This is a genomic window from Streptomyces albospinus, from assembly GCF_014648695.1.
Lineage (GTDB): Bacteria > Actinomycetota > Actinomycetes > Streptomycetales > Streptomycetaceae > Streptomyces > Streptomyces albospinus.
Genome location: NZ_BMRP01000011.1, coordinates 125,979 through 238,707, shown reverse-complemented (window position 1 = coordinate 238,707; position 112,729 = coordinate 125,979). Strand labels below are relative to the sequence as shown.

General features: G+C 72.6%; 104 protein-coding genes and 1 riboswitch (1 of these 105 running past the window's edge). Of the genes, 52 read left to right on the top strand and 52 right to left on the bottom strand.

The features are described from left to right. The 3 genes in view from IEZ17_RS17890 to IEZ17_RS17880 are tightly spaced (at most 44 nt apart) and all read left to right on the top strand, a layout consistent with a single transcriptional unit that may run on beyond the window. Positions 1-1,118: the 3' end of a hypothetical protein gene (locus tag IEZ17_RS17890; protein WP_189301244.1), read on the top strand. Its footprint begins 1,312 nt before the window's first position; 1,118 of the gene's 2,430 nt are visible here — the last part of the coding sequence; the start codon falls outside the window, past its left edge; it ends in the stop codon at positions 1,116-1,118. Next, complete coding sequence (locus IEZ17_RS17885) at positions 1,108-2,367, top strand: hypothetical protein (RefSeq protein ID WP_189301242.1); 1,260 nt, start codon at positions 1,108-1,110, stop codon at positions 2,365-2,367. The genes IEZ17_RS17890 and IEZ17_RS17885 overlap by 11 nt, the downstream gene beginning before the upstream one ends. Positions 2,368-2,411: 44 nt before the next feature. Next, positions 2,412-2,597 (top strand): hypothetical protein, encoded by a 186-nt coding sequence (locus tag IEZ17_RS17880; RefSeq protein WP_189301240.1) that lies wholly within the window; start codon positions 2,412-2,414, stop codon positions 2,595-2,597. A gap of 113 nt (positions 2,598-2,710) precedes the next feature. Here the strand turns inward: IEZ17_RS17880 and IEZ17_RS17875 are convergent, their stop codons facing one another. Continuing rightward, the gene (locus IEZ17_RS17875; RefSeq protein ID WP_189301238.1) at positions 2,711-3,586 is read right to left on the bottom strand and encodes an alpha/beta fold hydrolase; all 876 of its coding nucleotides are present in this window, start codon (positions 3,584-3,586) and stop codon (positions 2,711-2,713) included. A gap of 553 nt (positions 3,587-4,139) precedes the next feature. Beyond that, the gene (locus IEZ17_RS17870) at positions 4,140-4,832 is read right to left on the bottom strand and encodes an iron-dependent transcriptional repressor DtxR (protein ID WP_189301236.1); all 693 of its coding nucleotides are present in this window, start codon (positions 4,830-4,832) and stop codon (positions 4,140-4,142) included. A gap of 254 nt (positions 4,833-5,086) precedes the next feature. On the opposite strand from IEZ17_RS17870, the gene IEZ17_RS17865 reads away from it, so the two are divergent. After that, positions 5,087-5,854, top strand: a complete 768-nt coding sequence (locus tag IEZ17_RS17865; protein ID WP_189301234.1) for an SIS domain-containing protein — start codon at positions 5,087-5,089, stop codon at positions 5,852-5,854. A 144-nt stretch (positions 5,855-5,998) separates the two neighbouring features. On the opposite strand, the gene IEZ17_RS17860 is transcribed toward IEZ17_RS17865, so the two are convergent. Both IEZ17_RS17860 and pdxH read right to left on the bottom strand, forming a co-directional pair. Continuing rightward, a complete protein-coding gene (locus IEZ17_RS17860) occupies positions 5,999-7,546 on the bottom strand; it encodes a PAS domain-containing protein (protein WP_373299856.1) in 1,548 nt (515 codons plus the stop codon). 470 nt (positions 7,547-8,016) lie between these two features. After that, positions 8,017-8,652, bottom strand: a complete 636-nt coding sequence (pdxH, locus tag IEZ17_RS17855; protein ID WP_189301295.1) for a pyridoxamine 5'-phosphate oxidase — start codon at positions 8,650-8,652, stop codon at positions 8,017-8,019. A 472-nt stretch (positions 8,653-9,124) separates the two neighbouring features. Here pdxH and IEZ17_RS17850 point away from each other — a divergent pair, with 472 nt between their 5' ends. Then, positions 9,125-10,219, top strand: a complete 1,095-nt coding sequence (locus tag IEZ17_RS17850; protein ID WP_189301230.1) for a citrate synthase 2 — start codon at positions 9,125-9,127, stop codon at positions 10,217-10,219. A gap of 481 nt (positions 10,220-10,700) precedes the next feature. On the opposite strand, the gene IEZ17_RS17845 is transcribed toward IEZ17_RS17850, so the two are convergent. The 8 genes from IEZ17_RS17845 to IEZ17_RS17810 are packed head-to-tail and all read right to left on the bottom strand — an operon-like array spanning position 10,701 to position 21,065. Continuing rightward, positions 10,701-11,330: a TetR/AcrR family transcriptional regulator gene (locus tag IEZ17_RS17845; RefSeq protein WP_189301228.1), complete on the bottom strand. Its 630-nt coding sequence runs from the start codon at positions 11,328-11,330 to the stop codon at positions 10,701-10,703. Continuing rightward, positions 11,318-12,139, bottom strand: a complete 822-nt coding sequence (locus IEZ17_RS17840) for an enoyl-CoA hydratase family protein (RefSeq protein WP_189301226.1) — start codon at positions 12,137-12,139, stop codon at positions 11,318-11,320. The genes IEZ17_RS17845 and IEZ17_RS17840 overlap by 13 nt, the downstream gene beginning before the upstream one ends. Beyond that, on the bottom strand, positions 12,136-13,731 hold the full coding sequence (locus tag IEZ17_RS17835; RefSeq protein WP_189301224.1) for a 4-coumarate--CoA ligase family protein: 1,596 nt from the start codon (positions 13,729-13,731) through the stop codon (positions 12,136-12,138). The genes IEZ17_RS17840 and IEZ17_RS17835 overlap by 4 nt, the downstream gene beginning before the upstream one ends. Before the next feature lie 46 nt (positions 13,732-13,777). Next, positions 13,778-14,965 carry an acyl-CoA dehydrogenase family protein gene (locus tag IEZ17_RS17830; protein ID WP_373299855.1) on the bottom strand — a complete coding sequence of 396 codons (1,188 nt, stop codon included), beginning with the start codon at positions 14,963-14,965 and terminating at the stop codon, positions 13,778-13,780. Between the two features lie 50 nt (positions 14,966-15,015). After that, on the bottom strand, positions 15,016-16,920 hold the full coding sequence (locus IEZ17_RS17825; protein ID WP_189301223.1) for an ATP-binding protein: 1,905 nt from the start codon (positions 16,918-16,920) through the stop codon (positions 15,016-15,018). Between the two features lie 43 nt (positions 16,921-16,963). Then, on the bottom strand, positions 16,964-18,562 hold the full coding sequence (locus IEZ17_RS17820; RefSeq protein WP_189301221.1) for an acyl-CoA carboxylase subunit beta: 1,599 nt from the start codon (positions 18,560-18,562) through the stop codon (positions 16,964-16,966). Next, positions 18,559-20,250, bottom strand: coding sequence for an acyclic terpene utilization AtuA family protein (locus IEZ17_RS17815; protein WP_189301291.1), 1,692 nt, complete (start codon positions 20,248-20,250; stop codon positions 18,559-18,561). Before IEZ17_RS17815 ends, IEZ17_RS17820 begins: the two co-directional genes overlap by 4 nt. An 11-nt stretch (positions 20,251-20,261) precedes the next feature. After that, the gene (locus IEZ17_RS17810; RefSeq protein ID WP_189301219.1) at positions 20,262-21,065 is read right to left on the bottom strand and encodes a TIGR03084 family metal-binding protein; all 804 of its coding nucleotides are present in this window, start codon (positions 21,063-21,065) and stop codon (positions 20,262-20,264) included. A gap of 234 nt (positions 21,066-21,299) precedes the next feature. Here IEZ17_RS17810 and IEZ17_RS17805 point away from each other — a divergent pair, with 234 nt between their 5' ends. Beyond that, positions 21,300-21,545 (top strand): chaplin, encoded by a 246-nt coding sequence (locus tag IEZ17_RS17805; protein WP_189301217.1) that lies wholly within the window; start codon positions 21,300-21,302, stop codon positions 21,543-21,545. A 72-nt stretch (positions 21,546-21,617) separates the two neighbouring features. On the opposite strand, the gene IEZ17_RS17800 is transcribed toward IEZ17_RS17805, so the two are convergent. Together IEZ17_RS17800 and IEZ17_RS17795 are read right to left on the bottom strand one after the other, a co-directional pair. Further along, complete coding sequence (locus IEZ17_RS17800) at positions 21,618-21,803, bottom strand: DUF397 domain-containing protein (protein WP_189301216.1); 186 nt, start codon at positions 21,801-21,803, stop codon at positions 21,618-21,620. Further along, a complete protein-coding gene (locus IEZ17_RS17795; RefSeq protein WP_189301214.1) occupies positions 21,800-22,621 on the bottom strand; it encodes a helix-turn-helix domain-containing protein in 822 nt (273 codons plus the stop codon). Before IEZ17_RS17795 ends, IEZ17_RS17800 begins: the two co-directional genes overlap by 4 nt. Before the next feature lie 683 nt (positions 22,622-23,304). Between IEZ17_RS17795 and IEZ17_RS17790 the strand changes: the two genes are divergently transcribed. Next, a complete protein-coding gene (locus tag IEZ17_RS17790) occupies positions 23,305-24,015 on the top strand; it encodes a hypothetical protein (RefSeq protein WP_189301212.1) in 711 nt (236 codons plus the stop codon). Positions 24,016-24,283: 268 nt separating this feature from the next. Here the strand turns inward: IEZ17_RS17790 and IEZ17_RS17785 are convergent, their stop codons facing one another. After that, positions 24,284-25,243: an EamA family transporter gene (locus tag IEZ17_RS17785; RefSeq protein ID WP_373299858.1), complete on the bottom strand. Its 960-nt coding sequence runs from the start codon at positions 25,241-25,243 to the stop codon at positions 24,284-24,286. Positions 25,244-25,419: 176 nt separating this feature from the next. Between IEZ17_RS17785 and IEZ17_RS17780 the strand changes: the two genes are divergently transcribed. Beyond that, entirely contained in the window at positions 25,420-26,298 is an 879-nt protein-coding gene (locus IEZ17_RS17780; RefSeq protein WP_189301210.1) for a LysR family transcriptional regulator, read from the top strand. Here IEZ17_RS17780 and IEZ17_RS17775 read toward each other — a convergent pair. After that, complete coding sequence (locus IEZ17_RS17775; protein ID WP_189301208.1) at positions 26,295-29,381, bottom strand: FAD-binding and (Fe-S)-binding domain-containing protein; 3,087 nt, start codon at positions 29,379-29,381, stop codon at positions 26,295-26,297. The genes IEZ17_RS17780 and IEZ17_RS17775 overlap by 4 nt on opposite strands. 93 nt (positions 29,382-29,474) lie before the next feature. Then, a complete protein-coding gene (locus IEZ17_RS17770) occupies positions 29,475-30,923 on the bottom strand; it encodes an FAD-binding oxidoreductase (protein ID WP_189301206.1) in 1,449 nt (482 codons plus the stop codon). A gap of 100 nt (positions 30,924-31,023) precedes the next feature. On the opposite strand from IEZ17_RS17770, the gene IEZ17_RS17765 reads away from it, so the two are divergent. From IEZ17_RS17765 to IEZ17_RS17745, 5 genes are all read left to right on the top strand, one after another. After that, positions 31,024-32,016 (top strand): helix-turn-helix transcriptional regulator, encoded by a 993-nt coding sequence (locus tag IEZ17_RS17765; protein WP_189301205.1) that lies wholly within the window; start codon positions 31,024-31,026, stop codon positions 32,014-32,016. A 102-nt stretch (positions 32,017-32,118) separates the two neighbouring features. Further along, on the top strand, positions 32,119-33,237 hold the full coding sequence (gene serC / locus IEZ17_RS17760; protein WP_189301203.1) for a phosphoserine transaminase: 1,119 nt from the start codon (positions 32,119-32,121) through the stop codon (positions 33,235-33,237). A 197-nt stretch (positions 33,238-33,434) separates the two neighbouring features. Beyond that, on the top strand, positions 33,435-33,869 hold the full coding sequence (locus IEZ17_RS17755) for a PPOX class F420-dependent oxidoreductase (RefSeq protein ID WP_189301201.1): 435 nt from the start codon (positions 33,435-33,437) through the stop codon (positions 33,867-33,869). A gap of 31 nt (positions 33,870-33,900) precedes the next feature. Continuing rightward, positions 33,901-34,572 (top strand): GDSL-type esterase/lipase family protein, encoded by a 672-nt coding sequence (locus IEZ17_RS17750; RefSeq protein ID WP_189301287.1) that lies wholly within the window; start codon positions 33,901-33,903, stop codon positions 34,570-34,572. A gap of 80 nt (positions 34,573-34,652) precedes the next feature. Continuing rightward, a complete protein-coding gene (locus IEZ17_RS17745; RefSeq protein WP_189301199.1) occupies positions 34,653-35,651 on the top strand; it encodes an aldo/keto reductase in 999 nt (332 codons plus the stop codon). 229 nt (positions 35,652-35,880) lie between these two features. On the opposite strand, the gene thpR is transcribed toward IEZ17_RS17745, so the two are convergent. The 3 genes from thpR to IEZ17_RS17730 all read right to left on the bottom strand — a co-directional run bounded on the left by thpR (position 35,881) and on the right by IEZ17_RS17730 (position 38,429). Further along, positions 35,881-36,444 (bottom strand): RNA 2',3'-cyclic phosphodiesterase, encoded by a 564-nt coding sequence (thpR, locus tag IEZ17_RS17740; protein ID WP_189301197.1) that lies wholly within the window; start codon positions 36,442-36,444, stop codon positions 35,881-35,883. 70 nt (positions 36,445-36,514) lie between these two features. Continuing rightward, positions 36,515-37,963, bottom strand: a complete 1,449-nt coding sequence (locus IEZ17_RS17735) for an MFS transporter (protein WP_189301196.1) — start codon at positions 37,961-37,963, stop codon at positions 36,515-36,517. A gap of 28 nt (positions 37,964-37,991) precedes the next feature. Beyond that, a complete protein-coding gene (locus IEZ17_RS17730; RefSeq protein ID WP_189301194.1) occupies positions 37,992-38,429 on the bottom strand; it encodes a MarR family winged helix-turn-helix transcriptional regulator in 438 nt (145 codons plus the stop codon). 141 nt (positions 38,430-38,570) lie between these two features. Here IEZ17_RS17730 and IEZ17_RS17725 point away from each other — a divergent pair, with 141 nt between their 5' ends. Continuing rightward, the gene (locus IEZ17_RS17725) at positions 38,571-38,771 is read left to right on the top strand and encodes a ribbon-helix-helix protein, CopG family (protein WP_159508534.1); all 201 of its coding nucleotides are present in this window, start codon (positions 38,571-38,573) and stop codon (positions 38,769-38,771) included. Between the two features lie 39 nt (positions 38,772-38,810). Here IEZ17_RS17725 and IEZ17_RS17720 read toward each other — a convergent pair whose 3' ends face one another. Next, complete coding sequence (locus IEZ17_RS17720; RefSeq protein WP_189301192.1) at positions 38,811-40,283, bottom strand: NCS2 family permease; 1,473 nt, start codon at positions 40,281-40,283, stop codon at positions 38,811-38,813. A gap of 262 nt (positions 40,284-40,545) precedes the next feature. On the opposite strand from IEZ17_RS17720, the gene IEZ17_RS17715 reads away from it, so the two are divergent. Both IEZ17_RS17715 and IEZ17_RS17710 read left to right on the top strand, forming a co-directional pair. After that, a complete protein-coding gene (locus tag IEZ17_RS17715; protein WP_189301190.1) occupies positions 40,546-40,809 on the top strand; it encodes a DUF2530 domain-containing protein in 264 nt (87 codons plus the stop codon). Between the two features lie 80 nt (positions 40,810-40,889). Beyond that, positions 40,890-43,307 carry an HAD-IC family P-type ATPase gene (locus tag IEZ17_RS17710; protein ID WP_189301188.1) on the top strand — a complete coding sequence of 806 codons (2,418 nt, stop codon included), beginning with the start codon at positions 40,890-40,892 and terminating at the stop codon, positions 43,305-43,307. A 180-nt stretch (positions 43,308-43,487) separates the two neighbouring features. Here IEZ17_RS17710 and IEZ17_RS17705 read toward each other — a convergent pair whose 3' ends face one another. The 5 genes from IEZ17_RS17705 to IEZ17_RS17685 all read right to left on the bottom strand — a co-directional run bounded on the left by IEZ17_RS17705 (position 43,488) and on the right by IEZ17_RS17685 (position 50,030). Continuing rightward, entirely contained in the window at positions 43,488-43,721 is a 234-nt protein-coding gene (locus tag IEZ17_RS17705; RefSeq protein WP_189301187.1) for a hypothetical protein, read from the bottom strand. Between the two features lie 370 nt (positions 43,722-44,091). Continuing rightward, positions 44,092-44,349, bottom strand: coding sequence for a hypothetical protein (locus IEZ17_RS17700; protein WP_189301185.1), 258 nt, complete (start codon positions 44,347-44,349; stop codon positions 44,092-44,094). Further along, complete coding sequence (locus tag IEZ17_RS17695; protein ID WP_189301183.1) at positions 44,346-45,053, bottom strand: class I SAM-dependent methyltransferase; 708 nt, start codon at positions 45,051-45,053, stop codon at positions 44,346-44,348. The genes IEZ17_RS17700 and IEZ17_RS17695 overlap by 4 nt, the downstream gene beginning before the upstream one ends. 216 nt (positions 45,054-45,269) lie before the next feature. Next, positions 45,270-48,581, bottom strand: a complete 3,312-nt coding sequence (locus tag IEZ17_RS17690) for a sacsin N-terminal ATP-binding-like domain-containing protein (RefSeq protein ID WP_229852351.1) — start codon at positions 48,579-48,581, stop codon at positions 45,270-45,272. A 543-nt stretch (positions 48,582-49,124) separates the two neighbouring features. Next, entirely contained in the window at positions 49,125-50,030 is a 906-nt protein-coding gene (locus IEZ17_RS17685) for a DUF3027 domain-containing protein (RefSeq protein ID WP_189301182.1), read from the bottom strand. Positions 50,031-50,410: 380 nt separating this feature from the next. On the opposite strand from IEZ17_RS17685, the gene IEZ17_RS17680 reads away from it, so the two are divergent. The 4 genes from IEZ17_RS17680 (at position 50,411) to IEZ17_RS17665 (ending at position 54,012) form a co-directional block, all read left to right on the top strand. Further along, on the top strand, positions 50,411-51,790 hold the full coding sequence (locus IEZ17_RS17680; protein WP_229852350.1) for an MFS transporter: 1,380 nt from the start codon (positions 50,411-50,413) through the stop codon (positions 51,788-51,790). A 92-nt stretch (positions 51,791-51,882) separates the two neighbouring features. Then, positions 51,883-52,386, top strand: coding sequence for a hypothetical protein (locus IEZ17_RS17675; RefSeq protein ID WP_189301178.1), 504 nt, complete (start codon positions 51,883-51,885; stop codon positions 52,384-52,386). Between the two features lie 43 nt (positions 52,387-52,429). After that, positions 52,430-53,164: a futalosine hydrolase gene (locus IEZ17_RS17670; RefSeq protein ID WP_189301176.1), complete on the top strand. Its 735-nt coding sequence runs from the start codon at positions 52,430-52,432 to the stop codon at positions 53,162-53,164. Next, positions 53,161-54,012, top strand: a complete 852-nt coding sequence (locus tag IEZ17_RS17665; protein WP_189301174.1) for a 1,4-dihydroxy-6-naphtoate synthase — start codon at positions 53,161-53,163, stop codon at positions 54,010-54,012. Before IEZ17_RS17670 ends, IEZ17_RS17665 begins: the two co-directional genes overlap by 4 nt. A 23-nt stretch (positions 54,013-54,035) precedes the next feature. Here the strand turns inward: IEZ17_RS17665 and IEZ17_RS44175 are convergent, their stop codons facing one another. Further along, positions 54,036-54,419, bottom strand: coding sequence for a cold-shock protein (locus tag IEZ17_RS44175; protein WP_018089689.1), 384 nt, complete (start codon positions 54,417-54,419; stop codon positions 54,036-54,038). A gap of 206 nt (positions 54,420-54,625) precedes the next feature. Between IEZ17_RS44175 and IEZ17_RS17655 the strand changes: the two genes are divergently transcribed. Continuing rightward, on the top strand, positions 54,626-54,892 hold the full coding sequence (locus IEZ17_RS17655; RefSeq protein ID WP_189301173.1) for a hypothetical protein: 267 nt from the start codon (positions 54,626-54,628) through the stop codon (positions 54,890-54,892). On the opposite strand, the gene IEZ17_RS17650 is transcribed toward IEZ17_RS17655, so the two are convergent. Next, complete coding sequence (locus IEZ17_RS17650) at positions 54,841-55,494, bottom strand: HAD family hydrolase (RefSeq protein WP_189301171.1); 654 nt, start codon at positions 55,492-55,494, stop codon at positions 54,841-54,843. The two genes, IEZ17_RS17655 and IEZ17_RS17650, sit on opposite strands and share 52 nt — an antisense overlap. Before the next feature lie 150 nt (positions 55,495-55,644). Here IEZ17_RS17650 and IEZ17_RS17645 point away from each other — a divergent pair, with 150 nt between their 5' ends. The 4 genes from IEZ17_RS17645 to IEZ17_RS17630 all read left to right on the top strand — a co-directional run bounded on the left by IEZ17_RS17645 (position 55,645) and on the right by IEZ17_RS17630 (position 59,868). Continuing rightward, positions 55,645-56,694 carry a FecCD family ABC transporter permease gene (locus IEZ17_RS17645; protein ID WP_189301169.1) on the top strand — a complete coding sequence of 350 codons (1,050 nt, stop codon included), beginning with the start codon at positions 55,645-55,647 and terminating at the stop codon, positions 56,692-56,694. Beyond that, positions 56,691-57,788, top strand: a complete 1,098-nt coding sequence (locus IEZ17_RS17640) for a FecCD family ABC transporter permease (RefSeq protein WP_189301167.1) — start codon at positions 56,691-56,693, stop codon at positions 57,786-57,788. Before IEZ17_RS17645 ends, IEZ17_RS17640 begins: the two co-directional genes overlap by 4 nt. Positions 57,789-57,922: 134 nt before the next feature. Further along, positions 57,923-58,699 (top strand): ABC transporter ATP-binding protein, encoded by a 777-nt coding sequence (locus IEZ17_RS17635; RefSeq protein ID WP_189301283.1) that lies wholly within the window; start codon positions 57,923-57,925, stop codon positions 58,697-58,699. 110 nt (positions 58,700-58,809) lie between these two features. Beyond that, positions 58,810-59,868 (top strand): ABC transporter substrate-binding protein, encoded by a 1,059-nt coding sequence (locus IEZ17_RS17630; protein ID WP_189301165.1) that lies wholly within the window; start codon positions 58,810-58,812, stop codon positions 59,866-59,868. A 66-nt stretch (positions 59,869-59,934) separates the two neighbouring features. On the opposite strand, the gene IEZ17_RS17625 is transcribed toward IEZ17_RS17630, so the two are convergent. Beyond that, a complete protein-coding gene (locus tag IEZ17_RS17625; RefSeq protein WP_189301164.1) occupies positions 59,935-61,101 on the bottom strand; it encodes a hypothetical protein in 1,167 nt (388 codons plus the stop codon). Between the two features lie 254 nt (positions 61,102-61,355). On the opposite strand from IEZ17_RS17625, the gene IEZ17_RS17620 reads away from it, so the two are divergent. Together IEZ17_RS17620 and IEZ17_RS17615 are read left to right on the top strand one after the other, a co-directional pair. Further along, positions 61,356-63,908 (top strand): helicase C-terminal domain-containing protein, encoded by a 2,553-nt coding sequence (locus IEZ17_RS17620; RefSeq protein ID WP_189301162.1) that lies wholly within the window; start codon positions 61,356-61,358, stop codon positions 63,906-63,908. Between the two features lie 406 nt (positions 63,909-64,314). Further along, positions 64,315-65,979 (top strand): DNA repair helicase XPB, encoded by a 1,665-nt coding sequence (locus tag IEZ17_RS17615; RefSeq protein ID WP_189301160.1) that lies wholly within the window; start codon positions 64,315-64,317, stop codon positions 65,977-65,979. Between the two features lie 131 nt (positions 65,980-66,110). On the opposite strand, the gene IEZ17_RS17610 is transcribed toward IEZ17_RS17615, so the two are convergent. Both IEZ17_RS17610 and IEZ17_RS17605 read right to left on the bottom strand, forming a co-directional pair. Next, positions 66,111-67,430, bottom strand: coding sequence for a glycosyltransferase 87 family protein (locus IEZ17_RS17610; RefSeq protein ID WP_229852349.1), 1,320 nt, complete (start codon positions 67,428-67,430; stop codon positions 66,111-66,113). A 427-nt stretch (positions 67,431-67,857) separates the two neighbouring features. Then, on the bottom strand, positions 67,858-68,112 hold the full coding sequence (locus tag IEZ17_RS17605; protein ID WP_189301158.1) for a hypothetical protein: 255 nt from the start codon (positions 68,110-68,112) through the stop codon (positions 67,858-67,860). 307 nt (positions 68,113-68,419) lie between these two features. Between IEZ17_RS17605 and IEZ17_RS17600 the strand changes: the two genes are divergently transcribed. Next, positions 68,420-70,567: a HelD family protein gene (locus tag IEZ17_RS17600; protein ID WP_229852348.1), complete on the top strand. Its 2,148-nt coding sequence runs from the start codon at positions 68,420-68,422 to the stop codon at positions 70,565-70,567. A 224-nt stretch (positions 70,568-70,791) separates the two neighbouring features. Here the strand turns inward: IEZ17_RS17600 and IEZ17_RS17595 are convergent, their stop codons facing one another. Then, positions 70,792-71,514 (bottom strand): copper homeostasis protein CutC, encoded by a 723-nt coding sequence (locus IEZ17_RS17595; protein WP_189301156.1) that lies wholly within the window; start codon positions 71,512-71,514, stop codon positions 70,792-70,794. Between the two features lie 363 nt (positions 71,515-71,877). Between IEZ17_RS17595 and IEZ17_RS17590 the strand changes: the two genes are divergently transcribed. From IEZ17_RS17590 to IEZ17_RS17570, 5 genes are all read left to right on the top strand, one after another. Continuing rightward, on the top strand, positions 71,878-72,378 hold the full coding sequence (locus IEZ17_RS17590) for a hypothetical protein (protein WP_189301155.1): 501 nt from the start codon (positions 71,878-71,880) through the stop codon (positions 72,376-72,378). After that, the gene (locus IEZ17_RS43875; protein ID WP_189301153.1) at positions 72,375-73,112 is read left to right on the top strand and encodes a hypothetical protein; all 738 of its coding nucleotides are present in this window, start codon (positions 72,375-72,377) and stop codon (positions 73,110-73,112) included. The genes IEZ17_RS17590 and IEZ17_RS43875 overlap by 4 nt, the downstream gene beginning before the upstream one ends. A 50-nt stretch (positions 73,113-73,162) precedes the next feature. Next, complete coding sequence (locus IEZ17_RS17580) at positions 73,163-74,026, top strand: transporter substrate-binding domain-containing protein (protein WP_189301151.1); 864 nt, start codon at positions 73,163-73,165, stop codon at positions 74,024-74,026. Positions 74,027-74,037: 11 nt separating this feature from the next. Next, positions 74,038-74,688: an HD domain-containing protein gene (locus IEZ17_RS17575; protein WP_189301149.1), complete on the top strand. Its 651-nt coding sequence runs from the start codon at positions 74,038-74,040 to the stop codon at positions 74,686-74,688. Between the two features lie 180 nt (positions 74,689-74,868). Beyond that, on the top strand, positions 74,869-76,122 hold the full coding sequence (locus tag IEZ17_RS17570) for a Cmx/CmrA family chloramphenicol efflux MFS transporter (RefSeq protein WP_189301148.1): 1,254 nt from the start codon (positions 74,869-74,871) through the stop codon (positions 76,120-76,122). Between the two features lie 183 nt (positions 76,123-76,305). On the opposite strand, the gene IEZ17_RS17565 is transcribed toward IEZ17_RS17570, so the two are convergent. Both IEZ17_RS17565 and IEZ17_RS17560 read right to left on the bottom strand, forming a co-directional pair. Next, the gene (locus tag IEZ17_RS17565) at positions 76,306-76,593 is read right to left on the bottom strand and encodes a DUF4031 domain-containing protein (RefSeq protein ID WP_189301146.1); all 288 of its coding nucleotides are present in this window, start codon (positions 76,591-76,593) and stop codon (positions 76,306-76,308) included. A gap of 1 nt (position 76,594) precedes the next feature. Continuing rightward, the gene (locus IEZ17_RS17560) at positions 76,595-76,957 is read right to left on the bottom strand and encodes a DUF8819 family protein (RefSeq protein ID WP_189301144.1); all 363 of its coding nucleotides are present in this window, start codon (positions 76,955-76,957) and stop codon (positions 76,595-76,597) included. A gap of 130 nt (positions 76,958-77,087) precedes the next feature. Between IEZ17_RS17560 and IEZ17_RS17555 the strand changes: the two genes are divergently transcribed. The 3 genes from IEZ17_RS17555 (at position 77,088) to IEZ17_RS17545 (ending at position 80,776) form a co-directional block, all read left to right on the top strand. Further along, on the top strand, positions 77,088-78,092 hold the full coding sequence (locus IEZ17_RS17555; RefSeq protein WP_229852346.1) for a MurR/RpiR family transcriptional regulator: 1,005 nt from the start codon (positions 77,088-77,090) through the stop codon (positions 78,090-78,092). A 61-nt stretch (positions 78,093-78,153) separates the two neighbouring features. Further along, positions 78,154-79,107: an N-acetylmuramic acid 6-phosphate etherase gene (murQ, locus tag IEZ17_RS17550; protein ID WP_189301142.1), complete on the top strand. Its 954-nt coding sequence runs from the start codon at positions 78,154-78,156 to the stop codon at positions 79,105-79,107. 52 nt (positions 79,108-79,159) lie between these two features. Continuing rightward, positions 79,160-80,776 carry a PTS transporter subunit EIIC gene (locus tag IEZ17_RS17545; protein ID WP_189301140.1) on the top strand — a complete coding sequence of 539 codons (1,617 nt, stop codon included), beginning with the start codon at positions 79,160-79,162 and terminating at the stop codon, positions 80,774-80,776. Positions 80,777-80,830: 54 nt separating this feature from the next. On the opposite strand, the gene IEZ17_RS17540 is transcribed toward IEZ17_RS17545, so the two are convergent. Both IEZ17_RS17540 and IEZ17_RS17535 read right to left on the bottom strand, forming a co-directional pair. Then, positions 80,831-81,016 carry a hypothetical protein gene (locus IEZ17_RS17540; protein WP_189301278.1) on the bottom strand — a complete coding sequence of 62 codons (186 nt, stop codon included), beginning with the start codon at positions 81,014-81,016 and terminating at the stop codon, positions 80,831-80,833. Positions 81,017-81,039: 23 nt separating this feature from the next. Next, positions 81,040-81,309: a hypothetical protein gene (locus tag IEZ17_RS17535; RefSeq protein ID WP_189301138.1), complete on the bottom strand. Its 270-nt coding sequence runs from the start codon at positions 81,307-81,309 to the stop codon at positions 81,040-81,042. 112 nt (positions 81,310-81,421) lie between these two features. Between IEZ17_RS17535 and IEZ17_RS17530 the strand changes: the two genes are divergently transcribed. Together IEZ17_RS17530 and IEZ17_RS17525 are read left to right on the top strand one after the other, a co-directional pair. Next, entirely contained in the window at positions 81,422-82,261 is an 840-nt protein-coding gene (locus tag IEZ17_RS17530; RefSeq protein ID WP_189301276.1) for a helix-turn-helix domain-containing protein, read from the top strand. Then, positions 82,245-82,526: a DUF397 domain-containing protein gene (locus IEZ17_RS17525; RefSeq protein WP_189301136.1), complete on the top strand. Its 282-nt coding sequence runs from the start codon at positions 82,245-82,247 to the stop codon at positions 82,524-82,526. The genes IEZ17_RS17530 and IEZ17_RS17525 overlap by 17 nt, the downstream gene beginning before the upstream one ends. Positions 82,527-82,647: 121 nt before the next feature. Here IEZ17_RS17525 and IEZ17_RS43870 read toward each other — a convergent pair whose 3' ends face one another. Beyond that, positions 82,648-82,782 (bottom strand): hypothetical protein, encoded by a 135-nt coding sequence (locus IEZ17_RS43870; protein WP_268249828.1) that lies wholly within the window; start codon positions 82,780-82,782, stop codon positions 82,648-82,650. Between the two features lie 20 nt (positions 82,783-82,802). Further along, positions 82,803-83,255, bottom strand: a complete 453-nt coding sequence (locus IEZ17_RS42450; protein ID WP_229852343.1) for a hypothetical protein — start codon at positions 83,253-83,255, stop codon at positions 82,803-82,805. A 302-nt stretch (positions 83,256-83,557) separates the two neighbouring features. Here IEZ17_RS42450 and IEZ17_RS17515 point away from each other — a divergent pair, with 302 nt between their 5' ends. After that, the gene (locus IEZ17_RS17515) at positions 83,558-84,574 is read left to right on the top strand and encodes a hypothetical protein (RefSeq protein WP_189301135.1); all 1,017 of its coding nucleotides are present in this window, start codon (positions 83,558-83,560) and stop codon (positions 84,572-84,574) included. Positions 84,575-84,649: 75 nt separating this feature from the next. On the opposite strand, the gene IEZ17_RS17510 is transcribed toward IEZ17_RS17515, so the two are convergent. Continuing rightward, positions 84,650-85,381, bottom strand: coding sequence for a DUF998 domain-containing protein (locus tag IEZ17_RS17510; RefSeq protein WP_229852342.1), 732 nt, complete (start codon positions 85,379-85,381; stop codon positions 84,650-84,652). Positions 85,382-85,903: 522 nt separating this feature from the next. Between IEZ17_RS17510 and IEZ17_RS17505 the strand changes: the two genes are divergently transcribed. Both IEZ17_RS17505 and IEZ17_RS17500 read left to right on the top strand, forming a co-directional pair. Further along, positions 85,904-86,308, top strand: coding sequence for an Ig-like domain-containing protein (locus IEZ17_RS17505; RefSeq protein WP_189301133.1), 405 nt, complete (start codon positions 85,904-85,906; stop codon positions 86,306-86,308). Positions 86,309-86,390: 82 nt separating this feature from the next. Beyond that, positions 86,391-86,645 carry a hypothetical protein gene (locus tag IEZ17_RS17500; protein WP_189301131.1) on the top strand — a complete coding sequence of 85 codons (255 nt, stop codon included), beginning with the start codon at positions 86,391-86,393 and terminating at the stop codon, positions 86,643-86,645. Positions 86,646-86,659: 14 nt separating this feature from the next. On the opposite strand, the gene groL is transcribed toward IEZ17_RS17500, so the two are convergent. The 4 genes from groL to thrC all read right to left on the bottom strand — a co-directional run bounded on the left by groL (position 86,660) and on the right by thrC (position 90,964). Further along, a complete protein-coding gene (groL, locus tag IEZ17_RS17495; protein ID WP_159508576.1) occupies positions 86,660-88,282 on the bottom strand; it encodes a chaperonin GroEL in 1,623 nt (540 codons plus the stop codon). Between the two features lie 401 nt (positions 88,283-88,683). After that, positions 88,684-88,887, bottom strand: coding sequence for a cold-shock protein (locus IEZ17_RS17490; protein ID WP_010035953.1), 204 nt, complete (start codon positions 88,885-88,887; stop codon positions 88,684-88,686). A gap of 447 nt (positions 88,888-89,334) precedes the next feature. After that, a complete protein-coding gene (locus IEZ17_RS17485) occupies positions 89,335-89,613 on the bottom strand; it encodes a MoaD/ThiS family protein (RefSeq protein WP_189301129.1) in 279 nt (92 codons plus the stop codon). 73 nt (positions 89,614-89,686) lie between these two features. Continuing rightward, the gene (gene thrC / locus IEZ17_RS17480; RefSeq protein ID WP_189301127.1) at positions 89,687-90,964 is read right to left on the bottom strand and encodes a threonine synthase; all 1,278 of its coding nucleotides are present in this window, start codon (positions 90,962-90,964) and stop codon (positions 89,687-89,689) included. Positions 90,965-90,981: 17 nt separating this feature from the next. Continuing rightward, positions 90,982-91,134: riboswitch (SAM riboswitch) on the bottom strand. 172 nt (positions 91,135-91,306) lie between these two features. Between thrC and IEZ17_RS17475 the strand changes: the two genes are divergently transcribed. From IEZ17_RS17475 to IEZ17_RS17460, 4 genes are all read left to right on the top strand, one after another. After that, positions 91,307-92,296 (top strand): glucosyl-3-phosphoglycerate synthase, encoded by a 990-nt coding sequence (locus IEZ17_RS17475; RefSeq protein WP_189301125.1) that lies wholly within the window; start codon positions 91,307-91,309, stop codon positions 92,294-92,296. Positions 92,297-92,345: 49 nt separating this feature from the next. Beyond that, positions 92,346-93,839, top strand: a complete 1,494-nt coding sequence (locus tag IEZ17_RS17470; RefSeq protein WP_189301123.1) for an alpha,alpha-trehalose-phosphate synthase (UDP-forming) — start codon at positions 92,346-92,348, stop codon at positions 93,837-93,839. 119 nt (positions 93,840-93,958) lie between these two features. Beyond that, entirely contained in the window at positions 93,959-95,035 is a 1,077-nt protein-coding gene (locus IEZ17_RS17465; protein ID WP_373299853.1) for a cytochrome c oxidase assembly protein, read from the top strand. A gap of 88 nt (positions 95,036-95,123) precedes the next feature. After that, complete coding sequence (locus IEZ17_RS17460; RefSeq protein ID WP_189301122.1) at positions 95,124-95,798, top strand: RAD23 family protein; 675 nt, start codon at positions 95,124-95,126, stop codon at positions 95,796-95,798. Between the two features lie 93 nt (positions 95,799-95,891). Here IEZ17_RS17460 and otsB read toward each other — a convergent pair whose 3' ends face one another. The 3 genes from otsB to IEZ17_RS17445 form a co-directional block, all read right to left on the bottom strand. Continuing rightward, positions 95,892-96,803 carry a trehalose-phosphatase gene (gene otsB, locus IEZ17_RS17455; protein WP_189301120.1) on the bottom strand — a complete coding sequence of 304 codons (912 nt, stop codon included), beginning with the start codon at positions 96,801-96,803 and terminating at the stop codon, positions 95,892-95,894. A gap of 108 nt (positions 96,804-96,911) precedes the next feature. Then, a complete protein-coding gene (locus IEZ17_RS17450) occupies positions 96,912-97,196 on the bottom strand; it encodes a DUF3263 domain-containing protein (protein ID WP_373299851.1) in 285 nt (94 codons plus the stop codon). A 151-nt stretch (positions 97,197-97,347) separates the two neighbouring features. Next, positions 97,348-98,616 (bottom strand): ABC transporter substrate-binding protein, encoded by a 1,269-nt coding sequence (locus IEZ17_RS17445; protein WP_189301118.1) that lies wholly within the window; start codon positions 98,614-98,616, stop codon positions 97,348-97,350. A gap of 298 nt (positions 98,617-98,914) precedes the next feature. Here IEZ17_RS17445 and IEZ17_RS17440 point away from each other — a divergent pair, with 298 nt between their 5' ends. From IEZ17_RS17440 to IEZ17_RS17430, 3 genes are all read left to right on the top strand, one after another. Further along, a complete protein-coding gene (locus tag IEZ17_RS17440) occupies positions 98,915-99,847 on the top strand; it encodes an ROK family protein (RefSeq protein WP_189301116.1) in 933 nt (310 codons plus the stop codon). Continuing rightward, the gene (gene nagA / locus IEZ17_RS17435; RefSeq protein WP_189301114.1) at positions 99,847-101,076 is read left to right on the top strand and encodes an N-acetylglucosamine-6-phosphate deacetylase; all 1,230 of its coding nucleotides are present in this window, start codon (positions 99,847-99,849) and stop codon (positions 101,074-101,076) included. Before IEZ17_RS17440 ends, nagA begins: the two co-directional genes overlap by 1 nt. Positions 101,077-101,258: 182 nt before the next feature. Then, entirely contained in the window at positions 101,259-102,188 is a 930-nt protein-coding gene (locus IEZ17_RS17430) for a 1-phosphofructokinase family hexose kinase (RefSeq protein ID WP_189301112.1), read from the top strand. A 5-nt stretch (positions 102,189-102,193) separates the two neighbouring features. On the opposite strand, the gene IEZ17_RS17425 is transcribed toward IEZ17_RS17430, so the two are convergent. Continuing rightward, on the bottom strand, positions 102,194-103,105 hold the full coding sequence (locus IEZ17_RS17425; RefSeq protein ID WP_189301111.1) for a carbohydrate-binding protein: 912 nt from the start codon (positions 103,103-103,105) through the stop codon (positions 102,194-102,196). 257 nt (positions 103,106-103,362) lie between these two features. After that, positions 103,363-105,045 (bottom strand): diguanylate cyclase CdgB, encoded by a 1,683-nt coding sequence (gene cdgB, locus IEZ17_RS17420; protein WP_189301110.1) that lies wholly within the window; start codon positions 105,043-105,045, stop codon positions 103,363-103,365. A gap of 396 nt (positions 105,046-105,441) precedes the next feature. On the opposite strand from cdgB, the gene IEZ17_RS17415 reads away from it, so the two are divergent. Next, entirely contained in the window at positions 105,442-106,056 is a 615-nt protein-coding gene (locus IEZ17_RS17415; protein WP_229852340.1) for a flavin reductase family protein, read from the top strand. Between the two features lie 21 nt (positions 106,057-106,077). Here IEZ17_RS17415 and arfB read toward each other — a convergent pair whose 3' ends face one another. Beyond that, positions 106,078-106,506, bottom strand: coding sequence for an alternative ribosome rescue aminoacyl-tRNA hydrolase ArfB (arfB, locus tag IEZ17_RS17410; protein ID WP_043265618.1), 429 nt, complete (start codon positions 106,504-106,506; stop codon positions 106,078-106,080). 250 nt (positions 106,507-106,756) lie between these two features. On the opposite strand from arfB, the gene IEZ17_RS17405 reads away from it, so the two are divergent. Next, entirely contained in the window at positions 106,757-107,332 is a 576-nt protein-coding gene (locus tag IEZ17_RS17405; protein ID WP_189301104.1) for a TerD family protein, read from the top strand. Positions 107,333-107,667: 335 nt separating this feature from the next. On the opposite strand, the gene IEZ17_RS17400 is transcribed toward IEZ17_RS17405, so the two are convergent. Next, positions 107,668-107,955: a helix-turn-helix domain-containing protein gene (locus IEZ17_RS17400; RefSeq protein ID WP_189301102.1), complete on the bottom strand. Its 288-nt coding sequence runs from the start codon at positions 107,953-107,955 to the stop codon at positions 107,668-107,670. A gap of 117 nt (positions 107,956-108,072) precedes the next feature. Between IEZ17_RS17400 and map the strand changes: the two genes are divergently transcribed. After that, entirely contained in the window at positions 108,073-108,840 is a 768-nt protein-coding gene (gene map, locus IEZ17_RS17395; protein WP_189301100.1) for a type I methionyl aminopeptidase, read from the top strand. 164 nt (positions 108,841-109,004) lie between these two features. Here the strand turns inward: map and IEZ17_RS17390 are convergent, their stop codons facing one another. Further along, a complete protein-coding gene (locus IEZ17_RS17390; RefSeq protein WP_189301089.1) occupies positions 109,005-110,351 on the bottom strand; it encodes an SGNH/GDSL hydrolase family protein in 1,347 nt (448 codons plus the stop codon). 343 nt (positions 110,352-110,694) lie between these two features. On the opposite strand from IEZ17_RS17390, the gene IEZ17_RS17385 reads away from it, so the two are divergent. Then, positions 110,695-111,192 (top strand): hypothetical protein, encoded by a 498-nt coding sequence (locus tag IEZ17_RS17385; protein WP_189301087.1) that lies wholly within the window; start codon positions 110,695-110,697, stop codon positions 111,190-111,192. A 179-nt stretch (positions 111,193-111,371) separates the two neighbouring features. Here the strand turns inward: IEZ17_RS17385 and IEZ17_RS17380 are convergent, their stop codons facing one another. Continuing rightward, positions 111,372-112,016: a pentapeptide repeat-containing protein gene (locus IEZ17_RS17380; protein ID WP_189301267.1), complete on the bottom strand. Its 645-nt coding sequence runs from the start codon at positions 112,014-112,016 to the stop codon at positions 111,372-111,374. Positions 112,017-112,729: the final 713 nt, after the last annotated feature.

Here is a 112,729-nt window from a genome sequence, read left to right as displayed (position 1 = left end):
GGCGCGACCCGCTGTACGTCGACCCCGAGAGCCCGTCCCCCCTGGACGCCACCCAGCGCAGCCAACTGCACGGCCAGCTGAGCGCGCTGCACGTCACGGCTCTGGTCACCGCCCTGCCCACGTCCATGGACGACGAGTCCGGCGGCAATGCGGATCTGCTGGCCAAGTCGCTGCACGACCGGCTGCACCGCGAATCCCTCTTCGTGCTCGCCAATCCGACGTCCGGCTCCCTCGACGTCATCAACTACGGCACCCATGTGGACGCCGGCTACCTCTTCAACCGCCCGCACGACCTCCAGTACAGCGACGGCGGCTCGGCGCTCGGCCCGCGGCTGAGCAAGCTGCTCACGTACCTCGACAAGGCCCCGGCGTCCAAGACCGCGGGCTCTCCGAACGCGCCGTCACCGGCAAGCGATCCGGTGGCGGCGCAGAAGCTGCCCGGCTTGTTCACCGGCGACTTCGGCCCGGGGCTGTTCTCCGGATCCTTGGCCGCCCTGCTGCTCTTCGGAGTGGTGGTCGCGGTATGGGCGATCGTCCGGTGGCTGGCCGGGCTCCGCCGGCCGGCGGGTGCCGGTGCAGCGCCCGAGGCGCCGGTGGAGCCCAGGCCGGCATGGCTGCGGCGTACGGCCCGGCTGGAGGTCGCCGCCCTCACCACCGCCCTGGAACCGACCGCGATGGCGGAGGAGTCCCGGCGCCGGGCGTGGGAGTGTCTGGACGCCGCCGCGCTGCTGATCGACGGCGACAGCGACGGCCTGATCGACGCCGATGCCACGCCGGTCGGCCTCGCCTGTGCGATCACGCTGGCCCGCGTCGGCCGGACCGCCGTCCAGGACCCGGCCGCCGCGGAGTACGTCTGCTACCGCAATCCGCTGCACGGCGCGGCCACCGAGCGGGAGCAGAAGCGCCCGGCCGGCGGCGGCAAGCCGGTGTCGATGCCGGTGTGCGCGGCGTGCCGGGAGACGCCCGGTGCGGTGCTGCGGCTGCCCGGTTCCGACGGCCACGGGCGCCGGGGCCACGCCGCGTACCCCACCCTTCCGGGCCCGTTGGCCACGCTCGCCGACGGCGCCCGAATAGATCAACTCACCCGCGATGTACGGGAGTACTTCGGTGTCCAGTGACCCACGTTGCCGCCGTTCGCTGCGGTCCGCCCTCGCCGTCGGTGCGGCGTCCGTCGCGCTGCTGTTCTGCGCCGCGGCGCCGGGCACGGCCGCCGAGAGCCCCGGGCAGAAGATCGCCGACGCGCTGCGCACCTCCCCCGTCTATGTCGACCCGTCCCTCTCGTCGGCGGTCGGCCCGGACGATCAGCGCAAGCTGGTGACCCAGATCCAGCAGACCCGTCTGCCGATCAAGGTCGTGCTGGTGCCGCTGGTCGAGGGCGACAGCTGGGGTGGCAAGTCGGAGCAGCTCTCCCAGGTGGTGCACGACAGGATGGGCGGCGGGCCGGCCATCCTCATCACGCCCGGGAACTACGCCGCCGACATCGCCGCCACCGAATGGCCCTCCAACGCCCACCAGGCGGAGCGTGCCGCCGCCTCACTCTTCTTCGACGACACCATGAAGGGCGCGGGGCTGACCAAGCGCATCTCCCGCGCGATAGACATCATCAAGGCCGGAGACGGCGACAAGGTCTACGACCGGCTCACCGCCCATCTCGGCGCGTCGCCGGGCAGTACGGCGAAGAAGCCCGCCGCACACGGAAGTTCGCCCGTGGTGCGGATCGTGTCTCTGGTCGCCGGTCCGCTGTTGGTGCTGGCCGCGGCCTGGCTGCTGCTGCGGCGCCGCTCGCGGCTGCGTGACCTCGCCACGCCGTTCGCGATGCCGCGGTCCGTCTTCGCCGCCGCCCATAAGGCGGACGAGGACGGGCTCCGTGACCGGGCCACCGAAGAGGTGGTGCGGCTCGGCGAGGAGGCGCGCGCCGCCGAGGGTGATCCGGCGGCCGTCGAGCGGGCCCTGGACGCCTACTCCGCGGCCGGAACGGTCCTGGACCGCGCCCGCGGAGTCCCGGACCTGGCAGGCGTGTTCGCGCTGATCGCCGAGGGCCGCGCGGCGCTCTCCACGGCTCCCGCCACCCTCCCGCTGTGCTTCTTCCACCCGCTGCACGGCCCCGCCGTCCGCCGCATACCCTGGCGCCCTCTGGGCCGCCGTGAACAGCTCCGGGTCGCCGCCTGCGACACCTGCCTCCGCGCCGTACGCGCCCGCCGCGCTCCTGAGGTGCTGACGGACCGTCTGGACGGGCATCCCGTTCCGTACTTCGAGGTCCCCGCGGAGAAAAGCCTGTGGGCCGCGACCGGCTATGGCTCGCTGCTGGCCGGTGACTCGCTGGCCGCGCATGTCCAACGGGGCGATTTCACCCGGACATTGGACTGAGCCCGGCACAACTTCCGGTACGACTCGGTTGGCGTGCGGGGACGGTGGGCGGCCCGAAATGCCTGCCCGGCTGCGATGACCCGGTCGACATCGACAACCGGAAGGTCGGCCGGAGCCGCGTCATCTGCCAGACCTACATGATCCCCAAGGGCGCCAGGGCCCTGGAGGTCCACTGGGGCGACGAGGGCGCCACCAACCCGCCCATCGGGAGGTTAGGCAACGACGGCTGACGGTACGGCAGTTGGGCCACGCGCCCGCGCGGCACGGTACCCGGGGGCCGTGCCGCGCGGGCCGCGCCGTTCCGGGGAGCCGCACCCGGGGCCACCGGCCCCGGACCCGTTCCTCAGGGCCGGGCCGCCGCCGTACGGAGAAACGGTTCGATCACGCGATACCAGGCGTCCGGCTGCTCCCAGGGCAGCAGATGACCCGCATCGGGGATTTCGGCGTACTCCCCGCGCGGCAGGACCCGGACCATCTCCTGGGCCTCGGCGCGGCCCAGCTCGGCGTCCAGTCCGCGCGCCACGAGGGCGGGGCACTGCACCTGCGCGAGCTCCTCCCAGTGGGCGTCGTGCACCCAGGTCTCGCGGGCGCTGAGCATCTGGCGGCGGGAGAAGACCGGACGCCAGCCGTCGGCGCGCTCGGCCATCACCTCGGCGAAGAACTCCCCGCGGGCCGGCCGGGGCCGCTCCAGCGTCGGATCGTCCTCGCCGAACCACCGCCGGACGTCCGCGAGGGTCGCGAACGGCACCGGCCACGAGCGGAACCACTCCCTCCACTCCCGCTGCGAGGCCGCACCCAGCGCCGAGGCGCGCATATCGCAGATCACCAGCGCACTGACCAAATCGGGGCGCCGGGCCGCTAACTGCCACGCCGTCAGCGCGCCCATGGCATGGCCGACCAGGGAGACCGGGGCGAGCCCCAGCTGCTCCACGGCGGCGATGGCGTCGTCGACATACGCCTCGCGGTCGAAGGGCCCTTCGCCGGGCTTCTCGCTGCGGCCGTGGCCGCGCTGGTCCAGGGCGACCGGGCGGTGCCCCGCGCTCAGCCGGCGGGCGGTATCCGCCCAGTGGGACGCCCGCCCCATCAGACCGTGGAGCAGCAGCACCCCCGGGGCCTGCTTGCTCCCCGCCGACCCGCTGCCGCTCTTGGGCGGGTCGGTGAACTCCCAGGCGGCGAGCCGCACGCCGCCGGACCCCGTCACATCGATACGCCGCACCATGTGTCCTGGCACCCCCAATCATCCCCTGGCCAGCCCCGTACACCCCACATTATCGAACCCATATTCGAACGGACCGCTGCCGCGCCCAACACCCCACTTTCGAGTGACCTTGCTCAGGGATTGGCCGCGCCCACCACGGGGAGACATCTGCCGGGAGGCGGGCCCTACCGGGAAGGGGGCCCGTGGGGAAAGACCCTGAGAGCTCGGGGCTCCGGGTCTTGGCGGGGGGACATGGGGAGGCAGGGCCCCGGCTGCTCGCAGCGCCGGGGCCCTGACCGTCCCCGATCGGACTCAGTGGACGCATCCGAGCCCCCTAGGCCGTCAGCGCATCACGCGTGAGTGACGACGCATGGCCATGCGTCGTCGCCAGGGTGGCACGAGACCGGCCGTACCGCACGGATTCGCACAACTTCATTCACCGCGCCGGACGTTGACGAGCCCGCCGAACTGCGCATCGGCGCAGCTCAGCGGGCTCGCGGGGATCTTCGGAGGCGCGTGCGAAAAAGCGGAAAAGTGCCGGTCCGCCCACCGCGCCGGCTGCTGGGTCGGTCGGTCAGCGCTTGGCGACGAAGACGTGGCTGGCGATCTCGGCGTCCAGCTCGGCGGCCTCGCCGCTGCTGCCGACCAGCACACCGGCCGGGGACTCCGTCACGCTGACCACCGCGCCCGGCTGCACCCCGGCCCGCCGCAGCGTGTACATCAGCTGGGCGTCGGCCTGGATGGGCTCGCCGATCCGGCGCACCACGACCGTCTTGCCGTCGGCCCCGGCGTCCAGATCCATCAGGCTCACCATGCCCGCGTCCAGGAACGGATCGACCTCGGCCTTCTCGCCCAGCTCCTCCAGCCCCGGGATGGGGTTGCCGTACGGAGACTCCGTCGGGTGCCGCAGCAGCTCCACGACGCGGCGCTCGACCGCCTCGCTCATCACGTGCTCCCAGCGGCACGCCTCGGCGTGCACCTGCTCCCACTCCAGCCCGATGACGTCGACGAGCAGGCACTCGGCGAGGCGGTGCTTGCGCATCACCCGCGTCGCCAGCCGCCGGCCCTCCTCCGTCAGCTCCAGATGCCGGTCGCCCGCAACCGTCAGCAGGCCGTCTCGCTCCATGCGCGCCACCGTCTGGCTGACCGTCGGGCCGCTCTGTTCGAGCCGCTCCGCGATGCGGGCGCGCATGGGGACCACACCCTCCTCTTCCAGTTCGAGGATGGTGCGGAGATACATCTCCGTGGTGTCGATCAGTCCGGACATGCGTGCCCCTCGATATGTCGTGCGGTGGCCCTGGATCCAATTCTGACGCATCCCACCGACATCGGTGCCTCCCTGTCCGCGCAGCGGACCGTGCGGACCGGGGAACCGGTGCGTCGGCCGGTGCATCGACCGGCGTATTGACAGCGCACTGGTCCAGACCGCAACGTGATCCGCGCCACTGATCCGAGATGCGGCGAACACCCTGCGAAGACCGACGAAGACGCGACGACGACCGACGAGAGGGGCCGGCGGGAATGGCTGAGAGCGACCGGAGCGAGGGGCTGGCCGGCAGGTACTTCGACGCCGCCATCGATCTGCTGCGGCAGGTCCGCGACGCGGAGGGGGACCGGATCACCGCGGCCGGGCAGCTGATCGCCGCCACCGTGGAGGCGGGCGGCCGGGTCTTCTCGTTCGGGGCGGGCCACTCCTCGCTGCCCGCCCAGGACACCGTCTACCGGGCGGGCGGCCTGGCGGTCATGAACCTGCTGGCCGTGCCGGGCGTCGTCGGCGTGGACGTACGGCCCGCGACGCTCGGCAGCGCGCTGGAGCGGGTGGACGGGCTGGCCGCGGCCGTCCTGGACACCAGCCCGCTGGAGGCCGGCGACGTACTGGTGATCATCTCGCTCTCCGGGCGCAATGCGCTCCCGGTGGAGATGGCCATCAACGCGCGGGCGCTCGGCATCAAGGTCGTCGGCGTGACGTCGGTGGCGTATGCGGAGGAGACCAAGTCCCGGCACTCCTCGGGGACCTACCTCAAGGACCACTGCGACATCGTCCTGGACAGCCGGATCCCGGTCGGCGACGCGGAGCTGACACTGCCCGGCATCGAGGCGCCGTTCGCGCCCGCCTCCACGGTCGTCACCAGCGCGATCATGCAGGCGGTGGTGGCGACGGCCGCCGGCACCCTCGCCGAGCGGGGCACCGAGCCGCCGCTGCTGCGCTCCGGGAACGTCGACGGCGGGCACGAGTGGAACGGCCGGGTGATGCGGGAGTACGCGGACCGGATCTTCTACCGGCACTGAGCGGATCCGGATCGAGGGGGGATCCGGATCGAGGGGATCCGGATCGAGCGGGCCGGGATCGAGGGAACGCGGATCGAGGGAACGCGGATCGAGCTGTCCCGGACTCTCGCCGGGTCTTCCCGGTGCCGGGCTCCGCCGGCGCCCTCAGACGCCCGCCGCGCCCGCCAGGTCCAGTGCGGCGGCGACACGTGACGCGACCTCCTCGGCGTAGTCCGCGTCGGCGCGGTCGAAGGGGCGGCGCGACGGCACCCGCAGGAACGTCGCGACGCCGAGGGTGCGGCCCCGGCTGCGGAGCACCACGCACAGGCCGTGCACGGTGCCGTCCGGCCAGTGGCGGGCGGCGGCCCAGCCCTCGGCGGAGGCCTGGCCGGCGCTGGTCCGCACCGAGCCGCGCCGCGCATACGCCTGGAGGGCGGGGTGGCCCGGTACGTACGCCACCGGGATGCCGGTCGGCGGGACCGCCTCCGAGGGGCCGGGCGAACCGGCCGGGGAGGCCAGCGCCCGCACCAGCCGCGGCGAGCCGCCCGTACCGCCCATGCGGGACTCCCCCACGCCGGCGTCCTCCTCCAGGGGCGCCCGGTCCGCGTCCCACTCGGCGTCCGCGTCCACCGCGCCGTACGGGGCCGGCGCCGGTGTCCTGGCGAGGTCGACCAGGGCGTGGTCGGCGAAGCCCGCCAGGGCGAAATCGAGGTGGACGGCGGCGGCCTCGGCCGGGTCCGGGCACTCCGCGGCGGCCCGCCCCGCGCGGTGGAGTTGATGGGCGCGAAAGCGCAGCAGGGAGTTGTCCTGTTCGGCCCGCTTGGCGTCCGTGACGTCCTGGAAGAGCCAGGCGACGCCCAGCGGAACCGGTTCCTCCGCCAGCGGCGAGGCCAGCCGGACGAAGCCGCTGCGCCAGCACCGGCGCGGGAGTTCGGCCTCCCCGTCGCGCAGCGTCACCCACAACTCGCCGACGGCCGGCGGCGCACCCTCGGCGAGAACGTGCTGGAGCGCGCTCTCCAGTTCCTCGACGCCCTGCACTAGCAGATCGCCCAGCGGGCGGCCCAGCAGCGCCGTACGCCCCACTCCCAGGGTGCGGGCGGCGTACGCGTTGACGACGGCGGGCCGCAGGTCGGCGTCGATCAGCACCACGCCCCAGGACGCGTCCTCGAAGAGCGCCTCGCTGAGCGCGATGGCCCGCTCCAGGTCTATCTGGGCGTGCACCTCGCTGAACGCGCAGTAGGCCCCCGCCACCTCGCCGTCGGGGCAGCGGACCGCGGACGACTGGGTGCGGACCAGGACGCGGTGGCCGTCCTTGGTCAGCAGGGCGAACTCATGGACCTGGCGGCCCGGGGAGCGCATCGCGGCGGTCAGCGCCGCCTCGATCCCGTCGGCGTCCTCCTTGCGGACCGCCCAGCCCGCCAGCCCCGTACGGCCGACCGCCTCGTCGGTGGTCCAGCCGAGGATGCGCTCGGCCTCGTGGTTCCAGTGCGTGACCGTGCCGTCCGCCGTGAAGGCCACCAGGGCGGCGTCCATGCCGTCCAGGAGGGCGGCGAGCAGACCGGAGTCGTCGTTGTCCGGAGGCCGGTCGGGGGCTCCGTCCGCACCGGTCGGCGGACACGCGGCTGCCGCCCCCTGGGAGCCGTCCGGCCCGGTCGCGGCGTGCTGCTGTGACGAGGAGGCCGACGAGGCAGAAGAAGCTGACGAGGCAGTCACTGGCCTGGCACCCCTTACGAACGCGGTCGCACGTGCTCCACCTGGGAGCATTCAACTGGAACGTGACGTGGCCCACACCCGATTCGCGGAAATCGCCGCCGGTGGCACGCGCCACCGGAAAATTCGGTTGTGCGACGGCCGGCGGCTTCCTAACGTGTGGGGCACACGAGAAGGGAGGTGGTTCGGCAGATGATTTCGCACCGGACGCGTGAGGTGGCTGCGGGCTAGCGGCCCGTCGCTTCACCGAAGTGCAGCGCCGGACCAGCGCATACTGCAGATGCGCAGCCGGCCAATTCCCAGCAGTCACCCGACCCGCGGGCTGCCGGTTCGTCCGACCGGCCCTTCGCGCCACCGAGCGCGGAGGAAGCAGCCCGCGGGTCGTCTGCGTTCCCGGCCCGAGGGGCCGCGGGTACGCCCGGCCGCAGCCGCGGGGGCCGGCCGGACCGGACCGCCCCGCCCCCGCCGCGGCCTCAGGGCGCCAGGCGCTCCACCCGCCACTGCCCGGCCCCGGGCGCTCCCTCGCGGACGTACCGCAGCCGGTCGTGGAGGCGGTTGAGCCGGCCCTGCCAGAACTCGATCGTCTCGGCGGTGATCCGGTAGCCGCCCCAGTGCGGCGGCGCCGGGACCTGCTCGCCCTCCGGATAGCGGGCCGCCAACTCGTCGTAGGCATGCTCCAGTTCGGCGCGCGAGGCGACCGTCGTGGACTGGTCGCTGGCCCAGGCGCCCAGTTGGGAGCCGTGCGGGCGGGTGCGGAAGTAGGCGGCGGTCTCGTCGCGGCCGATGCGCTCCGCGGTGCCGGTCACGATGACCTGGCGGGCGAGGGGGTGCCAGGGGAACAGCAGCGAAATATAGGGGTTTTCGGCCAGTTCACGACCTTTTCGGCTGGTGTAGTTGGTGAAGAACACAAAGCCGCGCTCGTCGAATGCCTTGAGGAGCACGGTCCTTGAGCTGGGCCGGCCGGCGGCGTCCGCCGTCGAGACGACCATCGCGTTCGGCTCGTGAAGACCGGCTGCCGCCGCGTCCTTGAACCAGCGCGCGAACTGGTCGTAAGGGCTCGCGGCGAGATCGGGCTCGGCAAGTCCCTCATGGCGGTAATGCGCACGCATCGAAGAGGGATCGGGGGTCTCGGCGGAGGGCATGTCGGCGGGATGCACGGCCTCATCTTGCAGCATCGACGCCACGCCGGGCAGCCGGGTGGGCTGGAAGTCTGCCCCTCGTCGCCGGTGCGTAACCCTCCCGTCGGCGAATTGACCAGTGTGCCGGACGTCACGCTTCCTCGCAGGTGATGAACCCGCCAAAATCATGGCCCGGCCCACTGTGGCCTCCGGACATCGGGAGTTATCGTGTCCGTCCTCAGGCCGCTGCGGCGCACCACTCGCGGCGTCCGCGCCCGCGGACCGACCCCCCGCGGGCAGAACCGTCGCGTGGCCCCTGCCCCGGCGGGGCATCACCGGGGTGACCGGTACGGACCGCGAGCTGCCCATCGCAACCGCGTAACCGCACCGGCGCCGAACTTGACTCGACCGCACGGCAGCCGGTTCCGACCCGTCTGCCGTCCCCATCTTGAGGAGCCGCCTGATGTCCGACTTCGTTCCCGGGCTTGAGGGAGTCGTCGCGTTCGAGACGGAGATCGCCGAACCGGATAAGGAAGGCGGCGCGCTCCGCTACCGGGGGGTGGACATCGAGGATCTCGTCGGGCACGTGTCCTTCGGGAACGTCTGGGGGCTGCTGGTCGACGGCGCGTTCAACCCGGGGCTGCCGCCCGCCGAGCCCTTCCCGATCCCGGTGCACTCCGGTGACATCCGTGTCGACGTGCAGTCCGCGCTCGCCATGCTCGCGCCCGTATGGGGCCTGAAACCGCTGCTCGACATCGACGAGCAGACCGCCCGCGACAACCTCGCCCGCGCCGCCGTCATGGCGCTGTCCTACGTCGCCCAGTCGGCGCGCGGGCAGGGCCTGCCGATGGTGCCGCAGAAGGAGATCGACAAGGCCGAGACGGTCGTGGAGCGCTTCATGAAGCGCTGGCGCGGCGAGCCCGACCCCAAGCACGTCAAGGCCGTCGACGCCTACTGGACGTCGGCCGCCGAGCACGGCATGAACGCCTCCACCTTCACCGCCCGGGTCATCGCCTCCACCGGCGCGGACGTGGCCGCCTCGCTCTCCGGCGCGGTCGGTGCCATGTCCGGCCCGCTGCACGGCGGCGCGCCGTCCCGGGTCCTCGGCATGATCGAGGAGATCGAGCGCACCGGCGACGCGGCGGCCTACGTCCGGCAGGCGCTGGACAAGGGCGAGCGGCTGATGGGCTTCGGCCACCGCGTCTACCGCGCCGAGGACCCGCGGGCCCGCGTACTGCGGCGCACCGCCAAGGAACTGGCCGCACCGCGCTTCGAGGTCGCCGAGGCGCTGGAGAAGGCCGCGCTGGAGGAGCTGCACAACCGCCGCCCGGACCGGGTGCTGGCCACCAACGTCGAATTCTGGGCGGCGATCGTCCTGGACTTCGCCGAGGTCCCGGCGCACATGTTCACCTCCATGTTCACCTGCGCCCGCACGGCCGGCTGGAGCGCGCACATCCTGGAGCAGAAGCGGACGGGCCGGCTGGTCCGGCCGTCGGCCCGCTACGTCGGTCCCGGGCCGCGCAGCCCGCAGTCGATCGAGGGCTACCGGTTCGCGTAGCGCCTGCTTCCCACGTTGTCGGCTTTCCCGCCGTGGGGGTTGTTCGCCGTTGCGCCTGCGGCGGGCGGGTCCGCTGCGCGGGGCTTTCGGGTGCGGTGACGGTCCTGCGGGGCTGGGTGTCCGGACTGCTTCGCTTTACGTCCGGACACCCAGCCCCTCCGGCCCGCCCCCTCCCGTTGTGGGTGGGAAAAAGCCGGTGGGGTGAACGTAGGTGGGACCGTGCAGGTTCAGGGGTCGACGGAGACCGTCACCGGACCACTCGCCCCAGCCCCCACCCACCGATCTTCCCTCCCACCCACGGGAGGGGACGGGCCGGAGGGGGCGGTGTGCAGGACGTAAAGCGAAGCAGTCCTGCACACCGCCCCCGCAGGACCGTCACCGCACCCCGAAAGCCCCGCGCAGCGGACAACACCCCGCGCCGAAGGCGCAAAAGACAGCAACCCCCACGGCGGGGGGAGCCAACAACGTGGGAGGGGCAAACTCACATCCGTCGGGACAACACGTCGTCGATGATCTTCGCCCACTGGGCGACCACGCGGTCCCGTCGGGCCGAGTCATCCGTGAGGAGGTTGGCCAGGCCCAGCCCGCGTGCCATGTCGAGCAGGCCCTGGACGGTCTCCCGTACGCCGGGGGCGGATTCGTCGGCGTCCAGCAGGGCCACTGCCGTGCGGTGTGCCTCCCGGCCCACCCGGGCCTCCAGGGCGGTGACCCGGGCGCGCAGTTGATCCTCGTCGGAGGCGGCCACCCACAGGTGCAGCGCGGCCCGGAACAGCGGGCCCGTATAGAGGCCCACCAGTTCCTCGACGATGATCCAGGTGCGGGCGATGGAGCCGGCGGGCGGCAGGTTGTGGGCCACCGCCTTCAGCGCGCCCTGCCGCTTCTCGGCGACGTGCTCGACGGCCGCGGTGAACAGGTCCTCCCGGGTGCGGAAGTGGTGCTGGGCGGCGCCCCGCGAGACGCCCGCCCGCTCGGCCACGACGGAGACCGTGCTGCCGCTCCAGCCCCGCTCCGCCAGGCAGGAGATGGCCGCCTCCAGCAGTTTGAGGCGGGTGGCGCGGCTGCGTTCCTGCTGGGGCTCCTTGGGGCCGCGCGCCGGGGTCAGCGCGCCCATTCGGGGGCCCGTCGCTCAAGGAAGGCGGTCATGCCCTCGCGTGCCTCGGCGGAGCCGAAGAGCCTGGCGGACTGCTCGGCGAGCGCGTCGGTGTCCCGGTCGAAGGCGGCCAGCACCCCGGCCGTCACCAGCTTCTTCGACTCGGCCAGTCCCTGGGGGGAGCCCTTGCGCAGGCTGTCCAGCAGGGGCGCCAGTGCGGCGTCGATGCCGGCGTCGTCCGCGTCTTCGGCGCGGTCGGCGGTGGCGAGCGTCAGCAGGCCGATCCTGGCGGCCTCCGCCGGGCCGAACTTCTCGCCCGTCAGGTAGTAGCGGCCGGCGGCGCGGGGGTCCAGGCGCGGCAGCAGCGGCAGCGAGACGACCGCCGGGGCGAGACCGAGCCGCGCCTCGGTGAAGGCGAAGGTCGCGTCCGGTCCCGCCACCGCGATGTCGCAGGCGCCGAGCAGGCCGAGCCCGCCCGCCCGTACGTGGCCGGTCACCCGGGCGACGACCGGTTTGGGCAGCTCGACGATGGCCCGGAGCAGCCGGGCGAGCCCCAGCGGGCCGTCCGTGGCGGCGCCCGAGGTGGCCTCGGTCAGGTCCGCTCCGGCGCAGAACGTGGTGCCGGTGTGGGCGAGCAGCACGGCGCGCACGCCGTCGTCCGCCGCGGCGTCCGCGAGGCCCTGGTGCAGTTCGGCCACCAGGCGGGCGGAGAGCGCGTTGCGGTTGTGCGGGGAGTCGAGGGTGAGGGTGGCGATGCCACGCTCGTGGGAGCGCACCACCAGGGGTGTCGCGGAGGCCGCGCCGGCGGGCGCGGGCGGTGCGTCGGTCATCGGGCCGTCGAACTCCTTTCCCTGGCGCGTAGTTCGCGGCGCAGGATCTTTCCGGTGGTGGCGCGCGGCACGCTGTCCAGGAATTCCACGCGGCGCACCTTCTTGTACGGGGCTACCCGACCGGCAACGTAGGCGATGACCTCGTCCGCGGTGAGTTCGGCCCCCTGCCGGCGCACCACGAATGCCTTGGGGACCTCGTTGCCGTCCTCGTCGGTGACGCCGATGACGGCCGCGTCCGCGATGCCTTCGTGGGCGAGCAGCAAAGCTTCGAGGTCGGCGGGGGCGACCTGGTACCCCTTGTATTTGATCAACTCCTTGACGCGGTCGACGACATACAGCCAGCCGTCCGCGTCCGCCCGTCCGATGTCGCCGGTGTGCAGCCAGCCCTCGGGGTCGATCACCGCGTCGGTCTCCGCGGGCCGCCCCAGGTAGCCCTTCATCATCTGCGGTCCCTGGATGAGGATTTCGCCGCTCTCGCCCGGCCCCAGGTCCGCGCCGGTCTCCAGGGACACGATGCGCATCCGGGTGTTGGGGAGCAGTGTGCCGACGGCCCCCGGGGGCGGTGCGGTGGCGGAGGCGGGCACCATGTGGGTGGCCGGGGAGAGTTCGGTCATCCCGTACGCCTGGAGGACCGCGGGCAGGCCGAGCCGGCGGGCGCAGGCGGCGGCGAGTCCGTCGTCCAGCGGGGCGGCGGCGCAGACGAGGTGCCGGAGAGAGGACAGGTCGTAGTCGTCGACCATCGGGTGTTTGGCCAGTGCGAGCACGATCGGGGGCGCCGCGTACACCTCGGTGATGCGGTGGTCGGCTATCGCGGCGAGGAACTGCCGCAGGTCGAAGCGGGGCAGCACGACGACGGTGGCGCCGTTGCGCAGCGGAGCGTTCATCAGGGCGGTCAGCCCGTAGATGTGGAAAAAAGGCAGGACGGCCAGGATCCGGTCGCCGGGTCCGTTGGACATCAGCGGGGCGAGCTGGGCCAGGTTGGTGGCGATGCTGCGGTGGGTGAGCATCACGCCCTTGGGGGTGCCGGTGGTGCCGGAGGAGTACGGGAGTGCGGCGAGGTCCGTGGTGGCGTCGAGGTCGAGGGCCGCCGGGGGCTCGGGGGCGTCGGCGGCGAGCAGGTCGCCGATCGAGCGATGGCCCTCGGCCCGGTCGCAGACGAGGATGTCGGCGATGCCCCCGGCCTTCCGGGCGGCGCCGCGCGCGGTCTCCAGCAGCGCGGCCACGGTGACGATCCGGCGGGCCCCGGAATCCCGGAGCTGGGTGGCGAACTCCTCCTCCGTGGCCAGCGGGTGGATGGTGGTGACCGCCGCCCCGCACCGCGAGGCGGCATAGAAGACGGCAGGGAAGGCCACGGAGTTGGGGCTGTGCAGGGCCAGCACGTCGCCTCTGCGGAGCCCGGACGCGGCGAGGCCGGCCGCGATCCGGCGGCTGTGCCGGTCGAGTTGGGCGTAGCTGACGGTGCTGCCGTCGACGCCGTCGATCAGTGCGGGCCGCTCACCGTACTCCGCCGCCCGCCCGAGGACGGCCTCGTGGATGGGCAGCTCCACGGGAGCGACATCGGCGTATGCGCTGCGGTACACGTGGGAATCCATGCCGGGGCCTTTCCTTCGGTGGGTCCGGGGCGCACGTGGTCCGGTCTCAGTACGACTTGGGCAGCCCCAGCGACTGGTGCGACACGAAGTTGAGGATCATCTCCCGGCTGACCGGGGCGATCCGCGCCACCCTGGCGGCCGTGATCAGCGACGCGAGCCCGTATTCGTGGGTCAGGCCGTTGCCGCCCAGGGTGTGCACGGCCTGGTCGACGGCGCGGACCGCGGCCTCGGCCGCCGCGTACTTGGCCATGTTGGCGGCCTCGCCGGCGGCCAGGTCGTCGCCCGCGTCGTACAGGAGCGCCGCCTTCCGCATCATCAGCCCGGCCAGCTCCAGCTCGATGTGGGACTGGGCGAGCGGGTGCGCGAGGGCCTGGTGGGCACCGATGGGCTCCTTCCAGACCTGGCGGGTGCGGGCGTAGTCGACGGCCCGGCCGAGGGCGTAGCGGCCCATGCCGAGGGCGAACGCGGCGGTCATGATCCGCTCGGGGTTGAGGCCGGCGAACAGCTGGAGCAGGCCGGCGTCCTCGTCGCCGACCAGGGCGTCGGCGGGCAGCCGCACCCCGTCCAGGGTCAGCTCGAACTGCTTCTCCGGGGCGGCCAGTTCCATCGGTATCGGGCTCCGGCCGAAGCCGGGGGTGTCGCTCTCCACGATGAACAGGCAGGGCTTGAGCTTCCCGGTCCGGGCGTCCTCGGTGCGGCCGACGATCAGCGTCGCGTCGGCGATGTCGACGCCGGAGATGAAGATCTTCCGCCCGTCGAGGACCCAGTCTCCACCGTCCCTGCGGGCGGTGGTGGTGATCCGGTGCGAGTTGGACCCGGCGTCCGGTTCGGTGATGCCGAAGGCCATCTTCCGGCTGCCGTCGGCCAGCCCCGGCAGCCAGCTGCGCTTCTGCTCCTCGGTGCCGAACCGGGCGATGACCGTGCCGCAGATCGCCGGCGACACCACCAGCATCAGCAGCGGGCAACCGGCCGCCCCCAACTCCTCCAGCACGAGGGAGAGTTCGACGATACCGCCGCCCCCGCCGCCGTACTCCTCGGGGAGGTTGACGCCGAGGTAGCCCAACTTGGCGGCCTCGGCCCACAGTTCGTCGGTGTGGCTGCCGTCGGCGACGACCCGGGCGAAGTACTCCCGGCCGTAGCGTGTGCCGAGCGCCGCCACGGCGGCGCGCAGCGCACGGTGTTCCTCGGACTCGATCACAGGGTTGCTCACGGCCTTGCTCGGGACCTTGCTCATGCCGGCTCCTTGTGGCGGTGGGTGAGGGACGTGAGGGTGCGGGGACCGCGTCAGTCGGTGACGACGGCGAGCAGCGCGCCGACCTCGACCTGCTGCCCCGTACGGGCAGGAAGGGACGTGAGGGTGCCGGCCGCCGGTGCGGTGATCTTGTGCTCCATCTTCATGGCCTCCAGCCACAGCAGCGGCTGGCCGGCCGCGACCCGGTCCCCCTCGGCGAGCCCGTCCGCGATCCGCACGACGGTGCCGGGCATCGGGGCGAGCAGCGAGCCGGGCTCCGTACGGGCGGCGGGGTCGGGGAAGCGGGGCAGCGCGGTGAAGGTGCGGGCGCCGGCCGGTGCGTCGACATGGACCCGGTCGCCGTAGCGGGCGACGGTGAACCGCCGCCGCAGGCCGTCGACTTCGAGCACCACCGCGTCCGCCGCGAGGGAGCACAGCCGGACGCCGGGGAAGTCCTCGGCGGCCAAGCCGTCCCGCCCGAGCCGGTAGCGGACCGGATACGCCCGTTGCCCATCCCCGGCCGGCGCGTAGGTCTTGACCTGCGGGCCGGACGGGACGTTGCGGAAGCCCCCGAAGCGGGAGCGGCCGTGCGCGTCGGCGAGGGCGGCGGCCAGCGCGTACACCGCGTCGCCGGCCGGCTCGGGCGCGGTGAGGGCGGCGAGATGGCGGTCGTAGAAGCCGGTGTCCAGCCCGGTGGCGCCGGCGAACTCCGGGTGCCGCAGCGACCGCACGAGCAGATCGCGGTTGGTGGCCGGTCCATGGATGTGCGCCCTCTCCAGGGCGCCCGCCAGCTTCCGTACGGCCTCCTGGCGGGTCGGCGCCCAGGCGATCACCTTGGCGAGCATCGGGTCGTAGTGGACGGTGACGGTGTCCCCGTCGGTGACGCCGGAGTCCAGCCGTACGCCGTCCGGCAGCGCGAGCCGGTGCACGGTGCCGGTCTGCGGCTGCCAGCCGGCCGCCGGGTCCTCCGCGTAGAGCCGCGCCTCCACGGCGTGCCCGCGCGGGGCGGGCAGTTCGGCGGGCAGCGGCCGGCCCTCCGCGATGCTCAGCTGGAGGGCCACCAGGTCGATCCGGTAGATCTCCTCGGTGACCGGGTGCTCCACCTGGAGCCGGGTGTTCATCTCCAGGAAGTACGCGCGCCCGTCGGCCGAGACCAGGAACTCGACGGTGCCCGCGCCCCGATAGCCGATGGCGCGCGCGGCCTGTGCGGCGGCCCGGTGCAGGGTGTCGCGCAGCGCGTCGGGAAGTCCGGGCGCCGGGGCCTCCTCGATGACCTTCTGGTGGCGCCGCTGGAGCGAGCAGTCACGGGTACCGAGCGTCCAGACCGCGCCGTGCGTATCGGCGAGCACCTGCACCTCGACGTGCCGGCCGCCCTCCACATACGGCTCGACGAAGACCTCCCCGTCCCCGAAGGCCGCCGCCGCTTCGGCCCGCGCCGACGCCAACTCACCTCCCAGAGCGCCGAGTTCCCGGACGACCCGCATCCCGCGCCCGCCGCCCCCGGCCGCCGCCTTCACCAGCAGCGGCAGTTCGGCGGCAGTGGCGGCGGACGGGTCGACGGGGGCGAGCAGCGGCACCCCGGCCGCCGCCATCAGCTCCTTGGCGCGGGTCTTGGAGGCCATCGCCGCGATGGCGGCGGGCGGCGGCCCGATCCAGCACAGCCCCGCCTCCGCCACCGCGGCGGCGAACTCCTCGCTCTCGGACAGAAACCCGTACCCCGGGTGGACCGCGTCCGCCCCGGCCGCCACCGCCGCCTTCACGATCAGATCGCCGCGCAGATAGGTGTCGGCCGGCGCATCGCCCGGAAGCCGTACCGCGGTGTCCGCCTCCCGTACGTGCGGGGCGTCCGCGTCCGCGTCGGAGTGCACCGCGACGGTCGCGACGCCCAGCTCGCGGCAGGTACGGAAGACCCGGCGGGCGATCTCCCCCCGGTTGGCCACCAGCACGGAACCGATCACCGCGCGTCCCTCCTCCGCAGAATCGACCACTGTCATCGCCACCTCACATCCGGAAGACGCCGAAGCCGCCCCGCGCACCCTCGACCGGCGCGGTATGGAGCGCGGACAGACACAGGCCGAGGACGGTACGGGTGTCGCGCGGGTCGATGACGCCGTCGTCGTACAGCCGCCCGGACAGGAACATCGGCAGCGACTCGGACTCGATCTGCTGCTCCACCATGGCGCGCAGCCCCGCATCCGCCTCGTCGTCGTACGGCTGCCCCTTCGCCGCCGCCGAGGCGCGCGCCACGATGGACAGCACCCCGGCCAGCTGCTGCGGCCCCATCACGGCGGATTTGGCGCTCGGCCAGGCGAACAGGAACCGGGGGTCGTACGCCCGCCCGCACATCCCGTAATGCCCGGCTCCGTACGAGGCGCCCATCAGCACGGACAGATGCGGCACCCGCGAGTTCGACACCGCATTGATCATCATCGCGCCGTGCTTGATGATCCCGCCCTGCTCGTACTCCTTGCCGACCATATAGCCCGTGGTGTTGTGCAGGAACAGCAGCGGAACGTCCCGCTGATTCGCCAACTGGATGAACTGCGCGGCCTTTTGGGACTCCGCGCTGAACAGCACCCCCTGCGCATTGGCGAGGATCCCGACCGGATAGCCGTGCAGCTCCGCCCAACCGGTCGCCAGACTGGCCCCGTACAGCGGTTTGAACTCGTCGAAATCCGAGCCGTCCACGATCCGGGCGATGACCTCGCGCGGATCGAACGGCGCCTTGAGGTCGCCGGGAACGATCCCCAGCAGCTCCTCCGCGTCGTACTCCGGCGGCGCCGCCGGCCCCGGATCGCCGTGCGCCTTAGGCCAGTTGAGCCGCGCCACCACCCGCCGCGCCTGCCGCAGCGCATCGAGCTCGTCCACCGCGAAGTAGTCCGCGAGTCCCGAGGTCCGGGCGTGCATCTCGGCGCCGCCCAGCGACTCGTCGTCGCTCTCCTCCCCGGTCGCCATCTTCACCAGCGGCGGCCCGCCGAGAAAGACCTTGGCCCGCTCCTTCACCATGATCACGTGGTCCGACATCCCCGGCACATACGCACCACCGGCCGTGGAATTCCCGAACACCACGGCCACCGTCGGAATCCCCGCCGCCGACAACCGCGTCAGGTCCTTGAACAGCGCCCCGCCCGGAATGAAGATCTCTTTCTGGCTCGGCAGATCAGCACCGCCGGATTCCACCAGACTGACCACCGGCAGCCGGTTCGCAAAGGCGATCTCATTCGCCCGCAGGGCCTTCTTCAACGTCCAGGGATTGCTCGCCCCGCCGCGTACGGTCGGGTCATTGGCGGTGATCAGGCACTCCACGCCCTCGATCACCCCGATCCCGGTGACCAGCGAAGCACCCACCGCGTAGTCGCTCCCCCAGCCCGCGAGCGGCGACAGCTCCAGAAACGGGGTATCCGGGTCGAGCAGCAGCTCAACCCTCTCCCGGGCGAGCAACTTCCCCCTCTTACGGTGCCGGTCGACGTACTTCTCCCCGCCCCCCGCCACCGCCTTGGCGTGCTCGGCCGCCACCTCCCCCAGCTTCTCCAGCATCGCCGCACGCCGCTCGGCGTACTCGGCGCCGGCCGTATCCAGCGCGCTCCCGAGGACGGTCACAGCAATTCCTCCGGTATCTCCAGATGGCGGGAGCGCAGCCACTCCCCCAGCGCCTTGGCCTGCGGATCGAAGCGCGCCTGCGAGGCGACGCCCTCCCCCAGCAGCCCCTGCACCGTGAAGTTCAGCGCCCGCAGGTTGCCCAGCACATGCCGATCGACGACCAACCCGACCGTCTCCGGCAGAAGTCGACGAAACCGCTCCACGGTCAGCTCGTGTGCGAGCCACCGCCAGGCGGCATCCGAACGGACCCACACCCCGACGTTCGCCGAGCCGCCCTTGTCACCGCTCCGGGCCCCGGCCACCGCCCCCAGGGGAGCCCGCCGGGTGGGCCCGGGAGCCAGCGGCGCGGGCAGCTCCCCCACGAGGCGCGAACCGTCCGCCACCATCACCTCGGCCGCCGGAATCTCCACCCGCCGCCCGTCCGGCAGCACGGCGACCTGCGGCACCTCCGCCGCCGCGACGTACTCCGCCGCGAAGACCCCGTACGGCGAGCCCTTGCCGGGCGGCGCCGTGACATGGAACCCGGGATAGCTGGCCAGCGCCAGTTCGACCGCGGCGCCGCTGACCGCCCGGCCGACGGCCTCGGGCTCCGGATCCCGTACAACGAGCCGCAGCAGCGCGCTCGCCTCCTCCTGAACACCCGCGTCGGCATGGTCCGTCCGCGCGAGCGTCCACCGCACCTCTGCCGGACGGCGCCCGGCCCGCCCCAGCGCATCCTCGAACTGCCCGCGCACCAGCGCCGCCTTGGCCTCGATGTCGAGCCCGGTGAGCACGAAGGTGACCTCGTTGCGCCAGCCGCCCATACGGGTCAGCCCGACCTTCAGCGTCGAGGGCGGCGCCTCGCCCCGTACGCCCTCGATCCGCACCCGGTCCGGACCGTCCTGCGTCAGCCGTACGCTGTCCAGCCGCGCCGTCACATCAGGCCCCAAGTAGCGCGGCCCATCGGTCTCGTACAACAGCTGAGCGGTGACGGTACCGACGGTGACGGCGCCCCCGGTCCCCGGGTGCTTGGTGATCACAGCACCGCCGTCCGCATGGATCTCGGCCAGCGGAAACCCGGGCCGCCGCACGTCATGCTCCCCGAAGAACGCGTAGTTCCCGCCCGTCGCCTGCGTACCGCACTCCAGCACATGCCCCGCGACGACCGCACCCGCCAACCGGTCGTAGTCGTCCGGCGCCCACCCGAAGTGCGCCGCGGCCGGCCCGGTGACCAGCGCCGCGTCCGTCACCCGCCCGGTCACCACCACGTCCGCACCGGCGCGCAGGCACTCCGCGATCCCCGCACCGCCGAGGTACGCGTTGGCGGTGAGCACCCCCTCGCCCCACCCCCGCCCCACCAGGTCATCGCCCTCGACATGCGCCACCCGCACCGGAACCCCGACCCGCTCCCCCAACTCCCTTACGGCATCCGCCAGTCCGGCAGGATTCAGCCCACCCGCATTCGCAACGATCTTCACACCCCGCTCGACGGCGAGCCCCAGCCCCTCCTCCAGCTGCCGCAGAAACGTCTTGGCGTACCCCAGACGCGGATCCTTCAGCCGGTCCCGGCCGAGGATCAGCATCGTCAGCTCGGCGAGATAGTCCCCGGTCAGCACGTCCAGCGGCCCGCCGGTCAGCATCTCCCGTACGGCATCGAACCGGTCGCCGTAGAACCCGGACGCATTCCCGATCCGCAGCGGCTCCGCCACCCCCGGCTCCGTCACCGCCGCACCCCGCCCGGCGCCCGCCCCGGCCCCGCCGGCCCGGCGAAGGACTGCGCGATGTCCAGCCACCGGTCCGCGTCCGCCCCCGTCGCGACGACGGAGACATCGTCCCGGTGTACCCGCTGCGTCACCAGCAGGCAGAAGTCCAGCGCCGTCCCCGTCACCCGCTGCGCCGCGTCCTGAGGCCCAAACGTCCACACGTCCCCATCCGGGGCGGTCAGCTCCACCCGGAACTCCTCCCCCGGCGGCGTCAGCCCGCGCACCGCATACGCATAGTCCCTGGCCCGCACCCCGATCCGCGCCACATGCCGCAACCGCGCCGTCGGCACCCGCCGCACCCCCAGCGCATCCGCCACGTCCTGCCCGTGCGCCCAGGTCTCCATCAGCCGCCCCGTGGCAACCGACGCCACACTCATCGGCGGCCCGTACCAAGGGAGTTTGGCGCCCGCCGGCTGCGCGGCCAGCACCCGCTGCAACTCCTCGCGCCCCGCCCGCCACCGCGCCAAGAGCTCAGCCGGAGCCAACCGGGCCCCGCGCTCCGCCCCCTCGTCCACGAAGGTCTCCGGCGAGGCGAGCGCCACCCTCACCTCTTCCGCGAAGGCGCCCGGATCCACGGCGGACTGCACCGCCCGCTCATCCGTCCACGCAAGGTGCGCGATCTGATGCGCGACGGTCCACCCGGCGGCCGGCGTCGCCCGCCCCCACTCCCCTTCCGGGAGCCCCGCCACCAGCCCGTCCAGCTCCTCACCCTCGGCCCGCAGGTCCTCAAGGACCTCCCGAACCTCCCGCGGATCGGCCATCCTGCGCTCTCCTCGTCGACGCCATAGCCCATGTCCCCTGAGGGAAGGGCGCGTTGAGTGCTGCGGTGCGGGTACCGAGGGTGGCAGCGCGTCCAGAAACAATCAAGCACGCATGCATGATTTTTTGCCAGGGAGCACCGTGTCATCCGAATGGCTCAACCGTTGCACAGCGTGCGTCTCCGCCCTCGGAGCCGACACCTTCCCAACTCACCTGACCAGCACGGGAGAACACCGATGAACCTCGCCGCCAAAGCCGCCCTGGCTCTCACTGCCGCCGGCCTCGCCACCCTCGGCGCCACCGGCTCGGCGTTCGCCCATGGCGGCGCCAACGCCGACGGCAAGGCCGAGCACAGCCCCGGCGTCGTCTCCGGGAACCTCGTCCAGGCCCCCGTTCACGTCCCCGTGAACGTCGTCGGCAACACCGGCACCGTCATCGGCGGCCTCAACCCCACCTTCGCCAACGACGGCTTCAACGGCTGACACCACCGCACGGGCCGAAGGCCCGTTGAACTCCCCCGCCCGGTTCAGCTTCCCCGCCCGGGCGGGGGTTCCTCACTCCGCCGAGGCGGCGTGGCGAAGGAAGGCGGTCCAGGCACGGGGGGTTACGTCGAGGACGTGGCCCGCCTTGTCCTTGGAGTCGCGTACAAGGATGGCGTTGGGGTTGGTGGCCACCTCTATGCAGTCGCCGGCCTCAACGCCGCTGTAGCTGGACTTGAACCACACCAGTTGTTCATTCATACCCGACCTGCCAACTTCTCGATGAATTCTGTCGATTCCCTCGTGGACAGAGCCTGTGTCCGCATCATGGCATAGCGTTGCGTCAGATTTCGAACCTTCTGTCGGTCGGAGACCAGCTGGCTTTCCGCATTACCTTCGACGTAGCCCAACCAGCGCGGTTCCGTTGTCTCCAACAACACGATCGAGCCGTCGAGACCCGGGTGCTCAACATCCGTCGGCATGACCTGGAGGGAGACATTGCGCAGCTGTGTCCGCTCCAACACCCTCTCCAGTTGGGTGCGATGAACCTTCCGCCCGCCCATCGGACGCTCCAGTGCTGACTGCTCGACGATGAAGTGCACCGCCGGATGATCTTCACGGGTGAGGAGCACTTGCCGGTCCAGCCGGGCGCCAACGTGGCATTCGAGTTCCCCCTCGGTGAACGCCGGAACGCGCCAGCCCATCACCGCCCGCGCGTAGTCCTCCGTCTGCAACAGCCCCGGTACGCAGTGCGGGTCGTGCGAGTAGCGCGTCATACACTTCATTTCCAGCTTCGGCAGATCACGGAAGAACTTCGGGTATCGCACCTCATCCAGCAGCGGAATCGCCGCCCGCAGCACTCCATTCGCTCCCAGCAGCTCGTCCGCCCGCTCCACCGTGGCCGGGTCCGGGATGCGCTGAGCCAGTTCGTAGGACTTGATCGTGTGGGACGCGTAGCCAAGCCGCCTCCCCAGCTCCTCGCGACTCAGCGATGCCAGCTCCCTGAAGAGCTTCAGCTGCCCACCGAACACGCGCAACGCCACCGACGCCCGCTCCCCGCCACCGTCTGAATTCACCATGCCTCCTCGGGTACGGCTACGGACACTCTCCGTATGCGCGCCATCACTGTGCAGGCTAAGCACGGATGCCGACCATGGGAGGCATGAATCAGAAAAAGCCCTCATCCGGGGACAGTCCCTTGGCCCAAGGTCGGATCGCGGCACAGGAGTTGGCGTCCGCGCTCGCCTCCGCCGGGTTCACATTCCCCTCCCTCCATGGCGACTTTCCCGTGATGAACCGGGCCCACGTCCAGCTCGGCGGGATGTCCGCGGCCGAGGCATTCCGGCTCGCCGCATGGATTCGGGAGCGGACGGAAATGCGGGGACAGAGGCCGTGAAGATCAATCCGTGGCAGATCAGTCCACGCCGGATGACACTCTCGGTGTACCGGGTTTCAGCGGCCGGTGAGCGTACTCCGCTCCGCGAGGTCGTCGTTCGGCACGACGATCCCTGGCAGCTGGTCGACGATGCTCCCGGGCGCTATCCGCCGTGCCGGTGCCCCAGTTGCGAGCGGGGCGGCAGGCAGGAGAATGGCAACTAACTACAGGAGCATCGCCCGCGGTTACCGTTTCTCGACCGCCTGGCACGGGCGGCTTCCTGCGCACGCCGGACCGCTGCCGAAACCTGCCACCCGACGGCGCACGAGGGGCGCACCACCGCAAGCGTACGAGCGGTTGGAGAAGGATATGGCTCGGGTCACAGGAATGTTCGGAAAGCTCGGTCCGCAATTCCCGGTCGAGATAAGGGATTTCACGGAATACGAGACGGTCCCGCTGGCAGCACCGCCGCCGACCGTCTACTGGGAGAAGAACGTCAGTACCTGGCCGATGGACGGCAACGATCAGTACGGCGACTGCACCATGGCCGCCGCCGCGCACGCGCTCCAGTCCTGGAACGCCCAGACCAGCGAGGACCTGCCGGTCCCGACCGAGCAGCAGGTCATCGACCAGTATCTCCAGCTGTCCGGCGGGGAGGACACCGGACTGGTCGAGTCCAATGTGCTCAAGACCTGGCAGGACGGCGGCCTGTGGGGCAACCGCGTGGTGGCGTACGCCCCGGTGAACGTCCACGATCTGACCGCGATCCGGCAGACCATCGCACTCTTCGGCGCGGTGTACGCGGGCATCCAGGTACCGGCCAACGCCCAGCAGCAGTTCCGGGACGGCAAGCCGTGGACGCTGGATCCGGGCTGGCAGGAACAGCCCATCGAAGGCGGGCACGCGATCCCGTTGCTCGGCTATGACGCGGACTACGTCTACGCGATCACGTGGGGTGCGGTCCAGCCGATCGCCTGGGACTGGTGGTCCACATACTCCGACGAGGCATGGGCCATCCTGTCGGAGGAGTACGAGGAGAAGGGCGTCGTCAACGGCATCGACATCGCGACGCTCAAGGAAGACCTCCAGAAGGTCTGAGCGCGGCCGAACACGCTCGCACCCCGGTGGGACAGCCCCACCGGGGTGCGGTCGGCGACGGCGCAGGGCCGGAGGGATGTACCGGAGTGCGCCCGCAGGACCTGGAGCGAACGCCGGGGCATTCCTCATCCACAGACCAGATGCGCCCGCGCCGAGGACGTACTCCGGTGCAGCCCTCCGGCCCCCACCCACCGGACAGCAACCGAGGCCACGCCAGCCCCCACCCACCGGGCAGAACCCGAAACGAAGCCCGCCCCCACACAGGCCCTCAGCGCCGCGACCCGCTCAGCACCGCCCCCGCACTGGCCACCACGACCAGCCCGATGGCCACCAGCTCCACCCACCCCAACGCCTGGTGCAGCACCAGGAATCCGGCGGTGGCCGCCGCAGCCGGCTCCAGGCTCATCATGACCGCGAAGCCGGAGGCGGGCAGCTTGCGCAGGGCCAGCAGCTCCAGCGTGTACGGCATCACGGACGACATCAGCGCCACCGCCGCCCCCAGACCCAGCGTGACCGGGTCGAGCAGCGCCGACCCCGCACTGAAGAGTCCGAGCGGCAGGCTGAGAAGCGCGGCGACCGTCATGGCCAGCGCCAGCCCGTCGGCCTGCGGGAAGCGCTGCCCGGTACGGGCCGAGAGCAGGATGTACGCGGCCCAGAGACCGCCCGCCGCCAGCGCGAACCCGGCCCCGAGCAGGTTCAGCCCGTCGAACCCGGCGCGCCCCAGCAGCACGACACCGCCCAGCGCCAGCGCCGCCCACACCACGCTCAGCAGCCGCCGCGAGGTGGCGACCGAAAGGATCAGCGGACCGAGGAATTCCAGCGTGACCGCCGCGCCGAGGGGGATGCGGTCGATGGCCTGGTAGAAGAGCGAGTTCATGCCGACGAGGGCGATGCCGAAGCCGAGGACAGTGACCCAGTCGCCGCGCGTGTAGCCGCGTACCTTCGGCCGGCAGACGATCAGCAGCACCAGCGAAGCGACGACCAGCCGCAGCGTGACGACGCCCAGCGCGCCGGCCCGCGGGAACAGCAGCACCGCCACCGACGACCCGAATTGCAGCGAGACGATCCCGCCGATCACCAGCGCCACCGACCCGAGCCGGCCACGCGCCCCCGCGGGCCCCGCGGCCCCGGCCTCCGCCTCGGCGCACAGCACCTCGGGCGACGGCGGCACGGGCTGCGGAATCACACCGTCGGCTATCGCGCCGCTCGTAGAGCCGACGGAGCCCATGGAGTCGGCAGAGCCCATCGAGTCGACGGAGCCAGCGGAGGTCGCAGGGGCATAGGAGGCGGACGTGGCCGGGAAGGAGCCGTCGGAACCGGCGGGCGATGCGTTCACACCCCCACGCTACGGCCCGCCTTCCGGCACGTGAAATGCCATTTTCTCCGTTGTTATGCTCCGCACACATGAGCATCGAGCTGCGTCATTTCCGCTGCTTTCTCGCCATCGCCGACACCCTCAGCGTGACCCGCGCCGCCGAACGCCTGCACCTGACCCAGCCCGCCGTCTCCCGTACGCTCCGGCAACTGGAGCAGGACCTCGGCGTGCGCCTCGTCGACCGCTCCACCCACCACCTCGCCCTCACCCCCGACGGCCTCGCCTTCCGCGACCAGGCCGCCATCGCGGTCACCGCCTTCGACCGGGCCCTCGGCCACGCCCGCCGCACCAGCTGGCCTCTCCGCCTGGGCCACGCCTGGTCCGCGGCCGGTACGGGCACCACCGCACTGCTCCGCCGCTGGCACGAGGAGCACCCGGAAACCCCGCTCGAACTCCTCCGCATCGACGACCGCACGGCCGGCCTCGCCCGCGGCGACGTGGACGCGGCCCTGCTGCGCGGCGAGGTCCGCGCCCCCGGGCTGATCACCGAGCAGCTGACGACGGAGCCCCGGGTGGCCGGCCTCCCCGCCGACGACCCGCTGGCCCGCCGCCCCACCCTGTCCCTCGCCGACCTCGCCGACCGCACCCTCGCCCTCAACACGGTCTCCGGGATCACCACTCTCGACCTGTGGCCCGCCACCGCCCGCCCCGCCGCGACGATCACCATCGGCAACACCGACGACTGGCTCGCCGCCATCACGGGCGGCCGGGCCATCGGCGTCACCACATCGGCCACCGCCGAGATGCACCCGCATCCGGAGATGGCGTACGTCCCGCTGACCGACGCCCCACCCGTCCCGGTCGTGATCGCCTGGCGCGACGGCCCGGGACATCCGCGCATCGCGGACCTGGTGGCGCTGGCCCACGAGGTGATGGGCCACCGCCACACCGCACCGAACGCCACCTAGGGCAGATCGCGAGCGGCACCCTCCTCCCGCCCCTCCACCCCACCATGCCCCAACCCCTCCGCCAGTACCTCCGCCAGATGCCGTCCCCGCCGCTCCCCCAGCTGGTCGAGCTGGGTGCGGCAGGAGAAGCCGTCCGCGAGGATCTCGGCGTCCGGGGCGGCGCCTCGTACGGCGGGCAGGAGCTGTTCCTCGGCACAGGTCACCGACACGTCGTAATGCCCGCGCTCGAAGCCGAAGTTGCCGGCCAGGCCGCAGCAGCCGCCGCTCAACTCGCCGCTCAACCCGGCCCGTTCGCGCAATCGCCGGTCGGCGGCGTCGCCCAGGACGGCGTGCTGGTGGCAGTGGGTCTGGCCGGCGGCCGGGCGGTCGATGCGGGGCGGGGTCCAGTCGGGGGCCCGTTCCTCCAGGACTTCGGCGAAGGTCCGGACGGAGGCGGCGAGGCGGGCGGCCCGCGGGTCGTCGTCGCCGGCGAGCAGCTCCGGCAGGTCCGTGCGGAGGGCGGCGGCGCAGCTCGGTTCGAGGACGACGAGGGGGAGGCCGTCGCGCAGCAACGGGCTCAGGACCTCGACCGTACGGCGCATCACGGCCCGCGCCCGGTCGAGCTGGCCGGTGGAGACGTAGGTCAGTCCGCAGCACAGGGTGGGGCGGTGCAGCCGGGGCAGGGGGCGGGTGCGGCCCGCGGGGCGTACGGGGGTGGCGGGCGGGAGCAGCGGGCGCAGCCCGGCGTCCTCCAGGACGTGTACGGCGGCGCGGCCGACCTGCGGGGAGAGGAAGTTGGTGAAGGTGTCGGGCCAGAGGAGGACGGTGCGGTCGGCCGCATGGCCGCCGCCTCCCTGTCCGGCCCGGCCCTCCTTCAGCCGGTTCCACCACCACCGGCTGAACGTTTCGGTGGCCAGCGCCGGGATCGTCCGCTCGGGGGCGATCCCGGCGACGCGCCCGGCGACGGCGGCCAGCGGCGTGCGGGCGAGGGCGTTGAGCAGCGGCGCGGCCGGGGCGGCGGCGCGCAGCCACTGCGGGAGGCGGCCCAGCGCGTAGTGGGCGGCGGGGCGGATCCGGCCCGCGTAGTGGTGGTGCAGGAACTCCGCCTTGTAGGTCGCCATGTCGACGCCTACGGGGCAGTCGCTGCGGCATCCCTTGCAGGACAGGCAGAGGTCGAGCGCATCGCGGACCTCCGGGGAGCGCCAGCCGTCCGTGACGACCTCGCCGGCCAGCATCTCGTGCAGCAGCCGGGCCCGCCCGCGCGTGGAGTGCCGCTCCTCGCCGGTGGCGCGGAAGGAGGGGCACATCACCTCGGCGGAGCCCGGACCGACGGCGCCGGCCCGGCACTTGGCGACGCCCACGCAGCGGCGTACGGCGGCGGAGAAGTCGCCGTTGTCGTGCGGATAGCCGAACTCGACGGGGACGGGGCGCTTGGGGAGCACGGCGAAGCGGAGGTTCTCGTCGAGTCGGGCGGGGCGTACCAGCATGCCGGGGTTGAGGCCGGCGGCCGGGTCCCAGAGGTCCTTGAACCGGCCGAAGAGGCCGACCAGTTCGTCGCCGTACATCTTGGGGAGGAGTTCGGCGCGGGCCTGGCCGTCGCCGTGTTCGCCGGAGAGGGAGCCGCCGTGCGAGACCACCAACTCGCCGATGTCGTAGGAGAATTCGCGGAAGCGGCGGATGCCGGGGGCGGTCAGCAGGTCGAAGTCGATCCGGACGTGGATGCAGCCGTCGCCGAAGTGGCCGTAGGGGGTGCCGCGCAGCCCGTGCTGGGTGAGCAGGGCGCGGAAGTCCCGCAGGTACGGGCCGAGTCGGGCGGGCGGTACGGCGCAGTCCTCCCAGCCGGGCCAGGCTTCTCCCCCACGCTCGGCTCCTCCCCCACTCTCGACTCCGCTCGAGCGGGGGGACCCCCATGCGCGGGCGGTACCCCCATCATCGGGCAGCCGGCTCGCGGCACCCGAGGCGTCCTCGCGGACCCGCCACAGGGCGCGCTGTCCGGCCGGGTCGGCGACCACCGTGTGGCCGGTGGCGCCGTCCGCGGCAGCCGCCCGGCACAGCTCCTCGGCCCGTGCGGTCGCCTCGGCGCGGCTCGCCCCGCCCATCTCCACGAACAGCCAGGCGCCGCCCTTCGGCAGCCCGGTGGCGCTGCCGACCAGGTCGGCGGCCATACCCTCGACGGTCAGCGGTTGGTACGGGAGCAGGGTGTGCGCGGCCTCGGCGGCGGCGCTCTCGTCGGGGTAGGCGAGCACGGCCAGCACCCGCGCCGCCGGGGTGTCGACGAGCCGTACGGTGGCCTCCGTGACGACGCCGAGGGTGCCCTCGCTGCCGGTGAGGGCGCGGGCGAGGTCGGTGCCCGACTCCGGGAGCAGGGCGTCCAGGGCGTATCCGGAGATCCGGCGCGGGAGGCCGGTGGGGTATCCGGTCCGCAGCAGCGCCAACTCCCCGGCCACCAGGGCCTTTACGCCGTCCCCGAGGCGCGGCGGCAGTCCGGTGGGGCGGCCGGCGGCGTCCGCGCCCCGGCCGGCCCGTACCGGCTCGCCGCCATACGTCAGCAGTTCCAGTTCGTGGATGTTGTCGGCGGTGGTGCCCCAGGCCACCGAGTGCGAACCGCAGGAGTTGTTGCCGATCATGCCGCCCAGAGTGCAGCGGCTGTGGGTGGAGGGGTCGGGCCCGAAGGTGAGGCCGTGCGGGGCGGCGGCGGCCCGCAGGTCGTCCAGGATGACGCCCGGCTGGACGACGGCCGTACGGGCCTCGGGGTCCAGCGACACGATCCGGTGCAGATGGCGGGTGAAGTCGAGGACGACGCCGGTGCCGGTCGCCTGCCCGGCGATGCTGGTGCCGCCGCCGCGCGGCACCACGGGGACGCCGCGCTCCCGGCACACCCGCAGCGCCGCCGCGACGTCCTCGGCGTCCCGGGGTGCGACCACCGCGTCCGGGACCCGCCGGTAGTTGGACGCGTCCATCGTCATCAGGGCCCGGTCGGCGGCGGTGGCCGAGACCTCGCCCCGTACCGCCGCGGCCAGTTCCCGCGCCAGTTCCCGCCGGTCCGCCGACCCGCTCTTCTCCTTGCGATCCTTGCGATCGCCGCGCTCCTTGCGATCAACCATGCCCCCAGCCTTCCCACTCGGGGGCGGCCGTGACTCCCCGGCTCGAACCGGCGACTCGAACCGGCGACTCGAACCGGGGACTCGAACCGGGGATCAGCCCCGCTCCGGCCCGTACGGGTGGAAGCGGAACACGTTCGCCGGGTCGTGGGCGGCTTTGAGGGCGGCCAGCCGCGCCCGCTCCGCCGCTCCATGGGCGCTGCGCGCCACCTCCGCCGCGTCCGCCCGGTCCTGCTGCGCACCGAAGAGGAAGTTGACACTCCGGCCGAGCCGCCAGGGCGCGACCGCCGCCAGCGCCTCGCCGTGCACCGCCCGTACGGTCGCGAGGTCCGCCGCCGGGTCGTCGCCGACCAGTGGCGACAGCAGCCGCAGGGCGAACCGCGCGTCCCGGTGGCCGACCGCCGCGGTCCCCGTCGCCAGCGCGCCGCCCAGGTGGTTCAGCTGGACCACGACCATCACCGGCGCGGCCGGCCCGGTCAGCTCGGCCACCCGGCGCAGCGCCGCCGCGTCCAGGCCGCTGAGCAGCGCGTTGTCTCCGTTGTAGGCATGCGGACCGCTCGGGTCGCGGTGGATGGTGTGCGACTCGGCGTACGGCATCTCGCGCAGCTCGTCGCCGACCGCCGGGCCCAGTGCGCGCAGCGGTGCCACCAGCCGCTCGCCCTCCTCGGCGCTCCCCGTGTACGCGATGCGGATCTGGAGCAGATGGCGCCCGCGCAGCGGCGCGGGCAGCTGCGGGAGGTCGGGGTAGACGATCAGCGCGAGCGACGAGGTCAGCTCGTCGGGGACCGTGTCGGTCCAGCGCAGATACGCGTCCAGCGCGTCCCCGATCTGTGCGCCGTCGAAGACGAGTTGGCCGCCGTAGAGCCGGGCCACCGGCACCAGCCCGAACTCCATCGCGGTCACCACCCCCAGGCCGTGGCCGCCGCCGAGCAGGCCCCGGAAGAGGTCGGGTTCGTGGTCGGCGGTGACCCGTACCCGGCGCGCGTCGGCGGTGACCAGCTCGACGGCCCGCACCTGGTCGGCGGCGTACCCGTAGGTGCGGGCCAGCACCCCGACGCCGCCCCCGAGGGTGTACGAGACGACCCCGACGCCCGGGGACGAGCCGTTGAGCGGCGCGAGCCCGTGGGGGGCCGCCGCCTCGACGACCTGCCCCCAGACGGCGCCCGCCTCGACCCGTGCGGTGCGCGTCTCCGGGTCCACCCGCACCCCGGACATCCGCCGGGTGCTGATCAGCAGCCCGCCGTCGGTCGCGGCGGACAGCCCGTGCCCGGTGGCCTGGACGGCGACCGGCAGCCCCTGCGCGCGGGCGAAGCCGACCGCGGTCGCCACGTCCGCGGCGTCCACCGCTCCGACGATCACCGCCGGCCGGTGCCGGTACGCGGCCTGGAACCCGGAGCGCTCGGCGTCGTACCCCGCGTCCCCGGGGACCAGGACGGGCCCGCCGACCTGCGCCGCGAGGGCGGCCAGGGCGTCGGGGTCGAGCGGGGCGGGGGCGCCGGCGGTGGTGGCGGGGCGGGGCTGCGCGAGAAGCTCTTCGGTCGTCATGCACCGCACTCTGGAGCAATAACCTGACACCTGCCGTCATATATGGAACGACCCCCGGAATCTGAGAGCGCAGGCCGCGGAACCCGGCTATAAACCGGGGGTGAAGTCCGACCGCCTGCTCTCGATCCTGCTGCTCCTCCAGACCCGCGGCCGGGTCCCGGCCAGTGAACTCGCCACGCGGCTGGAGGTCTCCACCCGGACCGTCTACCGCGATGTCGAGTCGCTGTCGGCGGCCGGTGTGCCGGTCTACGCCGAGCGCGGGCGGCACGGCGGGATCGCGCTGCTGCCCGGCTTCCGCACCGACGTGACGGGGATGACCACCGACGAGGCCCGCGCGCTGTTCATCCTGGCCGCGCAGGGCGCGCACACCGCCCTCGGCCTGGACGGCGCGCTGGGCTCGGCGCTGCGCAAGGTGATGGCGGCGCTGCCGGCCCCGCACCGCCCGGCCGCCGAACTCGCGGGCCGCCGCATCCTCGTGGACCCGGACCGCTGGATGAGCGGGCCGCGCCCCGCCGTCGACCTGGACGAGCTGCACAGCGCCGTCTTCACCGACCAGCGGCTGCGGATCCGCTACCGGCACAGCGGCGAGACCCGGCTGCGCACCTACACCGTCGACCCGTACGGGCTGGTCGCCAAGGCCGGCACCTGGTACCTGGTCGCCGATCGGCGCGGCCGGCCGCAGCTGTTCCGGGCCGACCGGGTGGCCTCGGCGACCCTCACCGACGCCCCGGTGCGGCGCCGGCCGGGCGTGGAGCTCGCGGACGTCTGGCAGTTGCTGCGCCGCGGGGTGGAGGAGCGGCCGGCGGACGTCCGGATCACCGCCCGGATCCGCCCGGACCGGCTGGATCTGGCCGTACGGATCCTGGGCGGGGCGCTGACCGGGCCGCCGCGGACCGACGCCCCGGAGGGGGACGGCTGGGCCGTCATCGAGCTGGCGTACCCGGTGCTCCCCGCCGTCCGCCAGCTGCTCCAGTTCGGCGACGCCCTCGAAGTCCTGCACCCGCCCGAGGCCCGCCGGGTCCTGGCCGGCGCCGCGGCCGACCTCACCGCCCTCTACGCGGCGGACACCCCGGCCATGAACGCCACCCCATGAGCGCCGTCCCGCCGCGCCCCCGGCCGTCCACACTCCGGCCGCCGGTCATCTCATCCGCTGGACGCGGCACCCGGCCCCGGCGGGACCCTTTAGGCTTCCTCCGTGGCTGATATCCAGATCCCCGCTGACATCAAGCCCGCCGACGGACGCTTCGGCGCGGGCCCCTCCAAGGTGCGTACGGAGGCGCTCGGTGCCCTCGCCGCCACCGGTTCCTCTCTTCTCGGCACGTCCCACCGCCAGGCCCCGGTCAAGAACCTGGTCGGCAAGGTGCGGGACGGCGTGCGCGACCTCTTCCAGCTCCCCGAGGGCTACGAGGTCGTCCTCGGCAACGGCGGTTCCACCGCGTTCTGGGACGTCGCCACGCACGGCCTGATCGAGAACAAGTCGCAGCACCTGTCCTTCGGCGAGTTCTCCTCGAAGTTCGCCAAGGCCGCCAAGCTGGCGCCGTGGCTGGCCGAGCCCACCGTCATCTCCGCCGACCCGGGCAGCCACCCGGACCCGCGGGCCGAGGCGGGCGTGGACGTCTACGCCTTCACCCACAACGAGACCTCCACCGGCGTCGCCGCCCCCATCCAGCGGGTGTCCGGCGCGGACGAGGGCGCCCTCGTCCTGGTCGACGCCACCTCCGGCGCCGGCGGCCTCCCCGTGGACATCGCCCAGACCGACGTCTACTACTTCGCCCCCCAGAAGTCCTTCGCCTCCGACGGCGGCCTCTGGCTCGGGGTGTTCTCCCCCGCCGCCCTGGAGCGCGCCCGCGCCGTCCACGCGTCCGGCCGCCACATCCCGGAGTTCTTCTCGCTGCCCACGGCGATCGACAACTCCCTGAAGAACCAGACGTACAACACCCCGTCGCTGGCCACCCTCTTCCTGCTCAACGAGCAGCTGGAGTGGATCAACGGCCAGGGCGGCCTGGACTGGGCGGTCGGCCGCACCGCCACCTCCTCGCGCACCCTCTACGGCTGGGCCGAGGACTCCAAGTACGCCACCCCGTTCGTCACCGACCCGGCGAAGCGCTCGCAGGTCATCGGCACGATCGACTTCAACGACGACATCGACGCCGCGGCGATCGCCAAGACCCTGCGCGCCAACGGCATCGTCGACACCGAGCCCTACCGCAAGCTCGGCCGCAACCAGCTGCGTATCGCGATGTTCCCGGCGATCGACCCGTCGGACGTCGAGGCCCTGACGGCCTGCATCGACTACGTGATCGGCCAGCTGTAGCCGCACCGCGCCCCAGCGGCGACGACGGGCCCCGGCGGACCACCGCCGGGGCCCGTCGCATTGCGCAACCCGCCGCGATGGCACGGCAGTTCGGCGCTCGTCTCGCGGATGGCGCCACGCCGTTCCGGACCGGTACGCCCCCCGAACGGACGCACCGCGACGTGACGAAACGGGACGGATGTGCCTCCATGGAGGGCATGACGATTCCTCCCACCCCCGGCCTCGCCCCCTTCGAGCGGCAGGGGACGATCCTGCTCACGACGTACAAGCGGGACGGCAGCGGCGTCGGCACGCCGGTGAACATCGCGGTGGACGGCGACCACGCCTATTTCCGCACCTACGGCAGCGCCTGGAAGGTCAAGCGGATGCGGAACTTCCCCGAGGTGGAGATCCGCGCCGCCACATGGCGCGGCCGGCCCACCGGGCCCGCGTGCCGGGCGCGGGCCCGGCTGCTCGACCCGCAGACCCGCGAATACCGGCGCGCCGAGCGGTCGTTGACGCGCAAGTACCCGCTGATCCACGGGCTGCTGGTGCCGCTGGCGCACCGGCTGAAGCGGGAGCGGACGCTCCACTACGAGCTGCGGCTGATCGAGGGCGAGGAGGCGTGGCCAGCGTCACGTACCCGCGGGTAGCGTTCTCGGACATCATGGCCGGATGAGGATCATGTGCGTCGGCGACTCGATGACGATCGGCAGCGCCGGCGATTTCACGTGGCGCTACCGGATGTGGCAGCACCTGAACGCGGTCTGCCCCGGCCCGTTCCGCATCGTCGGGCCGCGCCACACGCTGCATGACCCGGCCGCCGGCGCCCCCACCTCGTCCGCGTACGGCGACCCGGACTTCCCCCAGGACGCCCGCCGGCATCTCGCGGGGTGGGGCGAGGGCTGGCTGCACATGGCCCCGCTGATCGGCGACGCGGTGCGCGCGCACGCCGCGGACACCCTGCTGGTCTCGCTCGGCCTGATCGACCTCGGCTTCTACACGAACGCGGAGCAGACCGCCGAGAACGTACGGCACTTCGTCGCCGGGGCGCGGGCGGCGGCGCCCCGCATACGGGCGGTGCTGATGCCCGTGATACCGAACGTGCGGGCCGTCGCAGACCCGGACTTCGGCGCGCAGTGCGCCCGCTTCAACGAACTGCTGGCGAAGGAGGTCGCCGATCTCTCCGCGCCCGGCTCGCCGTTGCTGCTGGCCTCCGTGCCGGCCGGCTGGGAGATCGACCGCGCCACGTACGACGGGACGCATCCGTCGGCGCTCGGCGAGCACCTGCTGGCGGGGGCGTTCGCCGACGCGATGCACCAGGCGTGGGGCGTCGGCGGGCCGTACGCCGGATAGCGCAAGCCGGCCGTCCGGTCCGCAACTCCCGTCCGTGTGTCCTTGCTTCGAGCGCACTCCAGCGACTTGGCTGGTCGACCATGAAGTACACGCAGCTCGGACGCACCGGACTCAAGGTCAGCCGACTCGTCCTCGGGACGATGAACTTCGGCCCGCAGACCGACGAGGCCGACAGCCACCGCATCATGGACGCCGCGCTGGACGCGGGCGTCAACTTCTTCGACACCGCCAACGTCTACGGATGGGGCGAGAACAAGGGCCGTACGGAGGAGATCATCGGCTCGTGGTTCGCCCAGGGCGGCGGGCGGCGGGACAAGACCGTGCTGGCCACGAAGGTGTACGGCAACATGGGCCCGGACGGCGTGCCGGCCTGGCCCAACGACGACCGGCTCTCGGCGCTCAACATCCGGCGGGCGGTGGACGCCAGCCTCCGGCGGCTGGGCACGGACCACATCGACCTCTACCAGTTCCACCACGTCGACCGGGACACCCCCTGGGACGAGATCTGGCAGGCCATGGACGTCCTCGTCCAGCAGGGGAAGATCCTCTACGCGGGCTCGTCCAACCACGCGGGCTGGCACCTCGCCCGCGCCAACGAGACGGCCGCCCGCCGGGGTTCGTACGGCCTGGTCAGCGAGCAGTGCCTCTACAACCTCGCGGAGCGGCGGGCCGAGATGGAGGTCATCCCGGCGGCCCAGGGCTACGGCCTGGGGGTGATCCCGTGGTCGCCGCTGCACGGCGGGCTGCTGGGCGGGGCGCTCCGCAAGGAGCGGGAGGGCGGCGGCGCCCGGTCGACCGGCGGACGGGCCGCCGACGCGCTCACCGACCCGGCGACCCGGGCGCAGATCCAGGCGTACGAGGACCTGCTCGACAAGCACGGGCTGGAGCCGGGCGAGGCGGCGCTGGCCTGGCTGCTGACCCGGCCCGGGGTGACCGGGCCGATCGTCGGGCCGCGGACCGCGGACCAGCTCGCCTCCGCCCTGCGGGCCCTGGAGCTGACCCTGCCCGAGGAGCTGCTGGCGTCCCTGGACGAGATCTTCCCGGGGCCGGGCCCGTCGCCGGAGGCGTTCGCCTGGTGACGCGCCGGTGAGCCGTGCCGCGGATGCGCTGAGCGGGCGGCCGGCGGCCGGTGCCCACCGGCCGCTGCCGTACGCCTGTCGCGCGTCCGCGGCACGTCCGCGGCGCAGGTCAGTGCAGCGCCGCCGCCACGACCACGACGACGAGCAGCACGGCGAGCAGACCGGACATGATCCGGTTACGGGTTTTGGGATCCACCCGTCGAGCGTAACCGGCGGCGAATGCCGGGCTTCAGCCGCCCAGCCGCCAGGACGCCACCGCCTCGTAGCGGGGCTGGTTGCCGGGCCCCGGGGCCGGCGGGTGGCTGCGCATCAGGGCGACGTCGGCGACCGTCCAGGGGCTGCTCGCGAAGTCGGCGAGGGCGGCGGCGTACGGGGTGAGGTCCAGCCTGCCGGTGCGGTTGCGGGCGAGGGTGAGGTGCGGGGTGTACGGGCGGTGCTCCTCCATGCGTACGCCCGCCCGGCGGCCGGCCGCCGCCGCCGCGTCCGCGAGGTGCCGCATGGCGGGGCGGTCGCCGTCCGCCCCGGCCCACACCACCCGGTCGTCGAACCGGCCGCCGCCGGCGATCCGCAGCCCGTAGGGATCGTGCCGGTGGGCGGCGCGGGCCAGCCGCTCGTGGAGGTCGGGGAGCAGGTCCTCGGACACCTCGCCGTAGAAGGCGAGGGTGAAGTGCCAGCCGTCGCGGCCGGTCCAGCGCAGCCGGTCGGCGCCCGGCAGCCGCTTCAACAGGGCCACTTCCGCGGCCAGTTGGTCGAGGGCGGGGGCGGGCGGCAGCACGGCGGCGAAGAGTCTCATGGGGTCAGTGTTGCCCAGGGGCGGCGGCGCGGCCGGTTTCCGCGCCGCCGTCCCACCGGTCATCGGCCGCTCAGGCCGCGGCGGCCAGTTCCTTCTCCGCCGGGGTCTCCCCCGGGCCGACCCGCGGGACGAACGCCACGTGCCGGTGCCCGCGCCGCAGGTCGATCTTGAGCCGCAGTCCGCCCACCCGGGCGAGGGCCAGGCCGACCAGCGCCGCGGCGGCCATGGAGACCACCCCACCGGAGAGGAAGCCGATCCGGGGGCCGTACGCGTCGGTGACCCAGCCGACCACCGGGGCGCCGAGCGGTGTACCACCCATGAAGACCATCATGAACAGGCTCATCACCCGGCCGCGCATCGCCGGGTCGGTGGCCATCTGGACGCTGGAGTTGGCGGTGACGTTGATCGTCAGGCCGACCAGTCCGATGGGCGCGAGCAGCGCCGCGAAGATCCAGAAGGACGGCGACAGGGCGGCGGCGATCTCCAGCAGGCCGAAGAGCAGCGCCGCGCCGACCAGCATCCGCAGCCGGGAGCTGCCCCGCCGGGCGGCGAGCAGCGCGCCGATCAGCGAGCCGGCCGCCATCAGTCCGTTGAACAGTGCGTACGTACCGGCCCCGGCGTGGAAGACCTTGTAGACGAACGCGGTCAGCCAGATCGGAAAGTTGAAGCCGAAGGTCCCGATGAAGCCGACGAGGACGATCGGCCAGATCAGGTCGGGGCGGCCGGAGACATAGCGCAGACCCTCCCGCAGCTGCCCCTTGCTGCGCGGGACCCGGTCGACCTTGTGGAGTTCGGCGGTGCGCATCATCAGCAGTCCGGTGATCGGCGCGACGAAGGAGAGGCCGTTGAAGAGGAAGGCCCACCCGCTGCCGAGGGCGGTGATCAGCACACCGGCGACGGCCGGTCCGATCAGCCGGGCGGACTGGAAGTTGGCGGAGTTGAGGCTGACGGCGTTGCGCAGTTCTTCCTGGCCGACCATCTCGGAGACGAACGCCTGCCGGGCCGGGTTGTCGATGACCGTGACGAGGCCGAGGAGGAAGGCCACCAAGTAGACGTGCCAGACCTGCACATGGCCGCTGAGCGTGAGGACGGCGAGGGCCAGGCCGGTCAGTCCCATCGCGGACTGGGTGCAGAGCAGCAGCTTGCGCTTGGCGAAGCGGTCGGTGAGGACACCGCCGTAGAGGCCGAAGAGCAGCATCGGGAGGAACTGGAGGGCGGTGGTGATGCCGACGGCTCCGGAGGAGCCGGTGAGGCTGAGCACCAGCCAGTCCTGGGCGATGCGCTGCATCCAGGTGCCGGTGTTGGAGACCACCTGACCGGTGGCGAAGAGGCGGTAGTTGCGTATGCGGAGCGAGCTGAACGTGCCCTTGCGCGGTGTGGCGGCCGAGCCTGCGGCGATACCGGGGGCCGTCGTGGGGCCCGGGGTGGTCGCGGTCGCGTCGCCGGGTCCCGTGTCGCGCTCAGGGGGGTTGTGGGAGTTCGGTGCGGGGGCGGAGTGTGCTCCGGGTCCCGTACTCAAAGTGGGTTCGCCTCCTCGGCCTGGTGCGTTACAACTGTGCGAGTTTCTCCAGCACGGGCGCGGCGGCCCGCACTTTCGCCCACTCGTCCTCGTCCAGCCCGGAGGCCAGCTCGGCGAGCCAGGCGTTGCGCTTGCGGCGGCTCTCCTCGAGCATCGCCTCGGCCTGTTCGGTCTGGGTGACGACCTTCTGGCGGCGGTCGTCGGGGTGTGCTTCGAGCCGGACCAGACCCTTGGCCTCCAGCATCGCCACGATGCGGGTCATCGACGGCGGCTGCACATGCTCCTTGCGGGCCAGTTCACCGGGGGTGGCCCGGCCGCACCGGGCGAGGGTGCCGAGCACCGACATCTCGGTGGGGCTCAGCGACTCGTCGACCCGCTGGTGCTTCAGGCGGCGGGACAGGCGCATGACGGCGGACCGCAGTGCGTTCACGGCGTCAGCGTCGTCGCCGTTGGACAGTTCCGGCATGGTCGTTAGCATAACTCATTACCCTCTCTAAGTAAAGCATCGGTTTACGGCCTCGGTGGATCGCTCACCGGATCACCCATATGAGTGAGGACGCTGCGGAAAGGGACACACCTGACCGCCTGGTGCGGGGACCGTGTCCGTATGGGATCGAGAGTGCTCAGCCTGCGCGTGGACGGGGAGCTGCTGGAGCGCATTCGGCAGCATGCCGCAAAACGCGGAATGAGCGTCCAGGACTATGTGGTCCGGACGCTCATCCGCGATGACTTCGACGAACGGTTCAAGACGTCGGTCGACGAGACCGAGCGGCTGGGCTGCTGGGGACCGGCCGCCGGACCGTCGTGACGGTCCGCGACCCAGGGTCCGCCCATGGCCCGGCCCGGGTCACCTGACGCCCAGCACCTGCTCGATCGGGTTGAGCAGGAAGTAGACCAGGAAGCAGAGCCCGACCGCGTTCAGCAGCCACGGGATCTCCTTGAAGCGGCCGGTCGCCGTCCGCAGCAGGATGAAGGCCAGCACGCCGATGCCGATGCCGTTGGTGATGCTGTAGGTGAACGGCATCGAGATGATCGTCAGGAACGCGGGGATGCCGACGGTGAAGTCGTCCCAGTCGATGTCCTTGACGTTCGAGGCCGTGATCAGGAAGCCGACGACCAGCAGCGCGGGCGTGGCGGCCTGCGAGGGTACGACGGTCGCCAGCGGCGTGAAGATCAGTGCGAGGAGGAACAGCCCGCCGGTCACCAGGTTCGCCAGGCCCGTGCGGGCCCCCTCGCCGACGCCGGCGGTGGACTCCACGAAGCAGGTGTTGGCGGAGGCGGAGCCGAAGCCGCCGCCCGCGACCGCGATGCCGTCCACCATCAGGATCCGGCCCATGTTCGGCAGGTTGCCGGTCTCGTTGTCGAGCAGCCCAGCCTCCTCGCCGACGCCGATGATGGTGCCCATCGCGTCGAAGAAGCCGGACAGCAGCACGGTGAAGACGAAGAGGCAGCCGGTCAGCACGCCGACTTCCTTGAAGCCGCCGAAGAGGCTGATGTGGCCGATGAGTCCGAAGTCGGGCGCGCCGACGATCTTGTCGGGGACGTTCGGGACGGCCAGTCCCCAGGACGCGTTCGGGATGGTCGCCACCGCGTTGATGATGATCGCGACGACGGCCATGGTGACCATCCCGATCAGGATCGCGCCCTTGGTCTTCCGCACCGTCAGCACGAACATCAGCGTCAGGCCGAGAACGAACACCAGCACCGGCCAGCCCTTGAGCTGACCGCCCTCGCCCAGGCCCATCGGGACGGTGGTGTGCGCGGCGTCCGGATTGCGGGACACGAAGCCCGCGTCGACCAGCCCGACCAGCGAGATGAACAGGCCGATGCCGATCGCGATGGCCCGCCGCAGCCCGTTGGGGATCGCGTCCATGACCCGCTGCCGGAGCCCCGAGGCGACCAGGATCATCAGCACCAGACCGGCGAGCACCACCATGCCCATCGCGTCCGGCCAGCTCATCTTGGGCGCGAGCTGGAGCGAGACGACGGCGTTGATGCCGAGGCCGGCGGCGATGGCGATCGGGACGTTGCCCATCACGCCCATCAGGATCGTGCCGAGACCGGCCATCAGAGCGGTGGCGGTGACCAGCTGGCCGTTGTTGAGGTGGTGGCCGAACTTGTCGACACCGGCGCCGAGGATGATCGGGTTCAGCACGATGATGTAGGCCATCGCGAAGAACGTGGCCAGCCCGCCGCGGAGTTCGCGGCCGACCGTCGACCCCCGCTCGGAGATCTTGAAAAAGCGGTCCAGGCCGTTCTTCGGCGGCTGGGGACCAGGGTTCTTGAGGGTGTCGACCGGCGTGGTGGTCGAGGGCGACATGCGGGACCTCAGTCGTACGGGCCGGGGCGGGCGCGCGGGCCCGAGGGCCGGGAACACGCACAGACGGCGAACAGAAACCAACGAACTGGATCAGAGTGGAGGGATCAGATTGGAGGAATCAACGATCCGAACCGGTCAGTTCCAGAAAGGTTCAGTATGAATAAACAATCCGTTGATCGCTATCTCCGCGCGTAGACACCCCCCGCGCGGGCCGGGGCGGGCGCGGGCCGGCCCCGCACACGGCCCCCGTAAGCTGAGCCCCATGTGGAAGAAGTCCGAACTGCGCGAGGCCCCGGCGCCCCTCGAAGGTCCCGTCGTCGGCACGATCACCGGCGGCACCGTCATCTGGTTCGTGCTCTTCCTCGGCCAGTTGCCCTTCTACAGCTGGTACGCCGACCACGGCCACACCTGGTTCCTGTGGACCTGCCTGGCCGGCGGCGGGCTCGGCCTGCTCGGCGTCTGGTACGTCCGCAGGCGGGACGCGGCGATCAAGCGCGCCGCGGCGGCGGTATCCGACGCCGGCTGACCGCACGCCCGGCCCCAGGGATGTCGCTCCGCCCGCCACCCGGCAGGTGAATCGGGCATTACGCCCGTAACGTCTAGGTCATGACGGACCGGGCGAAGACCGAAGTCGAGGAACCCGAGCGCGGCGGGCCCGCCGGGGCGAGCCGCCGGGTGCCGGCCGTGCGCGGGCTGAGCGCCGCGGAAGTCGCCGAGCGCGTGGCCAGGGGCGAGGTCAACGACGTCCCCGTGCGGTCCTCCCGCTCGACCGCCGAGATCGTCCGCGCCAACGTCTTCACGCGGTTCAACGCCATCATCGGCGTGCTCTTCGCGATCATCCTGGTCATCGGCCCGATCCAGGACGGGCTGTTCGGCTTCGTCATCGTCGCCAACACCGGTATCGGCATCATCCAGGAGCTGCGCGCCAAGAAGACCCTGGACAGCCTGGCGCTGATCGGCGAGGCCCGGCCGACCGTGCGCCGCGACGGGGTCGCCGCCGAGATCCCCACCTCCGAGGTCGTCCTCGACGACGTCATCGAACTCGGCCCCGGCGACAAGGCCATCGTCGACGGCGAGGTGCTGGAGAGCGACAGCCTGGAGATCGACGAGTCGCTGCTGACCGGTGAGGCGGACCCGGTGGTCAAGAAGCCGGGCGATCCCGTGATGTCCGGGAGCTTCGTCGTCGCGGGCGGCGGTGCGTTCACCGCGACCAAGGTCGGCCGGGAGGCGTACGCGGCCCGGCTCGCCGAGGAGGCCAGCCGGTTCACGCTGGTCCACTCCGAACTGCGGACCGGCATCAGCCAGATCCTCAAGTACGTGACCTGGATGATGATTCCGACCGCGCTGGGCCTCATCCTCAGCCATCTGCTGACCCTCGGACTGCCGGGCGACGAAGCGGTCCGCCGGATGGTCGCCGGGATCGTGCCGATGATCCCCGAGGGGCTGGTGCTGCTGACCTCCGTCGCGTTCGCGATCGGCGTCGTCCGGCTCGGCCGCCGGCAGTGCCTGGTCCAGGAACTGCCGGCCATCGAGGGGCTGGCGCGGGTCGACGTCGTCTGCCTGGACAAGACCGGCACGCTCACCGAGGGCGGCATGGACGTGAGCGAACTGCGTCCGCTGGACGGCGCCGACCCCGTCCACGTGCAGCAAGTCCTCGGCGCGTTCGGCGCCTCCGACCCCCGCCCCAACGCCTCCCTCCAGGCCGTCGTCGACGCCTACGCGCCCCTGGACTCCTGGCGCTGCACCGGTACGCTCCCGTTCTCCTCCGCCCGGAAGTACAGCGGCGCGGCCTTCGAGGAGCCCGGCGGCACGCGGTCGGCCTGGCTGCTCGGCGCCCCCGACGTCCTCCTCCCCGACGGCGACCGGCTGCTGCCCGAGATCGACGGCCTCAACGCACAGGGGCTGCGGGTCCTCCTGCTGGCCTGGGCGGACCGGCCGCTGGACCACCCCGACGTCACCCGCGAACTGCGCCCCACCGCACTGGTCGTCCTGGAGCAGCGGCTGCGCCCGGACGCCCCTGCCACCCTCCGCTACTTCGCCGAGCAGGGCGTCCAGACCAAGGTCATCTCCGGCGACAACGCGGTCTCGGTGGGCGCGGTGGCCGCCAAACTGGGCCTGCCCGGCGCCACATCGCCGGTGGACGCCCGCAAGCTCCCCCACGACGACCCGGACGCGATGGCCACGGCCGTGGAGGAGGGCGCGGTCTTCGGCCGGGTCACCCCCCAGCAGAAGCGGGACATGGTCGCCGTCCTCCAGTCGCGCGGCCACCACGTCGCGATGACCGGCGACGGCGTCAACGACGTCCTCGCCCTCAAGGACGCGGACATCGGCGTCTCCATGGGGTCCGGCTCCGAGGCGACCCGTGCGGTGGCCCAGATCGTGCTGCTCGACAACAGCTTCGCCACGCTGCCTTCGGTCGTCGCCGAGGGCCGCCGCGTCATCGGCAACATCACCCGCGTGGCGACCCTCTTCCTCACCAAGACCGTCTACTCGGTGCTGCTCGCCATCCTGGTCGCCTGCGCGCAGATCCCGTACCCGTTCCTGCCGCGCCACCTCACCCTGCTGTCCACCCTGACCATCGGCGTCCCCGCCTTCTTCCTCGCCCTGGCCCCCAACAAGGAGCGCGCCCGCCCGCACTTCGTCCGCCGGGTGATGCGCTACGCCATCCCGTCCGGCCTGATCGCCGGCATCGCGGCCTTCGGCACCTACCTGCTGGCCCGCATCCACTACACCGGGCCGGACGCGCTCCCCGCGCAGACCAGCGCCGCCACCCTGACGCTCTTCCTCATCGCCCTCTGGGTCCTGACGATCATCGCCCGCCCGTACACCTGGTGGCGCATCGCCCTGGTCCTCGCGATGGGGCTGGGCTTCCTGATCGTGCTGGTGACGCCCTGGCTCCAGCGCTTCTTCGAACTGCGGCTGGTCGGCACGACGATGCCGTGGGCGGCGGTGGCGATCGCGGCGGTGGCGGGGGTGCTGCTGGAGCTGGTGTGGCGGTGGGTGGGGCGGCGCTTCCCGGCATAGGCAGAACCGCTGCGGGGGGGGAGAGGCCCCGGTCCTCCACCGCCGCCCGTCAACCCCCCTACTTCACGCGGTCATTGACGGCCGCGCATTCCCACATCACCCCGGACTTCCCGGAATCACAAGAACCCCGGAACGGGACGTCCCGGGGTTCCGTACGGCCCGCCGACCGCGGGCGCTGCGTCAGATGCCCATGGTGCGGACCGACACCAGGCCGCCGACCTGGCCGCCGTGCATCCCGTGGTGGCCATGGTGCCCGTGGTGGCCGTGGTGCTCGCCGCCGAGGTCGCCGATGCTCACGACGAGGCCGTGCCCGGCGATCTCGCCGCCGAGGGTGGCAAGGCCACCGGATATGTTGTCCAGCTCGCTGTCGGAAATCTCGACTGTGTCGATCTCAGGGGTGAAGCCGTTACGCATTGGCGCTTTTCCCTTCACAATTTCTTGGATTTCGGCAGACCGTCAAACACCCTGGCAGGGTGGCCGTTCTGACGGCTTGTGCACTGGCTGGATGCAAGCACGCCCACGGACCGGCAGGCAACGTCCCGCATGGTTTTTTACCGCCTCCGAACTGCACCTTCACCATGGCAAAACGAATTCCCCGCCCCGCATCAGAAGCCCCCGGAGACCAGACACAAAAGCCCCCGGAAAGAACCAGAAAATATCCACACCCGACCCGACGGCCATATCTGCCTTTTCGGTTCCGAAACCCCAGCGGGCCGACATTACCGGAGATGTCTGGACGGCGTTCACCGATATTCACCGACACCTGCACCGACTATCCACACGGCTACCCCGCGGACGCCGCCGCCAGAGATCCCGTACCCGCCTCCGCGCTCGCCCAAAGCAGTGCCGCGGTGGCGGTGGCGATCAGCAGCGGCAGGCTCAGGGCCCCGGCGCGGGCCGGCGCGCCGGCCGTCGGCAGCAGGACGCGGGTGGGCGCGAACGCCCCGACCAGCAGCACCGATTCGACGAGCACGGCGCCGGCCAGGACGGCGTAGGCGGCGGTCGGCGGTACCTGCGAGAGCAACCCGGCAGGCCCGGTCACCGGCGGGCTCCGGCCCGGTCGGGAAGGAGGACGGCTGGCCGCGCCGCCGGACGGGGGCACAGCTGCCAGACCCGCGCCGGGGGCAGATTGGCCCACACGGTGCGGCAGCCGGTGGCGTACCGCCGCCGGTAGTCGGCGAGGAGGGCTTCGACGGCGCGGTGCCGGCGGGCCTCGGCGCGGGAAGAGAAGAGGGCGCGGGCGGTGCGGGTGCCGCGGTAGGCGAAGTAGGTGAGGGTGCCGTGAGGGGCGAGGAGCGCCAGACAGCGGTCCATGACCGCCTCGACCTGATCCGGGGGGAAGTTGGTGAACGGCAGCCCGGAGACGATCGCGTCGTAGCGCCGGCCGGGGTCCGCGGCGGGACCGAACTCCTCGACCCGGGCGTGGTGGACACGGACCCGCCGGGCGGAGCCGGCGAGCGCCGGGTGGCCGGCGGCGAGGCGGCGGAGGCGCTCGGCGAAGCGGGCGTTGGCCTCGACGACGTCCAGCACGCTCCCCCGCGGCAGGCGGGAGATGAGGGTGCGGGTGACCGCGCCGGTGCCGGCCCCGGCTTCGAGGACGCGCAGCGGGCCACCGCCCGGCGGTCCGCCGAGGTCCGCGGTGAGCGTCCGGGCCAGCGACGCGCCGCTGGGGGCGATGGCTCCGGTGGTGCGCATGTCCCGCACGGCTTCGTAGAGGAAGGCGGGGAAAGAGGTCCAGTTGTCCATGGCGCCGACGCTAGGAACGGGGCACCGGCCCGCGGATCGCCCGATGGTCGGAGTTCGCCCCCGACGAAAATGCGGAGCTCACCCCCGACGAAAGTGGGGGGTGCTCCTGGCAGTTGGGCGCGGGACAGGACCACGCGCGCTCCTCGCGACCCGCGACGTCGGCCGGTGCCCCCAGGGCCTGCGCGGTGGGTCAGGCCCTGGGGTCCGTCCGGCCGGTCAGTCGAACCAGCGGGCGCGCGCCAGTTCGTCGCCGCGGTCCGGTTCCTCCAGGAGGGCCGCGACCTCGAAGCGGCGCGGCCACTGGCCGGCGGCCCAGGCCAGGCCCGCGGCGACGCCTTCCAGGGTCGCGGCGTGCAGGGTGCCGTCCGGGGTCCGGCGCCAGTCCAGCTCGGCGGTGTCGTCCGGTCCGTCGCCGACCAGCAGTTCCTCGTGCTCGACGTAGGAGGCGGGGGTGGCCGGGCCGAGGAGGGCGCGGACCGCCTCCGGGACGTCGTGCCGGACGCCCTCCGAGCGGACCTCGGCGGCGATCGCCTCGCTCAGCCGGCGCACCTGGAACAGCTCGGCCAGTTCGGCGGCCCGTTCCGGGCGGACCGGGAGCAGGGCCAGGCCGGCCGCCAGCGGCATCAGGTCCGGGGCGTCGGCGACCACCGCGTCGGCAGCGTCCGCCACCTGGAGCGCACCGTCGACGACCACCCGCAGCTCGTCGGGAAGAGTCACCTGATCGGGGTCGAGGTCGGTCAACATGCCGTAGAGCGCGTGGAGTTGGGACGTACCGACGGCCAGCTCCGGGTCGGCGAGGCGGGCCAGCAGCTCGGCGGCGCCGCCGGGCTCGTCGAGCAGGGCGGCGACCGAGGTGCGCACGCCGAGGGCGCGCAGCACCTGGGCGTCGACCTCGCCGGCGTCCGCGGACTCGTACAGCCCGGCCAGCAGCGGGTCACCGCCCGCCGAGCGCAGGCCGGCGGGGCGGCGCCCGTCCAGGACCGGGTGGCCGCGCAGCCACCAGGCGGTGTACGGGCGCACGGACTCCGTGGTGCCGTCGGGGAGCAGGACCCGTACGGGAGCGGTGAGCGCGTCGCGCAGCGGCGGTCGGGAGAGCATGGCGAGGACCTGCGGCCAGGCGTCGTCGTCGACCAGGTCGAGGTCGCGTACGGCGACCAGTTCGGTGACGACCGGGGGGACCGGGGTCGGTGGCAGGGTGTCGAGGATGTCCTCGCACCAGACGTCGACCGCGTCCAGCAGCCCGGCGTCGTCGGGCTCGGCGAAGTCGCTCTCGCGCGGCTCCAGTTCGTCCGGGTCCAGGACGACGTCGGTGGCGCGGACCAGCGCGAAATCGGCCAGCACGCCGACCGCGGTCAGCGGCTGTTCGCCCCAGCGCTGCGCCAACTCCGCGTCGACGGCGGCAAGTTCACCCTCGCGGATGACGCGCTCGAAGGCGCTGCCGGGGAAGACCAGCTCGCCCGCGGGCGCCGGCTCGCCGTCCTCGTCGGGCAGCGCCAGCGCGGCCAGCCAGGGCTCGTCGCCGGGCGCGAGATTGGCGTCCCGGACCAGCCCCAGGACGGTTTCCGCCAGTTCCTCGGTCCCCAGGGGCACACCGGTGCCCGCGCCCAGCTCGTCCTCGAAGACGTCGTAGGCGTCCTCGTCGGCGTCGAGCGAGTTCTCCACCGCCGCCCGCACCTGCGGGGTCGTCAGCACCGCACGCGGTGCCGCCGGGGTGGCGCCCAGCTTCTCCAGGAGGGGGTGCACGGCGTCCGGATGCGCGACCTTCAGCCCGAGGCGGGCGAGCGTACGGTGCCGGGCCCCGGCGTCCCCGTCGCCGTCCGGGCCGCCGCCGGGCAGCGGAAGCAGCACCTGGCGGGGGCCGATGGTGGTGCGCACGGTGCCGTTGGCGCCGCCGGGGCCCTGGCCCGCGGTGCCCGCCAGCGGCACCGGGAGGCCGCTGAGCCGGTCCGGGTCGGTGCCGGCCAGCGCGTCGTAGAGCCGCCACCACCAGTCGGGCGACCGCTCGACGCCGGCGAGCCGGTCGATCATCTCGCCGATCGGCACCCGGGCGACGCCCAACGACCGCAGCTCAGGGCGTCGTTCGAGCCCGGCCGGCAGCAGGCTCGGGAACAGCTCGGCCAGCACCGCGACCGTCGCGGCGCCCGCGCCCTCGACCAACTCGGCGTCCACCGGCCGCAGTACGTACCGCTCGGCGCCGCCGTCGCCCGCGTCCCACTCGCGGTCCGCGGGCACCTCTGCGGCCTCCGCGGGCTCCTCCCCGGCCCCGTCCGCCGGCGCCCCGGCGCTCGGCAGGAACCGCACCCGGGGCAGCAGCTCCAGCACCTGCCGCCGCAGTTCGCCGTCCAGTCCGCCCTTGCCCAGCGGCCCCGGCACCAGGTCGAGCGTGCCGACCGACACCGGCCGCCAGTCGCGGAGCAGCGCCGCGTACGTGGCCGCCGCCCGGCCCACCAGGAAGTCCGTCAGCGGGCCCGGTGCGACATGGCGCCGGGTCGGCTCCAGCGGGAACGAGGCGATGAGCAGCGCCGGAAGCCCCAGCGGCTCGTCCGTGGGCGTCGGCGCGTGCACCACCGGCGCCGTCCCCGGCCGCACCGGCGCGCCCGCCTCGTCGACCGGCACCGCCCAGGTCACCGACCACACCGGCCGCAGCCGCTCCTCGACCGGCCGGTCCGCCAGCAGCGCCCGGTCCAGCGGCCCGCCGTCGCCCGCCACCCGCCACCGGGTGGCGCCGCGCTCACTGTCCTCGATCAGGACATGGTCCCCGTCCTGACGCCTCGTCAGAACCCGTACGCCCTCCGGCGTCTCGATGACGACCTCGGACAGACCCGGCAGCGTCAGCAGCAGCGCCGCGTCGATCCCGGCCAGCAGCCGCTCGGCGAGGTCCTGCGCGGCGCCGTCGCGCAACGGCAGCACCACCGCGGTGTCGTACCCCTCGGGCGCCCCGCCCTCCGCCGGCAAGGGCAGCCGCAGCAGCGGTACGTGCCCGTCGCGGCGGCGCAGTTCTCCGCCCAGACCGGGGCTGTGCGCGGCCACCTCCCCGGTCAGCTCGCGGGCCTCGGCGAGCGACCAGCGGACCCCGCCGGTACGTCCCACCAGCGCCGGTTCGTCGCTGACCGACAGCACCGCGGCGAACCCGACGCCGAACCGGCCCACCGCACCGGCCGCCACACTGCTCTCCCGCTTCGCGGAGGCGCGCAGCGTCGACAGCGACTCCACGCCGGTGGCGTCCAGCGGGGCGCCGGTGTTGGAGGCGACCAGGACGGCGGGGACCCCGGCGTCGGCCGCGTGCAGGGTCAGCCGCAGCCGGCCGGGAACACCGGCGCGGGCCGCCGCGTCCGCCGCGTTCTGCGCCAGCTCCACGGCGAGCCGGTCGCGGTAGCCGCCGAGCGCGAGGTCCTCCTCCGCGTTGGCGTCCTCACGGAACCGGGCCGGCGAGGCGGCCCAGGCGTCCAGCACGCCGCGCCGCAGCCGGGCCGTACCGAACGGGTCGGCCCCTTCGTCCGCGCCTCGCACCCACGGCGTACCAGCCACGTTTCTCGTCTCCCTCGTCCAAGCGACTCTGTCCCGACGGTATCGCCCCACGTGGTCGGGTGCGGGGCCGCGGGGCCTGCTCGCCGTTGGCGAGGGGTTTTGACCGGGCGGGGCCCGCCGCTCGCCGAGTGGTGGGTGCCGGGGGCGGACCTCCGGGGGTGGGTTGCCGGACTGCTTCGCTTTACGTCCGGCAACCCACCCCCTCCGGCCCCCCCTCCCGCCCGGTGAAGCGGTCCCGCCCCAGAGGGGAGAAGGAAAAACGGGAGGCCCCAGGTGCTCACGGCAGAGACAGAGGTGCACCCCCACCGGCCCCTTCCCCCACCCCCACCGAGGCGGGGTCCCGCATGCGTACGGGAGGGGGCGGGGCCGGAGGGGTGGGTGTGCGGACGTAAAGCGAAGCAGTCCGCACACCCACCCCGGAGGCCCCGGACCCGGCACCCACCACTCACCAGGGGCGCCGCCTCACACAACCTTCGCCCACGGCGAGCAACCACCGCGGCGCCGCACCCGACAACGTGGGAAGCCGGCCCGAGCGGCGAGCGCCTAGCTGTGGCCCAGCTCCTCCGCCGGCCCCGTGTCCTCGACGGAGCCGCTGTCCGGCTCCGGGCGCAGGGCGACCGGCTCGACGACCGTCTCGTCGAGCACCGGCTCCGCCGGCTTCGGCGGCTTCGGCATCACGGCGGCCTCGGAGTGCGCACCGCAGCCGTACGAGAGGGAGACGACCCGGCCGTCCGCGGGGGCGAACTCATTGGCGCAGACGCCGAACGCCTGCCGCAGGGAGCCGGCGAGCGGCGTGAGGAAGCCGCAGGTCATGCACGTGGCGGGGGCCGCCTGGGCCATCGGGGTCTTGGGGCCGTACGCCTCTTCCCAGCGGTCCGCGGCGGCGTGCAGGCCGTAGCGGGACAGGACCCGGGCGCGGGCCATGCCCAGCTCCTCGGCGACCGCGGCGATGCCGCCGCGCGCCGGGGCGGGCTGGACCGCGGGCGAGCCCGGGACGACGTCCGCCTCTTCGGTGTCGGCGATCTCGGCGGCCATGCCCTCGGCGACCGGCGAGTTCGGCGGCGGCCCTTCCTCGCCGGTGTACCCGGGCTCCAGCCGCAGGTCCTCGGCCTCCGTGGGCAGCAGGTCGCCGGGGCCCATGTCGCCGGGGCGCAGCCGCTCGCTCCACGGCACCCACTCCGGGGCCATCAGCGCGTCGGGGCCGGGCAGCAGGACCGACTCGCCCAGGGTGACGTTCTTGGCGCGGGAGGCGCGGGCGACCGTGACGGCCCAGCGCCAGCCGCGGTAGCCGGGCTCCTCGCAGGTGAAGAGGTGGGTGACGACGCGATCTCCGTCGGCGACGGCGTCGAGGTACTCGCCGACCATGCCGGGCATCGCGACCTCCTCGGCCGCCTCACGGGCGAGGTCGACCGCCTCGGCGCACAGGCGGTCAGGGGTACGGCTTCGCATCGCAGCACTCACAAGAATCGATTCTCTCTTCCACGCCGTCTCACGAGCGCGCCAGCCGGAGCTGTCCTGGTCCTGTCCGGACGACCGGCGGGGGCCGGGGCGGGCGGAGCGGACCAGAGGACCGCGTCGACGTCCGCGCCCGGCTGGCTCGTTCGGTCGAGCGCACCTCTTACGTCCCATTCTGCGGGATAGCAATGCGATGAGGCACGCGGCCGAAACAGACCGCCGGTGGCGCTCTGCACACGCTACCCCTTCAAAGGTGTACGACCCCTCGGCGGGAGCGGCAAATGTCATGGGCAGCGGCTCGCGGCCCGTGCGCCCCAACCCGCCCAGACGGGAGAAAGCCCCCTCTCCTGGGCGGGTTGGGGCACTATGGCCGGGTGGCTGCCGTCAGGGCGTCGAGGGAGTCGAAGGCCCGCCGGGCGGGCCGGTCGGCCGGGCGCGCGCTGCATCGGCCGTTCACCGGAGCGGCCCGCGGGCTGCGCCGCGCCACCCACGCCCACGGCGCCGGCGAATCGGGACTGGCCAAGCTGATCGAACTGCACGCGGTGAACTCCGCGGGCGACATGATGATCACGGTCGCGCTGGCCTCGACGGTGTTCTTCTCGGTGCCGACCCATGAGGCACGGGGCCGGGTGGCGCTCTACCTGGCGGTCACGATGGCACCGTTCGCCCTGCTGGCGCCGGTGATCGGGCCGCTGCTGGACCGGGTGCCGCACGGCCGCCGGGCGGCGATGGCCGGCTCCATGCTGGCCCGGGCGGTGCTGGCGGTGATGATGTCCGGCGCGGTGGCCGGCGGCGGGCTGGAGCTGTATCCGGCGGCGCTGGGGGTGCTGGTGTCGTCGAAGGCGTACGGGGTGGTGCGCAGCGCGGTGGTGCCGCGGCTGCTGCCGCCGCGGATCTCGCTGGTGAAGGCCAATTCGCGGGTGACGCTGTCGGGGCTGCTGGCGACGGGGGTGGCGGCGCCGATCGGGGCCGGGCTGGAACTGATCGGGCCGAGCTGGCCGCTGTACGGGGCGTTCGCGGTGTTCGTGGGCGGAACGTTCCTGTCGTTCTCGCTGCCGCACAAGGTCGATTCCGGGAAGGGCGAGACGCGGGCCCGGCTGGCCTCCCGGGACGCCGCGGCGGGCCCGCTGCGCGGCCCCCGGAAGCCCGGTCTGCGCACGGTCGGCCCGTCGGTGCTGCACGGCCTCCAGGCCAACGCCGCACTGCGCTCGCTCTCCGGTTTCCTGACCTTCTTCCTGGCCTTCCTGCTGCGCGTGCACCCGCTGGGCGGCCTCGACCCCGCGGTCTCGCTGGGGCTGGTCGCGGTCGCCGCAGGCGCCGGCAATGCCCTGGGTACGGCGCTCGGCGCCTGGCTCAAGGCGCGCGCCCCGGAGGCGATCATCGCGGCGATGCTGGGGCTGGCGCTGGGCGTCACGGTCGTCGCGGCGCTCTTCTACGCGGTGCTGGCCATCGTCGTGGTGACCGCGGCGGCGGCCACCGCGGGGCTGTGCCAGGCGCTGGCGAAGCTGTCGCTGGACGCGATGATCCAGCGCGATGTCCCGGAGGCGGTACGGACCTCCGCGTTCGCCCGGTCCGAGACCGCGCTCCAGATGTCCTGGGTGGTCGGCGGCGCGATCGGGATCTCGCTGCCGCTGTTCGGGATCCTGGGCATGGCGGTGGCCGCGGGCCTGGTCGGGCTGGGCGCCGCACTGGCCGTACGGGGGCTGCTGGGCGCGGCCCGGCGGGGCGGCCGGGCGGCCCCGCGCGTGGTGTGAGGCGGGCCGTCCGGCGCCCCGTGTGGCGGGCGGCGACGCGGCGCGCCGTACCCGCGCGTGGCGCGTGCGGGGACGCCCGATAGCCTGCCCGTATGACCGCTGCGTTGATCTCCCGGGGCAAGGGCCGCCGCGCCGCCGCCGCCCTCGGTGCCGTGTCCCTGGGCCTGCTCACCCTCTCCGCCTGTCAGCAGCCGACGGCGCTGGCGACCGTGACCGTCGGTTCGAAGACGGTGAAGGCCGAGGTCACCCCCGGCTGCGACGGCGACGGCAAGGTCCTCGACAAGCAGGCCCTCCAGGACTGCATCACGAAGAAGGGCACCGAGACCATCACGGTGCACCCGGGCGAGAAGGTCGGCGTCGGCGTCGACCCGAAGGTCGCCAAGGCCGGCTGGTTCGTGATCGGCGGCCAGCCCATCATGCGCGCGCCCAGCACGGAGACGTACCGCACCTTCGACGCGGACGACCTCTTCAAGCAGACCAACCCGCAGACCGGCCAGACCGGCTACCTCGACGAGGTCACCCTCATGGTCGCCCAGGTCGGCCCGGGCCAGGGCCCCACGGCCATCTGGCACTTCAACCTGAAGAACAAGGACTGAGCGCGCTGACCGGGGACCGGCGGCCCGCGGCAGGGGCCGCCTGATGCGGGTGCTGGTCGTCACCGCGGTGGCCGCCGAACGCGACGCGGTGTGCGCCGCCGGGGAGGCGTACGGGACCCGGACGCTGCCCGGCGGCTACGAACTGCACCGCGCGCCCGGCGGTCCGCCGGCCCCGGACGTGCTGGCCGCCGGCGTCGGCCCGGCCGCCGCGTCCGCCGGTACGGCCACCGCGCTGACCGCCGCCGCGCTCGCCGGCGAGCCGTACGGCCTGGTGGTCTCCGCCGGTATCGGCGGCGGGTTCGCGCCCGCCGCGCCGCTGGGCTCGGTGGTGGTCGCGGACGCGATCGTCGCCGCCGACCTGGGCGCCGAGACCGCCGACGGCTTCGTCCCGGTCACCGAACTCGGCTTCGGGACCGTGGCGCACCGGCCCGATCCGGTCCTGGTCCGGGCCGTCGCGGCGGCGGCCGGCGCGGCGGCCGGCACCGTCGTCACGGTCACCACGGTCACCGGCAGCGCCGCCCGCGCCGCCGAGCTGGCGGCCCGTCACCCGGGCGTGCTGGCCGAGGCGATGGAGGGGTTCGGCGTCGCCGAGGCCGCCGCCGCGCACGGCCTGCCCGTGCTGGAGATCCGTACGGTCTCCAACGCCGTCGGCCCCCGCGACCGCGCCGCCTGGCGGATCGGCCCCGCGCTCGCCGCGCTGACCGGCGCCTTCCGTACGCTCCCCGAAGCCCTGACGGCCGCCGCCGGACCGGCTCCGTCCCCGAGGAGGATCCCGTGACCCGGCCGCTGAACATCGCGTACTCGCCGTGCCCGAACGACACCTTCGTCTTCGACGCCCTGGCACACGGCCGGGTCCCGGACGCACCGGAGCTGGCGGTCACCTTCGCCGACATCGACCTCACCAACGGCATGGCCGAGCGCGGTGAGTTCGACGTGCTGAAGGTGTCGTACGCGGTGCTGCCGTGGGTGCTGGACGACTATGCGCTGCTGCCCTGCGGCGGGGCGCTGGGGCGCGGCTGCGGCCCGCTGGTGCTGACCCGCGAGCCGGGAGCGGTGGCGGATCTGGCGGGGAAGACGGTGGCGGTGCCCAGCGAGCGGTCGACGGCGTACCTGCTGTTCCGGCTGTGGGTCGCCGCCGAGGTGCCGGGCGGGGTCGGCGAGGTCGTCGTGCTGCCGTTCCACGAGATCATGCCGGCCGTCCGGGACGGCAAGGTCGACGCCGGACTGGTCATCCACGAGGCCCGGTTCACGTATCAGAACTACGGGCTGAGCTGCCTCGCCGACATGGGCGAGCACTGGGAGCACACCACCGGCCTGCCGATCCCGCTCGGCGCGATCATCGCCAAGCGCGCGCTGGGCGAGCCGGTGCTGCGCAGGCTGGCGGCGGCGATCCGCTCGTCGGTCCTGATGGCCTGGGACGACCCGGAAGCCTCCCGTCCGTACGTGCTGGAGCACGCCCAGGAGATGGACCCGAAGGTCACCGACCAGCACATCGGGCTGTACGTCAACGAGTTCACCGCCGACCTCGGCGAGGACGGCTATGCCGCGGTGCGCGGGCTGCTCACCCGCGCCGCGGCCGAGGGGCTGGTACCGCCCCTCGGCCGCGATGCGCTGAACTTCGTGTGAGCCGGCGGGTTCCGGCCCGGACCTCAGACGTCGAGCTGATCGGCGACCGCCCGCAGCATGCCGGCGATCTTGGCGCCGTGCACCTTGTCGGGGTAGCGCCCGCGCTCCAACTGCTGGGTCACGTTCTCCAGGAGGGTCGTGAGGTCCTGGACGATCGAGGCGAGCTCGTCGGGCTTGCGGCGCTGCGCCGCGGCGACCGAGGGGGCGGGGTCGAGGAGGGTCACGGTGAGCGCCTGGTCGCCGCGCTGGCCCGCGACGACACCGAATTCGACACGTTGCCCGGGCTTGAGTGCGGCCACGCCGTCGGGCAGCACCGACGAGTGTACGAAGACGTCACCGCCGTCATCGCGGGAGAGAAAGCCGAAGCCCTTCTCACTGTTGAACCACTTGACCTTGCCGGTAGGCACGTCTGTCCTCGTCCTCGTACTCGTCGGAAAATTCTGGGTGGGTCTACTGCGTTTACTGCGGGAAAAAGCGCAAGAGGAAATTGGTCTGGATAGCAGTGCAGCGGGCCACAGGACCCGCCACCTCCAAGGCTAATGGTCCGGTGGCCGGTGACAAGACGTCGCCAGGGGGATCCGCAGTGCTTCTGGCCCGGACTTACCCTGGTCAGGTGTCTGATGAAACGCCCCAGGCCGGGGATCTGCTGGTCCGAATCGGCGCGATCGTGTTCCTAGTTGGCGCAGTGGCCACTCTCGCCACCGTGCTGCCGCTGTTCCTCGGTACGCATCCGCTGCCGTGGGTCTTCTACTGGGTGTCCATGCTGATGGGCGCCGGTTTCCTGATCGCCGGTGCCGGAGTGGTCCGCTCCGTCACCGCGCAGCGGCGTCAGGCGGAGGCGGCGACCCCGCCCGCGCCCGCGGCGCCACCCGCAACGTAACGATCCAGCCACGACGGGAAGTCCGTCAGGTCACCGAGCAGCACGTCGGCGCCGGCCGCCCGCAGCTCGTCGATGCCGCACGGCCCGGTGGCGACCACGACGGCCAGCGCGCCCGCGGTGTGCGCCCCGCGGACGTCCCCGGTGTGGTCGCCGACGTACACCCGCGCACCGTGCTCCCGCAGTGCCTCGGCCTTGGCCTCCGCCCACCGCGAGCCGATGACCGCGTCCGCGGCGATGCCCAGGTGGGCGAGGTGCAGCTTGGCGTTCGGCTCGTACTTGGCGGTGACGACGACGGCCCGGCCGCCGGCCGCGTGCACCGCGTCGACCGCCTCCCGGGCGCCGGGCATCGCGAGCGTCCCCGTGATGGCGTGCTCCGGGTACAGCTCCCGGTAGACCGCGCTGATCTCCGCCACCCGCTCCTCCGGGAACCACCGGCGGATCTCCTCCTCCAGCGGCGGCCCGAGCCGGGTCACCGCGGCGTCGGCGTCGACGTGGGTCCCGGTCCGGGCGGACAGCGCCTGGTACGCGGCCTTGATTCCGGGCCGGGAGTCGATCAGCGTCATGTCGAGGTCGAAACCGACCGTGAGGGGGTACGCAGCCATGCCGGCCATTGTGCCCGCAGACGGCACGCACGGGGACGTAGGGTTAGCCCCGCCTTACCTGATCTCCGGCCGCCGCGGGCGACGCACACCTCCGGGCGGCGCCACCCGGACCGCGCGCGAAAGGGGCCCGGAGCCAGTGAAGCCATGCCGATGAAGCCGACGTCCCGGATGCGGAGCCGGCGGCTCGGCCTGACCGCGCTGGCGGTGCTGGCGCTGCTGCTGGCGGTGTTCTTCTCGCTGGCCGTCGGCAGCCGCGCGTTCGCACCGTCCGAGGTCGCCGGCGCGCTGTTCCGCGGCGGCAGCGGCGATGCCGCGCAGGTGGTGCGGTTCCTGCGGCTGCCGCGCACCCTGATCGGCCTGATGGTCGGCGCCGCGCTCGCCCTGGCCGGCACGGTCATGCAGGGCCTGACCCGCAACCCGATCGCCGACCCCGGCATCCTGGGCGTCAGCCAGGGCGCCTCGGCCGCGGTGGTGGCCGCCATCGCCTTCGCCGGGGTGCACACCCCGACCGGCTACGTCTGGTTCGCGTTCGCCGGCGCGGGCCTCGCCTCCGTCGTCGTCCACGGCATCGCGACCCGGGGCCGATGGGGGACCCCTCTGTTCGAGCGGAGCCGAGAACTTGGGGGAGGCGCCACCCCGGTCAGGCTCGCCCTCTCCGGCGCCGCGATCAACGCGCTGCTGGTGTCGGTGTCGATGGCGATCCTCACGACCAAGGCCGCGGCGCTGGACGAGTTCCGGTTCTGGCAGGTCGGTTCGCTCACCGGGCGGGACATCGGGGTGGCGGCGCAGATCTGGCCGTTCCTGCTGGTCGGCGCGGTGCTGGTGCTGTCCGTGGCGCGCGGTCTGGACGCGCTGGCGCTCGGCGAGGACGTCGCCCGGGGGCTCGGCCAGAACGTCGCGACCGTACGGATCGTGGGCGGGCTCGGTGCGACCGTGCTGACCGGCGCGGGGGTCGCGGCGGCCGGCCCGATCGCCTTCGTCGGCCTCGCCGTACCGCATCTCGCCCGCGCCGCCGTGGGCGGCGGCCACCGCTGGACGCTCCCGATGGCGGCGCTGCTCGGGCCGGTCATCGTGCTGGTCGCGGACACCGTCGGGCGGATCGTCTTCCCGCCGTCGGAGGTCCCGGCGGGTGTGCTGACCGCGCTGATCGGGGTGCCGTTCCTGGTCACCCTCGTACGGCGCAGGGCGGTGCCGGCATGACGGCCCCGGCAGCCGGCGCGGACCCGCCGGCGACCGCGGTCCGCCCCGCCGGCCACCTCGTGGTCCGGGCCGGCCGCGCCTCCTTCCTGGTGCACCGCCGCGCGACCCTCGTGGCCGCCGCGCTCGCGCTGCTCCTGGCGGCGGTCTGCGTCGCCTACCTCTGCGTCGGCGAGAGCTTCGTCGCGCCCTACGAGGTGCTCAGGGTCCTGCTCGGCGAGCGGTCCTCCCACGACCTGGTCGTCGGCACGCTGCGGCTGCCGCGGATGACCGTCGGCCTGCTGGCCGGGGCGGCGTTCGGCGTGGCCGGCGCGCTGATCCAGACCGTGGCCCGCAATCCGCTCGCCAGCCCCGACATCATCGGCGTCACCCAGGGCGCGGGGGCCCTGACGGTCGGCTCGATGACCTTCGGTATCACGTCGTACGCCGTGCTGCCGTACCTGTCCGTGGCGGGCGGCGTGCTGGCGGCCGTCCTCGTCTACGTCTTCGCCTGGCGCGGCGGGCTGCACGCGATCCGCTTCGTCCTCGTCGGCATCGGCTTCGCGGTCGCGCTGCGCTCGGTCACCCAGCTCTTCCTCACCAAGGGCGACTACCTGGTGGCGCAGCAGGCCCAGGTGTGGATGACCGGCTCCCTGAACGGGCGCGGCTGGCCGGAGGCGGCGCCCCTGGGGTGGGCGCTGCTCGCGCTGCTGCCGGCCGTCCTGTGGGCGGCGCGCGCCCAGCGGGCCGTCTCCCTGGACGACGACACCGCGACCGCGCTCGGCATCCGGCTGGGCCGCACCCGGCTCGGGCTGGTCGCGGTCGGCGTGGTGCTGGCGTCGATGGCGACGGGCGCGGCGGGCCCGGTCGACTTCGTGGCGCTGCTGGCGCCGCAGATCGCCCGCCGGCTGACGAGGACCGCGCAGATCCCGCTGCTCGGCTCGGCGCTGCTGGGCGCCGTCATCGTCGTCCTCGGCGATCTGCTCGCCCGCAAGCTGCTCGCGCCGACCGAGCTCCCGGTGGGTGTGCCGACCGCCGGTGTCGGCGCCCCGTATCTGATCTGGCTGATCGTCAGGGGCCGTCGGGTCCGTGGCCGTGCCGCAGGAGGAAGAGCGTGACCGAGCGAGTGGGTGCCGGGGAGCGGGACGCCGCCGGCGGGAGCGTCCCCGCCGGCGCGGGCGAGGCGGCGGCGCGCGGCGGGAGCAGCGGCGGCCGGCCCGAGCCCGGCACCGCCCGCCTCACGGCCCGCGAGCTGACCCTCGCCTACGAGGACCGCATCGTCGTCGACGGTCTGGACCTGGACGTGCCGCACGGCGCGGTCACCGTCGTCGTCGGCCCCAACGCCTGCGGCAAGTCGACGCTGCTGCGCGCCCTGGGGCGGCTGCTGCGGCCCCGCGGCGGCGCCGTCCTCCTGGACGGTACGGACCTCGCCCGCATCCCCACCAGGAAGCTCGCCCGGTCGCTCGGCCTGCTCCCGCAGACCCCGGTCGCGCCCGAGGCGATCACCGTCGCCGATCTGGTCGCCCGTGGCCGCCAGCCGCACCAGCGCTGGTGGCAGCAGTGGTCGGCGGCGGACGAGCGGGCCGTGGCCGAGGCGATGGCGCGTACGGACGTGGTGCCGCTGGCCGACCGGCCGGTCGACGAACTCTCCGGGGGCCAGCGCCAGCGCGTGTGGATCGCGATGGCCCTCGCCCAGGAAACCGATCTCCTCCTGCTCGACGAGCCGACCACCTACCTGGACATCTCCCACCAGGTCGAGGTCCTCGACCTGGTCCGCCGGCTCAACCACGACCGCGACCGCACCGTCGTCGCCGTCCTCCACGACCTCAACCAGGCCGCCCGCTACGCCGACCACCTGGTGGCGATGAAGGCGGGCCGGATCGTCGCCCAGGGGTACCCCGGGGAGGTCGTCACCGCGGATCTGGTCCGCGAGGTCTTCGGCCTGGACTCGGTGGTCGTGCCGGACCCGGTGACGGGTTCCCCGCTGGTGGTCCCGGGCCGCCCGTGGGAACGCCCGTCGGACGGCTGACCGCCCCCACGTCCTCCCGCCGGGTATCCCTCCCCCCTGTCACCCGTCCCTCCCCGTCAGGTGTCGCTCCGATCCGCCGTCCGCCGCCGTACGAGCCGAAAGGACATGCCATGTCCCGCTCCGCAGCCGCCACCAGGCACCGCACCACCACGTCCGTCGCCGCCGCCACTGCGCTCGCCGCCACCGCGTTACTGCTCACCGCGTGCGGCTCCGGCGACGGCGAGGGCTCCGCCGCCGGCCCCAACGGCTCCTTCACACCGGCCGATTGCCCGGCGCAGCCCGCCACCACCTGGCCCGCCCCCGCCGCCGGCAACGGCACCCGCAAGATCGCGACGGCCATGGGCGAGGTGTCCGCCCCCGCCGCCCCGCGCCGTGTCGTCGTCCTCGACACCGCCGAACTCGACTCCGCGATCACCCTCGGCATCACCCCCGTCGGCGCCACCCGCTCCGACGTCGCCTCCGGCTTCCTCGACTACCTCCCCAAGGACAAGCTCGCCGGCATCAAGGACGTCGGCAAGATCGGCGCCCCCGACCTGGAGGCGATCGCCGCCCTCAAGCCCGATCTGATCCTGACCAACAAGGCCCGCGACGGCGGGCGTTACGACCAGCTCCGCCAGATCGCGCCCACCGTGATGACCGAGACCACCGGCTATCCCTGGAAGCAGAACTTCGCCGTGCACGCCGCCGCCCTCGGCAGGATCCCCGAGGCGAAGCGGGCGGTCGCCGCGTACGCCGCGCACGCCGGGAGGGTCACCGCGGCCCTCGGCGGCCCGGCAGCGGCGAAGCGGCGCCGGACCAACGTCGTCCGCTTCGTCGAGGGCGCCGACACCCGCATCTACGGCTGCCGGAGCTACATCGGCACGATCCTCGCCGACATCGGCACCGGCCCGACCTCCGTCGTCAACGGCTCCAAGGACGGCCTGATGGTCGAGGTCGGTCCCGAGCAGATCAACAAGGCCGACGCCGACGCCCTCTTCTACGCCACCTACGGCAGCCCGGAGAAGTCCAAGGAGGCCCAGATCACCGCCGGCCCCCTCTGGAAGAACCTCCGGGCCGTCAGGAACGGGACGGCGCAGCGCGTCGACGACCAGCTCTGGATCCAGGGCATCGGCTACACGGCAGCCGGCAGGATCCTGGACGAGGTGCAGCAGAAGCTCACGAAGAAGTGAGGGCCGTGCCCTGAGACGCGGCGGGCGGCGCCGCTCCGTGGCCGCCCGGCGCGGGCGGCCCGGCCGTCACCCCGCCGTCCGCCGCATCCGCCACAGCAGGAACAGGGCGGAAGCGACCGCCGCCACCCGCACCACCCCCGGCAGTTCGGCGAACAGCTCCGGACCCAGCCGCCCCGGGGCGATCGGATCGCCCCACCGCCCGTCGAACCGGCCCCACGTCCACACCACCAGCCCGCCGACGACGATCCCCGGCACCCCCAGCGCCGCGAACTTCGTCTCGGTCCGGCTCAGCCGCCGCGACACATACGCCAGCCCCCAGCCGCCGGCCAGCGCCAGCCACGAACCCGTCACCGCGCCGGCCACCAGCAGCAGCACGGCCAGCGTCGGTACGGGGCTGAGCCAGGCCCGCAGCGGAACCGGCCCCGCGGCCTCCACAGCCTCCGCGCCTTCCTCGCCCTCTCCGGCGGCCCCGTCGGCGCCGTCGGGTTCCCCCGCCGCCGCGCTGCGCCGCCGCCCCAACGTCCGCCGCAGCAGCACCGGCAGCATCCGCCCGCGCCTCGCGCCGCCGTCCGCCCCGTCGCCGCCCGGCTCCTCCGACGCCGCCCCCGCGCCCTCGCCGGCCTGCTCGCTCTCCGGCCGCTCCCAGATCTCCGGGACCTCGATGCCGCCGACGAACCCGGGCACGGCGTCGCCCGCCGCATACGGCTCCGGTTCCACCCGCCACCAGTCCGGCGGGTCCTCCTCGTCCCCCAGCTCGTCCGCACCCGCCAGATGCGGCGGCGAGGCGGCCGGCGCCTCGGGGACGGCCGGCTGCGCAGCGCGCTTCTTCAGAAAACCCGGCCGCCGGCCCGGCTCCGCCTCCTCCTCGTCCAGGTCCCGCGACGCCGGCGTCTTCCCGATCAGCTCGCCGAGCCGCTGCCGCGCACCGGCCCGCGGCTCGGGCTCCAGGTGCGGCACGAGGGGCGAGCCGGAATCCCGGGCCGCCGACGGCCCGCCACCGGGCGGCGCGTCCCGATCCCGGCTCCCGGCGGCCTTCACCACCGCCTCCGGCGTCCCCAGCCGCGCCAGCACCCGCTTCACCCCGGGCACCGAGTCGACCTTCTGCGCGTCGATCTCGGCGCGCAGCGCGGCCACCAGCCGCATCCGGTCGCCGGACGGCAGCCCGCGCTGCTGGGCCAGGTCGCCCACCCGACTCAGATAGTCAAAGACGAGCTGATCGCTCTCGATCCCCACGAAATCCCCTGCGGCGTGCGCTGGTTGCTGCCCCGGCTGCCCCGACGGTACTCCCTCGGCCCGAGCCGGCACCGCGGCTCGCGCGCGAGGCGGCGCACCGGGACGGGCCGGGACGCGCCGGTCCGCCACCGGGTACGGAGGCGGACCGAGGGGCGCGGGACGGACCGGACGCGCCGGTGCCCCGGCCCCCGGCAACCGAGGCCGCAACCGCCGCGTGCTCCCCCACCTCCGCCCGCCCGGCTAACGTAAGACGAATGACCACCCCTACCCCGCGCACCCTCGCCGAGGAGCTCCGCAACCGCTCCGACAGCGGGCTCGCCGGTCTGCTGCGGTCCCGGCCCGACCTGCTGAACCCGGTGCCCGGCGACCTGACACAGCTGGCGACCCGGGCCGGGACGCGGGCCTCGGTGGTGCGGGCCGTGGAGCGGCTGGACACCTTCGCCCTCCAGGCCGCGGAGGCACTGGCGGTGGCGCCCGACCCGTGCCCGTACGGGGCGCTGGCGGCGCTGATGGCGGGCGACGCCGGGGACGCGGCGGTGGCCGCCGAGCTGCCGCGGGCGGTGGCGGCGCTGCGCGCGCAGGCGCTGGTGTGGGGTCCGGACGACCGGCTGCGGCTGGTGCGCACGGCGCGTGAGCTGCTGACGCCGAGCGCCGCGCACCCCTCGCCGACCGGTCTGGGGCCGAGCGTCGCGGAGGCCACGGCCGGGATGTCGCCGGGCCGGCTCCAGGAGATCATCGCCGCGGCCGGGCTGCCCGCCACCCACGACCCGGTCTCCGCGGTCGCCGCTCTCACCGCCCTCTTCGCCGACCGCGCCCGCATGGCCGCGCTGCTGGACACCGCGCCCGCCGAGTCCGTCGCCGTCCTGGACAAGCTGCTGTGGGGCCCGCCGTACGGGGCGGTCACCGACCGGCCGGCCGCACATCTGCAATGGCTGCTGGACCGCGGCCTGCTCCTCCCGGCGGGCGCCCGCAACGTCGTACTGCCCCGGGAGGCCGCGCTCCATCTGCGCGCCGGGCGCGCGCACCGCGTCCCCGAACCGGAACCGCCCACCCTCGCCCCGGCCACCGAACGCGATCCACAGCTTGTGGACAACGCGGCGGCGAGCCAGGCGTTCACGGCACTGGCGACCGTCGAGGAGCTGCTGAAGGAGTGGGACCTCGGCGGCCCGCCCGTACTGCGCGCCGGCGGCCTGAGCGTCCGCGACCTCAAGCGGACCGCCGTCGCCCTGGACACCACCGAGCAGCTCGCCGCCTTCTGGCTCGAACTCGCCTACGCGGCCGGGCTGATCGCCTCCGACGGCGAGGCCGACGAGCGCTACGCCGCCACCCCGGCCGCCGAGGACTGGCTCCAGCTGCCCGACCACGAGCGCTGGGCGGTACTGGTCACCGCCTGGCTGCCCGCGACCCGTACGCCGGGCGTGGTCGGCACCGCCGACGCGAAGGGCCGCGCGCTGGCCGCCCTCGGCCCGCACCTGGACCGCTCCCCGGCCCCGGAGGTCCGGCGCCGCGCGCTGACCCTGCTGGCCGCGCTCCCGCCCGGCGCCTCCGTACCGTCGGCGGCGATCCTCTCCCGGCTGCGCTGGGAACGTCCGCTGCGCGGCGCCGCGGCGGCACCGGGCGCCGGAGCACCCGCCGCCGCCCCGGAGGCCGCGACCGCCCCCGCGCCCGTCGAGGACCTGCGCTCCCGCCTCGCCCAATGGACGCTCACGGAGGCCGAGTTGCTGGGCGTCACCGGGCGCGGCGCACTGTCCGCCCACGGCCGCGCCCTGCTCGGCCCCGCCCCGGACACCGCCCCGGACGAGACACCGACGGCCGTCGAACCCCCCAGGGCGCCCGCCGCGGACCCCTCGCAGCAGGCCCGCGCCGCCCACGCCGCCGCCCTCCTCTCCCCCCTGCTCCCCGAACCCCTCGACCACGTCCTCCTCCAGGCCGACCTGACCGCCGTCGCCCCCGGCCCGCTGCGCCGCCCGCTCGCCGAGGCACTCGGGGCGCTCGCCGACATCGAGTCCAAGGGCGGCGCCACGGTGTACCGCTTCACCCCCGCCTCCGTACGCCGCGCCCTGGACGCCGGCCGCTCCGCCGCCGAACTCCAGGAATTCCTCACCACCCATTCCCGCACCCCCGTGCCGCAGCCGCTCGCGTACCTCATCGACGATGTGGCCCGCAAACACGGCCGGTTGCGGATCGGCGCGGCCACCGCCTACGTCCGCTGCGACGACGACGCGCTGCTCTCCGAGATCCTCGCCGACCGCCGCGCCGCCGCCCTGCGCCTGCGCCGCCTCGCCCCGACCGTGCTCGCCGCCCAGACCTCCCCCGATCAACTCCTCGACGGCCTGCGGGCGATGGGCTACGCCCCGGCCGCCGAGTCCGCCGCCGGCGACGTCCTGATCGCCCGCACCGACTCGTACCGGACCCCGCCCCGCACGGCCCCCGCCCCGGTTCCCGACGGCCCGCCGTCCCCCGACCGCACCCTCCTCGAAGCGGCGGTGCGCGCCATCCGCGCGGGCGACCTCGCCGCCACCGCCGAACGCAAACCGGCCCCCGCCGCCGCCCCGTCGGCCCCGGGCGCCCTGCCGCGCACCACCTCCGCCGAAACCCTCGCCACCATGCAGGCCGCGGTCCTCACCAGCTCCCCCGTCTGGATCGGCTACGTCAACGCCGACGGCGCCGCCAGCCAGCGCGTCATCGCCCCCGTACGCGTCGAGGGCGGCTTCGTCACCGCCTACGACCACACCTCCGACGAGGTCCGCACCTACGCCCTCCACCGCATCACCGGCGTCTCGGAACTGGCCGACGACTCGGCCTGAACACCGGGAGAACCACGGGTACGGAGGTCCGGGGAGCGGGGTCCCCCCTGATCTCCGCATCTCCTACCGGGAGCCGCGCCCACGAGGGAGCCTTTAGAGGGAGCCTGGAGAGGGGGCCTGGAGAAGGCACCCCGAGCAGGGAGGCCCTGAAAGATGAGTCTCTGAAGGGACGCCTGTACGGCTCCCGGTCGATTCCCGGTGATCCCCGGGGATCACCGGGGGATCCGGCCGCCCCCCCCCGGATCCCGAAGGTGCTCCTGCCGGACCGGCCCGCAGTGTCGGGGCGATGCGGCACACTGGACTTTTGGCCGCACCCCCGGCTCCCCCGGCTCCGCCGTCCCCGAAGCCGGCACCGGCGGCCGACCGCCGGCAAGCGACACACCCCGGAAAGCGAAAGGCGAGGCGCGTGAACGGACCTCTCATCGTCCAGAGCGACAAAACGCTCCTGCTGGAGGTGGACCACGAGCTGGCGGACGACTGCCGGCGGGCCATCGCGCCCTTCGCCGAGCTGGAGCGGGCTCCGGAGCACATCCACACGTACCGGGTGACGCCGCTCGGCCTGTGGAACGCGCGGGCGGCCGGGCACGACGCCGAGCAGGTCGTGGACGCGCTGGTGCAGTTCTCGCGGTATCCGGTGCCGCACGCGCTGCTCGTCGACGTCGCCGAGACGATGTCGCGCTACGGGCGGCTGACGCTCAGCAAGCACCCCGCGCACGGGCTGGTGCTGACCACCACCGACCGCCCCGTGCTGGAGGAGATCCTCCGGTCGAAGAAGGTGCAGCCGCTGGTCGGGGCGCGGATCGACCCGGACACGGTCGTGGTGCACCCGTCCGAGCGCGGGCAGATCAAGCAGACGCTGCTCAAGCTGGGCTGGCCGGCCGAGGACCTGGCCGGCTATGTGGACGGCGAGGCGCATCCGATCCGGCTGGAGGAGAACGGCTGGGCGCTGCGGCCGTATCAGCAGCAGGCCGTGGAGGGGTTCTGGCACGGCGGTTCGGGTGTCGTCGTCCTCCCCTGCGGTGCCGGGAAGACGCTGGTGGGCGCGGGCGCGATGGCGCAGGCCAAGGCCACCACGCTCATCCTCGTCACCAACACGGTCTCGGCCCGGCAGTGGAAGCACGAGCTGGTGAAGCGGACGTCGCTGACCGAGGACGAGATCGGCGAGTACAGCGGTACGAGGAAGGAGATCCGGCCGGTCACCATCGCCACGTACCAGGTGCTGACGACCAAGCGGAAGGGCGTCTACCCGCATCTGGAGCTGTTCGACTCCCGGGACTGGGGCCTGATCGTCTACGACGAGGTGCATCTGCTGCCCGCGCCGGTCTTCAAGTTCACCGCCGATCTCCAGGCCCGGCGCCGGCTCGGGCTGACCGCCACCCTGGTGCGGGAGGACGGCCGCGAGTCGGATGTCTTCTCGCTGATCGGCCCCAAGCGCTTCGACGCACCGTGGAAGGAGATCGAGGCGCAGGGCTACATCGCCCCGGCGGACTGCGTCGAGGTGCGGGTCAACCTGACCGACTCGGAACGGCTGGCGTACGCCACGGCCGAGACGGAGGAGAAGTACCGCTTCTGCGCGACCACGGACAGCAAGCAGCGGGTGACCGAGGCGCTGGTCCGCCGGCACCGCGGCGAGCAGACGCTGGTCATCGGGCAGTACATCGACCAGCTGGACGAGCTGGGCGAGCACCTCGACGCGCCGGTGATCAAGGGTGAGACCACCAACGCCCAGCGCGAGAAGCTCTTCAACGCCTTCCGGGAGGGGGAGATCTCGGTGCTGGTCGTCTCCAAGGTCGCCAACTTCTCCATCGACCTTCCGGAGGCCACCGTCGCGATCCAGGTGTCCGGCACCTTCGGCTCCCGCCAGGAGGAGGCCCAGCGCCTGGGCCGGGTGCTGCGCCCCAAGGCGGACGGCCACGAGGCCCGCTTCTACTCGGTCGTCGCCCGCGACACCATCGACCAGGACTTCGCCGCCCACCGCCAGCGCTTCCTGGCCGAACAGGGCTATGCGTACCGGATCGTGGACTCGGACGAGCTGCTGGCAGCGGACGAGGACGACCCGGCGCCGGCGTGACCCGGCCGCCCGGCCCGCGCCCCGTTCCTGACCGGGTGCGGGTGACCGGGTACCAGTGGCCGGGCGCCGCTCGACCGGGCGCCAGTGGCCGGGCGCCGGCGTGACGCGTCCGCCCGGCCCGCGGCCCGTTCCTAACCCGCCGCCCGGGACCGCGTACGGAGCCGCTGGTCCACGCGCGGCTGCGGTATCCCGCTCCGGCCGCGGCCGGCCCCGAGGATGCCGCTGCCGGGCCGGCCGGCGTCATCGGGCGCCCGCCGCGTCCACCAGGCCAGCGCCACCAGCAGCGCGAGGCCGATGAAGGGGTACGGCGCGGCGAGCAGCTGCTGCCACCAGGCGAAGTGCAGGGCGCGCTCGCCGCGGTGGTGGAGGGCCCACATCGAGCGGGCGGTGAAGGCGACGGCGACGGCGGCCGTCAGCGCCCGGCGCCAGGGCACGCGCCGGGTGTGCGCGGCCAGCGCGACCAGCAGCGGCACGCACCAGACCCAGTGGTGGGACCAGCTGATCGGCGAGACCAGCAGCGCCGTGACGGCCGTGGCCAGGACACCCCAGTTGTCCTGGCCGCGCAGTAGGGAGACCCGGCGGGCGGTCCAGAGTCCGAAGACGGCGGTGATCCCGGCCACCGCCATCCACCACATCCCCGGCTCGGTGGTGTGCAGCAGCCGGGCGACCAGGCCCTGGAGGGACTGGTTGTCGACGATCCACACCTTGCCGACCCGCTGCGTCTCGAACATCCGCCGCGTCCAGAACTCGATGCTGGCGCCGGGCAGCACCAGCGCGCCCAGCAGCACCGAGACCACGAACCCGGCGAGGGCGGTGAAGGCGGCCTTCACCCGGCCGGTGATCAGAAGGTAGACCGCGAAGATCGCGGGGGTGAGCTTTATGCCGGCCGCGATGCCGGTGGCGAAGCCCTTGAACCGGGCGCCGTCCGGGCGGGAGAGGTCCCACAGGACCAGGCAGGTCAGCGCGAGATTGACCTGCCCGAAGACGAAGGTCTGGAAGACCGGTTCGAGCCACAGGCCGAACGCGGTGGCGGCGAGGATGACAGGCGCGGTGTACGCGGCCTTGCGCAGGCCGGCGGCTTTGCAGGAGAGATGGATCAGCAGTGCCAGCAGGGCGGCGTTGACGAGGACGCAGGTGACTTTGAGGGTGGTGAGCGAGATCCAGGTGGTGGGGATGAAGAGCAGGGCCGCGAAGGGCGGGTACGTGGCCGGCAGGGCCCACTTGGTGACCGTGAAGCCGTAGAGATCACCGCCGGTGGCGGCGGCGTGGCCCTCGGCGCGGTAGACCACTATGTCGGACATCGGGAGCTGCACCGTCATGTACAGCGCCCACAGCCCGGCGAAGGACAGCACCAGCAGTGCCACTCCCAGCGCCAGTCGGCCGGGCCTGGCAATGCTCTGCGCCCAGGTGCGTCTCCACGTCCACGTCCCCGTCCCGTCGGCGGCAGACACCGTTGACCCCTCCTCGTCGCCCTGAGCGCGCGCTCTCTGCGGCGACGCTAGTGGATCGAGACCGACCGTCCGTAACGCTTTCCGGCCGACCGGATGTCCATGCCGACTCGGCTGCTTCTTCCACGTACTGGCGCGTAATGGCTGGTGTTCTCGTCGTTGGCTGGTGTTCTCGTCGTTCGTTGGCTGGTGTTCTCGTCGTTCGCTGATGTTCTCGTCGTCGGCCGGCGTGCTTGGCGTTGATTTCTTGACCGGCGCTGATCGCGTAGCGGGCGTGTGGCCCGCCGGTGTGCTCGTGGCCGGGGCTGTGCGGCCGGCCGGTGATCTCGCGGTTGGCCGTGCAACCTGCCGGTGATCTCGCCGTCGGTTTGGCTGCTGGTTGGTTTCGCTGCTTCTTGGTTTCGCCGCTTCTTGGTTTCGCGGCGGACGGTCAGCCCTCGGTGTACTCCCCCATCACCACGACGCTGAACGCCGCCGCCGCGAAGACCTTTACCGCACGGAGTGCATTGCCGACCAGATGACGGTGCTCATGGGCGTCGGCCGTGCCGCCGCTGGGGTCGGGGCCGAGGGCTGTGGCGCCCCTGACCGGGTGCCGTGAGACAGGACGGGCAGAGGAGACGGAGGGAATGGCGGAGACGGAGGGGAGTGAGGCGACAGAGGCTGAGGAAATCGTTGCGCTGCTCATGCCTCCATCATCGAATTCACGCGATTGCAGCACATCGGCCCGAGGGTCCATCTCCGCACGGCCCCGCCTCAGCCTATGGGTCCACACCGCCCCCTACGGGAGACCTACGGGACCAGGCGGTATCCCTCCCGGGTACGGCAAGCCGCCGCCGGCTCCGCGGGCCCGGAAAATCCGTTGGCACCCCTGATAGCTGCTGACTACAATCGCGCGTCTGCCTGCCTCCCGTCGGGGAGTGCCACCGACCGGACGGAAACCGGCCGGTCCTTCGCTTCACACCGATGCTGACCCGCCCACCGGAGGCAAGACCGTGCCCTCGCACGCCCACCCGTCGCCCAGCCACCACCCCTCACGGACGGCGCCCGACGCCGACGCCCTTGCCTCGGAACACCCGTCGCCCGGCCTCGACCCCCTCCAGCGCGAGCGCGCGCACCTCGCCGCTTCCCGTGCCGCCCTCCGCGCGATGCGCGAGGACGCCCAGGCCCTCAACATCGCCGACGTCACCGCGAACTGGGTCAACGCCAAGGTCCTCCAGGGCGAGATCGACGCCCGTATCAAGGCCCTCGCCGACCTCTCCCACACCCCGCTCTTCTTCGGCCGGCTCGACTACCTGAACGCCCCGGGCCTCGACCTCGCCGAGGGCGCCGCGGGAGAGAACTTCTACATCGGGCGCCGCCATGTCCACGACGCCGACGGCGACCCCATGGTCATCGACTGGCGTGCCCCCGTCTCCCAGCCGTTCTACCGGGCCTCCAAGAAGGACCCGATGGACCTCAAGCTGCGCCGCCGCTTCGGCTACACCGGCGGCGAGCTGACCGCCTACGAGGACGAGCACCTCACCGACCCGGCCGAGGCCGAGACCACCAGCGCCCTCCTCCAGGCGGAGATCGAGCGCCCGCGCGTCGGCCCCATGCGGGACATCGTCGCCACCATCCAGCCGGAGCAGGACGAGATCGTCCGGGCCGGTATCGGCGGCTCGGTCTGCGTCCAGGGGGCGCCCGGCACCGGCAAGACGGCCGTCGGCCTGCACCGTGTCGCCTATCTCCTCTACGCCCACCGGGAGCGGCTGGCCCGTTCCGGCACCCTGGTCATCGGCCCCAACCGCTCCTTCCTCCAGTACATCGAGCAGGTGCTGCCCGCCCTGGGCGAGCTGGAGGTCAAGCAGGCCACGGTGGACGACCTGGTCGGCCATGTGGAGGTGCGCGGGACGGACGAGGCAGCCGCGGCGACGGTGAAGGGCGACGCGCGGATGGCCGAGGTGCTGCGGCGGGCCGTCCGCTCGCACATCGCCCTGCCGCAGGAGCCGTGCGTGGTGGTCCGCGGCTCCCGCCGCTGGCGCGTACCGGCGTATGAACTCGAAGAGATCGTACGGGAGTTGATGGACCGCGACATCCGATACGGGGCGGCTCGCGACGCGCTTCCGCAGCGGATCGCGCACGCCGTCCTGGTCCGTATGGAGCAGGCGGGCGAGGCGCCCGACGACCGGGTGCAGGACGCGGTGGCCCGTAATGCCGCGGTGAAGGCGGTGGTCAAGGCGGTCTGGCCGCCGGTCGATCCGGCGAAGCTGGTCCTGCGGCTGCTGGGCGACGCCGACTTCCTCGCCGAGCAGGCGGACGGGATCCTCACCCCCGAGGAGCAGAAGACGATCCTGTGGACCAAGCCGGCGCGCAGCGTGAAGAGCGCCAAGTGGTCGTCCGCGGACACGGTGTTGATCGACGAGGCGATGGACCTGGTGACCCGTACGCACTCGCTCGGCCATGTGGTCCTGGACGAGGCACAGGACCTCTCCCCCATGCAGTACCGGGCGGTGGGCCGCCGGTGCACGACCGGCTCGGCGACGATCCTCGGCGATATCGCGCAGGGCACGACCCCGTGGGCGACCGACACCTGGCAGGAGGCGCTGGCCCACCTGGGCAAGCCCGGTTCGGCCGTCGAGGAGCTGACCCAGGGCTTCCGCGTACCGCGCGAGGTCATCGCGTACGCGTCCCGGCTGCTGCCCGCCATCGCCCCCGATCTGACGGAGGCGACCTCGATCCGCGAGTCGGCGGGCGACTTCGCGATCCGTGCGGTGCCGCCCGCGGACCTGGACTCCGCGGTCCTCGGGGCCTGCCGCGACGCGCTCGCGAAGGAGGGCTCGATCGGCCTGATCGCGGCGGACGCCCGGATTCCGGTGCTGCGTACGGCACTTGGGGAGGCCGGCATCAGCTGCCTCGCCCCCGGAGCGGAGACCTCCGCCGCCGCCCGGCTGACCCTGGTGCCCGCCACTCTGGCCAAGGGTCTGGAGTACGACTACGTGGTGCTGGACGAGCCGGCCGCGATCGTCGACGGCGAACCGGACGAACGGACCGGACTGCGCCGCCTGTACGTCTGCCTGACCCGGCCGGTCTCCGGCCTGACGGTCGTCCATGCGGCCGGCCTGCCACAGCAGTTGACGACGACCGCGGCGACGGACAACTGAGGACGGTCCCTCAGCCCTCCGAGGACTCCCTCTCCGAGGCCTCCCTCTCCGAAGGCCGCCCCTCCGCCGGCCGCCCCTCCGAGGACTTCCCCTCCGACGGCTGCCCGGCCCGCCGGGGCCCGGCCACCCTCGGAGGGCCCCGCCGCCCCCTCCAGCGGGCGTCGCACCACCCTGCCGAGGTCCCTCACCGACCGGGCTCGCCCCGGTCGGCCGGGGCCCTCGCCTCAAACCTGCTGCACCACCGGCAGATCCAGCGCCGCCCGCCACTCGCGTACGGCCGCCGCCTCCACCGGCGCCTCCCAGCCCCCGGGCCGGGCGGCGCCGCCGATGTGGAACGCGTTCAGCCCGGCCGCCCGCAGCTCCGGCAGATGCTCCAGCCGCAGCCCGCCGCCCACGAGGATCCGTGGTGCGTATCCCGGCTCGCCCGCCTCCGTACGCGCCTGCTCGGCCACCAGGGTCGCCAGCCCCTCGTCGACGCCCTGCGCCGATCCCGCCGTCAGATACGTATCGAGCCCGGCCGACTCGTCGCAGCCCGCCAGTGCCATGCGCAGCGCGTGCCGGTCGGCGGCCCGGTCGACGGCCCGGTGGAAGGTCCAGCGGCACCCATCGATCGCCCCGGCCAGCGCGCCCACGGCCGCGAGGTCCGGCCGCCCGTCCGGCGTCAGAAACCCGAGGACGAACTCCTCGGCTCCCTCCGCCCGCAGCGCCGCCGCCTCCGCGCACAGCGCGTCCACATCGCCCGCCGCGAACCCGTCGGCGGCCCGCAGCATCACCCGCAGCGGGATGTCGACGGCCGCGCGGATCGCCGCGAACGTGGCCCGCGGCGGCGTCAGCCCGTCCGCCGCCATGTCCGTGACCAGTTCAAGCCGGTCGGCACCGCCGGCCCGGGCGGCGATCGCGTCCTGCGGACCGAGCGCGATCACCTCCAGGAGCGCGCGCTGATTCATACGACCCAACCCTTCGACGACGACGTAACGAGCGACAACGTGACGAGACAGGAGACCGGAGCGCCACGCACCGCGCACCACGCCAAGCACTGCGACGAGCACTACGGCGACACACCGGCACACCGGCACGTCGGCACATGGACACAACAGGTCTAGTCCAATATCCAGCCTAAGCGCTCACCGGCCCCGCCGGGGCCACCCACCCCCAGGACACGGCCGAAATCCACCCGTATCCCACCGCTCCCACGATCCCGAAACCGCCCATTGGCATGAGTGTGAATCAGCCCGCACATGGGTAACACGCCTTTCCGGTAAGGGTGTTGCGATATCGCACCACCCATGACCCACACATCGGGGGATCTCATGTCGGACTTAGCGACCGTTTCCGCAGAAATAGCCCCGTATCTCGCCGTGGCGGCGAACAGCCTGGGCACGTCCGTCCTCACCGCCGCCCAGGACCGGATCGCCGAACGCACCGTGACCGCCGGCGAGGGCTTCTTCCGCCGCCTGCTGCACCGCCACGACGGCGCCGCCGACCTCGGCGACGCCACCGACCTCGGCAACGGCACCACCGAGCCCCTCCTCGACGTCCGCCGCGCGGACACCCTCGACGCGCTGCTCGCGACCCTCGACGACCACGACCGCCGACTGCTCGCCACCGCCGTCACCGCCTGGCTGCGGTCCCCCGCCGAGCAGCGCGAAGCCGAGGATTTCCGCCACCACGTCACCCGGCTCGCCTCCGCCACCGGCCCGCAGACCGTCCACTACACCCCCACCGCGACCGGCCAGGGCTCCATCGCCGCCGTCGAGATCCACGGCAACATCACCATGGGAGGCAGCCCCCGCCCACAGGACGACGCATGACCCCACCGAGCACCCCGCGGGACGGCGGCGACCTCCACCACAGCCCCACCGCCCACGGCGACCACTCCATAGCGGCCGGCACCATCCGGAACGTCTTCATCCGCTGGGCCGTGCACCCCAGCGCCCGCTGGCTGCCCCTGCTCCTGGCCTGCGCCGCCCTGGTCATCGCCGGCACCACCTGGCCGGACGGCCCCGCCCGCCAGTACGCCCTGTGGGGCATCCTCGCCGCCCTCTCCCTCACCACCGCCGCCGCCCGCGTCCTCATCCGGCGCCGCCGCGACGCCCGCGTCATCGCCGCCCTCTCCCTCGTGTCCGTCCTCGCCACCGTGGGCGGCTGGCTGGCATTCCGGAACGTCGTCCTCCACGGCGAGATCGACGTCACGGGAAGAGTGGCCTCCCAGGGCACGCAGCCCCTGGACGCCGCCACCCACCGGACCCTCACGCTCGGCCTCGACGCCCCCGCCCTGAAGGAACCCCGCAACGCCCTGCGGCTGACCCTGGCCATCGCCGACCACGACCCGGCCGGCCCCACCTGCCTCCCCGACTCGTCCGCCACCGTCTCCCTGACGACCTCCGGCGTCGCCGCCCAGCAGCAGACCGTCCGCCCCGGAGGCACCGCCGACTTCTCCCTGGGCGCGCAGGTCAGCACCGTACGGATCAACGTCACACTCAGCACCGCCCGCGGCTGCCGCATGGACATCCACCCCACGGAAGCGACGCTCTACGACAGGTAGACGCTCCACGACAGCCAAGGGCGCGGAAGGCAAGAAGAACGGGGACCCTCATGACCACCACCCACGCGACGAAACTGGCGGCCTTACTCGCCCTGACCGCCCTCACCGCCGCCGCCTGCGGCTCCTCCGAACCGCCCTCCCTCTTCTCCACCGGAAAGGTCTCGGTCGGCGCGAAGAACGACCAGCCGGGCACCGGAGTCGTCCACAACTACAAGTTCTCCGGGTTCGACATCACCGTCGCCCGGCAAATCCTCAAATCCGTGGGCGCCGAACCGGATTTCGGCATCGTGCCGTCGGAGGACCGCAGCGCGGTACTCACCGACAAAAAGAAGGACCTGGTCGTCGCCACCTTCTCGATCACCGTCGACCGCATGAAGGAACTGGACTTCGTCGGACCGTACGCCTCCACCTACCAGGGCCTCATGGTGCGCAAGAACGACAACCGCATCCGGAAGCCGTCCGACCTCGCCGGAAAGCGCGTCTGCACCTGGCCCGGCACCACCTCCGCCACCACCCTCCAAGGCCCGGACGGCAACCACATCGCGGTCTACGAAGCCCCGGACGCCTCCAGCTGCATCACCGACCTCAAGACGAAGAAGGTGGCCGACGCGGTCTCCACCGACCAAATGATCCTCTACGGCTTCACCCAGGAAAACCCGGACCTCAAGGTCGTCCCCGACATCACCTTCGGCTCCGCGAACCACTACGGCATCGCCATGGCCAAGGGCCACCGCAGCGACTGCCTCAAACTCCGCGGCGCCCTGCGCGATTACGTCACCAGCAACGACTGGAGCCACGACTTCACCACGTCCCTCCCTTCCATTCCCGCGGCCGACCCCACCTGGGAAACCGACTTCAAACCCCGCGTGGAAACCGTCGACTCCCTCTCCTGCCGCGATACCCCCCGCACCTGAACCGGGGCACAATGGCGCCCATGACCACCCTGGCCAGCCGCTGGGCCACCACCGTGGCCAACGCCCGCGCCCCCCACGCGGGCCCCGACCCCGCCCCGTACGCGAAGAACCTCCTCGCCCGGTGGGACGAGCCCCAGCGCCGCTACCACACCACCGACCACCTCACCGCGGTCCTCGACCGCATCGACGAACTCGCCGACCACGCCGAGGATTTGCCGGCCATCCAGCTGGCGGCGTGGTTCCACGACGCCGTCTACCGCCCCGACCGCTCCGAGAACGAGGAGCGCAGCGCCGCCCTCGCCGAACGCGCCCTCCCCGAACTCGGCATCGACGCCCCCCGCACGGCCGAGGTCGCCCGCCTCGTACGCCTCACCGTCACCCACGACCCGGCCGCCGACGACCGCAACGGCCAGGTCCTCTGCGACGCCGACCTGGCCGTACTGGCCGGCTCCCCCGACCGGTACGCCGCCTACGCCGCCGCCGTCCGCGCCGAGTACGCCTTCGTGCCCGACCCCGACTTCCGGTCCGGCCGCGCCGCCGTCCTCCGCCAACTCCTCGCCCTCCCCCACCTGTTCAGGACGCCCCACGGCCAGGCCCACTGGGAACAACCTGCCCGCCACAACCTCACCACCGAACTGTCGCTCCTGAGTACCGGCACCTGAGAACCGACACCTGAGCACCAGTGCCCGAGCCCGCCCGGCACACGCGGAAGTGTCCGACGGCCGGAAGCGTCGGTCACTCGGGACGCTCCCGGAAGCCCCTCATGAAGTCCCTGGAAGCCCTCGGGAAACCCCGAGGGCTTCCCGGGAATGTAAGCAGCCCAAAGACGGTTAGTACCTGACATGCCAGCACCAGCCGACCGCTCCCGCCTGCCCATATCCGTCTACGTCCTGGGGCTCTCGGTCTTTGCCCTCGGTACCTCCGAGTTCATGCTCTCCGGCATCCTCCAGCCCCTGGCCAGGGACCTTCAGGTCTCCATCCCGCAAGCCGGGCTGCTGGTCTCCGCCTTCGCCATCGGCATGGTCGTCGGCGCCCCCGTACTGGCCGCCGCAACCCTCCGCCTCCCCCGCCGCACCACCCTCATCGCCCTGCTCGCCGTCTTCGGACTGGGCCAGGCGGCAGGCGCCCTGTCCCCGTCCTACGCCGTCCTCTTCGTCTCCCGCGTCATCAGCGCACTCGCCTGCGCGGGCTTCTGGGCGGTCGGCGCGGCGGTGGCGGTATCGCTCGTACCGGTCACCGCGCGCGCCCGCGCCATGGCCGTCATGGTCGGCGGTCTGAGCATCGCCAACATCGCCGGCGTCCCCGCCGGCGCCCTGCTCGGCCAGCACGCCGGCTGGCGCGCCGCCTTCTGGGCAGTGGCCGCCCTCTCCGCGATCGGCCTCGTCGGCGTCATCGCCCTCGTTCCGTACACGGCGGTCCCGACCGGCGAGGACCGCCCGCAGCTCCGCCGCGAGCTGAGCATCTACAAGGACAAGCAGGTCTGGCTGGCGCTGATCGCCACCGCCATGAACGGCGCCGCTGTCTTCGCCCTCTTCTCGTACCTCTCCCCGCTCCTCACCGAAACCGCCGGCCTCGCCGAGAGCTGGGTCCCGACGGTGCTGGCGCTCTTCGGTGTCGGCGCGCTGATCGGTACGTTCATCGGCGGGCGGATCGCCGATGCGCACCTCTTCGGCACGCTCTTCGCCGGAATCTCGGCCTCCACGGCCGTACTGGCCATCCTGGCGCTGACCGCGCACAGCCCGGTCGCCGCCGTGGGCCTCTCCCTCATGCTCGGCGTCACCGCGTTCACCACCGCGCCGGCCCTCAACGCCCGGATGTTCAACGTCGCGAACGCCGCCCCGACCCTCGCCGGCGCCACCACCACCGCCGCCTTCAACGTCGGCAACACCCTCGGCCCCTGGCTGGGCGGCCTGGCCATCAGCGCGGGCTGGGGCTACCCGGCCGTCGCCTGGACGGGCGCGGCCCTGGCAGCCGTAGCCGTCGCCACCACGGCCGTCGCCTTCCGCATCCACCGCGCCACGGCCGGCTCCCGCGTGATCGCCTCCTCCACCCCCGCACCCACCGCCCCCACCCGGGAAGCCGCAGACCAGCACTGACGCTCACCATCGGCGCGCCCAGCACCCGGACCGCAGACGCGGGACCACGGCCGCTGGGCGCGCAGCACTCCGGCCTCGGGGCCCTCCCCTCCCCCCCACCCACCCCACGCCCCTACTCCCGCCCCCGCCTCCCCCAAGTGGTCCCCACCTGGTCCCCACGCGGCCCCCACGTCCGGCCGGTCGCTACGCTCCAGGGCGTCCCTCAGGGCGTCGGCGTCCCTTGGGGCGTCGCAGCCCTGCCTCCGTCAGTCGCCGGACCAGTTCCTTGGACCCGACCTCTACGGCTCCCGCCCGCACCGCGTCCCCATAGCGCTCTGCCGGCAGGTCGTAGTGGTCGCGCTCGAACGCCCGCGGCGGCGCGCCGATTTCAGCCGCGAAGCGATGCAGCTCGTCGAACGAGCGATCACTCACCAGGTGTGACCACATCCTTCCGTGTCCCGGCCACGTGGGCGGATCTATATAGATCGCCACCTCATCCCTCCGCCGGCGTGCGGAGCCGCCCGACGGGGGCCACCGCCACCGCCGTCTTCGGGCACACCCAGTGCGGATCCGGCCCCAACTCCGGTTCCACGTCCAGCGCATGGGGATCACCGGACTCGATGCACACCGGACACAGCGGCCAGCGCCCGTACCGTTCCAACAGCGCGTCCTGTACGTCCTGCGCTATCAGCCCGGCGAGGAACGCCGCGCCGTCAGGCCACTGCTCCACCCACCACCGGCGGTGGGAGACCGCGTCCTCGACGAGCGAGACGATGTCGGCGTCCGCGACCTCGTCCGCGATCAGATCTGCGAGCACCAGCGCTCGCGCGGTATGCAATGCCTGCTCCAGCTCCATGCACACATTCTCTCGCGGTCCGCGCGACCGGTCGAAGTTATCCACAGGTGCCGCCGAGCCGCCCTCGCAACTGTCCACAGGCTTCACGGAGGGTATTGACGCACCGGCGCGCTGAAATTACTTTTCAGCCATGAGCAGCGGAGTGAAGGAAACTTTCAAAGACGAGTCCACCAAGACCCACCCCGAGAACCGACCCGAGACCCGGCCGGACATCCGGCCCGACATCCACCCCGCGAGCAGATCGGCTCCGGCGCCGCCCGTGCCCGCGGCACTGGCCGCCAAGGTCCGCACCCTCGCCCCGACGATGACCCGTTCCATGCAGCGTGTCGCGGAGGCCGTCGCGGGCGACCCCGCCGGCTGCGCCGCCCTCACCGTCACCGGCCTCGCCGAGCGCACCGGCACCAGCGAAGCCACCGTCGTCCGGACCTCCCGGCTGCTCGGCTATCCCGGCTATCGCGATCTGCGCCTGGCGCTGGCCGCGCTCGCCGCGCAGCAGGCGGCCGGCAGCGCGCCCGCGGTGACCGCGGATATAGCGGTCGACGACTCCCTCATCGACGTCGTCGCCAAGCTCGCGCAAGAGGAGCGGCAGTGTCTGGCCGACACCGCCGCCGCGCTGGACGTCACCCAGCTCGAAGCGGCCGTTGCCGCCCTCTCCGCGGCCCGCCGGATCGATGTGTACGGCATAGGGGCCTCCAACCTCGTCGCCCAGGATCTGGTGCAGAAGCTGCTCCGCATCGGCCTGATCGCGCATGCGCACTCGGACCCGCACCTCGCCGTGACCAACGCCGTGCAGATGCGGGCCCGCGATGTCGCCATCGCGATCACCCACTCCGGCCGGACCACCGACGTCATAGAGCCCCTGCGGGTGGCGTTCGACCACGGTGCGACGACCATTGCCATCACCGGCCGCCCGGACGGCGAGATCGCCGCGTACGCCGACCACATCCTGACGACGTCCACGGCCCGCGAGAGCGAGCTCCGTCCCGCCGCGATGTCCTCGCGGACCAGTCAACTCCTGGTGGTGGACTGCCTCTTCATAGGCGTGGCGCAGCGCACGTACGAGACCGCCGCCCCGGCGCTCTCCGCCTCCTACGAGGCGCTGGCCCACCGTCACTCCCCCCGCACCGGCCACTGACCCGTCGCGGGCACCGGCCGCCCCTCCGTCCTCCCCGCACGCACGAAGAGAGCCGCCAGTCATGACCAGCCCCGCTGCCCACGACCCCAACTACACAAGACTCCGGACCCAGTTGGACGGCCTCACCACGGAAGCGTTCCGGCCCGATCTCGCGGACATCGACCGCCGTTCCACGTTGGAGATCGCCCGCACGATGAACGGTGAGGACGCCTCCGTCCCCGCCGCGGTTGCCGACCGCCTCCCCGAGATCGCCGCCGCCATCGATGCCACCGCCGCCCGTATGACCCGCGGCGGCCGGCTGATCTACGCCGGCGCCGGTACGGCCGGCCGGCTCGGTGTCCTGGATGCGAGCGAGTGCCCGCCCACGTTCAACACCGACCCCGCCGAGGTCCTCGGCCTCATCGCGGGCGGTCCGTCCGCGATGGTTTCGGCGGTCGAGGGCGCCGAGGACAGCAAGGAGCTCGCGGTCGAGGACCTGACCGCGATCGCCGTCGCCGACCGCGACACGGTCGTCGGTATCTCCGCCTCCGGCCGTACGCCGTATGCCGTCGGCGCCGTCGAGCACGCCCGCGCCATCGGCGCGCTGACCATCGGCCTTTCCTGCAACGCCGATTCCGCGCTCGCCGCAGCCGCGGAGCACGGCATCGAGATCGTCGTGGGCCCGGAGCTGCTGACGGGCTCCACCCGCCTCAAGGCGGGCACGGCCCAGAAGCTCGTCCTCAACATGCTCTCGACCATCACCATGATCCGGCTCGGCAAGACCTACGGGAATCTGATGGTCGATGTCCGCGCCTCCAACGAGAAGCTGCGGGCCCGTTCGCGCCGCATCGTCGCGCTCGCGACGGGTGCCACCGACCTGGAGATCGAGGCCGCTCTCGCCGAGGCGGACGGCGAGGTGAAGAACGCCATTCTCGTTCTCCTCGGCGGTGTCGACGGCCGGCAGGCCGCCCGCCTCCTCCACACCTCTCGCGGCCACCTGCGCGCCGCCCTCCAGTCCGCCTCCCAAGCCAACTGACGTCACGTCAAGGATCACCGACAGCCCGCCATACACAAACAAGGCGCCGCACATGACCGAAGACAAGAACCGCGCCACTGCCGCCGCGATCCTCCCCCTCGTCGGCGGCGCCCGGAACATCACCTCCATCGCCCACTGCATGACCCGCCTCCGCCTGGACATCCGGGACCGCTCCCTGGTCCAGGACGAGGCCCTGAAGGCGCTCCCGGCCGTGCTGGGCGTGGTCGAGGACGACACCTACCAGATCGTGCTCGGTCCCGGCACGGTCGCCCGGGTCACCCCCGAACTGGAACGCCTCGCAGCCGACGACAGCGCCCCCACCCCGCAACCGGAACCACCGACCGAACCACACCCCGCAGCGCAATCCGGCCCGCAAGCCGGACCGGAGGCCCCCCGGCAACCCGCGCCCACCCCAACCACCACCGCCGCCGAGCTGGCCGCGCAAGGCGCTGCCCTCAAGGCCCGCCAGAAGGCCCGCAACGCCACGCCCGTCAAGCTGTTCCTCCGCCGCATCGCCAACATCTTCGTCCCGCTCATCCCCGCCCTGATCGGCTGCGGCATCATCGCGGGGGTCAACGGCCTGCTGGCGAACGCCGGTTGGCTCCCCGCCCTCGTCCCGGCCCTCACCGCCATCGCCTCCGGCTTCATGTCGCTGATCGCGGTCTTCGTCGGCTACAACACCGCGAAGGAGTTCGGCGGTACGCCCGTCCTCGGCGGCGCGGTCGCCGCGATCATCGTCTTCCCGGGCGTCGCCCACATCACCGCCTTCGGCCAGAAGCTCTCCCCAGGCCAGGGCGGCGTCCTCGGTGCACTCGCCGCCGCCCTCCTGGCCGCACAGTTGGAAGGCCGGCTCCGCAGATGGATCCCGGAGGCCCTGGACGTCCTCCTCACCCCCACCCTCACCGTCCTCCTGACCGGCCTGGTCACCGTCTTCGGCCTGATGTACGCGGCGGGCGAGGCCTCCACCGCCATCGGGTCGTCCGCCACCTGGCTGCTCGCCCACGGCGGCGCCGTCGCCGGCTTCATCCTCGGCGGCCTCTTCCTCCCCCTGGTCATGCTGGGCCTCCATCAGGCCCTCATCCCCATCCACACCACCCTCATCCAACAACAGGGCTATACGGTCCTCCTGCCGATCCTCGCCATGGCCGGCGCGGGCCAGGTGGGCGCCGCCCTGGCCGTCTACGTCCGCCTCCCCCGCAACCGCTCGATCCGTACGACGATCAAGTCCGCCCTCGCTGCGGGCTTCCTGGGCGTCGGCGAGCCCCTGATCTACGGCGTCTCGCTCCCCCTGGGCCGCCCCTTCATCACCGCCTGCGTCGGCGGCGCGTTCGGCGGCGGCGTCGTCGGCCTCTTCAACCAGCTCGGCGACGCGGTCGGCTCCACCGCCATCGGCCCCTCCGGCTTGGCCCTGTTCCCCCTGATCAAGGGCAACCACCCGCTCGGCACCACGGTCGCCGTCTATGCCCTCGGCCTCGTCATCGGCTATGCGGTCGGCTTCGTCGCCACGTACTTCTTCGGCTTCAGCCGACAGATGCGTACGGACCTGGACGCCGCCCCGCAGTGCACAGCCCCGGCACCGGCGGCCGGGGAAGCGGACACGGCGGCGCCGACCGTCCCCCATCCGGGGAGTTCGGACGGCACCCGCGCGCCGCTCCCCGACGCCGGGTAGCACCTCCCCTACGGCCAACGATCCACCGAATGCCAGGAGTTGCGCACTCGCCAGTCACGGAATCCGGCTGCTCTGCCAGTTCAAGTCCCGCAGCCGGGCCGCGAGCGCGGCGAACCGCGGAACTCCCCGCAGCAGACCGGGCGGGCAGTTCCACTCCGCGCCACCGCCGGGCGGCCGGAGCTGCACGAACGGCCCCCGGTGGCCGCTCACCCGCCCGATCCGCCCGTCACGCCCGTCCATCGCATAGCTGCCGGCCGCCGGAATCACCGCTGCCGCCCCTCCGGGCCGTGCCCGTCGTGCCCGTATGCGGCGCCCTGCGCGTACTCCGCGAGGACCTCGGCCAACCGCCGGGCGGTCTCCACGTTGCACCGCCCCAGTTCCACCAGCGGCGCCATGAACGTACTGGCCGCCGAGACCGGATCCACGCACAGCGAGGGCAGGGTCACCCCCACCGCTCGCAGCGCGCTGTCCAGTTCCGCCGTGACCTGCTCGGCCGCCTGCACCCTCTCACTCGCCGTGAGCACTCCCACCATCACCTTCCGCACCGAGCGTTCTTCGCTATGCACACAGCGTGGCGGCAACCGGTCCAACCTGGACAGAGGCGCAGACCCAACAACCGTTCCGTTCCACCAGGGAGTTGCTGCGATGCCCGCACCAAAACCCCTCGATCCGTCCTCATCGCCCCGTGCCATGCCCGGCGCCGAATTACGCCACCAGCGCGAGAAGGCCGAACTCACGCAGGAGGAACTCGGCAACCGCCTCTTCGTCAGCGGCTCCTTCATCGGCCAGTTGGAGGCGGGCACCCGGCACATGCACATCGACATCGCCCAGCAGATAGACCAAATCCTGGACACGGACGGCTACTTCGAGCGCAACTGCGAAGCGGCGACGAAGTCGAAGTACCCGGACCACTTCGCGGAGGCGGCTGAGGCGGAGGCGATTGCGACAGAGATCAGGGAGTACGAGCAGTTGCTGATCCCGGGACTGCTTCAGACTCCGGCGTATGCACGGGTCGTGTTCCGTGCGTACCAACCGACGGCAATAGAAGACGTCATCGACGAACTGGTCGCGAACCGAATGGATCGAACGCGGCTGCTCGACAGCCCAACAACCCCGTTGGTTTGGTGCATCTTGGACGAGGCGGCGCTACGCCGAGCCGCCGGTGGCCCCGGGGTGATGGCCGAGCAGCTGGGCCACATCGCAGACTTGGTCCGGCGTCATCGGGCCATCGTTCAGGTACTGCCGTTCAGTGCTGGGGCGCATGCAGCCCTTGAGGGCTCTCTCAAGCTGATGACCTTCGAAGATGCACCCCCGCTGGCTTACCTCCAAGGCCTTGGTACTGGACGGCTGCACGACGATCCAGCCACCGTCGCTCAGCACCAACTCGCCTACGATTTCCTGGGGGCCACCGCATTGTCACCGAAAGAATCCCTGGCCCTGATCGAATCAGCGGCGGAGGATTACGCCCATGAAGAGCATCCCTGAGTACGACCTGAGCACCGCTACCTGGCACAAGTCCAGCTACAGCGGCGGCGATGGAGGCAACTGCCTGGAGGTAGCCGCCTGGCGCAAATCCACGTACAGCGGCGGCAGCGGCGGCAACTGCCTGGAAGTCTCCGACGGCCACCCCGGCATCGTTCCGGTTCGCGACTCCAAGGATCCGCAGGGCCCGGGGCTCGCGTTCCGGGCGCCGGCGTGGACGACGTTCATCGCGGGCGTCAAGGAAAGGGAGACGGGCGGCGACCGTTAGCCGTAGCCGCCGCCCGCCCAACACGTAGTAAAGGGGCCCGTGATGCGCCGCTCGGGCGCGTCACGAGCTCCTGTCACGCCGTAGCCACGCCGTAGTTCACGTCGTTCTCAGCCATCCGGCATTACTCCACGTGTCCGCAGTTGCTGCACACCCACTGCGACTCGTCGGTGGGATTGCCGTTCTCGTCGGTTTCCACGGTCTTGTACATCGTGCTGTGGCACTTACCGCATCCGCGCGTCTCGATCATTTGCCCCATACCGACCTCCCGCCTGCGTTCTACCCGGAGTCGGACTCGGTCTCACGCAGAGCAATGGCATGGTCAAGCATTTCGACTGCTTTCAGGCGTGCCGCTTCGCGGGCCTCTATCTCTTCCGCGCTGTCGCCGGTGGCGGCAACCCTGGGGCACTCCGGGCAGGACCACCGGTCGACCCAGCCGGGAGAGGGGGACTTCATCGCCACGTTGCAGTGCGGGCAGAGCATCGTCACTCCCTCGACGTGACCACAGAACGCGCAGACCCAGACGGGCCCCTCGCTGTCCCGCTGCTGCCACATCGTCCGGCGGCAGCGCGGGCAGCCTGTCGTACCGATGCCCAGCGGGCCCATGATGGGCGGCTCCGGGGTGGCGTCGGCGTAGGCCACGATCTGCTTGCGCAGCCGGTCGTCCGTCGTGTTGGCCATGCGCAACAGGCGGACGGTACGGGAGCGAACCTCTTCGACAAACTCGGTCATCGCCGCAGCAGCGTACGCGAATCGCCCATGCCCCGGGGCTCAAGCCTCGCGATCCGAGCCCTCCTTCCAAGGAACGGGCGGACGGCCAGAAACCCACCCACCCGCCCCCCGCGCGGCAACTTCCGCGCACACCAGGAAGGATGACGTTCCGTGGCGGGTTTGCCACGCCACGTATCGTCGGTTTAGCGTGCGCAGCAAGAAATCAACCCCGGCAGGCGCTACCAACACCGGCCGGGGTCTCACCAACAGGATCGGACTCAACGATCCCATGGCGCACCAACAAGATCGGACTCAACGATCCCATGGCGTACGAAGACTTTAGCCCTCCCCGGCACCTCCCCGCACTCCCCCACCCCCTCGCGAAGCCGGGTTTCGGCAAGCGCAGCGCACCCGGCCAACGTCCTGCCCGGCCCGCCGACTTCGCACATCTGCCCCGCCGTGAGGCGTCGGTCGCCGCGTACCTCGACCGGCTGCCCGAAGGGGCGGACATCTCCGTGAAGACGCTGGCCAAGGTGCTGGCGGACTACGGCCAGTGCGCGTTGCGGACCGTACGGCGGCGGCTGTCCGAGGCGGGTCATCTGCGGCAGTTCACCGAGCACCTGATGAGTGACGACGGCAGTCAGCAATGGGTGACGCGGACGTACTTCTCGCGGACGCCGCGGGATGACGCCTGGTGGGCGGCCTTACGCGCCGGGAACGTTCCGACGGCCGGGACGCCGTCGGCCGAAGGGCCCCAGGAAGAGCCTCCGGACCCGCCCGAGGACGAGCCCTCGCCGCGTCCGCAGCGCCCCTACAGCCGGGCGTACGCGCTGCTCGCCGCGCTCGGCCGGGCGGAACCGCGGATGACGCTCTCGGCGGCGGACTGCGCGGCCCTGGAGGCGTACGCCGAGGAGTGGCTGGCGCGGGGCGCGTCGCGGGAACAGGTGCTGACCGCGCTGACGGCCGGACTGCCACCGCAGATCCACCACCCCGGGCGGCTCGCGCACCGCCGGCTCGTCGACAAGATGCCGCCGGTGACGGTCGAAGCCGCTCGGGACCGCCCGCTCGGTCCCAACAGCACCTTCAGCCCTTGCAGTCCCCTCGGCGCCGTCGGTCCTCTCGACCCGCTCGCGCCCCTACGGATGATGGAGTGCACGGTCTGCGGAATTCCAGGGCGCCCGGCCGCGCTCCCCGGAGGGATCTGCGGCGCCTGCCGGGGCGAGGCGCCACCGGACCGCGGCCCGGCCCGGACCTCACCGGCCCAAGTCCGCGCCCATGTCCGGCATTTGCGCGCCATCGGACGCGCAACGGCGCCCTCCGGACCGCAGAGCAGCCCATAGGCCAAATCCATAGGCCGGCCCGCAGACCGGTCCGCAGACCAGCCGGCAGCTCAGAACGTAGACGGTTCGGGCCGGTCAGACCGTTCCGCGCGTGGGGCCGAGGAGCGTTCGGCCGCTCCTTCTGGCCGCCCTGGCCAGCTCGGCCGAGAGCAGCGCGAACCACACGCCCACGAGGGCCAGGTGCGTCCGCTGCGGGACACCGTGCCAGCCGGGGTGGCCGACGAGGGGGCCGACCGTCAGGACGGCGGCGGGCAGCGCCAGCGCGAGGACGCGCGTACCCCAGCGGCGGATCCGCGGCAGGCGGGGGCGTTCGACGGTGGCGGCGCGGCTGAGCAGCACCATCGAGGCGAACAGGAAGAAGTGGGCGAAGGCGCTGGTGGCGGTGTGCCAGGGGTGGACGGCCTCGCAGCCGGGCTCCGCGGAGGGTGCGCAGGCCATGGGGAGGAGGACGTCCGCCAGCGAGGACACGCCCTGACCGATCATGGCCAGCCAGCCGGCGCGTGCCCAGCCGCCGGGTACCGCGCGGTACGCGAGCAGTGAGCCGGTGACGACCAGCACGGCGCAGAGGCTCTCCAGGCCGCCGAAGAGCCAGCGGAACGGCTGGTCGGCGGCGTAGAGCTCGCTGACGTAGGAATGCCGGGGATCCAGCCCGGTGGGCAGCAGGAATTCCAGCAGCCACCAGTTGTAGAGCAGCGCGGCGGAGGCGAACATGACCGCCGCGCATGCCTCCCGGCCGGCCAGGGGGGCGAGCTGGTCCAGGTGCGGCTCGTACGGTGCGCGGGCACTGCTCCTCGTGGCGTTCGGCACGTGCGGGTCCTGTTCCGGTGGGGGCGGGCTGACAAGGCGAGGTTCCCTCCCGCAATGCCCGCTACGTTGGCGAGCCGGTCGTTGCGCGCCCAGCCATCACCCGACAGGCCGAACCGCTCCCCTGATCGCGCGATCCAGCCAATTCGAGCACCGTGTTTGAGTGTCCGTCAGCGAGAGCGACGCTCGTCCGCTGACCGCAATCAACCCGATTTCGACCACTTGAACACCCGTTCACGAGTGCAACCCTCCGCCCCTGGTCAATCAGTGATCGCGCTCCCGTGTAGCCACGATCGTGACTGTCCACATACGACCTGGTGCGGAGAGCGACCACCACGCTGTCATTGCCTCGCCGGAACGGAACCGCACCGGCTGTGAACCCACGGAGGCGACCGACATGACTCAGGCACCACACACCCTCGGCAGGCGCACCGGCACAGCGGTCGCCTGCGCGGCCCTCGTCGGATCGACGGGGGCGACGGCAGCACCGGCATCCGGAACGCCTACTCCGGTCCGGCGCTCACCGTGGCCGGCCCGACCATCTCCGCGCAGACGTTCAACGGGACGCAGCCGCAGAGCCTCCAGCTCGTCGACCGGGGAGACGGCTCCTACGCGGTCCTCGACTACGGCAGCACCCGCGTCCCGCAGCAGCCCGTGGCACGCGACGACGCGGCCCAGGCTCGCCCGGACGCGCCGGTGACGGTCGACGTCCTGGCCGACGACAGCAGCGGCGGATCGGCGACGTCGCAGGGCCTTCGGGTCACCGCGGTCGCTGCGCCCGCCAACGGCACGGCCACCGTCCGGGACGGCAAGGTCGTCTCCCCCCCCAACTCCGGCTTCTCCGGCTGCGATTCCTTCCCCTACACGGTCACCGACCGCCGCGGCCAGACCTCCGCCGCCACGGTCTCCGTCGTCACACCCGCCGAGTAACCGACACCCGAAGTATCCGGCACGAGACGTATCCGGCGCCCGAAGCGACCGGCGCCCGCGCCCCCTCAGGAAGGGAACGTTCATGAGCACCACCGAAGACCAGGCCATCAAGGCCCTCCAGGCCGCCGCCGCGGTCCTCCTCACCACCGGCGCGAAGACCGCCCCCGCACCGGCGCCCGACCCCGACGAGACCTGGCAGCTGCCCGGCGGCACCGCCTGGGTCTCCTACGGCGAGGGCAACCGGCCTGGTCCGGCCGGTCCTGAGGAGGGGAAAACGCCGCCGGGGCGGTACCCCCTGGGAGAGGAGGTACCGCCCCGGCGAACGAGCGGACGGTGATCAACCGAAGTCGATCAGAAGTCCATGTCACCGCCCGGCATGCCGCCCGGAGCAGCCGCGGCGGCCTTCTCCGGCTTGTCGGCGATGACGGCCTCGGTGGTGAGGAACAGCGCGGCGATCGACGCGGCGTTCTGGAGCGCGGAACGCGTCACCTTGGCCGGGTCGATGATGCCCTCGGCGATCATGTCGACGTACTCGCCGGTCGCGGCGTTCAGGCCGTGGCCCGGGGTCAGGTTGCGCACCTTCTCCACGATGACGCCACCCTCCAGGCCAGCGTTCACGGAGATCTGCTTGAGCGGGGCCTCCAGGGCCAGCTTCACGGCGGCGGCACCGGTGGCCTCGTCGCCGTCCAGCTCCAGCTTCTCGAAGACCGAGGAAGCCTGGAGCAGGGCCACGCCACCACCGGCGACGATGCCCTCCTCGACGGCCGCCTTCGCGTTGCGAACGGCGTCCTCGATGCGGTGCTTGCGCTCCTTGAGCTCGACCTCGGTCGCGGCACCGGCCTTGATGACGGCCACGCCGCCGGCCAGCTTCGCGAGGCGCTCCTGGAGCTTCTCGCGGTCGTAGTCCGAGTCGCTGTTCTCGATCTCGGCGCGGATCTGGTTGACCCGGCCCTGGACCTGCTCGCTGTCGCCGGCACCGTCGACGATGGTGGTCTCGTCCTTGGTGATGACGACCTTGCGGGCGCGGCCGAGCAGGTCGAGACCGGCGTTCTCCAGCTTGAGGCCGACCTCCTCGGAGATGACGGTGCCACCGGTGAGGATGGCGATGTCGCCGAGCATGGCCTTGCGGCGGTCACCGAAGCCCGGGGCCTTGACGGCGACGGACTTGAAGGTGCCACGGATCTTGTTGACGACCAGGGTCGACAGGGCCTCGCCCTCGACGTCCTCGGCGATGATCAGCAGCGGCTTGCCGGACTGCATGACCTTCTCCAGGAGCGGCAGCAGGTCCTTCACGCTGCCGATCTTGGAGTTGACGATGAGGATGTAGGGGTCCTCGAGCGCCGCCTCCATGCGCTCCATGTCGGTCGCGAAGTACGCCGAGATGTAGCCCTTGTCGAAGCGCATACCCTCGGTGAGCTCCAGCTCCAGACCGAAGGTCTGGGACTCCTCGACGGTGATGACGCCTTCCTTGCCGACCTTGTCCATGGCCTCGGCGATCAGCTCGCCGATCTGCGGGTCGGCGGCGGAGATGGACGCGGTGGAGGCGATCTGCTCCTTGGTCTCGATCTCCTTGGCCTGGTCGAGCAGCGCACCGGAGACGGCCTCGACGGCCTTCTCGATGCCGCGCTTCAGGGCCATCGGGTTGGCGCCGGCGGCGACGTTGCGCAGGCCCTCGCGGACCAGCGCCTGGGCGAGGACGGTCGCGGTCGTCGTGCCGTCACCGGCGACGTCGTCCGTCTTCTTCGCGACCTCCTTGACCAGCTCGGCGCCGATCTTCTCGTACGGGTCCTCCAGCTCGATCTCCTTGGCGATGGAGACACCATCGTTGGTGATCGTGGGGGCGCCCCACTTCTTCTCAAGGACGACGTTGCGGCCCTTGGGGCCGAGGGTGACCTTGACGGCGTCGGCGAGCTGGTTCATACCGCGCTCAAGGCCGCGCCGCGCCTCCTCGTCGAACGCGATGATCTTGGCCATGTGAAGTGGTCCTCCCGGACTGGGGTGGAGAAAGCTCGGACCGCGCTGGCGCCCGCGACGGACGGCCTGCATGCCTTGTGGTTCCTTGCCCCACCCGGCCTGCGGGCCTCACCGACCCGGTCCATATTCAGCACTCTCAAGGGGAGAGTGCTAACGCAATGATTAGCACTCGACCCTGTCGAGTGCAAGCGCCCACCGGTCCCTCCACACTCCCGAGCCCACCTCGTGCGCCCACCCCGCCCCGGCCGTGCGCCGTGCGCGCCCCCGGACCCGCGCACGGGGGCCCGCGGCGCGCGCCCGGGGCACGCGTACGCCGGCGGGCGGCGGCCGGGAGGCAGCAGAAAGGCCCGCACCCCTTGAGGGGTGCGGGCCTTCCCGACGCTGCGCAGTCGGTCGCCGCCTCAGGCGCTGACCCGAACCATGTCCGCCTGCGGCCCCTTCTGGCCCTGCGAGATCTCGAATTCGACTCGCTGACCCTCCTCAAGGGTGCGGTAACCGTCCATCTGGATCGCGCTGTAGTGGACGAATACATCCGCACCACCGTCGACCGCGATGAAGCCGTACCCCTTCTCCGCGTTGAACCACTTGACGGTGCCCTGAGCCATGCCTAACTCCCCTATTACTGGCCCTTGCACAGGACCGCACTCCGCGGACCCGGGTCAGACCTCACCCCGCGAAAGGCCCGTGGGGTGTGCGCCGGAACGCGTCGACCGCCGCTGAATGTATCTGGACCGATGCCCAGCGCAACAGGTCAATCGGACGAGAATTCTGGCGGCGGTGAATCGGCAATATGACCGGAAGTCCCAATATTCCGGCGCAACTCGGGCCGGAAATAAGCCGCGTAAGTGACAAAAGCCGCACACAGTTTGGGCACAACTCACCGCGGTCTCATATGCGTTCGGCACGCGCGCGGAGATAAGCCGAGGGGGATCGCCTCAATGGTATCCCCTTTCACAACGCGGAATTGCCCCGTCCGTTTATGCCGGACGGGGCAATTTCGGTCAAGCAAGGCAAGACTTGGCGCAAATTAGCCGCTATTTACGCCAACCCGCTCAGCAGCCTCCGGCGACCGCGGGAATGATCGACACGCCCGCACCGTCTGGAGTCGGGGTCTCCAGACCCTGCTCGAAGCGGACGTCGTCGTCATTGACGTAGACGTTCACGAACCGGCGGAGCTTGCCCGCGTCGTCCAGCACACGGGCCGCGATGCCCTGGTGGTTCTTCTCCAGGTCGGCGATCACCTCGGAGAGGGTCGCGCCCTCGGCGGCCACCTCGGCCGCGCCGCCGGTGTACGTACGGAGGATGGTGGGGATGCGGACCTTGACGCTCATGGTTCTGCCTTCCAGCGGGTGCGGGGTACGACTGTCGGGGCTGCCCGGCGGCAGCGTAGGGGCGGAAGCGGGCTCAGCCGGCCAGGCCCGCCGCGCGGAACGCGTCCAGGTCGGGGCGGATGGTGGCCGTGGGACCGGAGGCGACGGCGTCGAGGGTCTTCAGGCCGTCACCGGTGTTCAGCACGACCGTGGTCAGCGACGGGTCGAGCACGCCGTCCTCGATGAGCTTCCTGGTCACACCGACGGTCACCCCGCCCGCGGTCTCCGCGAAGATCCCCTCGGCGCGCGCCAGCAGCTTGATCGCGTCCACGATCTGCTCGTCGTCGACGTCCTCGACGGCACCGCCCGTACGGCGCGCGATGTCGAGCACGTACGGACCGTCGGCCGGGTTGCCGATCGCCAGGGACTTGGCGATGGTGTTCGGCTTCTGCGGCCGTACGACGTCGTGCCCGGCCTTGAAGGCGGCCGACACCGGCGAGCAGCCCTCGGCCTGCGCACCGAAGATCTTGTACGGCCGGTCCTCGACGAGGCCGAGGGCGATCAGCTCCTTGAGCCCCTTGTCGATCTTGGTGAGCTGCGAGCCGGAGGCGATCGGGATGACGATCTGGTCCGGCAGCCGCCAGCCCAGCTGCTCGCAGATCTCGTAGGCCAGCGTCTTGGAGCCCTCGCCGTAGTACGGGCGGAGGTTGACGTTGACGAAGCCCCAGCCCTCGCCCAGCGGGTCGCCGATGAGCTCCGAGCAGAAGCGGTTGACGTCGTCGTAGTTGCCCTCGATGCCGACCAGGTCGCCGCCGTAGACCGCGGCCATCACGACCTTGCCGGCCTCCAGGTCGTGCGGGATGAAGACGCAGGACTCGAAGCCCGCGCGGCGCGCCGCGGCGCCGACCGCGCCGGCCAGGTTGCCGGTCGAGGAGCAGGAGAGGGTAGTGAAGCCGAAGGCGCGGGCGGCCTCGACGGCGATCGCGACGACCCGGTCCTTGAAGGAGTGGGTCGGGTTGCCGGAGTCGTCCTTCACGTACAGGCCGCCGGTGACGCCCAGTTCGGCGGCGAGCCGGTCGGCCTTGACGAGCTTGGTGAAGCCGGGGTTGAGGTTGGGCTTGTCGGCCACGTCCGCGGGGACGGGGAGCAGCGGGGCGTAGCGCCAGATGTTGTCGGGGCCGGCTTCGATCCGCTTCTTCAGCCCCTCGGGGTCGCCGGTCGGCAGCTCGTAGGCGACTTCGAGCGGGCCGAAACACTCCTGGCACGCGAAGATCGGGCCGAGGTCGAAGCGCTGCCCGCACTCGCGGCAGGAGAGCGCGACGGCGGGGCCCAGAGCGACAGAGGGAGTGGATTCGGTGACTTGCACAGCCATGGAGGCGAGGCCCTTTCTCCTCATCTTCCTCACGACGCATCTCGCCGTGAGACGGATTTGGCACCTTCCCTAGCCGGGAGCCTCGCGCGCAGTGCGTGCTGCGGCGGAGACCGACTGGAGGGTTGCCGGGGCTTCAACGGGCCGTATCCCTCTGCCCCTCTGGATGAGCGGTATGGCGCTGGGCGGACCCAGGCGTTTGTGGCGCGACGACCCCGACATGCGAGGGCCGTACGCGTTGTTCAAGACTGTAACCGAAGGCGCTGACGGTTGAGATAGTCGTCCGAACCGCGAGATGGATCACAGCGGTCGCCCCAGGAGCGCCCATCGAGGAGAGTCGTAGACGTGCTGGAAGAGGTGGAGCGCTGGCTCGGCAGCCGCTCCTGGTCCGCCGCGGACCGGCCGCTGGAGCAGCTGCTGGAGGTCAAGCGCCAGACGGGCCGAACGGTCAGCGTGGTGCTGCCCGCGCTCGACGAGGAGGCCACGGTCGGCGCCATCGTGTCAACGATCCGGGCCGAGCTGATGACCGGCGGCGTCCCGCTGGTCGATGAGCTGGTGGTGCTGGACTCGGGCTCCACCGATCGCACCGCCGAGGTCGCCGCCGCGGCCGGCGCCCGGGTCGTCCACCGGGACACCGTGCTGCCCCGGATTCCGGCGGTGCCCGGCAAGGGGGAGGTCCTGTGGCGCTCCCTCCTGGTCACCAGCGGCGACATCGTCTGCTTCGTCGACGCCGACCTGCGGGAGTTCTCCGCCGATTTCGTCTCCGGGATCGTCGGCCCGCTGCTGACCGATCCGGAGATCCAGTTCGTCAAGGCGATGTACGACCGGCCGCTGGAGACCGGGGCCGGGCCGGAGGCGGCCGGCCGGGCAGGGGGTCCCGCCGGGGGTGAGCAGGGTGGCCGGGTGACCGAGCTGGTAGCCCGGCCGCTGCTGAATCTGCACTGGCCGCAGCTGGCCGGCTTCGTGCAGCCGCTGGGCGGCGAGTACGCGGCCCGCCGCTCGCTCCTGGAGCGGCTGCCGTTCCCCGTCGGCTACGGGGTCGAGCTGGGCCTCCTGGTGGACGCGCTGCACACCGTCGGCCTGGACGCGCTGGCGCAGGTGGACGTGGGGGTCCGCAAGCACCGCCACCAGGGCGGACAGGCTCTCGGGCGGATGGCCGCGGCGATCTACCGGACCGCCCAACTCCGGCTGACCCGGGGGCACTTGGTGCGCCCCCGGCTCACCCAGTTCGACCGCGGCGAGGACGGCTTCGTACCGCGGACGACGGACGTGGACACCGAGGAGCGTCCGCCGATGGCCGAAATCCCCGAATACGCGGAACGGCGGGCGGCCTGAGGGGCGATCCGTACGTTTGCGCGGATCGGTCAGTGGTTAATGTCGCGACATGGTCTCCGAGCGCAGTGCGGTCCAGCCAGGTGCCGAGGTTCTCGTCGCGTCCAACCGTGGGCCGGTGTCGTACGTCCTGGGAGAGGACGGGGAGCCGACCGCGAGGCGGGGCGGTGGGGGGCTGGTGTCGGGTCTGTCGGCGATCGGTCCGGAGACCGACGCGGTGTGGGTGTGCTCGGCGCTGGGGGACGGCGACCGGGAGGCGGTGCGGCGGACCGGGGGTCTGCTGGACACCGCGGACACCGGTGGACAGCGCGTCCGGATGCTGGACATCGCGGCCGATGTGCATGCCGCCGCGTACAACGGCATCGCCAACTCCGTGCTGTGGTTCGTGCACCACATGCTCTACCAGACGCCCGTGGAGCCGGTGTTCGACGCGGACTTCCGCGGCCAGTGGGCGGCGTACGAGGCGTACAACGCGGCGTTCGCCGGCGCGCTCGCGGACTGCGCGAGCCCGGGGGCGGCGGTGCTGGTGCAGGACTACCACCTGGCGCTGGTGCCGGGGCTGCTGCGCGAGGTGCGGCCGGACGTCCGGATCGCGCACTTCTCGCACACGCCCTGGGCTCCGCCGGAGTACTTCGCGATGCTGCCGGACGACGTCCAGCGGCAGCTGGTGCTGGGGATCCTCGGTGCCGACCGGGCGAACTTCCTGACCCAGAGGTGGGCGCGGGCGTTCATGGCGTGCTGCGAGCGGGCGCTGGGCGGCGACTGCACGGCGCACTGGCCGCGCCATGACGTGCCCAGCGTCATCGCGATGCCGCCGGACCGCAAGGCGCACCGGACCAGGATCGGGGTGCACGGGCTGGGGGCCGACGCCGAGTTCCTGCGGGAGCGGTCGCGGCGGGCCGATGTCGAGGAGCGGATGGCGGTGCTGCGGGAGCAGATCGGCGGGGCGGACCGGAAGACGATCGTCCGGGTCGACCGGACGGAGCTGTCCAAGAACATCGTCCGCGGACTGCTGGCGTACCGGCGGCTGCTGGCCGACCGCCCGGAGTGGCGGGAGCGGGTGGTGCACCTCGCGTTCGCCTATCCCTCGCGGCAGGACCTGCCCGTCTACCGCGATTACACGGCCCAGGTCGGCCGGCTCGCGGACGAGATCAACGCCGAATTCGGGACGGCGGACTGGCAGCCGGTCGTGCTGCACGTTAAGGACGACTTCGCGCGGTCGCTGGCGGCGTACCGGCTCGCGGACGTGGCACTGGTCAATCCGATCCGGGACGGGATGAACCTCGTCGCGAAGGAGGTGCCGGTGGTGTCCGACGCGGGCTGTGCGCTGGTGCTCTCGCGGGAGGCGGGCGCCTGGGAGGAGCTGGGCGAGGACGCACTGGGCGTCAATCCGTACGACGTCGTGGCGACCGCGGAGGCGCTGCACACGGCGCTGTCGATGCCCGCCGGGGAGCGGGCGGAGCGCAGTGCGCGGCTGGCCGCGGCGGCCACCGCGCTGCCGCCGGCGCGGTGGTTCCTGGAGCAGTTGCGGGCGCTGGCGGAGTGACCGGCACCCGCGCGGGCGCGTCGGCGGTCGGTCCCCCTGCGCCTTGAGGGCTCGGACGAGGGGCGCACCGAGGTGCCCCGCCGGTAGATCGTTCGCGGGCCCGGCTAGCGTGGTGGTCCGTGACAGTGACAACGCTTGCGACCACGGCGCTCGCGGCCGGTCTGCCGGAACTCACCGCGGGGCGGCTGGTCGGCAGCTGGCAGCTCGACCCGTACGCGCTCGTGCTGGTGCTCGTGCTGGGCGGCCTCTACGCCTGGGGGATCGTCCGGCTGGCGCGGCGCGGGGAGCGGTGGCCGGTGGCGCGGACGGCGGCGTTCGCGGGCCTGGGGCTCGGGGCGGTCGTGGTGGCGACCATGTCCGGGCTGGCGGTCTACGACCATGAGCTGTTCTGGCCGGCCGCGGTACAGAACATCGTGCTCGACCTGATCGCGCCGCTCGGGCTGGCGCTCGGCGATCCGCTCTCGCTGGCGCTGCGGGCGCTGCCGGAGGACGGCCGCACGGCGCGCCGGCTGCGCTCGGCGCTCTCCGGGCGGGTGCTGCGACTGCTGACGTTTCCGCTGGTCAGTACCGTTCTGGTGCTCTCCTCCGAGTTGGCGATCTACTTCACGCCGTACTTTTCGACGGCGCTGCGGCACGGCCCGCTGCACGAGCTGATGTATCTGCAACTGATCGTCACCGGCAGCCTGTTCGTGCTGCCGATGCTCACCCGCGAGGAGCTGCTGCCCTCGTGGTGCAGCCATCCGGTGCGGGCGCTGCTGGTGATGCTGGACGGGCTGGTCGACGCGGTGCCCGGGATCGTGGTGATGACCAGCGGGACGCTGATCGCGGGCGGCTGGTACACCTCCCAGCACCGTCCGTGGGGCCCGAGTCCGGAGCAGGACCAGATGCTCGGCGGCGGGCTGATGCTGTCGATCGCGGAGCTGGTCGGGCTGCCGTTCATGATCGCGGTGTTCGCGGAGTGGGTGCGGGCGGAGCGCGGCAGGACGGCGGCGCTGGACGCGCAACTGGACCGGGAGCTGGCGGTGGTCGCCCCCGCGGCGGTTCCGGACGCGGCCGGACCGGCGACAGAGGACACCGCCACGACGGACGAATCGGATGTACGGGACGAAACCTCCGTACCGCAGCCGGAGTTGACCCGGCCCTGGTGGGAGACCGACCAGGGCGCGGTCGGCGAGCGCTTCCGGCGGGGACGCTAGGGCCGCGGGGCCCGGCGCGCCCCGCGGATGCTCCCCCGCACTCCCGTCGCGCGGCTGTGTGGGGCCGGAGTGGGGTAGTTCTTGTTCCATGTCAATCTCCGCACGATGGGCCGCGGTTGCGGCCGTCACCGTCCTGGCGACCACGCTCGCCGGCTGCACGTCCGGCAAGAGCGGGTCCGACCCGAAGGGCGGCGGCTCCTCGAAGTCCGGGGCGCCGGACTCCTCCGCTTCCGCCCCGTCCGGGCCGATACCCGTAGGCCCCGGGCCGCAGTCCGCGTACACGGTCCAGAAGCAGCCCGACCCCGGCACCTGCCACGTCCGGTACACCGCCGACAAGCAGCCGCTGCCCGACCCCAAGTGCACCCCCGGGGCGACCAATCCGAAGGTCACGCCGCAGACGCTGAAGGCCACCATCTGCTCCAGCGGCTACACCAAGGGCATCCGGCCGCCGGTGAGCATCACCAACCGGGAGAAGGCCGCCAACGCCAAGTCGTACGGCTACACCGGCCCGATGCACGACGCCGAGTACGACCACCTCATCAGCCTCCAGTTGGGCGGCGACCCCAACGACCCGCGCAACCTGTGGGTGGAGCCGCCGTCCCCGGGACACAAGCCGGGCGCCGGGCCGAACAACCCCAAGGACGGGGTGGAGAACAAGCTCAAGGCCGCCATCTGCTCCGGCAAGGCCGACCTGGTCAAGGCGCAGCAGGTCATCGCGCACGACTGGACGACGGCGCTGTCCTCCCTGGGCCTGAAGGAATAGCCCCGGGCCTGAGGGAACAGCCCTGGGGCTGCTGAGGGAACAGCCCTGGGGCTGAGGGAGTGGCGGGGCCCGCCGGGAGCGGCCCGGGCGGGCTCAGCGCCGGCTTCCGATGCGGTCCGCGAGGGAGCTCAGCAGCGCCACCACGCCCCGGGGGCCGTCGACGACCAGGTCGGCGCGCTCGGCGAGTTCGGTGACCTCGTTGCTGCCGCTGCACACCAGGACGCCGCCCACCCCGTCGGAGCGCAGCTTCTCGATGGCGGCGAAGGCGGCGAGGTCGCCGAGGTCGTCGCCCGCGTACAGGACGGCGGTGGCGCCGGTCTCCCGTACCCAGTCGGCGAGCGCCACGCCCTTGTCCATGCCGGGCGGGCGCAGTTCCAGCACCAGCCGGCCCGGTTCGACGATCAGGCCGTGGCGTTCGGCGAGTTCGGTGAGCGGTCCGCGCAGCGTCTCGAAGGCGTGCTGCGGGTCGGTGGCGCGGCGGGTGTGGACGGCGACGGCCCGGCCGCCCTTGCGTTCGACGGCGGTCTCGACCCAGGTGCCGCGCCAGACGCCGGAGCGGTCCAGTACGCCGGGGAGTTCGGCCTGTATGGCGGCGATGCCGGGGTGCGGGGCGGGGGCGTGCAGCGCGCCGGTCGCGGCGTCCCAGCGCTCGGCGCCGTAGTGGCCGAGGACGGTGAGGTGGTCCAGGCCCGGCATGCCGTCGAAGCCGCCGAGGCGGACCGCCACGGCGGCCGGGCGGCCGGTGATCACGGCGACCGCGCACAGCTGCGGGGCGAGCCGGGCGAGGGCGGCGGTGGCGCCGGGGTGCGCGCGGGCCTTCGCCGGGTCGGGGACGATGTCGGCGAGCGTGCCGTCGAAGTCGAGGGCGACGACGGCGCGTTCGGGGTGCGCCAGCAGCGCGGCGAGGCCCTCGCGGCCGGCGGGCGTGTGCGGTGCCGGGACGGCGGGGGACGCCGGCTCCGGCGTCGGTTCGGGTTGCGGCGCGGCGTTCGGAGTGCTGCCCATGGAGCGACCCTACCGGCGGGGCACGGGCGCACGCCGGGTGTACGGGCGCATCACGGCGGCGGGCCGGAGCGCCGGGCGGGGGTCGGGGTCTGTGCGGTGGGTCGGACCCTAGCGGCGGGCGCGGCGGGCGTCCCGTACGCGGCGCAGGCGGTTGACGGTCCCCGGGTCGTGCGCCAGCGCCCGGGGGTCGTCGAGCAGCGCGTTGAGGAGCTGGTAGTAGCGGGTCGGGGAGATGCCGAGCTGTTCGCGGATGGCGCGTTCCTTGGCGCCGGGGCCGGACCAGGAGCGGCGTTCCACGGCGAGCACCGCCTCGTCGCGGGAGGAGAGCCCGCGCTCCGGGCCCGCGCCGCCCGCGCCGCCCGCGTCGTCCGTACCGTCCATGCCCTCCGCCATCACATTTCCACGATAAGCCCACCACCGGGCGCCCTCCGGCGCCCGGTCGGGGGCCGCGGCGCCCGGACCGCGGCACCGACGCCCGGGCCGCGGCCCCCTTGCCCGGCCCACGGCCTCATCGCCCCGGCCCACGGCCTCGGAGCCGCCGGCCTCACTCGGTGGCGTTGTCGGCGGTGTCGGCGGTGTTCTGGATGTCGGTGAGTACCGCCGACGGGTTGCCCTGCGGACCGACGGTGGCGCCCATCCGGGACTTGACGGTCTTGGAGACCAGCGGCCAGGAGGTCTTGTTGGCGGGGTAGAACTGGGCGGTGGGGAGCTGGTTGAGGAAGCCGTGGAGCTTGCTGAAGCGGTCGTCGGCGAGCATCGCCTGGGAGGCGGAGGTGGTGACCGGCAGCAAGTTGTAGTCCGCGGAGAACTTCAGGACGTTCTTCTCGCTGTAGACGAAGTCGAGGAACTTCCCGATCTGCGCGCGGTGGCCGTTCTGCTTGAACGCCATCATCCAGTCGGTGACGCCCATGGTGGCCTTGGCCTTGCCGTTGGCGCCGGGGAGTTCGACGGTGCCGTAGTCGATGCCCTTGGCCTCGGCCTGCTTCATGAGGGTGGGGTGGCCGTTGAGCATGCCGACATCACCGTCCGCGAAGCCCGCGAAGGCGTCCCCGCGGTTGAGCTTGGCGGGGTCGGCGCCGGTCAGGCCCTTGCCGACGAGTTCCTTCTGGAGCCACTCGAAGGTCTTGACGTTCTCCTTCGAATTGATGGTGTATTTGCCGATGTTGTCGGTGTAGCCGCCGCCTCCGGCGAGCATCCACTCCAGCGTCTCGGCCTGCGTCTCCTCGGGGCCGAGGGGCAGCGCGAAGGGTATTTTCACGCCGTGCGCCTTCAGCGCCTGGGCGTCGCTGACGATGTCGTCCCAGTTCTGCGGCGGGTTGGTGATGCCGGCCTGCGCGAAGAGCTTCTTGTTGTAGAAGAGCCGCCGGGTGCTGGCCCCGAAGGGCATGCCGTACTGGAGCCGCTGGTACTCGCCGGGCTCCGCCAGGGAGGGCGTGAAGTCGGCCTGGACGGGGATGGAGAGCAGATCGTCGGCGGTGTAGAGCTTGCCGTGCGCGGCGTAGTCGGCGTAGGCGCCGATCTGAGCCATGTCGGGGGCCTTGCCGGCGTCGACCAGGTCCTCGACCTTCTTGTCGACGTCGGTCCAGCTGTAGACGCTGACGTCGACCTTGATGCCGGGGTTCTGCTCCTCGAAGGCGCGGACGAGATCGTCCCAGTAGTGCTGGGAGCTGTTGGCCTTGCTGTCGCCGTAGTCCGCCGCGATCAGCTTGAGGGTGACATCGTTGCCGCCCGAACCGCTTCCGCAACCGGTAAGAGTCAGTGTCATGGTGGCGGCCAGCCCCACCGCCGCCAGGCTCAAGTACCGCCGCTGCACCGCTGTTTACCGCCCCTTTGTCCCGAAATTCCGTGTCTGCCGGGTTTTCCCATCGCCGTCTCGGGGGTCGCCCTCGACCGACGCTGAACAGCGAGTCTCCCCACTGCCCCTCACAAGGTCTACACCACTCCCCATTCCGTTTCCTTATCGCCCTGCCTCTTGCGCAGGTCAGGCACCGTGTGGGATGGCGAAGACAAAATGCTACCCGCGCGTACCACAGATGCGAATTCGGGCGCCGGCGCGACCGGGGCGGCGAGTGGACTAGACCTTTCATGGCGGATCGCGCGAAACTGTTCCCGTGAGACACGTCATCGCCCTTGATGTGGGCGGCACCGGAATGAAGGCCGCCCTCGCCGGGGCGGACGGCACCCTGCTCTACGAGGCGCGACGCCCCACCGGGCGCGAACGCGGCCCCGCCGACGTCGTCGAGACGATCCTCGGATTCGCCGCCGAGCTGCGCGACATCGGCCGGGCGCGCTTCGGCAGCACCGCCCTGGCCGCCGGCGTCGCCGTCCCCGGCATCGTCGACGAGGCCGCCGGCATCGCCGTCTACGCCGCCAACCTCGGCTGGCGGGACGTACCGATGCGCGCGCTGCTGTCCCGGCGACTCGGCGGAGTGCCGGTCGCCCTCGGCCACGACGTCCGCACCGGGGGCCTGGCCGAGGGCCGGATGGGAGCCGGCCGGGACGCCGACCGGTTCCTCTTCGTCCCCCTGGGCACCGGCATCGCCGGCGCCATCGGGATCGGCGGCCGGATCGAGGCCGGCGCCCACGGGAGCGCCGGCGAGATCGGCCACATCGTCGTCCGGCCCGGCGGGCGCGCGTGCGGCTGCGGGCAGCGCGGCTGCCTGGAGACGGTGGCCTCGGCCGCGGCGGCGGGCCGCGACTGGGCGGCGGTCTGCGGCGATCCGGCGGCCGGCGCCGCCGACTGCGCCAAGGCCGTGGAGTCCGGCGACCCGCGCGCCCGGGAGGTCTGGCAGAACGCGGTGGACGCCCTCGCCGACGGCCTGGTCATCGGGCTCACCCTGCTCGACCCGCAGACGCTGATCATCGGCGGCGGGCTCGCCGAGGCGGGCGACACGCTGTTCGCGCCTCTGCGGGAAGCGGTCCGGCGGCGCGTTACGTTCCAGCGGCTCCCCTCGATCGTTCCGGCGGCTCTCGGGGACGCCGCCGGCTGCCTGGGCGCAGGACTGCTCGCCTGGGATCTTCTCTCCACGGAGGTAACCGCCTGATGGCACAGCAACAGTCCGCGGGACGGACCTCGGCCCCCCGGCGCACCGTCCTGGCCGGCGCCCGCATCGCCCGTCCTCACGGCGTCGTCGACAGCGGCCGGATCACCGTCGAGGGCACCCGCATCGCCGGGATCCACAGCCGCGACCTGGACCGGGTGCCGGAGGCCGGCGACGCAAGTGCCGCGGCGGAGACCGTCGTCGAGCTGCCCGGGCACCTGATCGTCCCCGGCTTCGTCGACCTGCACGTCCACGGCGGAGGCGGCGGTTCCTTCTCGTCCGCCGACCCCGAGGAGTGCCTGAAGGCCATCGGCACCCACCGCCGGCACGGCACCACCTCGATGCTCGCCTCCACCGTCACCGGCGAACTGGGCGACCTCGCCCGGCAGGCCGCGGTGCTGGCCGAGCTGGTCCAGCAGGGCGACCTGGCGGGCATCCACTTCGAGGGCCCGTTCATCTCCCCGCACCGCTGCGGCGCACACCAGCCCGAGCTGCTGCGCGACCCGGACCCGGCCGACGTCCGCAAGCTCGTCGACGCCGCGCACGGGGCCGCGAAGATGATGACCGTCGCCCCCGAACTGGACGGCGGGCTGGACTCGGTACGGCTCCTCGCCGACGCCGGGGTGATCGCCGCCATCGGCCACACCGACTCCACGTACGACGCCACCCGCCGGGCCATCGACGCCGGGGCCACCGTCGCCACCCACCTCTTCAACGCGATGCCCGCACTGGGCCACCGGGCGCCCGGCCCGGTCGCCGCCCTCCTGGAGGACGAGCGGATCACCGTCGAGCTGATCGACGACGGCACCCATCTGCACCCCGCGGTCCTCCAGATGGCGTTCCGCGAGGCGGGCTCCGAACGGGTCGCGTTCATCACCGACGCGATGGGAGCGGCCGGGATGACCGACGGGTTGTATCCGCTCGGCCCGATGCGGGTCGAGGTCAAGGACGGGGTCGCGCGGATCAGCGAGGGCCCGACGGCCGGCTCCATCGCGGGCTCCACGCTCACCCTGGACCGCGTCTTCCAACGCGCCGTCACCGTCGACGGACTGACGATCGATCAGGCCGTGCAGTCGCTCTCCGCCACGCCCGCCCGGCTGCTGGGCATCGACGACCGGACCGGCTCCCTCCAGGTCGGCAAGGACGCCGACCTGGTGGTGCTGGACGCGGCCTACGAACCGGTGGGCGTCATGCGCCGCGGCGAGTGGCTGGTGCGCCCGCAGGGCGTCTGAGCCGACGGGCTCCGGGTGCGCCCGGCCACCTGCCCGGTGGCCGGGCAACACCGCGTGGCCGTACCGGGTCTGGGCGTACGGGCACCCGCGATGGCATGATCGCTCGCGCACTTGTCCGTATGCCACCGCCGCACGCGGTGCCAGACCCACGGCCGTCCGGCCGGCCTCCCGGAGGGGAGACCATGATCCTCACGGTCACGCTGAACGCCGCCCTGGACATCACCTACCGCGTCCCCCGGCTCCACCCGCACGCCACCAACCGCGTCACCGAGGTCGCCGAACGCCCCGGCGGCAAGGGCCTGAACGTCGCCCGCGTGCTGGCCGCGCTCGGCCACCGCACGGTCGCGACCGGCTTCGCGGGCGGCGGCACCGGCGAGGCCCTGCGCGCCCTGCTCACCCAGGAGACCGACGTCACCGACGCGCTGGTCCCGGTGGGCGGCACCACCCGCCGCACCATCGCGGTCGTCGACGCCGCCACCGGCGACACCACCCAGCTCAACGAACCGGGCCCGACCGTCTCCCCCGCAGAATGGGCCGCGTTCCTCGGCACCTACCGCGAACTGCTGGGCGAGGCACGGGCGGTGGCGCTCTGCGGCAGCCTGCCGCCCGGTGTCCCCGTGGACGTCTACGCCCGCCTCACCCGCGCCGCACACGCCGCCGGCGTCCCCGTCCTCCTCGACACCAGCGGCGAACCGCTGCGCCGCGGCCTGGCCGCCCGCCCCGACCTCGCCAAGCCCAACGCCGACGAGCTGGCCGCCCTCACCGGCAGCACCGAACCGCTGCGCGCCGCCCGCGACGCCCGCCGCCGCGGCGCCCACGCGGTGGCCGCCTCACTCGGCCCGGACGGCATGCTCGCGGTCACCGCCGACGGCGCCTGGCAGGCCGCACCGCCCCGGCCGATCGCCGGCAACCCGACCGGAGCCGGGGATTCCGCCGTGGCCGGCCTGCTCTCCGGCCTCGTCGAGGAACTCCCCTGGCCGGACCGCCTCACCCGCGCGGTGGCCCTGTCCGCCGCCACCGTACGGGCCCCGGCCGCAGGCGAGTTCGACCCCGCGACCTATGAAGAGTTGCTGCCGCACGTGGTGGTGACGGACCGTCCTACGGCGGCGTGAGGACCCTAGGGCTTGGGCGGGGCCAGCCAGACCTGGTCGAGGTTCACGTTGCACTGGTTGCCGTTCTCGCACGACAGCTTGATGGTGTTGGTGCCCTTGTTGAGCTGCACCAGCGACCAGGACTTGGTCCAGCCCTTGTCCCAGGCGCCGTCGGGGGCGTGTGCGAAGTTGTTCAGGCTTATCGGCCGGGTCAGCGCCTGGCCGTTGACCGTTATCGTGAGATTGGCGTCCTTGCCGGGTACGCCGTAGCCGACCCAGAACTTGTACTGGCCGGCGGTGTCCGCGTTGAGCGTCCAAGTCGCCGATGCGCCAGGGGTGTTCATCCCCGCGACATACGACCCGCTGGCGGTGCGCGCACCCTTGACGTCCTTGGCGGTCGTCGCGCCGCCACCGAGCCGCAGCGCGCCCGCGTCGTCCTTGGGGAGCGCGCCGGGGGAGGGCTTGGTGGACGGCTGGGCGCTGGGCTCGACCGAGTCGCCGGCCGTCGGGCCGGGCTTCTTCGCGGTGTCGTTCGTGCTGTCGCCGCTGTTGGTCAGCATCGCCACGCCGATGCCTATGCAGACCACCGCGACCACCGCGACCGCGCCTATCAGGAGGCCGTTCCGGCCGCGCCGGGGCTCCTGGTTGCCGTACGCGGGGGCCTGACGGGTGCGCTCGCCGCCTCCGGGGAGCGTCTCGGGCGCGGCGTAGTGGGCGTTCTGCTGGCCGTACGACTGCTGCTGGGCCTGCTGGCCGCCGTACTGCCGCTGGCCGACCGCGCGGACCTGGTTGTAGGAGGTCCGCGGAACGCCCGGCTGCCGCGCCGGCCCGCCGTCGCCCGACGGGCCCGCGCCGCCCTCGCCGCCTTCCGAGCGGTAGAGGTAGCCGAACGGGTCGTCGTTCTCCGGCGTGTCCGCGCCGTTGTTACCGGCCGTCATCCCCTGTCACTCCCAAGCGATCCGTACGCGTCCGCACGCGTGATGTACGCGTTCGCGGGCATCCGCGCGAACTGTCTTTCCGGGCCCCGGCGGCGCCGCGCCGCATCGGCGCAGCCTACCCCGTCAAGGCCGTACCACGCCGATCCCGCCCAGTCACAAGATCACTAAGGAACGGTGAACGGGCGGTACGCCAGGCACGATGCCGCGGGTGTGAGATGCGCGGCACCGGGGCCGCGGTTCCCGGCCCGGCGCCGCGCTCAGCCCGCCGCCCGCCGGTTCCCCTTCGACCGGGAGCGCTTCTCCACATACATCCGCTGGTCGGCCGACTCCAGCACTTCCTCGGCCGTCATCCCGCAGCTCGCCCAGCCGATCCCGAAGCTCGCACCGACCCGCACGGCCCGGCCCTCGACCCGGATGGGCGGGATGATCGCGTTGCGGAGCCGGACCGCGAGGTCCTGGGCATCGGCCGTGCCCAGCCCGTCGGCCAGCACCACGAACTCGTCGCCGCCGAGCCGGGCGACCGTATCGCCGTCCCGGACGCCGTTGGTCAGTCGCCGGGCGACCTCGATCAGCACCGCGTCACCGGTGTTGTGACCGAAGCGGTCGTTGATCGACTTGAAGCCGTCCAGGTCGCAGAAGAGGACCGCGAGCCCCTTGGAACCGTCGTCCTCGGGCCCGTCGTCAGGCGCGACGAGATGGACGTGGTGGTCGAACGGGACCGGAGTGCCGGTCTTGCCCTCGAAGCCGTCGAGCCCGTCGAACGGCTCCTTGCCGTCCGCCCCGAAGCCGTGCGGAGCACGCGGATCGGAACCGTCCGCCCCCGAGGAGGCATAGGCGTCGGCGAGCGAGCCCGGCCGGCGGGAGCACAGCCGCGCGCCGAGCCGGGCGCGCAGTTCGGCGCTGTTGGGCAGCCCGGTCAGCGAGTCATGGCTGGCGCGGTGCGCGAGCTGGAGCTCATGGCGCTTGCGCTCCTCGATGTCCTCGACGTGGGTGAGCAGGAAGCGGGGCCCGTCGGCGGTGTCCGCGACGACCGAGTTGCGCAGCGACACCCACACGTACGTGCCGTCCCGGCGGGCCAGCCGCAGCTCGGCGCGGCCACCCTCGGCGGAGGTGCGCAGCAGCGTGCCGATGTCCTCGGGGTGCACGAGGTCGGAGAAGGACAGCCGGCGCATCGCGGACGCCGGGCGGCCCAGCAGCCGGCACAGCGCGTCGTTGGTACGCAGCAGCCGTCCATGCTGGTCACCGCCCATTTCGGCGACGGCCATCCCGCTCGGCGCGTACTCGAAGGCCTGCCGGAAGCTCTCCTCGCTGGCGCGCAGCGCCTGCTGCTCGCGCTCCAGCCGGACCAGGGCGCGCTGCATGTTGGCCCGCAGCCGGGCGTTGCTGATCGCGATGGCCGACTGGAACGCGTACATCTGGAGCGCCTCCTGGCCCCAGGGGCCGGGCCGCCGGCCGTTGCGCGGCCGGTCCACGGAGAGCACGCCGAGCAGCTCGCCGTTGCCGTTGGCGGCCGTGTACATCGGCGCGAAGAGCCGGTCCATCGGGTGCCACTCGTCGGGGAAGCGGGGCGCGGGTCCGGCGGTGTGCCACTGGGGCACGTCGTCGTCATCCAGCACCCAGCCCTCGGTGTACGGGATGAAGCACAGATCGCCCCAGCGCTCCCCCATGGACAGCCGTCGGTCCCATGAGGAGCGCGAGCCCACCCGTCCGGCCATCAGCGCCTCGGCGCCCGCACTGCCGGCCACCGCGGCGACCACGAGATCGCCGTCCGGCCGCACGAGGTTGACCGCGGCGAGCTCGAAGCCCAGCCCGACGATCGCCCCGTCGGCAACGGACTGCAAGGTGTCCGCAAGGCTGCGTGCGGTGTTCAGCTCGGCGACCACTTGGTGCAGCTGCCGCAGGGTCGCAAGACGGACATAGGGCTCCGACTCGGTCTCCATCGCTCGCTCTCCCTGAGACCTCGACAGCACTCCACCGATTCGTTGTCGTCTTCTTCGTCGTCCGATTCCACGCTCACTGAATCACAGTGAGCTGTTCACTCGGTACACAGGGTCAACAATTAGCGCCCGCTGTGACTCAAGTCACAGGCCGTGACGACCGGTTACCGGCCCGCCGCCGCAGCTCATCAGGGCGCCCGAACACCACTCGGACACTCCCTGAAAACTTCCTGAACGCAAATTCCAGCCACCTCCGAGCACTTCTGCGGGCTCCCGCGGGCGCCCCCGGCCGCCGCCCCGCACGCTCCGGAGGGCGATCACCTCCGCCGTCGGACCTAGGACGCGAGTGGTCCCGGGGTCCGATGCAGACCGGCGCCTGTCGAAGTTAGCGTTCATGGCGTGTTCACGAAAACTCCTGCCGCCACCCCGGCCGCCGGCTCCGCCGCCCTCGCCGCACCCACCGTCGCCCTCGCCTCCGTGCCGGGCGACGCGCCGATCGCGCATTCTGTTGGAGTGAGTGACGACGAGTTCCGTGCCGCCCTGTCCCGCCTCGCCGCAGGCGTGGTGCTGATCACCGCCCGCGACCCGGACGCCGGACCGCGCGGCGAGGACGTCGGCATGACCGCGACGGCGTTCCTGTCCGTTTCCCTGGATCCGCCGCTGGTCATGGTGAGCGTTCGCAACGACTCCCGGATGGACGACCTGCTGGCGCAGCAGCCGCTCTGGGCCGTCTCGGTGCTCTCGGGTCATCAGCGCCACGTAGCAGGACGATTCGCCATGAAGGGCCGCATCAGCGACCGGCTGCTCTTCGAGGATATTCCGTCCGTACGCGGCGAAGCGTCCGGCGCCCCGCTCGTCGGCGGCGCGCTGGCGACGCTGGAGTGCCGCACCGAGCAGCGGGTGGTGGCCGGCGACCACACCCTCGTCATCGGGCGCGTGCTGGCGACCACGACGTCCGACGATGACGACGGGCCGCTCACGTACTTCCGGGGGAAGTACCGCCGACTGGACTGAGGGCCGGGGCCGCCGGCCCCATCAGCCCCAATCACGGCCCGAGCGGCCCCGCTTGGTCTCGCCGCGCTGCTTCTTCTCGCGCAGCCGCCGCTCGTTGATCCCGCGCGGGATCCGCGACTTCTTGCGCGGCCTGGGCGGCGGCGCGGTGGCCTCGGCGAGCAGCGCGGCGAGCCGTACGGCCGCGGTCTCGCGGTTGCGCCACTGGGAGCGGTGGTCGGAGGCCCGTACGGACAGCACGCCGTCGACCAGCCGGCCGGCCAGCCGCTCCAGGGCGCGCTCCTGCCACACCGGGGGCAGCGCCTTCGTCCCGGCCAGGTCGAAGCGCAACTCGACCTGGCTGTCGCTGGTGTTGACGTGCTGGCCGCCCGGACCGGAGGAGCGCGAGAAGCGCCAGACCAGTTCGGCCTCCGGCAGGACGACCGAACCTCGGATGACATAGGGCCCGGACATGCCTCCCATGATCCCGCGCCCACGGGCGTCCGTCACCTCACTTTCCCGGGGCGGGCCACCGATCCGGCATCAGGGTCAGGCAAAGGCCGACGTCAAGGACGAGCAAAAAAGGTAAAGAAACCTGGAACCACCCGGTCCCCCGGCCGCGTTGAGACGGGTGACGGCAGCTCCGCCCGGGGCGGAGCCCGCAGCGTGTGACCTCACGCTTGTCACCTCACGCTTGTGACCTCGACGAGGAAAGGGACTTCCCATGACTGTAAGCCTGTCCAAGGGCGGCAACGTCTCGCTCACCAAGGAGGCACCGGGCCTGACCGCCGTCACGGTCGGCCTCGGCTGGGACGTCCGCACGACCACGGGCACGGACTTCGACCTCGACGCCAGCGCCATCGCGGTCAACGCCACCGGCAAGGTCTACTCCGACCAGCACTTCGTCTTCTTCAACAACAAGGCGACGCCGGATCAGTCCATCGTCCACACCGGCGACAACACCACCGGCCAGGGCGACGGCGACGACGAGTCGATCAAGGTCGACCTCGCCGCGCTGCCCGCCGACGTCGACAAGATCGTCTTCCCGGTCTCCATCTACGACGCCGAGAGCCGCAGCCAGAACTTCGGCCAGGTCCGGAACGCCTTCATCCGCATCGTCAACCAGGCCGGCGGCGCCGAGATCGCACGCTACGACCTCAGCGAGGACGCCGCCACCGAGACCGCCATGGTCTTCGGCGAGCTGTACCGCAACGGCACGGAGTGGAAGTTCCGCGCGGTGGGCCAGGGCTACGCGTCCGGCCTGGCCGGCATCGCCCAGGACTTCGGCGTCAACGTCTGAGGCACCCGGGGCCGACACCTGAGGTACCACCCCAGGCACCAGGGGCAGTTGACGCCCCGCCGGAGGGCCGGTTCCCGAGAGGGGCCGGCCCTTCGTGTTGGGTGCCGTCCTCTGGAAGCGGGCGGCTCTTCGCGTCGGGAGCCGTCGGTTCCCGGACGGGGGCGACCCTTCCCGTTGAGCGCCTGCTCCCGGAGGGGGGCGACTCTCTTCCCGTTGAGGGCCTGCTCCCGGACGGGGCAGCTCTCTTCGAGGATCCAACAGGGCGTCGAGGACCCCAACAGGGGAGCACCCCGCGCCAGGCGGGATCCGCGGGCGCGCCCCCTGGCCGGCCCGCCCTATGCCGCCGCGCCTCCATGGGCGCCGTTTTCCGGTGCGGCGTCCGGTGGCGTGGCCAGCACGGCCACCTCGTCCAGCGACAGCCCGAGCGCGCCGGCCAGCGCGGCGACCGTGAAGAACGCCGGCGTCGGCGCCCGCCCCGTCTCGATCTTGCGCAGCGTCTCCGCGGACAGCCCGGCCGCCGCGGCGACCTCGACCATGCTCCGCTCGCCGCGCGCCGCCCGCAGCAGCTCGCCCAGCCGCTCGCCGCGTTCACGTTCCCAGGGGGTCAATGGAGTGCGCACCATGCCCGTGATACTAATACCGGTAAAGAAATACCGGTAAAGAAATACCGGCCGCACGAAGCTGTGCCCGCCGCCCGGCGCCGAGGTGCGCACGGGCGGCCCGAACGGGAGGTCGTACCGATGGTGGAGATCAAGACGGATGCGTCGCTGGACGCGATGCGCGTGGCCGGCCGGGTCGTCGCGGACGCCCTGGCCGCGGCCCGCGCCGCGGCCACCCCCGGCGTACGACTGCTGGATCTGGACGAGGTGGCCCGTACGGTCCTGCGCGAGGCCGGCGCCACCTCCCCCTTCCTCGGCTACCGCCCCGGCTTCGCGCCGACCCCCTTCCCGGCCGTCATCTGCGCCTCCGTCAACGACGCGATCGTGCACGGCATCCCGGACGGCTACCGGCTGCGCGACGGCGATCTGGTGAGCATCGACTGCGGTGCGATCGTCGACGGCTGGGCCGGCGACGCGGCCACCAGCTTCACCGTCGGCACCGCACGCCCCGAGGACCAGCAGCTGATGGAGACCACCCGGCGGGCCCTGGAAGCGGGCATCGCGGCGGCCGTGGTGGGCGCCCGCATCGGCGATGTCTCGCACGCCATCGGCCGCGTCGGACGCGCCGCCGGCTACGGCATCCCCGACGACTTCGGCGGCCACGGCATCGGCCGCTCGATGCACGAGGACCCGCCGGTCCCCAACGACGGCCGACCGGGCCGCGGGCTCGTCCTCCGCCACGGCCTGGTCATCGCCATCGAGCCGATGTTCCTGTCCGGCGGCGGCAACGGCTACTACGCGGCCCCCGACGGCTGGACCCTGCGCACCACCGACGGCAGCCGCGCCGCCCACTTCGAGCACACGGTCGCGGTGACGGACGACGGGCCACGCGTACTGACACTGCCGTAGGCGCGAGCGCTGCCCCTGCCGTAGGCACGATGGCGATGGCCAGGCCAAGGTACGAAGCGGAGGGCCACCGGCGCCGACGCCGGGCACCGGCACTGGCACCGACGCCGGGCACCGGCACCGGGCATCAGCAGCGACGTCGGGCGCCGGGGCCGGTACCTGCCCCCTCAGAACGCGTTGACGTCGACCGCCTCGGCCATCGCGCGATAGCCGGCGTCGTTCGGGTGCAGATGGTCGCCCTCGTCATACGCGGGCGCGATCCGGCCCCGGTCGGCGGGATCGGCCAACGCGTGGTCCAGGTCCACCACCCCGTCGAACTCACCCGAGGTGCGTATCCAGTCGTTCAGCGCCTCGCGCTTGATCTCGCCCCGCTCGGTGTAATACTCGGCCCCCTTGAACGGCGTCAGCGTCGCGCCTATCACCCGGATGCCCTTGCCGTGCGCCTGACGTATCAACTCCCGCTGTGCGGCGATGAGTTGCTGGACGGACACCTCGGGGGTCGGACCGCCCGGCACGCCGCTCCACTCGCTCATACCGATGTCGTTGATGCCCTCCAGGACGACGACGGTGCCCACATTCGGCGTGTTGAGCGCGTCCTTCCGGAAGCGGACCACCGCCTTCTCGCCGAACCCGCCGGTGCTGTTGGTCAGTTGGTTGCCGCTGATGCCCTCGTCGAGGACGCTGCGCGGTCGGCCCGCGGCGGCGAACCGCTCGGCCAGCTGGTCCGGATAGCGGCGGTTGGCGCCGACCGTGGAGCCGTACCCGTCGGTGATGGAGTCCCCGAAGGCCACCACGCCGTCCCGCCGCGCGGCCGTCCCGCCACCGGCGACCTCGACGCCGGAGAGGAAGTACCAGGACTGCGAGGTCTCGGTGAACGCCGCGGCCCCCACATCGGAGCGGTGGTCACCGGCCGCGCGATAGCTGGTGGCCATGGCCATCGCATGGAAGGTGGCCGGGCCGGTCGGCGCATCCAGATACAGCGTGACGGTCACCGACTCCAGGGCGCGCACCCGCAACCCCACACCGTCGCTGAGCAGCTCACCGCCCGCCGGTATGGTCGCCGACCGCCCGTGCCCAAAGGTCAGTTGGCGCACCGACCCCGCCTGCACCGAAGCCCCCTGGGCGGTCCGCGCGATGGTGGCACCGGCCACCTTGAGCGGCGCCGCGCCGTAGCGGTTCGACAGCTTGATACGGGCCTGTGCGCCGCCCGTAGCGACCCGGACGACCTGACGCACCGTCTGCCGGGCGAAGCCGCCCTCCGACCAGTTCTTGCCGAACACTCCGGTCGCCTGCTGTGGCGCCGCCGCCCAGCCGCCACGCCAATGCCCCTGCGCGTACGGCGCGGCGGCACCGACCGGTCCGCCGCCGGCGGCCGGCGAACCCACCGCGTACGCCGCCGCGCCCTGCCCACCCGCACCACCCGGCAGCACCGGCACGACCGGCAGCGCCACCAGCGCCGCCGCCGACACCAGCGCTACCCCCGAACGTCTCACCAGCGAACCAGACATGATCATTACCCCACCCTCTGATCGTGACGATCCCGCCGTATGCGGTCCCGTCGTGCGTAATACCGCCGTGCACCGTCTCGCCGTGCACTGCCTCGTCGTCTGCAATCCCGCCCTACGCGTTCCCGCCGTGCGCTGCCTCGCCGTGCGCGATCCCCCCTACCCGTTCCCGTCGTACGTCGTGTCGTCCCGCGCGATCTCGGCGCTCGCCCCGCGCGAACTCGTTGCTCGTCCCGCGCGAACTCGTTGCCGTGATCGTCCCGAGGCCGCACGGGCCCAGGGCCGGCCGGGGCGGGCCGGCGGGGCCCGACCATCCGGACCGCCCGCCGCACCGGCGTGACACCATCAAGACGTGATCGACCTCGGCTATTCCCTCTCCCGCCGCTTTCCGGATCCGCCGCAGACGGACTACCGGACCGCGGATGTGCACACCCTGCGCCACGACCTCTTCTGCGGCGACGTCTACATCGCCGACACCAAGTCCGACCACGAGCTGTCCACAGCCTGGGGCTGGGTTCCGGTGCTCGACTTCGCGTGGGCGCTGTGCGACATCGTCGAGCAGCTCGACACCGACCCGCGCGGGAGCCGTTCCGCCCGGCCGATCCACGCCGAGCTCGACTTCACCGAATCCGCGGACCGGATGCTCTTCGAGCGCCGCTTCGGCTGGGTCGATATCGACGCCGACTGGATGCCGGCCGACGAGGCCCCGCTCACCTTCAACCACGCCGCGCTCCGCCGCGAGGCCCGCGACTTCCTGCACGACCTGATCGCCGACCTCGCCGATATGCACGACGGCCTCGCCGACAACCCCGCCATCTGGGAACTCCAGGCCCGCTTCCCCCGCGTCTGACCCCTCCGGCCGACGGGCACGCCCTGCCTCGTCACACCAGCCCTCCTCGTCACGTCCCCCCACTCCCCCGGTCGCCTCCGAGGCCCGAGGCCCCTCACCCGCTCCGCTCCCCTCTTCACACCCCGCCTCACTCCAACCGGTCACACCAGCCGGTCACACCAGCCGGTCACACCAGCCGGTCACTCCACCCGCACGCCCACCTGCGCCGCGAACGCCGGTGCCAGATCCATCAGTTGGGCCGGACTGATCACCGCACCCGCCAGCCGGTCGATCCCCCGCGCGATATCCACCGCAGCCGCACCGCGCAGATCGACGTCCTTCATCCGGGCCGCACTGAAGTCCACCCGTGCCAGCGTGCAGTCGTCGAACGTCACCCGCTCCAGCTCCGCGCCCCCGAAGTCCGCCTCGACCAGCACGCACCCCTCGAAGGCGACATCCCGCAGCTTCGCCTTGCGCAGATTCAGGAAATCGATCTTCCCGCCGCGCACCACGACCCGCTCCAGCGCCGCGCCATGGAGCTGTACCCCGCCGAGCCGGGCGTCCGACACCTCCACATCGCGCAGCATCGCCTGCGACAGGTCCGTGCCGACCCCGCGCACCCCGCTCAGCACACTGCCGATGATCCGCGCCCGGCTGAGCACCGTCTCGTCCAGCGCGCACCGCCGTAGCGCGCAATCCATGAAGCGCGCCCCTCGCGCCGACTGCCCCGAGCAGTCCGTCCCCGCGAACTCCAGCCCGTCGTAGTCCCCTTCGGGCTCCAGCTCCGCGCCGTCGTACGGCCGGAGCTCCGGCAACCGCAGCTCCGGCCGCCGCACCGCCCGCACCGTCTCCTTACCGCGCCCTGCCACGCGATCACCGCCTTCCCGTCCCGCACGGACCGACTCCCCGGCCCGCACATCCGCAAGATCCAGATCCAGATCCCTGCCACGCCACCGCTGCTTTGCCACGCATTGGCACGCATTGGCACGCATGGCCACGCGTTGCCTTCCGCGCCACCGTCCACGGCCCCGTCCGTAACCCCATCCAGGTCCCGTCCGCGATCCCGTCCAGTCCCCTCCGCGATCCCGTCCAGGCCCCCTCCACCGTCCCGTTCAGGTCCCGTCCGTGGCCCCGTCCGTGGTCCCCTCCGCGATCGGTCCGCAGCTTCTCGACCCATGGTGAACCACGCCACTGACAGTCGCCCTGACCAGCACAAACACCCGATCCACCAGTCGGATGTCACATCCGCCGTACCCCCATCCGTCCAAGCTCACGAGCACCGCCCACACGACCGGCCCCACCCCCGCACCACCCCGTCCGCCCCCCACCTCACCACCCACACCACCCGAACCGGCCACACCGGCCACACCCCGCCACCCACCACCCACCACCCACCACGAAGACCTCCACGGCCAGGACCGGAGGCGCACTACCCAGAACCGGAAACACACCCCCCAGGACGCAGCACCCAGAACCGGAAACACACCACCACGACCATCGAAAACTCACCACCACGACCACCAATGGAGCCCCACATGGCCCACCACCTCACCGTCAT

Coding starts and splice junctions, on each gene's coding strand:
- IEZ17_RS17390 (WP_189301089.1), bottom strand. CDS start 110,351: ATGATCATGTCTGGTTCGCTGGTGAGACGTTCGGGGGTAGCGCTGGTG.
- nagA (WP_189301114.1), top strand. CDS start 99,847: ATGGCACAGCAACAGTCCGCGGGACGGACCTCGGCCCCCCGGCGCACC.
- IEZ17_RS17630 (WP_189301165.1), top strand. CDS start 58,810: ATGTCCCGCTCCGCAGCCGCCACCAGGCACCGCACCACCACGTCCGTC.
- IEZ17_RS17730 (WP_189301194.1), bottom strand. CDS start 38,429: ATGCCGGAACTGTCCAACGGCGACGACGCTGACGCCGTGAACGCACTG.
- IEZ17_RS17710 (WP_189301188.1), top strand. CDS start 40,890: ATGACGGACCGGGCGAAGACCGAAGTCGAGGAACCCGAGCGCGGCGGG.
- IEZ17_RS17835 (WP_189301224.1), bottom strand. CDS start 13,731: ATGGATTCCCACGTGTACCGCAGCGCATACGCCGATGTCGCTCCCGTG.
- IEZ17_RS17545 (WP_189301140.1), top strand. CDS start 79,160: ATGACCGAAGACAAGAACCGCGCCACTGCCGCCGCGATCCTCCCCCTC.
- IEZ17_RS17670 (WP_189301176.1), top strand. CDS start 52,430: ATGCGGGTGCTGGTCGTCACCGCGGTGGCCGCCGAACGCGACGCGGTG.
- IEZ17_RS17685 (WP_189301182.1), bottom strand. CDS start 50,030: ATGCGAAGCCGTACCCCTGACCGCCTGTGCGCCGAGGCGGTCGACCTC.
- IEZ17_RS17590 (WP_189301155.1), top strand. CDS start 71,878: ATGTCGGACTTAGCGACCGTTTCCGCAGAAATAGCCCCGTATCTCGCC.
- cdgB (WP_189301110.1), bottom strand. CDS start 105,045: ATGGAGACCGAGTCGGAGCCCTATGTCCGTCTTGCGACCCTGCGGCAG.
- IEZ17_RS17795 (WP_189301214.1), bottom strand. CDS start 22,621: ATGGTGAATTCAGACGGTGGCGGGGAGCGGGCGTCGGTGGCGTTGCGC.
- IEZ17_RS17430 (WP_189301112.1), top strand. CDS start 101,259: ATGATCCTCACGGTCACGCTGAACGCCGCCCTGGACATCACCTACCGC.
- IEZ17_RS17605 (WP_189301158.1), bottom strand. CDS start 68,112: ATGAGCAGCGCAACGATTTCCTCAGCCTCTGTCGCCTCACTCCCCTCC.
- IEZ17_RS17695 (WP_189301183.1), bottom strand. CDS start 45,053: ATGGACAACTGGACCTCTTTCCCCGCCTTCCTCTACGAAGCCGTGCGG.
- IEZ17_RS17870 (WP_189301236.1), bottom strand. CDS start 4,832: ATGTCCGGACTGATCGACACCACGGAGATGTATCTCCGCACCATCCTC.
- pdxH (WP_189301295.1), bottom strand. CDS start 8,652: ATGCGTGCGCATTACCGCCATGAGGGACTTGCCGAGCCCGATCTCGCC.
- IEZ17_RS17570 (WP_189301148.1), top strand. CDS start 74,869: ATGCCAGCACCAGCCGACCGCTCCCGCCTGCCCATATCCGTCTACGTC.
- IEZ17_RS17620 (WP_189301162.1), top strand. CDS start 61,356: ATGACCACCCCTACCCCGCGCACCCTCGCCGAGGAGCTCCGCAACCGC.
- IEZ17_RS17425 (WP_189301111.1), bottom strand. CDS start 103,105: ATGACGGCCGGTAACAACGGCGCGGACACGCCGGAGAACGACGACCCG.
- IEZ17_RS17750 (WP_189301287.1), top strand. CDS start 33,901: ATGTGCGTCGGCGACTCGATGACGATCGGCAGCGCCGGCGATTTCACG.
- IEZ17_RS17675 (WP_189301178.1), top strand. CDS start 51,883: ATGACCGCTGCGTTGATCTCCCGGGGCAAGGGCCGCCGCGCCGCCGCC.
- IEZ17_RS43875 (WP_189301153.1), top strand. CDS start 72,375: ATGACCCCACCGAGCACCCCGCGGGACGGCGGCGACCTCCACCACAGC.
- arfB (WP_043265618.1), bottom strand. CDS start 106,506: ATGTCCGGGCCCTATGTCATCCGAGGTTCGGTCGTCCTGCCGGAGGCC.
- IEZ17_RS17705 (WP_189301187.1), bottom strand. CDS start 43,721: ATGCGTAACGGCTTCACCCCTGAGATCGACACAGTCGAGATTTCCGAC.
- IEZ17_RS17450 (WP_373299851.1), bottom strand. CDS start 97,196: ATGGCGGAGGGCATGGACGGTACGGACGACGCGGGCGGCGCGGGCGGC.
- murQ (WP_189301142.1), top strand. CDS start 78,154: ATGACCAGCCCCGCTGCCCACGACCCCAACTACACAAGACTCCGGACC.
- IEZ17_RS17640 (WP_189301167.1), top strand. CDS start 56,691: ATGACGGCCCCGGCAGCCGGCGCGGACCCGCCGGCGACCGCGGTCCGC.
- IEZ17_RS17580 (WP_189301151.1), top strand. CDS start 73,163: ATGACCACCACCCACGCGACGAAACTGGCGGCCTTACTCGCCCTGACC.
- IEZ17_RS17515 (WP_189301135.1), top strand. CDS start 83,558: ATGGCGTACGAAGACTTTAGCCCTCCCCGGCACCTCCCCGCACTCCCC.
- IEZ17_RS42450 (WP_229852343.1), bottom strand. CDS start 83,255: ATGACCGAGTTTGTCGAAGAGGTTCGCTCCCGTACCGTCCGCCTGTTG.
- IEZ17_RS17650 (WP_189301171.1), bottom strand. CDS start 55,494: ATGGCTGCGTACCCCCTCACGGTCGGTTTCGACCTCGACATGACGCTG.
- IEZ17_RS17755 (WP_189301201.1), top strand. CDS start 33,435: ATGACGATTCCTCCCACCCCCGGCCTCGCCCCCTTCGAGCGGCAGGGG.
- IEZ17_RS17840 (WP_189301226.1), bottom strand. CDS start 12,139: ATGACCGACGCACCGCCCGCGCCCGCCGGCGCGGCCTCCGCGACACCC.
- IEZ17_RS17845 (WP_189301228.1), bottom strand. CDS start 11,330: ATGGGCGCGCTGACCCCGGCGCGCGGCCCCAAGGAGCCCCAGCAGGAA.
- thpR (WP_189301197.1), bottom strand. CDS start 36,444: ATGAGACTCTTCGCCGCCGTGCTGCCGCCCGCCCCCGCCCTCGACCAA.
- IEZ17_RS17490 (WP_010035953.1), bottom strand. CDS start 88,887: ATGGCTCAGGGCACCGTCAAGTGGTTCAACGCGGAGAAGGGGTACGGC.
- IEZ17_RS17485 (WP_189301129.1), bottom strand. CDS start 89,613: ATGAGCGTCAAGGTCCGCATCCCCACCATCCTCCGTACGTACACCGGC.
- IEZ17_RS17720 (WP_189301192.1), bottom strand. CDS start 40,283: ATGTCGCCCTCGACCACCACGCCGGTCGACACCCTCAAGAACCCTGGT.
- IEZ17_RS17745 (WP_189301199.1), top strand. CDS start 34,653: ATGAAGTACACGCAGCTCGGACGCACCGGACTCAAGGTCAGCCGACTC.
- IEZ17_RS17460 (WP_189301122.1), top strand. CDS start 95,124: ATGTCAATCTCCGCACGATGGGCCGCGGTTGCGGCCGTCACCGTCCTG.
- IEZ17_RS43870 (WP_268249828.1), bottom strand. CDS start 82,782: ATGGGGCAAATGATCGAGACGCGCGGATGCGGTAAGTGCCACAGCACG.
- otsB (WP_189301120.1), bottom strand. CDS start 96,803: ATGGGCAGCACTCCGAACGCCGCGCCGCAACCCGAACCGACGCCGGAG.
- groL (WP_159508576.1), bottom strand. CDS start 88,282: ATGGCCAAGATCATCGCGTTCGACGAGGAGGCGCGGCGCGGCCTTGAG.
- IEZ17_RS17830 (WP_373299855.1), bottom strand. CDS start 14,965: ATGAGCAAGGTCCCGAGCAAGGCCGTGAGCAACCCTGTGATCGAGTCC.
- IEZ17_RS17875 (WP_189301238.1), bottom strand. CDS start 3,586: ATGGTGCGGCGTATCGATGTGACGGGGTCCGGCGGCGTGCGGCTCGCC.
- IEZ17_RS17500 (WP_189301131.1), top strand. CDS start 86,391: ATGAGCACCACCGAAGACCAGGCCATCAAGGCCCTCCAGGCCGCCGCC.
- IEZ17_RS17805 (WP_189301217.1), top strand. CDS start 21,300: ATGAACCTCGCCGCCAAAGCCGCCCTGGCTCTCACTGCCGCCGGCCTC.
- IEZ17_RS17865 (WP_189301234.1), top strand. CDS start 5,087: ATGGCTGAGAGCGACCGGAGCGAGGGGCTGGCCGGCAGGTACTTCGAC.
- IEZ17_RS17470 (WP_189301123.1), top strand. CDS start 92,346: ATGGTCTCCGAGCGCAGTGCGGTCCAGCCAGGTGCCGAGGTTCTCGTC.
- IEZ17_RS17780 (WP_189301210.1), top strand. CDS start 25,420: ATGAGCATCGAGCTGCGTCATTTCCGCTGCTTTCTCGCCATCGCCGAC.
- IEZ17_RS17725 (WP_159508534.1), top strand. CDS start 38,571: ATGGGATCGAGAGTGCTCAGCCTGCGCGTGGACGGGGAGCTGCTGGAG.
- thrC (WP_189301127.1), bottom strand. CDS start 90,964: ATGGCTGTGCAAGTCACCGAATCCACTCCCTCTGTCGCTCTGGGCCCC.
- IEZ17_RS17535 (WP_189301138.1), bottom strand. CDS start 81,309: ATGGTGGGAGTGCTCACGGCGAGTGAGAGGGTGCAGGCGGCCGAGCAG.
- IEZ17_RS17715 (WP_189301190.1), top strand. CDS start 40,546: ATGTGGAAGAAGTCCGAACTGCGCGAGGCCCCGGCGCCCCTCGAAGGT.
- IEZ17_RS17530 (WP_189301276.1), top strand. CDS start 81,422: ATGCCCGCACCAAAACCCCTCGATCCGTCCTCATCGCCCCGTGCCATG.
- IEZ17_RS17645 (WP_189301169.1), top strand. CDS start 55,645: ATGAAGCCGACGTCCCGGATGCGGAGCCGGCGGCTCGGCCTGACCGCG.
- IEZ17_RS17560 (WP_189301144.1), bottom strand. CDS start 76,957: ATGGAGCTGGAGCAGGCATTGCATACCGCGCGAGCGCTGGTGCTCGCA.
- IEZ17_RS17525 (WP_189301136.1), top strand. CDS start 82,245: ATGAAGAGCATCCCTGAGTACGACCTGAGCACCGCTACCTGGCACAAG.
- IEZ17_RS17575 (WP_189301149.1), top strand. CDS start 74,038: ATGGCGCCCATGACCACCCTGGCCAGCCGCTGGGCCACCACCGTGGCC.
- IEZ17_RS17790 (WP_189301212.1), top strand. CDS start 23,305: ATGTTCGGAAAGCTCGGTCCGCAATTCCCGGTCGAGATAAGGGATTTC.
- IEZ17_RS17810 (WP_189301219.1), bottom strand. CDS start 21,065: ATGGCCGATCCGCGGGAGGTTCGGGAGGTCCTTGAGGACCTGCGGGCC.
- IEZ17_RS17775 (WP_189301208.1), bottom strand. CDS start 29,381: ATGGTTGATCGCAAGGAGCGCGGCGATCGCAAGGATCGCAAGGAGAAG.
- IEZ17_RS17785 (WP_373299858.1), bottom strand. CDS start 25,243: ATGGGCTCCGTCGGCTCTACGAGCGGCGCGATAGCCGACGGTGTGATT.
- map (WP_189301100.1), top strand. CDS start 108,073: ATGGTGGAGATCAAGACGGATGCGTCGCTGGACGCGATGCGCGTGGCC.
- IEZ17_RS17555 (WP_229852346.1), top strand. CDS start 77,088: ATGAGCAGCGGAGTGAAGGAAACTTTCAAAGACGAGTCCACCAAGACC.
- IEZ17_RS17800 (WP_189301216.1), bottom strand. CDS start 21,803: ATGAATGAACAACTGGTGTGGTTCAAGTCCAGCTACAGCGGCGTTGAG.
- IEZ17_RS17540 (WP_189301278.1), bottom strand. CDS start 81,016: ATGGACGGGCGTGACGGGCGGATCGGGCGGGTGAGCGGCCACCGGGGG.
- IEZ17_RS17400 (WP_189301102.1), bottom strand. CDS start 107,955: ATGGTGCGCACTCCATTGACCCCCTGGGAACGTGAACGCGGCGAGCGG.
- IEZ17_RS17770 (WP_189301206.1), bottom strand. CDS start 30,923: ATGACGACCGAAGAGCTTCTCGCGCAGCCCCGCCCCGCCACCACCGCC.
- IEZ17_RS17850 (WP_189301230.1), top strand. CDS start 9,125: ATGTCCGACTTCGTTCCCGGGCTTGAGGGAGTCGTCGCGTTCGAGACG.
- IEZ17_RS17405 (WP_189301104.1), top strand. CDS start 106,757: ATGACTGTAAGCCTGTCCAAGGGCGGCAACGTCTCGCTCACCAAGGAG.
- IEZ17_RS17595 (WP_189301156.1), bottom strand. CDS start 71,514: ATGAATCAGCGCGCGCTCCTGGAGGTGATCGCGCTCGGTCCGCAGGAC.